We start from the raw sequence: 109,786 nt of genomic DNA on the forward strand, positions 1-109,786 counted from the left end.
CTTCCCCACTGACGGCGATTGCCTTGTCCGAATACAAGGGCGTGAAAGTGATTCTGGCGGGCGGTGAATTGAATCCGCATTCGATGTCGGCCAGTGGTCAGGAAGCGCTGCGACTGCTGGCGGGAATCAAGGCGGATCTGGCAATTACCGGGGTGTGTGCGATTCATCCCGAGGTCGGGATCACCTCGCTGCATTTCGATGAAGTGCCGATCAAACAGGCGATGCTCGACAGCGCGACGCGGGTGATTGCGGTGACTACGGCAGACAAGCTGGGTGCGGTGGAGCCGTTTGTGGTCGCGCCGTGCACGCGCCTGCATAGGTTGATTACCGAGCGGCATCCCGGGTCGGGGAATGTCGAGGATTATCGGCGGTTGGGGATTGTGGTGGAGCAGTTGCCGGATTGAATTTTGTGTGGGGTTTGAGGGCCTCTTCGCGAGCAGGCTCGCTCCCACAGGGTGTTGTGTCGTGCACAAATCCAATGTGGGAGCGAGCCTGCTCGCGATAGGGCCAGTGAATTCAGCGCAACCGCTCGAGCATCTGGTAATACCACATCCCCGCCGCCAGCAACGGATTGCCTAGCAGGTCGCCCATTGGCACGCGGATGTGCTGGCACGCGGCGAAGGTGTCGAACTGTTCCATCTGCCCGGTGATCGCGCGGCTCATGATCTCGCCCATGATGTGTGTGGTGGCGATGCCGTGTCCCGAGTAGCCCTGGCAATACCAGACGTTGTCCGAGAGCTTGCCCAGTTGCGGGATGCGGTTGATGACGATGCCCATCGCGCAGCTCCACTGGTAATCGATCGCCACACCTTTTAGCGCCGGGAACGTGCGTTCGATACACGGGCGCAGTTCCGCAGTGATGTCGCGCGAATCCTTGCCGCTGTAGTTGGCGCCGCCGCCGAACAGCAAACGGCCGTCGGCGGTCAGCCGGTAGTAATCGAGGACGAAGCGGCAGTCGTACACGGCGAGGTCTTCGGGGTTGATCTGTTGCGCCAGATCACCGAGCGGCGCGGTGGTGACGATGCCGCCCATGGCCGGGAAAATCTTGCCCTTGAGCTGGCCCGGTTCGAGCTTGTGATAGACGTCACCGGCGAGCATCACCTGACTGGCGTCGATCTGGCCGTGAGCGGTGCGCACGCCAGGTGTGTCGCCGTGGATGATCTCCAGCACTTCACTGTTTTCGAAGATCAGCGCGCCCAGGCTTTCGGCTGCGCGTGCTTCGCCAATGCACAGGTTGAGTGGGTGCAGGTGCATGTTGCGGGTGTTCTTGATTGCGCCGTGGTAAAGCTCGCTTTGCAGCAGGTCGCGAACCTGGCTGCGGTCGAGCAGGCTCACTTCATCGCCTAATCCGCGACGCACGGCTTCGTCGTAGTCCTTGCGCAGATCGACCATGTGGCTCGGCTTGTACGCCGCGTGCAAGTGGCCGTGTTTGAGGTCGCACTGGATCGCATATTTCTCGACGCGCTCGCGGATGATTTCATGCCCGCGCCAGCGCAGATGCCAGATGAAATCGTCCACGTCATCGCCTAGTTTTGCACGCATCTGCTTGCGCATCGCGCCGTCGCCGGAAAGGCTCCCGGTAACTTGCCCGCCATTGCGCCCGGTGGCGCCCCAGCCGATCTTGTGGCTTTCGACGATGGCGACTTTCAGGCCTTTTTCCGCCAGTTCGACGGCAGTGGCGACGCCAGTGAAACCGCCGCCGATGATCACCACATCGACCTTGTGCCGGCCTTGCAGGGTCGGGTAGTCGGTGTCCTGGTTGAGGGTGGCGGTGTAGTAGGAATTGCAGCGAATGGTCATGTCGGGGTCCACAAAAAATTCAGGTTCGAAGTGCATTCCGTGTGGGAGCGAGCCTGCTCGCGAAAGCGGTGTGTCAGTCACCCAAAATGTTGAATGTGATGACGCCTTCGCGAGCAGGCTCGCTCCCACAGGTTCGGTGTCGGATCGTTAAGCCTCGGTCAGGTACCACCGCCAATCCTGCTCACCCACTTCAGCCATGAACTGCCGATACTCGGCACGCTTCACCGCCAGATACACCCCAAGGAATTCCTGCCCCAACGCCTCCCGTGCCCACGTGGAATTTTCCAGCGCCTGTAACGACGTCAGCCAATCGGTCGGCAGCAGTTCTTTCGCCTGGGCATAACCATTGCCCTCGACCGGCGCCGCCGGATCCAGCTCTTCACGAATGCCACGATGAATGCCGGCGAGGATCGCTGCCGCTGCCAGATACGGGTTGGCGTCGGCGCCGCAGATGCGGTGTTCGATGTGTCGCGTAGGGGCCGGGCCACCGGGTACGCGCAGGCTGACCGTGCGGTTGTCGACGCCCCAGGTCGGCGCCAGTGGCGCGTAGCTGTTGGCCTGGAAACGCCGGTAAGAGTTGGCGTTGGGGCAGAACAGCAGCAGCGAATCGAGCAGCGAGGCGAGCATGCCGCCAATCGCCGTGCGCAACAGTGGCGTGCCGGCTGGGTCTTCAGAGGCGAACAGATTACGCCCCTCGGCATCGGCGAGACTGACGTGCATGTGCATGCCGGTGCCGGCCAGATCATCGAACGGCTTGGCCATGAACGTCGCCTGCATGCCGTGCCTGTGCGCCACGCCTTTGACCAGACGTTTGTAGCGCACCGCCTGATCCATCGCCTCCAGCGCATCGCCGTGTTCGAGGGTGATTTCCACTTGCCCCGGGGCGTACTCGGAGATCGCTGTGCGCGCCGGAATGCCGTGCAGTTTGCACGCGCTGTAAAGGTCGGCGAGAAACGGCTCGATCTGTTCCAGCTCGCGCAAACCGTAGACTTGCGTGTGTCGCGGTCGCCCGCCGTCGGCGTCCAGCGCCGGTTGCGGGCGGCCGTTGTGGTCGCGTTTGGCATCGAGCAGATAGAACTCCAGCTCGCAGGCCATGATCGGGTGATAGCCCTCGGCCTTGAGCCCGTCGATGACTTTGATCAGCAGGTGCCGAGGGTCAGCGATGCTCGCCGGCAGGCCCTCGCTCGGGTGCATGCTGACCTGCACGGCGGCGGTCGGAATCTGTCGCCACGGCAGGCGCACCAGACTGCCTTGCAGCGGATAGGCGCGGCAGTCGATGTCGCCCACATCCCAGACCAGTCCGGAGTTCTCGACGTCCTCGCCTTGTACGGTCAGGCCAAGGATGGTGCTCGGCAGCGGTCGACCGCTTTCGTATACGGCGAGCAGTTCTTCGCGGTGCAACAGCTTGCCGCGCGGCACGCCGTTGGCATCGAGGATGAACAGTTCGATCATGTCGATATCGGGGTTCTGTTCGAGGAACATGCGTGCGTCTTCGATGGCTGCGAATTTCATGGCAAATCACTCACGATGGCGCCGCACAGGCGCGCAGATTCGGCCGGACACGACGCGACAAAAAGGCGTAAGTGTCCCGGCAGGGATATCAGGAAAATCGGGAAATTGACTGTCGCGGTTTCAGCTCACGCGATCAGGCAGGAATGGCGATATCCGGCGGGCGTGCGGAGTGACGCAGCTTGGAGCGGCGCAGGGCCATGGGCAGATTGACGATGCGGTTCATACGCGGCCCCTGTTGCAGTGGGCGCGTACAGCAGAGACGTGCAACCTTTGGGGTTGTTGTGGTGACGTACTCATAACGCGTGTTTCCGTTGGCGGAAAGCGTCGGCGGCAGGGCAGGCCCGGCGACCGGTGTGCCCGGATAGTAAGGGGGAATTCGCGCGCGTGTAAACGGAAGATTCGTCGGTGGCGCTTTCCGGCGTTTGGGCTGATTGACCGAGTTGCCTTTTTCGCGAGCAGGCTCGCTCCCACAGGAGAATGCATTTCAACTGTGGGAGCGAGCCTGCTCGCGAATGGCCGCATCTCGGTCCCGAGCGGACGCGCCGGGCCATCTCGTTGTTTGCCGCTGAGCCATTCAGCGCAGCACGTAGTCGTCCGGCTCCGGCGCGGGGGGCAATGGCGAGACGCCCAGTTCGTACAGCACATCGCGCTCCAGGGTGCGCACCAGTGCATCGGTCGGCAGATCGTTTTCATCGCGCCCGAACGGATCTTCGAGTTCATCGGCAATCGCGTCAAAGCCGAAAAAGGTGTAGCTGACAATTGCCGTGAACAGCGGCGTCAACCAACCCAGCGATTGCGCCATGGCGAACGGCAGCAGCAGGCAGAACAGGTAGATGGTGCGGTGCAGCAGCAGGGTGTAAGGGAAGGGCAGTGGCGTGTTCTTGATCCGGTCGCACACCGCCTGGGCCTGGCTCAGGCAGGTCAGGTGATTGGCCAGCAACTGATAACGCCATGGCGACAGCACACCGGCCGTTTCCAGCGCTGAGCACTGGCGCCCGAGCTGATGAAGGATCTGTCCGCAGTGATCCGGCGCAGCCCCATCGATCGGTGGGCTGACCCAGTCGGTGCTGGCCTGCTCCTCGCTGTCTCCACGCAGCCGTGCATTCAACGCGTGGGCGAAACCGCACAGGTTGCGCAACAGTTGTCCACGCAGGCGGGTGTCATCGAGGCCTTGGGTTTCGCGCATCACCGCGCGCACCCGCAACAGCACCTCGCCCCAGGCCTTGCGCCCCTCGTACCAACGGTCGTAACAAGCGTTGTTGCGAAAGCTCAGGAAAATCGACAGCGACAGGCCGAGCAGGGTGAACGGCGTCGAATTGATCTGGGCGAAGTAGCTCGGCACCAGTAGTTCGATCAGCACAATCGCTGCCGCCAGCAGTGTCAGCATCAAAGTGCGCACGGCGATGCGTTTGGCGATCGAGCCTCTAAGGGTGAACAGCACGGCGAACTGATTGGGTCTCGGTCTGACGATCATCTCGCGGTCCCGGTTGCGCGGCGAATCAGCCGCCGGTCATGTTCATGAAACGCACCACTTGCACGTCGTCGTTGACTTCGAAATTGTGTCGATACGGCTTGAGTTTCATCGCCTCGATGATCGCGTTTTCCAGGCGTTCCGGGTGGCCGGGATGGGCGCGCAACACCGCTTTGAGGTCCATCGAATGCTCGTTGCCCAGACACAGCAGCAAGCGACCTTCGACGGTCAGGCGCACGCGGTTGCAGGTACCGCAGAAGTTGTGGCTGTGCGGCGAAATGAAGCCCAGGCGAATGTTCGGCGCCTCGGCCACACGCCAGTAGCGCGACGGCCCTTGCGTCGATTCGGTCGAGTCGATCAGGGTAAAGCGTTCGGCGATGCGTTCGCGCACTTGCGCGCTGGAGTAGAAGGATTCGGCGCGGCTATGTTCGGCGATCGCACCCAGCGGCATCTCTTCGATGAAGGAAATATCCAGATCACGCTCGATGGCGAAACTTACCAGATCGTTGATTTCGTGATCGTTGCGGCCCTGCATCACCACGCAATTGAGTTTGGTACGGGTGAAACCGGCGGCACGTGCGGCATCGATGCCGTCGATGACCTGCGCCAGATCGCCGGTACGGGTCAGCTCTTTGAAGCGCTGCGGATCGAGGCTGTCGAGGCTGATGTTGAGGCGCTTGACCCCGGCGTCGAACAGCGGCCTGGCCAGTCGGCCCAGCTGCGATCCATTGGTGGTCAGGCACAGCTCGCGCAGGCCGGGCAGGGCGGCGATCTGTTCGCAGAGTTGCACGACACCGGGGCGGATCAGCGGCTCGCCACCCGTGAGGCGGATCTTGCGCGTGCCGAGGGCGACGAAGCTTTGCGCCACCTGGAACAGCTCTTCGAGGGTGAGGATCTGCTGGCGCGGCAGGAACTGCATGTCCTCGGCCATGCAATAGACGCAGCGAAAATCGCAGCGGTCGGTCACCGACAGGCGCAGATAATCCACGCGGCGGTTGTGACCATCGATCAATTCACGCTGTGTCATGGGCTCGCCTCGTGGATGTGGAACGCCGTCAGCGGGCGCAGATCGCGCAGGGTAGGCTGCGCTCGCCACGCCGTCCAATCACTCTGGCTGACCGAGTGATTGACGGCGTCGATGATGCCTTACGGTGCGCCAAACATTGCCGTCCAGTAAATGCCGGCGTTGCTTTTCGGATCGGTCGCGTAAGCGGCGCCCAGTTCCTGATATTGCGGATTCATCAGATTGGCGCAATGGCCTGGGCTGGCGAGCCAGCCGTCAACGACCTTGCCGACGGTGTCTTGCCCGGCGGCGATGTTTTCACCGACCAGTTGTCCGCTGTAACCGGACAGTTCGGCGCGGTCGCCCGGCGTGCGGCCGTCGCGGTCCTTGTGGTCGAGGTAATTGTTGTTGGCCATGTCGCGGCTGTGGTCCTGAGCGACCGTGCCCAGCGTGGCATTCCACGCCAGCGGTGCTGCCGCCGCGAAGGACTGGCCGCCGCACTGGCGCGCCTGGCTGCGCGCGGTATTGAGTTGCGCCAGCAGCTTTTGCCCTTCGCTTTGTGCATCGCCGAGTTTCGCCGTCAGCAACGGCCGCGCGAGGACGATGCGCCAGTCGCGGTCAACGCGGTTGACACCGATATCGACAAACTGCGGATCGAGCACCACCTGACAGAAGCTTTCCTGAATCGCCTTCATTGCTGACGCCGCATCGCGCGGGCCGTTGAGGGTGATCGCCTGCACGTTGACCATCGGGTAGTGGGCGCTGGTCATGGCCTGCTGCAGATCAACCGCGCCGCTGGCCGGCAGGCGCAGCCGTGGATCGGCCGACAGCGGTGGCAACTCGTTTGACGCCTGCGTGCCGCAACGCTGGGGCTGGCTGCGATAGCTGTTGATCGACTCGATCAATTGCAGTTCATCGGCGGCCAGCGCCGAGGTGGCGAACACCACGCCCAGCGGCAATGCGGCACTACGCAAAACGGACGGCATGAAGCGCATGGAAATCTCCCTTGAGCTGAATGCGCCCATGATGCGCGAAAGGCCCCCGGTGAGTGAATGTGTTTTTCTTTGCGGCGGATTTTTTCTGCGCTGGTGTGGCCGCGCATTTGCTCGCTACACTCTGCGAAGACCCCGCAAACCGGGCGTCTCACCGACGAAACATCTTGCCCCGGGCGGGCGCTGACGGAAGAATCGACATGGGATCGAAAGGCTTGGCGGGCGGTTTGTTGTGGATCTTTTTGACCGGTGCAGCATGGGCCGGGGCGCAGGCGCCGATCGAGGCCAAGGCCGAACAGAAAGCCGAGGCGCTTGAAGAGAAAGCGGCGGATAAAGTCAGCGCTGCTCCGGCGCCGAAATCCGAGGCCATCACCCCGACCGAAGCGCAGGCGGTGGACCCGGCCGGCGCCGCGCCGCTGGACGATCCGCTGACCTGTCTGGCGCGCAGTATTTACTGGGAAGCCAAGGGCAAGGACACCCCGGAAATGGAAGCCGTCGCCAGTGTGGTGATGAATCGCCTCGGCCACGACGGCTTTCCCGACACGGTATGCGCGGTGGTCAAGCAAGGTTCGGAAAGCGGCAATTGCCAGTTTTCCTGGTGGTGCGATGGCAGGCCCGATCAGGTCAAGGAAGACGCCGAATACGCGCTGGCCAAGGAAATCGCCGGCAAGGCGTTGAACCGTCAGCTCAAGGACCGCACGCGCGGTGCCCTGTATTTTCACGATCGCGGCGTGCACCCGAGTTGGGCCAAGGCCTATCGCAACACGGCGCAGACCGGCAGGTTCCTGTTCTACAAACCCGCCGGAGGCGACGCGCGTTAACTGGCGTGGGTGTTGAGAATGCTCGCCACCTGCTGCGGCTGGCAGTTCAGGTACGGTGATTTTTGCAGCCAGCGTTGATCCGGATACCAGGAAAACATGAACTGGCCGTTCTTCAGGCGATCGATCACCTGTTTGGCAATCTGCGGCCGCACGGCGGGGCAACCCTGACTGCGGCCGATTCGCCCCTGACGCTTGCTCCACAGCGGGTTCACGTAACTGGCGGCATGAATCACGATCGCGCGATCGCGGGCCAGATCATTGAAACCGGGTTCCAGACCATCCATGCGCAGCGAGTAGCCGTGGGTGCCTTCGTAGCTTTCCTGGGTCCGGAACAGGCCGAGACTGGACTGGTAACTGCCTTCGCGGTTGGAAAACTGCGTGGCGAAGTTTTCCCCGGAGTTCGAACCGTGGGCAACCAGATCGCGCAGCACCAGCTTCTTTTTGCTCAGGTCGAAGATCCACAGGCGGCGTTCGGTGGACGGTTGCGAATAATCGATGATCGCCAGATGTCGCGAGGGTTTCGCGCCGTTGTTGACCGCGCATTGCATGGCGTTCAATGCACCTTTGAGCGCTTGGGGATTGAGTTCCGGCGCGGCGTGGGCGAGGCTGTTGTAGAGAACCGGCGATGGCTTGCCGGCGGCAAATACTGGGCTGGTCACGGCGACAAGGGTCGCGGTGCTCAACAGAAGTCGGCGCAAAAACGTCAACATTTTATAAAGTGTCCTCAACTTGCTACATAAACGGCACTTTGGCTCCTGACTCCCAGTCAATACCCGCAGGCTCGCGGTTCGAGCCTGACTGTTCAGCGCACCTGATGTAAGGTTGACCGTCATCTGGACGGCCATGGATTGGAGTAAAGCAGTTGTTCAAAAAGTACGCATGCTACTTGAGCATTTGTTTGCTCGCTGCGCCGTTTGTCGCTTGCGCCGATGAGCCGCTGCCCCCGCTCGAAACCCTGCCGACGCCTGAAATGCAATTGCCGGTCGAGCCGCGCAGCCCGTTGCAGGCAGTTTTGATCAGCCTGGCGCAGTCGTGCCCGGCGATCGCTCCGCGCCTCAATGGCCCGGCGTTGAGCCAGTTGCAGGCGTTTTATGAACAGCAGGACTGGATGCCGGTGTGGGCGAGTGAGTCCGCACGCTTGCCGGCATTGCGCGCGCAATTGCAGCTGTTGGCCGATGATGGGTTGAATCCGAATCGCTACGCCGTGGCCACTACGCCGCCGCAGGACGGCGAGTTGTGCGCCGACATCGACATCAGCCGCAACTACTTGCAGGCCTTGCAGGATCTGCATTACGGCCGTCTGTTGCAGTCGCATTTCGAACCGCTGTGGCGTGTCGACGGCTCGCCGACCGATCGTCAGGCGCAATTGCTCAGCATTGCCGTGCCGGGCATGAACGATATCGCTGCGGCGTTCAACCTGGCGCGTCCGCATCTGCCGCAATATCAGAGCCTGCGTCAGCTGTATGCCGCGCAACGCTTGCAAGCCTTGCCGCAATGGCAGCCGGTCGGCAGCGGCCCGTTGCTGCGCCCGGCGATGGAAGACCCGCGCGTGCCGGAACTGGCCCGACGCTTGTACAGCGAAGGTTATCTGGCACACGCACTGGTGACACCGGACAACGCCTACGATGACGTGCTGGTGGAGGCAGTGAAACACTTTCAGGCCAGCCATTCGTTGCAGGCTGACGGCGTGGTCGGGCCGGGCACCATTGCCGAGCTGAACATCAGTCCGCTGACCCGCCGCGATCAGCTGCGCGTCAATCTCGAACGTTTCCGCTGGATGGCCCAGGACATGGAGCCCAGTGGTCTGGTGGTCAATGTCGCGGCCGCTGAGCTGACGCTGTATCAGGGCGGTCAACCGGTGTGGCAGACCCGCACCCAGGTCGGCCGCGCCGAGCGCCAGACTCCACTGCTCAAATCCCGCGTCACCCGCCTGACGCTGAACCCGACCTGGACGGTGCCGCCGACCATCTGGAAGGAAGACAAGCTGCCGGAAATCCGCAAGGATCAGACCTTCCTCAGCCGCCAGAATCTGCAAGTGCTCGACGCCAATGGTCAGCCTCTGGCAGCGGCGGATATCGATTGGGACAACCCCGGCAACATCCTCCTGCGCCAGGACGCCGGCCCGCGCAATCCGCTGGGGCAAATGGTCATCCGTTTCCCCAACCCGTTCTCGGTGTACCTGCACGACACGCCGAGCAAGGCGCTGTTCGACAAAGGCCCACGGGCGTTCAGCTCCGGTTGCGTGCGCGTCGAGCACCCGCTGCAACTGCGCGATCTGCTGCTGTCCCCGGCAGAAAAAGCCCGCACCGATACTTTGCTGGCAACCGGTAGCACCCATGAATTTCGCCTGTCGGCGCCAGTGCCGATCCTGATGACTTACTGGACGGCGCAAGTCGACAGCAGCGGCCAGGTGCGTTATGCGCCGGATATCTACAGCCACGACAGCGCATTGCTGGCGGGGCTGGATCGGGCGCATTGAGTCCGGCACCAGCACGGCAGTCAAAGATCTGAGTTCGATGAGTGATTTCAGGTCGACGAATCCCGTACAAACACCTCGGTCAGTCCCCTCTCCCTCGGGAGAGGGCTAGGGTGAGGGGCCGATTTCAAGCCGAACCCATTACTCAAAATCTCACCGCCCCAGCTCCTCCACCAACCACGGCAAAAGCTCCTCACACGAGCCTTCAATCTTCAAATCGAGCAGATCATCCGCCCGGGTCTTGCCCAGATTGATCGCCATCAACGGCTTGCCATGCTCGGCAATCACCCGACACAAGCGAAACGCCGAATACGCCATCAACGACGATCCCACCACCAGCAACCCCGCCGCATTCTCGGCAGCGGCCAAGGCCCGCGCGGCCGTCGGTTGCGCCACGTTCTCGCCGAAAAACACCACATCCGGTTTCATCCGCTCACCCGCGCAATGCGGGCACTGCGGTACCTGAAAGCGCGCTTCAAATGCCGGGTCGAGCAAGGTATCGCCATCCGGCGCCTGCACCGCATCAACACCACTCAGGTAGGGATTCTGTGCCTCCATCTGCTGCTGGATCGCATCGCGCTCGCTGCGTTGCCCGCAATCCAGGCACAGCACCCGATGCAGACTGCCATGCAGCTCGATCACATCCTGGCTGCCGGCCTGATCGTGCAAGGTATCGACATTCTGCGTGATCAAATCGCTGATCCGGCCGCGCTGTTGCAACGTCGCCAGCGCCTCATGCGCCGCATTCGGTCGGGCCTGACGGACGCGCGGCCAACCGAGCATGGCCCGCGCCCAATAGCGCCGGCGTGATTCCGGGGCGGCGAGAAATTCCTGATACATCATCGGCTGCCGCCCGCGACGCACGCCGTCGCTGTCGCGATAGTCCGGAATGCCCGATGGCGTGCTGATGCCGGCGCCGGTCAATATCAGCAAGTTATCGTCGGCCATGGCCTGCAACAGCGTATCGAGATGTTCGCGGATCGGGCTATCGAGCATGCTCAGCACTCCAGAATGGGCAGTGCCCGCAGGTTAGCATGCGATCCGCTCGGGTTACTTGCGCGCCTCCAGTATCAGGTTGAACGGTGTCTGCGTGGCGCGACGGAACTGCTTGAACCCGGCCTCGACAAAGACTTTGCGCAGGCGCATTTCCCCGGCCTGCGCACCGAGCCCAAGGCCGACTTCCTGGGACAGCGAATTGGGTGTGCAGATAAACGTCGAGGCGGCGTAGAACAGGCGCCCGACCGCGTTGAGATTGTCGTCCAGTTTGTCGTTGGCGAACGGTTCCACCAGCAACACCGTGCCATCGTCCTTCAGCGACTCATAAGCGTGGCGAGCGGCGCCGACCGGGTCGCCCATGTCGTGCAGGCAGTCGAAAAAGCAGATCAGGTCGTAGTCGCCGCCGGGATAGTTTTTCGCCGTGCCCTCGAAAAATCTGGCGCGATTGCCCACGCCGCCTTCTTCGGCCCGTTGCGTGGCCACGGTGACTGAGGGCGCGTGGAAGTCGAAGCCGACAAATTGCGATTTGGGAAACGCCTGGGCCATGATCACCGTCGAGGCGCCGTGACCGCAGCCGATGTCGGCAACCTTGGCGCCGCGTTCGAGTTTGGCCACCACACCGTCCAGGGCCGGAAGCCATTCGGCAATCAGGTGACCTTTGTACCCGGGGCGGAAGAAACGTTCGGTGCCGCTGAACATGCACGGGTGGTGATCGCCCCAGGACAGCGCGCCATTGCCGCGCATGGCCTTGACCAGTTTGTCCTTGTCATGGAAAAACGACGCCACCACGCCGAGACCGCCGGCGACGTACACGGGCGATTCCTCCACGGCCAGTGCCAAGGCCTGCTCTTCGGGCAAACGAAACTGACCGTCAGAGTGTTCCATGTAACCGGACGCGGCATGGGCGCTGAGCCATTCGCGTACCAGGCGCGGATTGCAGGTGGTTTTCGCAGCTAGGGCTTCGGGGCTGATCGGTTGGCTGTCGGCCATTGCCCGGTACAGGCCGAGTTCTTCGCCGACGATGACATTGGCCAGCATCGCCGCGCCGCCCATGTCGTTGACCAGTTTGCCCATGAATTCGTTGAGCTTCGCCTCATTCATCACGTGTGCTCCTGAAACAGGATCACCGTCCGGCGGCGTTGAATGTCGAGGCAGGCGCCACCGGGCGGTGGTCACGGATTGGGGCAGGGCACAGCAGACGTCCTGCGGCCCCCTCGACTGGGTAATGAATGAGTCTAGCCGGTGTTTTTCTCAGCGTGGCAGCGGCAACTTCAGTTCAGCGCACAACCCGCCACCTTCACGATTGCTCAACAGCAGCGAGCCTCCCAGCGCCATCGCCAATTGCTGGGCGATCGCCAGCCCGAGCCCGGTGCCGCCGGTGTCACGATTGCGCGAGTTTTCCACGCGGTAGAACGGTTCCATTACTTGCGCCAGTTCGGCCTCGGCGATGCCCGGGCCGCGATCGAGGACTTTCACCGACAGGCTGTTGCCCTGCGCTTCGACCTGCAATTGCGCGGCGCCGGCGAATTTCAGGGCGTTGTCGGTCAGGTTCACCAGGACCCGGCGCAGGGCCTGCGGGCGGGTTTCGATTACCGCCTTGCTCTTGCCGCCGAGCTGCACGTCCTTGCCCATGTCCTGATAGTCGAAGACCAGGCTGTCGAGGAACGAGTCGAGATCAGTACGCCGGCTCTCTTCGGTGGCGCCGTGAACGCTGCGGGCGTAGGCCACGCCTTCGCGCACCAGATGCTCGATTTCGCCGAGATCGCTGCTCAGTTTGTCTTTTTCGACCGAGTCGTCCATGAACTCTGCGCGCAATTTCATCCGGGTGATCGGCGTTTGCAGGTCGTGGGAAATCGCCGCGAGCAGTTGCATGCGTTCTTTCAGGTAGGCGGCGATGCGGGTCTGCATGGCGTTGAACGCCCGCGCGGCGTGGACCACTTCGGTCGGCCCTTGCTCGTCGAGTTTGATCGGATGGGCGTTGGGGTCGAGGGTTTCCACCGCATTGGCGAGGCGGGTGAGGGGGCGAATGGCGATGCGCACGGCGAGCCAGGTGCAGAGGATCAGCAATGCCAGTTGGCCCAGCAGCACCACCGGCAACCACGGTGACAGCGGCACCATCGCCGGACGGATATCGATGGTCACCGGGCTGCCGTCGCTCAGGCGCAGGTGGCCCTGGAAGTGTTGTCTCGGACCGCCCGGAACTTCGGTAAACACGATTGGATAAGTGTCGCCGATGGCCGCCGTAATCGAGGCGATCGCGACGGACTTTTCAGCCGAGGTCACCGGCATGCCCGGTTCGCCCTCGTTGAGCAGGTAGCCGTAATTGCGCCGGGCTAGTCGCGGCAGCCAGGCCTCGCGTTCGGCGGCGGGCAGGCGATCGAGGATCGCCATCGAAGTCGAGACGTCGGTTTCGAGGTTGCCGAGCATGGTGCTTTTCGCGCTCTGGTAACGCTCGTAATATTGCGCGCCGAACGACAGGCCCTGCGCCAGAATCAGTCCGATCAGGAAAATCAGCGACAGGCGCGAGGCGAGGGTGCGCGGCCATTGCAGCTTGAGTTTCATGCCGAAGCCCCAAGCAGTTCGACCGGCAGCGAAAACACATAACCTTCACTGCGCACGGTCTTGATATAGGCCGGCTCGCGGGCATCATCCAGCAGGCGTTGGCGCAAGCGGCTGACCAGCAGATCGATGGAACGGTCGAACAGATCGGCCTCGCGGCCCTGGGTCAGATTGAGCAGTTGATCGCGGCTGAGCACCCGTTGCGGATGGTCGAGGAACACCCGCAGCAAGCGGTATTCGGCACCGCTGAGGGCAACCATGGTGCCGTCGCTGTCGAGCAGGTGGCGGGCCGAGGTGTCCAGCTGCCAACGACCGAACGCCAGCAGGCGTCCGGCTTCGGTGACCACCAGGTTCGGCGGCAACATGCGTGTGCGGCGCAACACGGCGTTGATCCGCGCCAGCAGCTCGCGGGCGGCGAAAGGTTTGGTCAGGTAATCGTCGGCGCCCATTTCCAGACCGATGATGCGGTCGGTTTCATCGTTGCGCGCGGTGAGCATCAGCACCGGCGTCGCCTTGTGTTTGCCCACGCGCAATTCGCGGCACAGCTGCAGGCCATCGTCACCGGGCATCATGATGTCGAGCACGATCAGGTCGACGGTGTTGGCGTCAAGGAAGCTGCGCATCTGTCGGCCATCGGCGACCACTGTCGTGCGCAGGCCGTTCTTCTTCAGGTAGTTGCCTACCAGTTCACGGATCTCGCGGTCGTCGTCGACGATGAGAATGTGATCGACATGTTCCATCGGTTCAAGCCTCTGTCAAAGGGGGAATGCCGTGCAGTCTATAGCGCCGCTGACCGCACGCCTGCCTGCCTTTGTATTGCAGTGTATCTGTCGCGACGGCGGATACACACCGACGCAAAAACGCGATTTTTACCGTGGTTTGTATCGCTGTGTATCTACACATGGCGTGGATACACAACGAGTGATTCTCGTCCTTTCCTGACACAGACGCGATACCTCAAGCGCCTCAAATAGGCTCCATCGAGGCACACACAGACCGCCTCGGCTCAAACCCACTGAAGCCTTGAGGACTACACCATGAACAACAAATCCGTATTCGCCGCCTGCCTGTTCGCCGCTCTGAACATCTGCACCCTGTCGGCCCACGCCGAAGCTGACGTCAGCCGGCAAACCTACACCTACGGCACCCATCTGGATATCCAGAAAGTGCTGTCGATGACTGAAGACACTTCAGTGACCTGCGGCATCACCGAGGCGCGCATGACCTACCTCGATTCCGCCGGCAAAACCCGCGAGCTGGATTACAGCAAATTCGCTGACGGCTGCAACAACCAGAACTGAGTCATCCCTACTTTTTCTGCAAGGAGTTTTGCCATGAACAACGTCTCGCGCTTTTTGACCGCAGCAGCCTTCGCCTTCACCGGTGCCGCCGCCCACGCCAACAGTGCTGTGGAGCAGAGCAGTTGCGCCAGCAGCACCTGCTTCCAGCTGACCACCGTGGCGAGGGAGGGCAGCGATGCCTTGATCGCCGCTGACGGCTCCAGCCGCACGCCGCAGGGGCAGATGGTTGCCGCTGATGGTTCCAGCCGCACGCCGCAGGGCCAGATGGTTGCCGCTGATGGATCGAGCCGTACACCGCAAGGCCAGATGGTTGCTGCTGATGGTTCCAGCCGCACGCCGCAAGGCCAACTGGTCGCGGAAAACGGTACCAGTCGCACGCCTCAAGGGCAGTTGCTCGACGGCCAGACCGCATGAGCCATGGCGTGAATAAAGCAGGCTAGCGAGGGGCGTTTCCCTCGCTGCCCGGTTGCGTGCCCAGCCCCCACATTCAAGGTGACCCCGTTATGTACCTCATCGCATTTCTCGGCGGTCTGCTGACCGTCCTCAGTCCGTGCATCCTGCCGGTGGTGCCGTTTCTGTTCGCTGGCGCCAACCGTACCCGTTCCTCGATCTTGCTGACCCTCGCCGGCATGGCGCTGACCTTTGCGCTGATCTCAAGCCTCGCGGTGGTCAGCAGCGAGTGGGTGATTCAGGCCAGCAACACCGGCCGCCACGTTGCCTTGTTGGTCATGGCGCTGTTCGCCCTGTCGCTGATCTCGGCCCGCGTCGGTGACTGGCTGACCAGGCCCTTCGTCGCCTTGGGCAATCGTCTCGATCAGGACACCCGTAAAAGAGCCGGACCGATGGGTTCGATCATGCTCGGCGTCGCCACCGGCCTGTTGTGGGCGCCCTGTGCCGGGCCGATCCTTGGGGTGATTCTGACCGGCGCAATGTTGCAAGGCGCCAATGCCCAGACCAGCCTGTTGCTGCTGGCTTACGGCGTCGGCAGTGCCTTGTCGCTGGGCACGTTGATCTTCGCCGGGCGCGGTCTGGTCAATCGGCTGAAACCGTCGATCCCGTTCAGCGGCTGGTTGCGTCGTGGTGCCGGGGTTGCGGTGCTTGCGACAGTCGCGGTGATTTCCACGGGCGCCGATAAGACTCTGCTTGCCAACACCTCTTCCGAAGGCGTGGCCAGCGTCGAGAAAAACGTCCTGGAAAACGTGCCGAAAGTGGTCGACTACTTTGTCAGCAAGGTCCGCGCCGATTCGATGATGGACGAGGCGCGGGGCGCGATGCCGTCGCTGTCGGGCGCTGTGCAATGGCTCAATTCACCAGAGCTCAGTGCCGAATCCCTGCGCGGCAAAGTGGTGCTGGTGGACTTCTGGACCTACGACTGCATCAACTGCCAGCACACCCTGCCGTACGTCAAAGACTGGGCGAAGAAATACGAGAAGGACGGCCTGGTGGTGATCGGCGTGCACACACCCGAGTATGGCTACGAGCGCATCATCAACAGCGTCAAGGATCAGGTGAAAAAACTCGGTATCACCTACCCGGTGGCGATCGACAACGACTACGCAATCTGGCGCAACTTCGACAATCAGTACTGGCCGGCGCATTACCTGATCGACGCCAAGGGCCAGATGCGTTACAGCCACTTTGGTGAAGGTCGCTATGCGGAGCAGGAGCAGATGATCAAGCAGTTGCTGGAAGAGGCGAAAGCTCCGGCAGCCTGATCAAAAAAACCAATGGCTCACAGGTCGCGGACCATGAGCCATTGTTGTTTTTCCCACGCCTGGAAACCCTCCAATAGCTGCCAGCCGCGTTTACCGTAGTAGTCGTGTTTGTCTTGCGTGTGCAAGTACAAGCGCGACACCCCACGCTGCTTTGCTGCCTCGCAAATCCCTTCAATCAGCTGCTCCGCCAAGCCTTGCCCGCGCGCCTCGGGATCAACGAATACGCAGGCGAGCCATGGGCCGAGATCGGCGCGATCAGCCAAGTCGTTGCGGGCCAGTGCGGCACCACCGAGCAGGCGTTCACCGTCCATGGCAATCAGGCACGACCATTCACCATTGCTTTGGCCCTCGGCAAATTCGCGCTGCCATTGAGCCAGGGGCTGGTCGGCGTATTCGTAGTGGAATTGTTGGTGAATCCACGCCGCGTAGCGATCGCTGTGTTGCATGTGCGCGGCGAGCCAGTCGAGGTGCAGTGACATCGGTGGAGTCCTTTGCGTGGGCGAGCCCGCATCAGAAACCAATCCCGCGACGCTGACAATGCGCAAGGTGTATCAGGTGCTTGACAGATTTGCGCCACTCATCGGCAAAGTGCCGGGTTTATGGGGCTGGCGGACGATTGACAGGGACGCCGTGCAGCCTCGGCGCGATAGTGACCAAGCACAGTCTGCGCCGCCGACTGTGCATTCTCTCTGCCACGGAGCTCGCTGTCATGAGTACCCCGCTTGATCTCACTGCCCTGAAGGAACGTCAGAAAGTCGCTTGGGCCAGTGGCGACTACGCCGTGATCGGCACCACCTTGCAAATCGTTGGGGAAAACCTCGCCGAGGCTTGCGATCTGCGCTGTGATGAACAGGTGTTGGATGTCGCCGCCGGCAACGGCAATGCAACCCTGGCAGCGGCGCGGCGCGGTTGTGTGGTGACCTCGACCGATTACGTCGCGGCACTGCTGGAGCGTGGTCAGGATCGCGCCCGGGCCGAGCATCTGGAGGTGATTTTTCAGGTGGCCGATGCCGAGGCTTTGCCTTTTCCCGATGAAAGCTACGACGCCGTGTTGTCGACGTTCGGCGTGATGTTCGCGCCTGACCAGGTCACCGCCGCTGCTGAACTGGGGCGGGTCTGTCGTCGCGGCGGACGGATCGGTATGGCGAACTGGACGCCGGAGGGCTTCGTCGGCCAGATGTTCAAGACTCTCGGCCAGCATCTGCCACCGCCAGCAGTGGCCCAGCCACCGTCGAACTGGGGCTCGGATGCGTGGCTGCACAAGCATTTCGATGACCGCGATTTTGTCGTGCGCGTGACCCGCAGCCACTTCAACTTCCGCTACCGCTCGGCGGCGCATTTCATTGACATCTTTCGGCACTGGTATGGGCCGGTGCACAAGGCTTTTGCGGTGTTGCCGGCGGAGGCCGGGCAGGCGCTGGAGGATGATCTGACCGAGTTGCTCAACCGATCGAATCGCGCCGGGGAGGCGTCGCTGGTGGTGCCGAGTGAGTATCTGGAGGTGGTTATTACCAAGCGCTAGTCCCCATCGGATCTCCTGATCGATGAAGATCTCTGTGGGAGCGAGCCTGCTCGCGAAAGCGGTGTGCCAGCCAACCTTGATGTTGATGGAACGACCGCATTCGCGAGCAGGCTCGCTCCCACAGGGAATGTGCTTATTTCAAATGGCCGCGATCAAACCACTCCAGCGCCGTGCGCCAGATGCAGATCCCCAGGAAATAAGCCGACATCAGCAGCCACAAGCCCATCACCAGCGGGTTGATCACCGGGTGATTGAGCACCAGCGACAGGCTGCACAACAGCCAGATCGCCGTCACCGCAATATTGATTGGCATGAAACGCCGCACGCGAAACGGGTGCAGGAACTTCATCCGCGTCACCGTCAGCAGCGCCAGCCCGATCACGGTGAGAAAGGTAATCCACGGCCCCGGGCCAATGATGTACAGGCACAGCGCAACCACGTTCCAGGCCGCCGGGAAGCCGACAAAATAGTTGTCCTTGCTCTTCATGTTGACGTTGCAGAAGCAGAACAGCGACGACACCAGAATCACCGACACCGTCAGCAACAGGGTGTAATCGGGCAGGGGAATGTAGCGGTAGATAAACAGTGCCGGGATGAATACATAAGTCAGGTAATCGATGACCAGATCGAGGATCGAACCGTCGAAACTCGGCAGCACCGATTGCACATTGACCTTGCGCGCCAGTGCGCCATCGAGGCCGTCGACGATCAGCGCCACGCCCAGCCACATCAGGCAATGAATCGGCTGGTTTTCCAGCAGCGCGAGGGTGGCAAGGAAGGCGGTCACCACGCCGGTCGCGGTAAAACCATGGGCGCCCCATGCTTTCAGCCTGGCGATGTGTACGGTTGATATCACGGGGGCGTTCTCCAGAAAGTGAAGCAAGCCGGTTATCGCCCATCATCAGAAAGGGCGTCGGCAAACCGGGTCGGGTTGCAGCTATCGACCGGTTTGGCCGGGATAAGGTTCACCACCCCTGAATCTTAGCTGGCTGGCGAAAATTTTCTCGCGTGGCGATTCAACAGTGATCGGGCGTCAGCCCAACGGTGCTGGCGCTATGGCTGCGTCGGTCTATCGTTGCCTGACGCGATCGGGCCGTGGCCTCGGAGGATAACGTCATGAACACCAGCGATTTGCTTGAACAACTGCTGCGAGGCCAGGCCTCGGCGGGACAACAACGCGGAGCTTCGGCCGGTGACGGCCTGGGCGGTTTACTTGGTGGACTGTTGGGCGGCGGCAGTCAGTCCGGAGCGGGTGGCGCGGCTGCTTCGGGTGGCCTCGGCGGCCTGGGTGGTTTGCTCGGTGGCTTGCTCGGCGGCGGTGGCTTGGGAAGCGCCCTCGGTGGCGGTAGCAGAAGCCGTAGCGGCGGGACCAGTTACGCGGCGCTCGCATCGCTGGGCATGATGGCTTACCAAGCGTATCAAGCCTGGCAACGCAGCCAGGCCAGCACCGCGCCGCAGGAGCTGCCACAAACCGCCGACCTGCTCGCCGGCCCGCAAATCGAAACCCACAGCCACGCGGTGCTGCGCGCCCTTATCGCCGCCGCCAAGGCTGACGGCCGCATCGACGACGCAGAAAAGCACCTTATCAGCAGCGAGATCGGCAAACACACCGCCGACCCGCAGTTGCAGCAATGGCTCGACGCCGAAGTCGCCAAGCCGCTGGATGCCCGCGAAGTGGCGCAATCCGCTGACGGCGACCCGGCCGTAGCCGCCGAAATGTACCTGGCCAGCGTCATGCTGGTAGACGATCAACAGGACGCCGAACGCAGCTATCTCGATGAGCTGGCCGCAGCCTTACAGATCGATCCGGATCTGCAGGTGCATCTGGAACAGCAGGCGAAAGGGCAAGCCTGACCCGCTGTAAAAATCCCTGACACTGCCAGCCCCGGCCGTTCCATCCGTCTGGGGCTTTTTTACCTCGATTGAATTTTTCCGCCGCCGTGTCGCTCTTCTGCATAACAGAACCCGTCTGCCATCGGTGTGCTCATGAACAGGAACCTCGACGATTACAACCGCATGCGTGATTTTTCCGCGACGTCGGAACCGGCCGCAGTCAAGCGCTCGGGTCGTAAGTCGGCCAAGGATCATGCTTTGCAGTTCTGCATCCAGAAGCACGATGCTTCGCACCTGCATTACGACTTTCGCCTGGAACTCGATGGCGCGCTGAAAAGCTGGGCGGTGCCGAAGGGGCCGTCGCTGGACCCGTCGGTCAAGCGTCTGGCGATTCATGTTGAGGATCATCCGCTCGATTACGCGACGTTCGAAGGCAGCATTCCCGAGGGGCATTACGGTGCCGGTGATGTGATCGTCTGGGATCGCGGTGTGTGGATTCCGCTGGAAGATCCGCACAAGGCCTATGCCAAGGGCCGGCTCAAGTTTGAGTTGCAAGGCGAGAAGCTCGGCGGCGTGTGGAATCTGGTGCGCACGCACATGCCGGGCAAGAAGGAACAATGGTTCCTGATCAAGCATCAGGACAACGCCGCGCGACCGCAGGATGATTTCGACGTGCTGGTCGCCGAGCCCGACAGCGTGCTCAGCGAGCGCACGATTGTCGGTAAACCGGCGGCTGCCGCCGATAAGGCCAAACCGGTAAAGAAGGCCCCGGCCAAACCGCGCAAGCAGGCGTCCGGGCAGCTTACCGGCGCACGCAAGGCCAAGCTCCCAGCGCTGATCAAGCCGGAACTGGCGACGCTGGTCGACAGCGCGCCCGAAGGGCAGTGGAGCTACGAGATCAAGTTTGACGGCTACCGGATCATGGCGCGGATCGATCACGATGAGGTGCAGCTGTTCACCCGCAATGGCCACGACTGGACGCACAAACTCCCGCAGCAGGCCAAGGCACTGGCGGCGTTGGGTCTGGAATCGGCATGGCTCGACGGTGAAATGGTCGTGGCTAATGAGCAAGGAGTGCCGGATTTTCAGGCGTTACAGAATGCCTTCGATGCCGGGCGCAGCGGCAACATTGTTTATTACCTGTTCGACGTGCCGTATCTGAATGGCGTCGACCTGCGCGATGTGCCGGTGGAAGAACGCCGCGCCGCGCTGAGCACCATCCTCGGCGCGCAGAAGGAGTCTTCGACGCTGCGCTTCTCCGAAGCCTTCGAAGAAACCCCGGACGCGCTGCTCAACAGCGCCTGCCAGATGCAGATGGAAGGCCTGATCGGCAAGCGGCTCGGCTCGCCTTATGTGTCGCGGCGCAGCGGCGACTGGATCAAGCTCAAGTGCAAACATCGCCAGGAATTCGTCATCGTCGGCTACACCGATCCGAAAGGCGCGCGCAGTGCCTTCGGTGCCTTGCTGCTCGGCTTGCACGATGCTGACAGTGGCGAGTTGCGTTACGCCGGCAAGGTCGGCACCGGGTTCAACGAAACCACATTGAAAAGCATCCTCGCCCAACTCAAGCCGTTGCAGACCAAAACCGCCGCAGTGGTCAATCCGCCCAGCGGTTTCGAGGCCAAAGGTGTGCACTGGCTCAAACCCAAACTGCTGGCCGAAGTGGCATTCGCCGAGATGACCAAGGACGGCTCGGTGCGCCACGCCGTATTCCATGGTTTGCGCGATGACAAACCGGCCAAGGACATTACCGAGGAGCGAGCGAAGCCTGTGAAAGCTGCCAAGTCCGAAAAGACCGAAAAGACCGAAAAGACCAAAACCGCCGACAAGCAGCCGGCAAAGAAAACCGCCGCCAGCAAAAAAGCCGAAACCGCGCCTTCGCAAGCAGGACTGGCCGGCGGCAAGGTACGCATCACCCACCCGGATCGGGTGATCGACGCCGTCAGCGGCACGACCAAAATGCAACTGGCGCAGTATTACGCCAGCGTTGCCGAACACATCCTGCCGCAACTTAAGGATCGTCCCGTGGCCTTAGTGCGTGCACCGGACGGCATCGCCGGCGAATTGTTCTTCCAGAAGAACGCCGATCGCTTGGCCATTCCCGGCATCACCGCCCTGGACAAGGACGTCACCGGCCAGCCAGTGATGATGATCAACAATCCCGAAGCGCTGGTCGGCGCGGTGCAGATGAGCACAGTCGAACTGCACACCTGGAACGCGACGAAGGTGGATCTGGACAAGCCTGATCGCTTCGTCCTCGACCTCGACCCGGATCCTGCGCTGCCATGGAAAAGCATGGTTGAAGCCACCGCGCTGACCCTGACTGTGCTCGATGAGCTGGGCCTCAAAGCCTTCCTGAAAACCAGCGGCGGCAAAGGTATTCACCTGGTGGTGCCATTGACGCGCAAGCATGGCTGGGACGAAGTGAAGGACTTCAGCCACGCCATCGTCAGCCACATGGCCAAGTTGCTGCCGGACCGGATTTCAGCGGTGTCCGGGCCGAAAAACCGCGTCGGGCGGATCTTCATTGATTACCTGCGCAACGGCCTCGGTGCCACCACCATTTGCGCCTACGCCGCACGCGCGCGGGAAGGCATGCCGGTGTCGGTGCCGCTGTACCGAGAGGAAGTCGCTGAAATCAAGGGTGGGAATCACTGGAACATCTACAACGTTCACGAGCGTCTGACCGAAGTCGGCGATGAGCCTTGGGCGGACATGAAGAAAACCCGTCAGACCATCACCGCCGAGATGCGCAAGCGCGTCGGCATGAAAAAGTGATCAGGTGTCGCGCAGCAAGTCGTGGGCGTTGAGCAGTTCGAAGGCGATTTGCGGGTGGTTTTCCAGGCCCTTGCGAATCGCTGCCGGGATTGCCGCGCGAGTCTTGCGACACAGGCCTGGCAGCTCGTCGATCTGAATGGCGATGCCGCGCATGGTGCGTACCTCGTTGAAACCGGGGGCGACATCGACACGGATGCCGAGTTGCTCGTACATACGCTGTTGCAGGCGTTTGAGGTCGGCGAGGTCTTTGAGTTGTTCCAGGCGCGCCAGAAGAATTTTTTCTTCAGCGCGGGTCAAGCGCAGGATGCGCAGATCGGCTCCGGGCGTTTCCAGCAACGGATCGCGCCCGCAGATGCAGGCGCCGGGAGGGCAGGGTGAGCGCAAGGGCACGGTCGTCGTCATGGCCTCCATCATAGAGGCCGTCGGACATGTTTGCCTATGTGCACTCAGCGGCCGTCCATCGGCCGCTGCTTCCCTCGTGACTACTGCTGCACGCCTTCGTATTGCACCAGAATGGCGTTGGCCAGGTCTTCATCACTGGCGTTCAAGCCAGGGTTGGCCTGGCGCACCTGTTGCAGTACCGACTCAAGATAAACCCCACGGATGGCCCCGCCACTGGCGACAAACGCAGACACGTCGTCACGGGCCGGAATCACCATTTTGTCGTCCTTGAAGGTCGAGTACAGCGACGCGGAGACACCTGCCGAAGTGGCGACGTCACCCGCGTCAACGCGGGCCAGCGCCGATCCGACCGGCAGGCAAAGCATTAAAGAAGAAATCAGGACTAACTTGCGCATGACGTGTTCCTCCACAAGCGCTAAGCAAAAAGGGAAGGGACTACATAACGTCAGAGGTGAACGGCGCGCGGGAGTTCCGTGAGCGGTGAAAAGCCGTGAGTCAGAGTTTTCACCGCTCAGTCGGTTCAGATCACCCCACAGGCCATGCGATCACCGCCACCGCCCAGTGGCTTGGGCATGTCGGAATGGTTATCGCCGCCGGCGTGAATCATCAGGGCGTGGCCCTTGATCTCGGAAATCTTCTTCAGGCGCGGTGCCAGCACCGGATAGTTGGCGACCCCGTCAGCCGTCACATACACCGCTGGCAGATCACCCAGATGCCCGTCGGCGTAAGGGCCGAGATGCTTGCCGGTTTTCGCCGGATCGAAGTGTCCGCCAGCGGCCAGTGCCGCGCCTTTCACGCCATCCTTCGTGCCTGCTTCGCAGCTGCCGTTTTCATGGACATGAAAACCGTGGATGCCGGCCGGCAATGATTTCAGCTCGGGTGTGAACAGCAGGCCGTACGGCGTCTCGCTGACAGTGACAGAGCCGATCGCCTGCGGCGCGCCGTCGGCGCTGACCAGGTTGATTGCGACTTTCTCCGTTGCTGCCTGTGCGGTGCCGATTGCCAAGGTGCCGAGCAGACCAAACCACAGTGCGCGTTTCATAAGCGTTTCCTTCAGCTGCATGAATGTTCGAAGCGCTGGATTGATAGCCTGCCGGGGTTAACCGGCGATGAAGGCATTATCCAGCGGCGCTGCAACGTGTGACCGGGTTCGCGTTTGAAAAGTTTTGCCGGATTCAAGTCGCCGCTGACATCAGCCGATACGCTCTGTGTCGGCAGTTCCCTGCACATAGGCTTAACTGAAATCCGACAAGCGCAATCCAGCGTGCCCACGGGAGATTCCACGGTGTCGATCAAACTGCGTTTGGTGTTGCTGATTGCGACCAGCCTGCTGACGGCGCTGATCGTGAGCTTGGTCAGTTACGTCGGCAACCTGCGGATGGCCACGGCTGTCGGCGATAACACTGTGAGCATGAGCGCGCTGCGCAATCACATGGAAGCCGACATGATGCACGACGCCCTGCGCGCCGATGTCTATTCGGCGATGCTGGTCGGCCTGGGCAAAAGCACCGCCACCGCCACCGAGGTGCGCGATTCGCTCACCGAGCACGCCGGGCATTTTCGTGAAGTGCTGGATGACAACCTGAAGCTGCCGATCAACCCGCAGTTGCGCACGGCGCTGGAGCAGATCAAGCCGAGCCTCGATACCTACATCAAATCCGCCGAGCAGATCGTCGGCGTGGCGCTGGACAATCCGGATGCCGCCCAGCAGCAGCTCGGCACGTTCAATGCCGCGTTCAGCCAGCTCGAAGAGCAAATGGCGACGCTCAGCGAATTGATTGAAAGCAACACTCGGCAAACCAGCGAAGGCACCGAAGCGGCCATTAGCAATGCCAATCTGGCCCTTGGTGTGGTGCTGATCGCCAGTCTGTTGCTGCTGCTGATTCAGGGGCGCTGGGTGATCCTGAGTATCATGGGGCCGCTCAAATCCGCCAGCCGCATCGCTGAAAGCATTGCCCATGGCAATCTCAGCGAACCGATTGTCGAACCCGCCGGCAAGGACGAAGCCAGTGTGCTGATCCGCACATTGGCGACCATGCAACGTGACTTGCGCAACATGATCGACGTGGTCCGGCGCAACGCCCACGGTGTCAGCGGCATGAGCGAGCAGCTCAGTCAGGGCTGCCATCAGGTCGCCGACAGCAGCCAGCAGCAAAGCGTTGCCGCCGGGACCATGGCGGCCGCCGCCAGTCAGATGACCGCCAGCATCGAGGAAATCACCCGCCACGCCGAACGTGCCCTGAGCATGGCCAATCAGGCGGAAACTCTAGCGAAGGAGGGCGGCGGGGTGATTCATCAAGTGGTCAGCGACATGGACGACATCGCCCGCTCGGCACAGCAGTCGGCGCAGGTGATCCGCACGCTGGATCAGGAATCCGAGGCGATCTTCAACATCATTCAGGTGATCAAGAGCATCGCCGACCAGACCAACCTGCTGGCCCTCAACGCCGCGATCGAGGCGGCGCGGGCAGGTGAACAGGGCCGTGGCTTTGCCGTGGTCGCCGATGAAGTGCGCAGTCTGGCCGCACGCACCAGCGCCTCGACCCAGGAAATTGCCGCAATGGTCGCGCGCATCCAGAACAGCACGCGCGAGGCGGTCAGCAGCATGGAGGCGGGCGTGGCGCAGGTCGACAAGGGCATGGCAGTGACGGCGGAAGTCGAGCGGGCGATTCGCGAGATCCTCGACGCCACGCTGAACACCACGCAACTGGTCAACGACATCACCCGCACGATTGGCGAACAGAGTATGGCCAGCAACGAAATCGCCCATCAGGTGGAAATGATTGCGGGGATGAGCGAGGGCAATAGCCGGGTGATCGGGCAGACGGCGACGACTACCGATGAATTATCGAATCTGGCGGGACAGTTGGCGCAGTCGGTGGATCGGTTTCGGTTGTGATAGCGGTAGGACTGGTGTCTATCACGGCCTTATCGCTGGCAAGCCAGCTCCCACAGGGTCTGATGTTGTGAATGCAACGGTGTGCACACCATCATCCACTGTGGGAGCGGGCTTGCCCGCGATTAGGCCAGCTCGGGCAACACTGAATCAAGCCTATGTGCCCTTAATCAGAACCTGAACGCCTGTCGTCCCACCAACAACCATTTCCCACCCTGTTTCTGCCAGATCTGGAAATTTTCGATCTCGGTCGGAATCACCTCAGTCCCCTTCAACGCCTGCGCGGAGAAGTGGTGGCGCACCAATGCGGTATCGCCGGACATCGTGATGGTCTGCTTCTGCATCTCCAGGGTCTTGAATGCGCTGCGGCCGGTTTCGATGTCGGCGATGAATTCCTGCTTGTCCTGAATCTTGCCGCTGGAGTGGCCGTAGGTCAGGTTCGGCGCGGTCAGAGCGTTCAACTCGGCGATGTCTTTATGCAGCATCGCCTGAGTCAGGTGATCAACTGCTTGGGCGACTTCTCTTTCCGCCGGGGCAGGGGCGGCCATGGCGCAGGCGCTGAAGGCGCAGAAGAAACCGATGAGGAGGCGGGATTTGGTCATGTTGTTTCCTTGTTGTTATTGGGTTGGGATGACTGGCTTTGTTCGTCAGTCATCGTACAACTTAGCAGGTTATTTTCTCCATGAACAACGAGCCGTTGGCGCTGATTTATCAAGTTGCGATGCGTATCGCGCAAAAAACTTTGCAGGCCAATGCCTGATCACGGTCATGTTTGGTGGCCCATGGCCGATAAGCCCCAGAGCGGAAAAAGACTTTCAAGTCGGGAACAGACGCGCGGGTTCGCCCTGACGTGATATTCTCCGCGCCAAATTTGCTTTGACTTAATTCGGTTGGCTGGCCTTTTCGGCGGGCCGACGGGATCCCTGTCGCTCAAGCAGCTGAAGCCAATAACGATAAGAAGTCAGTTCAGAAGGGACATTAACTGAGGTCGATGCCACATGTCGGCCTTGTGTGCCCACCCGTCAATATTGAAGTGTGCCGGATTGCGCGACGCCAGCCTGAGCGTCAACAAAGCGCAACGCAGACTGATAACAACGACGGGCGGAAGGCGTTTTATCATAGGTGCAACAGATGTTTAAGAAAGTGAACACAGCCTTGCTCGGTCTGGCTTTGGCGATGGGGATGTCGTCTGCCAATGCTGCCGAAGCCAAGAAAGTTGATGTCCTGCTGATCGGCGGCGGCATCATGAGCACCACCCTGGGTGTGTGGATCAATGAGCTGGAACCGACCTGGTCGATGGAAATGGTCGAGCGCCTCGATGGCGTCGCCCTGGAAAGCTCCAACGGCTGGAACAACGCCGGTACCGGTCACTCCGCCCTCGCCGAGCTGAACTACACCCCGGAAGACGACAAGGGCAACGTGACGATCCCGAAAGCCGTCGAGATCAACGAAGCGTTCCAGGTTTCCCGTCAGTTCTGGGCGTGGCAGGTTCAGCAGGGCGTGCTGAAGAACCCTCGCTCGTTCATCAACACCACTCCGCACATGAGCTTCGTGTGGGGCGATGACAACATCAAGTTCCTGAAAAAGCGCTACGAAGCGCTGCAGGCGAGCCCGCTGTTCGCTGGCATGCAGTATTCCGAAGATCCGGCTGTGATCAAGAAGTGGGTACCGCTGATGATGGAAGGGCGTGACCCGAACCAGAAAATCGCGGCCACCTGGAGCCCGCTGGGTACGGACATGAACTTCGGCGAAATCACCCGCCAGTTCGCCGCTCACCTGCAAACCAAACCCAACTTCGATCTGAAACTGTCGAGCGAAGTTGAAGACATCACCAAGAACGCCGATGGCACCTGGCGTGTGAGCTACAAAAACCTCAAGGACGGTACCAAGACCGAAACCGACGCCAAGTTCGTGTTCATTGGCGCTGGCGGCGGTGCTCTGCACCTGCTGCAGAAGTCGGGCATTCCTGAAGCCAAGGAATACGCAGGCTTCCCGGTTGGCGGCTCGTTCCTGGTGACCGAGAACCCGACGATTGCCGAGCAGCACCTGGCCAAGGCCTACGGTAAAGCTTCGGTTGGCGCGCCACCGATGTCGGTTCCGCACCTGGACACCCGTGTTCTGGATGGCAAGCGCGTCATTCTGTTTGGCCCGTTCGCGACCTTCAGCACCAAGTTCCTCAAGGAAGGTTCGTACTTCGACCTGCTGACCAGCACCACCACCCACAACATCTGGCCAATGACCAAGGTCGGCATCAAGGAATACCCGCTGGTCGAGTACCTTGCCGGGCAGTTGATGCTGTCGGATGAAGACCGCCTGAACGCGCTGAAGGAATACTTCCCGAACGCCAAGGCCGAAGACTGGCGTCTGTGGCAAGCCGGCCAGCGCGTACAAATCATCAAGCGTGATGAAGCCGCTGGCGGCGTGCTGAAACTGGGCACCGAGATCGTTGCTTCGCAAGACGGCTCGATCGCCGGCCTGCTGGGCGCATCGCCAGGCGCGTCGACTGCTGCACCGATCATGCTGAGCGTGCTGCAGAAAGTCTTCAAAGACAAAGTCGCAACCCCTGAGTGGCAGACCAAGCTGCACCAGATCGTGCCGAGCTACGGCACCCAGCTGAACAGCGATCCGGCCAAAGTGGCTGCTGAGTGGGCTTACACCGCGAAAATCCTCGAACTGCCGACGCCTCCAGCGATCGGTCAGGTAGCTGCTCCGGCGGCACCTGCGGCTGACAAAGCCGTAGCGCCGAAGGAAAACGCTGCACGTGACATGGCTCTGTAAGCAGAACCCTGACACACAAAACCCACTGAACCGGCGACGGTCAGTGGGTTTTTTTATACGCCGGACCTGTAGGCGCTGACGAGTGCAACGAGGCTGCGATCTTTTGACTTTGACTTTGACTTTGACTTTGACTTTGACTTTGACTTTGACTTTGACTTTGACTTTGACTTTGACGTTTGAAGATCAAGATCAGGATCAAAAGATCGCAGCCTCGTTGCACTCGTCAGCTCCTACATTCGGTAGGGTCAGGCTTTCGCGTTCGCCAGGTAGGCCCCCAGGCGCCGACCCATTTCTTCGCCCAGTGCCTGCAACCCGCTCAGCGGCCGTACCATCACTTCAAACTCGACAATCTTGCCGTGCTCATCGAAGCGAATCATGTCGATGCCTTTGAGTTCCTTGCTGCCGACCCTGGCGCTGAATTCGAGAATCACATTCAGGCCATCCGCCGTCGCCAACTCGCGGTGATAGGCGAAATCTTCGAAGACTTCAAACACGGTGTTGAGGATCATCGCCACCACCGGTGCGCCGGGGTAGGGCGTGTGGGCCATGGGCGAGCGGAACACAGCTTGCGGATCGAGCAGTTCGGGCAGGGCTTTGAGATTGCCGCTGCGGATCATCTCGTGCCAGCGCGCGAGGGATGCGGCGACGTTGGGCTGCAAGGCAAGGTCGGGCATGGTCACTCCGGTTTTTATTGTTGTCGGTCGGCAATGACTGTAGATCAACCGGACCGAAAGTGAATCCCCAAGTCTCAGCCTGAATACCGCTTCATGCCCGAAGCGGATCAGATGCGCATCTGATCCGTATTTTTCTGTTTCATCTGCCTCTGTATTCAGTACAGCCACAGTCTCAGAATGCCCCGGCAGTGCGGCCAATCACCCTCCGACCTCATTCCGAAGCGTCCGGTGCACCGCACACCCCGCATCAAGGAGCGCAACATGTACAAGATGGCAATTTTTCTCGGCGGTTTTCTGACCTTGACCATTCTGATTGGCGTGCTGGCGACGATCTCCCCAGTCTGATCCGCACGCAGCTTTTTCGAACTCTGCCGATCTCCTGCTTTCAGTTGCAGAACAGGGCCAGCACGCGCCCGTCACTGACAGTTCGAGGAGTGAAACATGCGTACGACAACCTCGCAGGGACGTTGGGTTCCCATTGGTTTGATGGTCGCCGCGCTGACTGGTTGCGCGATGAGCAATACCGAGTCACCGGTGCAGACACCGGGTCAGGCCAAGGCTTCCGATACTGAAATGCTCGAAGTCGGCGCGCAGTGGTTGCAGGACAAACCGCCGATCCGCGCGTTGAACATGTACCTTGATGGCTTTCATTTTTACAACGGTCATCCCGGCGCGCAGATGGAAGCGCACCATTACTGCTCGGCGCTCAATGAGGAAGTGTTCCAGTGCGTGATCTACGACGGCAACACGGCTGAAGCGAAGTTGATGGGCGTGGAATACATCATCAGTCAGCGCCTGTTTACGCAATTGCCGGCAAAAGAAAAAGCCTTGTGGCACAGCCATGCTCACGAGGTGACTTCCGGCCAGTTGGTCGCGCCGGGCATCCCGCAAGTGGCGGAAAAGCGCCTGATGGAAAAACTCGCCAATACTTACGGCAAGACTTGGCACACCTGGCACACCGATCAGGACAAGCAACTGCCGCTGGGCGTGCCGCAGTTGATGATGGGCTTTACCGCTGACGGTCAGGCCGATGCACAAATGGTCCGCCAGCGCGATCAGCGCCTGGGCATCGACAGTGCCGAGAAGAAGAACGCTCGCGCCGGGATCAAACCGGCACCTGTCGCATCGGGGGCTGACGCGTGGCAGAAGGGCAACGCCGTGCAGCTCAACGACCCGACCGGGCATCAGCACGTCACGCCGCGCTCGGCCACCTCTGGCGATGAAAATGCCCGGAGCGGCAGTCAGCCTTAGCTTTGGACAGTAGCTGGAAATGGTGTTGTCTGTACCGGCGTCATCGCGAGCAGGCTCACTCCTACATTTGAAATGCGTTCCCCCTGTAGGAGTGAGCCTGCTCGCGATGGCGATCCGTCTGATCGCTACATCCTTCAGCGATTCAACACATCCACAATCCACTGCAAATATTGCTCGCGCTCGGAAATCGAGTTATGCCCCGAGTCCGGCACCACCTTCAGCGTCGCCACGCCCGCGGGAAAACTCTCGAACAAGCGCTGCGTGCTGCTGCGTCCAATCACTTCGTCATCACTGGCCGCCAAGAGCAACGTCGGTGCGCGAATATGCGTCGCGTATTTGCCCGATTCGAAACGATCCTTGAGCAACCACTTCACCGGCACCCACGGGTATTGCCGTTCGGCGATTTCCTCGAGGCTGTTGAACGGCGTCACCAGGATCAGATTCTGCACCGGCCGCTGACTGGCCAGGCGCACCGCCACCCCCGAACCGAGGCTGCGTCCGATGACTGCAATCTGCGGGTGGCTGGCATAGACCTGATCGAACAGCGCCAGCGCATCTTCGGCAATCGCGGCTTCCGATGGCGAGCCGGTGCTGCCACCAAAGCCCCGATAGTGCAGGAAATACAGCGCGTAGTCGGGAAACGCCTCGGCGAATTCCGGCAGATTTCGCGAGACGTCCTCGGCATTGCCGCCGAAATAGATCAGCGCCCGCGTTCCGCTGCGCTCTCGGTCAGTCACCCAGACCTCGGCATCCGGCATCGACAGTTTCAAGCGCGAATCCGCTGCAACCACGGCGGCAGGCTGGGGAAACCAGATCAGCGAGCGCTGAAACACGAACAGCGCGGCGCACAGCACCAGGTAAACGGCAACGATGAAAACGACGAGTGACATCAGGGTTCGGGACATTCGGCTACTTTTAACGGGGAGAGAGGTTGGCTGTGGCAGTGTAGTTCAGCGCCTAGGCCTGACAGCCGGCGCACACACCATGCAACAGATCCGCGCAGCAGGAGGACTCGCATGCGCCACACTGAGGGTTATTCCCGCCGCCGCTTGCTCACCCTGGCTGCCCAGGCTGCGGCGCTGTTCACCATTGATCGGGCGTTGGCCAGCAGCGTACCGCCGACCGTCACTGCGCCGCCCACGGCAGGAGACCAGACCATGCAGACCCGCGCCATCCCTTCGAGCTCCGAGGCACTGCCCATGGTCGGGTTGGGCACCTATCGCGGTTTCGACGTCGCGCCGGGCGATCCGGTTTACCGGCAGTTGCCCGCCGTCCTCGAAGCGCTGTTCAGAAAGGGCGGCACGCTGATCGACAGCTCGCCCATGTATGGCCGCGCCGAGCAGACCACCGGTGAACTGCTGTCGATCCACGAACCACGTTCGCCGGCTTTTCTCGCCACCAAGGTGTGGACGCGCGGGCGCAAGGAGGGCATCGCGCAGATGGAGCAGTCCTTCAGTCTGCTGCAAACCGAACGCATCGACCTGATGCAGATTCACAATCTGCTCGACTGGCAAACCCACTTGCCGACCCTGCGCGAATGGCAGGAGCAGGGGCGGATTCGCTACATCGGCATCACCCATTACACCTCGTCGGCCTATGACGAGGTCGAGGCCGTGCTGAAAGCCGAAAAGCTGGATTTTCTGCAGATCAACTACGCCCTCGATGATCGCGCGGTCGAGAAACGCATCCTGCCGCTGTGCCGCGAGCGTGGGGTGGCGGTGATTTGTAATCGGCCGTTTGGCGGCGGTGATCTGCTCGCCCGGCTCAAGGGCAAGCCGCTGCCGGCCTGGGTCTCGGATGTACAGGTCAACAGCTGGCCGCAACTGGCACTGAAATTTCTCCTGGCGCACCCGGCGGTGACCTGTGTGATTCCCGGGACCAGCAATCCGCGCTACATGGCTGACAACGCCGGAGCCGGTTTTGGGCCGATGCTGACCGATGCGCAGCGGCATCAGTTGATTGCGTTGCTGGGCTGATCAGTCCTTAAGCTTCGCAAAGCCCTCCCGGTTAATTGCAAATTGTTCTGAAAAACTGTCAAACCTGACAGTTGGCTGAGCTGTGCCCGATGCCAATCATGCAGTTCCAGCCAAACGGCAGATCAGTCATGAATTTGAAACACCAGAGATTTCTTGGTTTGGCAGGCGTCTGCCTGATATTGACGTCCCTTGAGGTAATCGGCGAAACCGCAGAGTACGTGTGCATGGGCAGCCAGCGAGGCCAAATCGCAATCGTGCGGGCAAATTCTTTATTGGAGGCGAACCAGATAGCCAAGGCAGCGTGGGGGGCTGCCGGCTGCTATAAAAAGTGACTCAACTGCGATAGCGCAACGCCTCCAGCAACAACGCAAACGCCGGCGCTGCCTGGCGTCGGCTCGGGTAGTACAGGTGATAACCGGAAAATGCCGGGCACCAGTCTCCCAGCACCTGGACCAGGCGACCGTCCGCCAGAAACGGCGCAACGACGTTTTCCGGGATGTAGCTCAAACCGAAACCGTCCAGCGCGGCGTCGAGCAATGGGTACACGCCATTCAGGGTGACCTGGCCGGAGACGCGCACTTTGAGGCTTTCACCATCCTTTTCGAACTCCCACGAATACAGTCCGCCATTGGTTGGCAGGCGCAGGTTGTTACAGGCGTGGTCGGTCAGGTCGCGCGGGGTTTGCGGCGCAGGGCGCCGGGCGAAGTAGGCGGGTGAGCCGACCACCGCCATGCGCATGTCCGGACCGATACGGGTGGCGATCATGCCTTGGGCGACGTCTTCGCCCAGGCGCACACCGGCATCGAAGCCTTGGCCGGCGATGTCGACGAAGCCATAGTCACAGCAAACCTCGACGGACACATCCGGGTACTGCGGCAGGAAATCCTGCAACACCGGACGCAGGATCCAGTTCAGCGAATGGTCGGTGGCGCTGATGCGGATCTTTCCCGCCGGGGTTTCGCGCAGGTTGCTCAGGGCGGCCAGTTCCACTTCGATTTCGTCGAAGCGCGGGCCGATGGTTTGCAGCAAGTGTTCGCCGGCCTCGGTCGGCGACACGCTGCGCGTGGTGCGGGTCAGCAGGCGCAGGCCGAGTCGCGCCTCGAGACTGCGAATGGTGTGGCTGAGCGCCGATTGCGACACGCCGAGTTTGGCTGCGGCCTTGGTGAAACTGCGTTCACGGGCGACGGCGAGAAAGGCGAGCAGGTCGGTGGCGTTTTCCCGGAGCATTGATGATCGTCCTGCATAAGTTTTTTCGGATTCTAGTCGATTATCCAAAGAGTGCGGATCGCTACAGTGGTTGCATCATTTATTGGAGGAAAAGCCATGAACCCGATTGCTGCTTCTGCACTGACGCTCTCGCTGCTGGCTGGCGAGGTGTATGCCACTGAAAATCCGCGTGTCACGGTCACACCGAATGGCTCGCAACCGTCGGCCAAAGGCCCGGCGGACTGGTTTACCGGCACGGTGCGGGTGGATGCGCCGTTCAAAGGTACCGACGAGGCGCGGGTCAGTGGTGCGACCGTAACGTTTGAGCCGGGCGCGCGAACGGCGTGGCATACCCATCCGCTGGGGCAGACATTGATCGTCACCTCGGGGGCAGGGTTCGTGCAGGAGTGGGGGCAGCCAGTGCGGGAAATCCGGCCGGGCGATACCGTGTGGATTGCTCCGGGCGCCAAGCATTGGCACGGCGCAGCACCGACGACGGCGATGAGTCATATCGCGATTGCCGAAGTGCTGGATGGCAAGGTGGTGGACTGGATGGAGCAGGTCGGTGATGAGCAATATCCGAAGACCGAGTGAAACCGCGCCCCTCACCCCAGCCCTCTCCCGAGGGAGAGGGAGCCGATTGGGGGATGCTCGAGACGTTCGGCATTCTGCAAGCGTGGTGGTGAATCCACTCGACCCCTAGCACCCCATGCAGGTGCGCTAACAGCATGCTCACCCCAGGCGTCTCCCGGGGGAGTGGGAGCCGACCGAGGTGTCTTGCGATGTGCATCGACTTGAACTTGCCGTTGCGATTATGGATACACAGAAAGACTTTCACGTCGCTGCACATCCTGAATATACCCGGATCGGTCCCCCTCTCCCTTTGGGAGAGGGCTAGGGTGAGGGGCTTTTCGCTTCAGATCATCTCCGGCAACGAATCAAGAATCTTGTCCAGCGTAATCGGATACTCCCGCACCCTCGCGCCAGTGGCGTTGTAGATCGCATTCGCCACCGCCGCGCTCACGCCGCAAATCCCCAATTCACCTACGCCCTTGGCCTTCATCGGCGACGAAATCGGGTCGGTTTCTTCGAGGAAGATCACTTCCTGATGCGGAATGTCGGCGTGCACCGGCACCTCATACCCGGCGAGGTCATGGTTGACGAAAAAGCCCAGGCGCTTGTCCACCGCCAGTTCTTCCATCAATGCCGCGCCGACGCCCATGGTCATCGCGCCGATGACCTGACTGCGCGCCGACGTCGGGTTGAGGATCCGCCCCGCAGCGCACACCGCCAACATGCGCCGTACGCGAACTTCGCCAGTGGCAGCATCGACGGCGACTTCGACGAAATGCGCGCCGAACGTCGATTGCTGATACTTCTCGGCCAGATCACCGAACTCGATGCTGTCCTCGCCGACCAGTGCGCCGCCTTCAGCCGCGTTGCGCAGCGGCAGGCTCTTGCTGCCGACGCGCACCTGACCATCGGCGAACTCCGCCTGATCCGCCGCTAGCCCCAGCTTCTGCGCCACCGCTTCACGCAGTTTCACACAGGCGGCATAGACGCCCGAGGTCGAGCAGTTCCCACCAAACTGACCGCCAGAACCAGCCGAAACCGGGAAGTTCGAATCACCCAGACGCACCACCACATCATCGAGACCAACGCCCATCATCTCGGCAGCGGTCTGCGCGATGATCGTGTAGCTGCCGGTGCCGATATCGGTCATGTCGGTTTCGACGACGACTTTGCCGTCACGCTCCAGGCGCACACGGGCGCCGGACTTGACCAGCAGGTTGTTGCGAAACGCCGCCGCCACACCCATGCCGATCAGCCAACGGCCTTCACGACGGCTGCCCGGTTGCGCCTTGCGCTGATCCCAGCCGAATTTCTCCGCGCCGATCTGCAGGCATTTGACCAGTTGACGCTGGGAGAACGGCCGCTCGGTTTTCACCGGGTCGACTTGAGTGTCGTTAGCGATGCGGAACAGCACCGGGTCCATCTTCAGCTGTTCGGCCATTTCGTCCATGGCAATTTCCAGCACCATCAGCCCCGGCGCTTCACCCGGCGCGCGCATGGCGTTGCCTTCAGGCAGGTCGAGCGGCGCGAGGCGCATGCTGACGCGGCGGTTTTCTGCGGCATAGAGCAACTGGCTCGGTTGCGCGGCCAGTTCGACCTTGCCGTCAGCAAGGTTGCCCGACCAGCCTTCATGGGCAATGGCGGTCAGTTTGCCGTCCGCCGTGGCGGCCATGCGGATGCGCTGAATCGTTGCCGGGCGATGGGTGGTGTTGTTGGCCATTTGCGGGCGGGCGAGGGCGACTTTCACCGGCCGCCCCGCCATGCGCGCGCCGAGAGCGGCGAGGATCACGTCGGCGCGGATGAACAGCTTGCCGCCGAAACCACCGCCGATGTACGGCGAGATCAAGCGGACTTTTTCCTTCGGCAGGCCGAGGGTTTTCGCAATGTCGCCGACACTCCAGGCGACCATCTGGTTCGATGTCCACACGGTCAGTTGATCGCCTTTCCACGCGGCCAGTGTGGCGTGCGGTTCCATCATCGCGTGGGACTGGTCTGGCGTGGTGTAGGTCTGATCGAATTGCACCGGTGCGGCGGTGAAGGCCTTGTCGAAGTCGCCGTGATTGACGTCGGGCAGCTCGTCTTTCGGCTCGACGCCGAGGTCTTTGACGCTGGCCAGATCGAACTTGCCCTCGGTGGTTTCGTAATCGACCTTGACCAATTGCGCGGCGGCGCGGGCCTGTTCGAAGGTCTCGGCAACCACCAATGCAACGGCTTGCTGGTAATGCTGCACTTCGGGACCAGCGAGCAGATGCGCAGCGTTGTAATCACCCTTGTCGAGCTTGCCGGCATTCTCGGCAGTGACGATCGCCAGCACGCCGGGCGCCGCTTTGGCCTCGCCCAGATGAATGGCTTTGATCCGGCCTTTGGCGATCGCCGAATCGACCATGAAGCCGTAGGCCTGATTGGCCGCCGCTTCATGTTGTTCGTAGGCGTAAGTGGCCTGGCCGCTGGTTTTCAACGGGCCTTCGATGCGCTTGGTGGGCTGGCCGACGACCTTCAGGCGGTCGATGGGATTGGTGGTGGCGGGCGTGTCGAATTTCATGCGGTTTCCCTCGCTTGCGCCAACACCGAGGCCAGCGTGCGCTCGACCAGTGTCAGTTTGAATTGGTTGTCATCGGTGGGCGTCGCGCCTTCAAGCAGGCGTTCGCTGACTGCTTTGGCACCCTTGGGCAGCAACGCTTCAGCGGCTTCGACCCGCCACGGTTTCGGCGCGATACCGCCGACGGCCACGCTGCCGGTACCGTCCTTTTGCAGGATCAGACCGACCGAGACCAGGGCAAACGCATAAGACGAGCGATCCCGCACCTTGTGATAAATGTGCGTGCCGCCAACCGGCGCCGGCAGGCTCACGGCGGTAATGAATTCGCCGGGCGTGAGGCTGGTTTCGATGTGCGGCGTGCTGCCCGGCAATTGATGGAAATCGGCCATGGCAATGCTGCGCGTGCTGCCGTCAGGCTTGACCGTTTCGATCTGCGCATCCAGCGCGCGCATGGCGATGGCCATGTCGCTCGGGTGGGTGGCGATGCAAGCGTCGCTGACGCCGATGATCCCCAACTGCCGGGTGACCCCGCCGATCGCCGCGCAACCGCTGCCTGGATTGCGTTTGTTGCACGCCTGGTGGGTGTCGTAGAAGTACGGACAGCGGGTGCGTTGCAGCAGGTTGCCGGCGGTGGTCGCCATGTTGCGCAACTGTCCGGAAGCCCCGGCGAGCAAGGCGCGGGAGAGCAGGGCGTAGTCCTTGCGCACGCGCGCGTCGGCGGCCAGATCGGTGTTGCGCACCAGCGCGCCGATGCGCAGTCCGCCTTCGGGTGTGGCTTCGATCTGGTCCAGGCCGAGGTGGTTGATGTCGATCAGGTGCACCGGGGTTTCGATGTCGAGTTTCATCAGGTCGAGCAGGTTGGTGCCGCCGGCGATGAACTTGGCGCCTTCGACGTGCGCAGCCTGGGAAGCGGCTGCCGCAGGTGAGTCGGCGCGGCTGTAATTGAAGGCTCTCATGCCGGCACCTCCGCAACTTCAGTGATGGCTTCGATGATGTTCGAGTAAGCGCCGCAACGGCAGATATTGCCGCTCATGCGCTCCTGCAGTTCGGCGGCGATCAGTTTCGGCGGCTCGGTCAGGCTCGGGCTGACGTGGCTGGGAATGCCATCGCGGATTTCCTTGAGCACGGCGACCGCCGAGCAGATCTGCCCCGGCGTGCAATAGCCGCACTGATAACCGTCGTGCTTGATGAACGCGGCCTGCATCGGGTGCAGCTTGTCCGGCATGCCGAGGCCTTCGATGGTGGTCACCTCACTGCCGTCGTGCATCACCGCCAGGGTCAGACAGGAGTTGATCCGCCGACCGTCGGCGATCACCGTGCAGGCGCCGCACTGGCCGTGGTCGCAGCCTTTCTTGGTGCCGGTCAGGTGCAGGTGTTCGCGCAGGGCGTCGAGCAGGGTGGTGCGGGTGTCGACTTCGAGGGTTTGCGGTTTACCGTTGACTCGCAGGGTAACTTGACTCATGGCCGGTTGCTCCAGACTGGCCGCGTAGGCCTTGAGGCTGATAAAGGGGGGCATAGCGAACGCCGTCGCGGTTACGGCGCCGAGGATCATGAAGTTGCGTCGGGAAATCGGCATGGTTCGATTCCTTGTCTCTCATCGGGCGGCAGGATTGCAAAAGGCCCAAACGGGCGCGCCGGCATGCATGCCAGTCTCGTAAAAGGAGTGACCGCAGCGGGAGGGAAAAGGTTTTGTCGGATTTGCGCTAAAGAGTTATGTGCTGAACTCATCAATTGGCCTGTGGGAGCGAGCCTGCTCGCGAAAGCGTCGGGTCAGACCCAGCCGCTGCTGGATGTGCCGACCTCTTCGCGAGCAGGCTCGCTCCCACAGTGGAGTTGTGTTTTGCAGTTATGGCCCACCCACCACCATCGAGGTAAACGGTGCGACATACGCCTGCAACGTCACCAGCCCGCCGACCAGAATCGCCAGCACGATCGAGTGGAAGAACACGTAACGCAGGATCTCGCCCTCATGCCCGTACCAACGGGTCGCGGTGGAGGCGACGACGATCGACTGCGCGTCGACCATCTTGCCCATCACCCCACCGGAACTGTTCGCTGCCGCCATCAGCACCGGACTGATACCCAACTGTTCCGAGGTGACCCGTTGCAATCCGCCAAACAGCACGTTTGACGCGGTATCGGAACCAGTCAGCGCCACCCCCAGCCAGCCGAGCAGCGTGCCGAACATCGGGTAGAAAATCCCCGTCGCTGCAAACGCCAGGCCCATGGTCGCATCCAGTCCCGAATAGCGGGTAAGGAAGCCCAGCGCGAGCATCGCCGCAATCGTGATCAGTGAAAACCGCACCACCCACAATGTGCGCAGGTACTGCTTGATCAATTGCGGGATCGAATAACCCATCAGCAAGCCGCCAACGATCGCCGCCAGCAAGATCCCGCTGCCGGTCGCGGTCAGCCAAGTGAACTTGTAAATCGCTTCCTCGGCTTTCGGCGCCGCGACCACGGGCGGTACTTTCTCGATTTGCAGGTGCAGACCGGTGAAGGTCACCGCCGGGGCGAAGATCGGGTTGGCCTCGCGCACCGGTTTGCCTTGCGGGTCGAGCTTGGCCGATTGCGTGACCGGGTCGATCACTGGGCGCGTATCGAACATGTTCTTGAAGCCCTGGGTGCCCCAGGCAAACACGAACACCGTGAGAATGATCCACGGCATCCACGCGCGCATCACCGCCGGGCGCGCCTGATCGCTGAACGCGGCGCTGGCGGTGACTGTTTCTTCGTCGACCTTGGAGTTGTCGACGCGCCCGGACAGCGCTGCCGAGGTGTGGATGGTCGCTGGTTTCCACACCTTGAGGAACAGCGTCAGACAGGCCATGGAAATCAGCGCAGCGATGACGTCCACCAGCATCGGCCCGTGGTAGTTGGACACGAGAAATTGCGGGATGGCGAAACTCACCCCGGCCACCAGAATCGCCGGCCACACCTCGAGCATCTTGCGCCACCCGGCAAAGGCCCAGATCAACCAGAACGGCACCAGCACCGAGAAGAACGGCAACTGCCGCCCGACCATCATCGACAGCTCCATCTCGTCCAGCCCGGTGACTTTGGCCAGGGTGATGATCGGCGTGCCCAGCGCACCGAAAGCCACTGGCGCAGTGTTGGCGATCAGCGCCAGGCCCGATGCGGCCAATGGCGAAAAACCCAGGCCGATCAGAATCGCACCGGTCACCGCCACCGGCGTGCCAAAGCCTGCCGCGCCTTCGAAGAACGCACCGAAACAGAAGGCGATCAGCAGCAATTGCAGACGTCGATCATCGGTGATGCGCGCGAGGGAATCCTGCAACACTTTGAACGAACCGTTTTCGGTGGTCAGGCGATGCAGAAAGATGATGTTGAGGACGATCCAGCCGATCGGCAGCAAGCCATTCGCCGCGCCGAACAGCGCGGCCGAGCCGGCCATGCCCGCTGGCATGTCGAAGGCGAAGATCGAGATCAGCAGGGCGGACGCGAGCGCCAGCAAGGCTGCCAGATGTGCCTTGACGTGAAAGAACGCCAGCGCCGCGAGCATCACCACCACCGGCACCGCGGCCATCAGCGTGGAGAGCACCGGGTTGCCGAACGGGTCGTAGATTTGCTGCCAGACCATGGTCCACCTCTGCTTATTGTTATTGAGGGCGCAGATCCATTGCATGGGGGTTGGTTGCAAGCAGTATAGGTGGCATTCCGCCGCCGTTCGGGCATGGCGAACGGGCCGACCAACGGTCGATAGTGGCCACTGAATCAACGTGCTTTTGCCCGGTCGTATCTGCGGCTGCGCGCACTGCGTCCCGAAGACGCGGGCAGCGTGGCGATTTCCGTCGTCAAGACCTTGGGTTTTAGGGAAGTGTTGAATGAAGCAAGCGACAACGATGCTGCTCACTGTGACCGCCGCCGTATTGCTGAGCGGCTGTATTGCGGATTTTGATGATGACCACCGCCATGGCCGGCACTACGACCGCGACCACGGCCGCTATTACGACCATGATCGGCGTTGGGACGACCGCGATGACGACCGCCGCGATGGCCATCGTTATCACCGTGATCGCGATGATGACTGATTGAATGAAGAGGGCGTTCCCGTTAAAGGAACGCCCTCTGTGCATCAGCCTTCAGTTGAAAAAACGAGCGTTCGCCTGGACGCGGGATCGCGCAGGCACCGAGGCCTCGTGATCGAGCAGATGGGTGGCGAGTATGTCGCTCAGAAAACGGAACTGATCGTTGAGGCCGACCACTTCATTGCTGAAATGATTGCTGGCGGCGGGCATCAGCAGATCGTCGAAATCTTCGTTGAACACCAGTGTCTGCGCCTTGCGCGGCACGACGTGCTGTTGGTAGTAGTTGCTGCCGAACACCGGGAAACTCACGGAGAGGGTGACTTGGGTGTGGATCATGATGTGAACGCCTCGTTGTGTTTCGGATGAGTCAATCGTGCCTTTCATCATGGGAGGGCGGAAGGCAATCGTGGCGATGGTGGATATCGATGGTGGTGATGGTTGAGGTTTGTGGTGCTGCTGTTGGCGCCTTCGCGAGCAGGCTCGCTCCCACAGGTGCAACACATTTCAAATGTGGGAGCGAGCCTGCTCGCGAAGAGGCCGGAACCTTCAGCATCGAAATCGACTGACCTGCCTATACTCAAACCAGCACCTCCCCAAGCCAAAGGACACCGCCACCGTGAACACGCGCGCGCTGGTCGTTGCCGCACTGTTTCTGCTGGCCGGCTGCGCCACTTCGGCCCGGGCGCCAGTGAGTGCGCCGCAGGCGGTGGTGGTGTCGGCGCAAACCTGGCAGCAGATCGACCGCGAGATCCTCAGCGCATCGCAACAGGCCACCGAGCAGGTCAAGCTGTTCGCCCGTGGCTCGATGGAACATTGGCGCACTCGGGTCTATCAGCAAACTGAAGAAAATTTCATCCCCTGGTTCAGCAGCTACTGGACCCAGGAATGGCTGTCGATGAAGGTCAGTTGGTACACGATCAGCGCCGGCGGTGAGCAGGATGCTTCGGCGAAACGGCTGGCGGCGTATCTGCTTGAGCAATATCAGGAAAAAGTCCTCGCGCCGGTAGCAGTGGAGATTGATCCGGATGCGATTCTGGCGCAGGCCACGGCGTTCTACGCGCAGTTGATGGCGCAGCAGATGCCGCTCATCGCCCAGCGTCACGGTGTGCCGATTGCGCAGCTCAACGGCCGCTTGCGGAAGATCCCGGCCATCGCCCTCGGCCCGCCGCCGGCGCGGGATGCTTCGCTGTTCAAAGTCATCAGCACCGAGCCGCTGAACACCCTCCCGGCGTACGCCGCGCTGATCGACAAGATCCACACCGACGGCGGCGCCAAGGGCATCTCTTCCACCGAAGCAGCCATGGCCCCGGTGGCCAAGCGCGCCAGCCAGCGCATCGAAGCCGAAATGGCCCCGCGCGGCGCCGCCAGTGCGGTGGCGGCAGCGGCGGGGAAACTGGCCGGGGCGATGATTTCGGTCGGCGTGGCCGGCATACGCGCAATCATCCAGGCCAACGACCGCCCTGACAGTGAAGCGCTGATTCGCAGCAGCCTCGGCAACACCTTCGACAAGGCCTGGCAGAAGCTGCTGCAAAATCCGACCACGGGCGTGATGGCCGGCACGTTGCACATGGCCGGGCAGGTCGAAGGCAATTTGGGCGTGAGTGAGCAAACGCCTATCGGTGTGAGCGCTGTGCCATAGCGCCTGCACCTGTGAAGTTTTGTTGGTGGCGGTCGCGCCCGGATCAGAGCGGATGCTAGTCTTGCGCAACGCTGTTGTCAGGGAGCCCACATGGGCAATCACAAGATCGAGATTCGCCGCAGTAACGTCGAGAAAATCCTGCTGGCGGCGGAAAAGGTTTTCGCCGAAAAAGGCTTCGGCAGCACCGCCATGGCGGACATCGCTGCCGAAGTGCAGTTGCCGCGTTCCAATCTGCATTACTACTTCAGCACCAAGAGCGAGCTGTACAGCGCAGTGCTGTTCGATCTGCTGGAAGTGTGGAAGCAGGACGCGCTGTGCTTCGAGATGTTCGACGACCCGCGCGTGGTGCTGAGCAGTTACATCCGCGCCAAGATGAATCATTCGCGCAGCCGGCCCTATGGCTCGAAAATCTGGGCCAACGAGATCATCCACGGCGCGCCGACCCTGGGCGAAGCGCTGGATGCGAGCCTGTATGACTGGGCGAAGATGAAGGAGGCGAAGATTCGCCAGTGGGTCGAGGACAAGCGGATCCTGCCGGTGGAGCCGTCGGGTTTGCTGTACATGATCTGGGCGTCGACCCAGCATTACGCCGACTTTGATCATCAGGTGAACATTCTCAATGATCACCAGCCGTTGTCGGATATGCAGTTCGAGCGGGCGGTGCAGACCGTGACAGGTGTGATTTTGCGCGGGATCGGGCTGGAGCCTTGAAGAGCACCATCAAGGGCTTACCCTCACCCCAGCCCTCTCCCAGAGGGAGAGGGGGCCGACCGAGGTGTATTGAGAGGTACATCGACCTGAAAGACCGTGTCGATTATGGATTCACAACAACTCTTTCAGGTCGGCGAAGTTTGTCAGCATCCCCCAATCAGTCCCCTCTCCCTTTGGGAGAGGGCTAGGGTGAGGGTTTTTTTCAGACTGCAACGTGATAGGGGTTGCGCGGATCATGATTCCAGTCCAGAAACGGCTTGCCCGTGTCCATCGGTACCATCTCGATGCAGTCGGCCACGGGGCAGGTGATCTGGCACAGATTGCAGCCCACACATTCCTCATCGATCACTTCATATTTATGCGTACCGTCGGCCTGTTTCAAACTGTCGATCGCCTGGTGTGACGTGTCTTCGCAAGCAATGTGGCAACGCCCGCAACCAATGCACGCCTCCTGGTCAATCTTTGCGATGACCTGGTAGTTGATATCGAGGTACTTCCAATCCGTGGTGTTGCCCACGGCGCGCCCGGAAAACTCGGCGATATTGGCGTAGCCCTGGCTGTCCATCCACCGCGACAAGCCGTCCTTCATCTCGTCGACAATGCGGAAACCATGCAGCATCGCCGCCGTGCACACCTGCACCGCGCCGCTGCCCAGCGCCATGAACTCCGCCGCGTCGCGCCAGCTGCCGATGCCGCCGATGCCGCAGATCGGCAAGCCCTGGGTCTGCGGATCACGGGCGATTTCCGCGACCATGTTCAGCGCAATCGGCTTGACCGCCGAACCGCAATAACCGCCGTGGGTGCTTTTGCTGCCGACGGTGGGCAGGGCGACCATATGGTCCAGGTCGACGCTGGTGATCGAGTTGATCGTGTTGATCAGCGACACCGCATCGGCGCCACCACGATGCGCCGCCCGGGCAGCGACGCGGATGTCGGTGATGTTCGGGGTAAGTTTGACGATCACCGGCAGCGAGCAGTACGTCTTGCACCAGCGCGTCACCTGTTCGACATACTCCGGCACTTGGCCGACCGCCGCGCCCATGCCGCGTTCGGGCATGCCGTGGGGGCAGCCGAAGTTGAGTTCGATGCCGTCGGCGCCGGTGGCTTCGACCAGCGGCAGAATGTGTTTCCACGACTCCTCGACACACGGCACCATCAGCGACACGATCAGCGCGCGATCCGGCCAGTCCTTCTTCACCTGGGTGATTTCGCGCAGGTTGATTTCCAGCGAGCGGTCGGTGATCAGTTCGATGTTGTTGATGCCCAGCACTTCGCGATTGGCACCGTAATGCGCCGAATAACGCGAGGAAACGTTGACCGCCGCCGGATCCTCACCCAGGGTTTTCCAGACCACGCCACCCCAGCCCGCTTCGAACGCGCGGACCACGTTGTAGGCCTTGTCGGTGGGCGGCGCGGAAGCCAGCCAGAACGGGTTGGGCGCTTTGATACCGGCGAAGACTATCGAGAGATCGGCCATTTACGCAGCCTCCACGTTGAGCATCAGTTGAGCGTTGATCGCCTCGGCGGCGCGTTTGCCGTGCTGCACTGCTTGCACGGTGAGGTCCTGATCGAGGCTGGTGCAGTCGCCGCCGGCATACACGCCGGGGATGCTGGTGCGCAGGTGTTCATCGACCGCGATGCGTTCGCCCTGACGCTTGAGTTCGCGCGCCAACGGATCGCTGAGAGCGCTGTCATCGAAGCTCTGGCCGATCGCTTTGAAGATCGCATCGGCAGCCAGCTCGAAGGTTTCTCCGGTGGTTTGCAGACGGCCTTCAACCAGATCGGTGCGGGCGAAACGCATGCCGCGCACGCGGCCCTGATCATCAAGCAACACTTGCTCCGGCTGCGCCCAGGTCAGCAATCGCACCTGATTGGCTTTGGCGATGTCCTGCTCATGGTGGGTGGCGCCCATGTCTGCCGCACCACGGCGATACACCAGATTGACGTCGCGCGCGCCGAGGCGGGCCATTTGCACGGCCATGTCGATCGCGGTGTTGCCAGCGCCGAGAACGATGCAGCGTTCAGCCAAGGGCAACTGCGTGAGGTCATCGGCCTGGCGCAGTTCGCGGATGTAATCGGTGGCGGCGAGCAGGCCCGGCGCGTCTTCGTGGGCCAGACCGAGTCGCTTGCTGGCATTCAGGCCGAGGCCGAGGAATACCGCGTCAAACTGCTGATGCAGTTCGCTCAGGGTCAGGTTTGCACCGAGTTTCTGGCCGTGGCGGATTTCTATCCCGCCAATCTGCAGGAGAAAGTCCAGCTCCTTCTGCGCGTAATCGTCGACCAGTTTGTACTTGGCGATGCCGTACTCGTTGAGCCCGCCGGCCTTTTCCCGTGCTTCGAAAATCACCACGTCATGCCCGTGCATTGCGCTGCGATGAGCGCAAGACAACCCGGCCGGCCCGGCGCCCACCACGGCGATCCGTTTGCCCGTGGCCGGGGCGCGCTGGAACGGGTGTTCGGCGAAATGCGCGTTGTCCACGGCATAGCGTTGCAGCAAACCAATCAGCACCGGCGCGCATTCCTGCGCGTTGTTGCGCACGCAGGCCTGCTGGCAGAGGATTTCCGTCGGACAGACCCGCGCGCAACTGCCGCCGAGGATGTTTGCCGACAGGATTTTCTGCGCCGCGCCTTGGACGTTGTCTTGATGGATGTTGCGGATGAACGACGGGATATCGATTTCGCTGGGGCATGCATTGACGCAAGGCGCGTCGTAGCAATACAGGCAGCGCGAGGCTTCCAGATGCGCCTGCCGGGCATTGAGCGGCGGCGCCAGATCAGTGAAATGGCCGGCGAGAGCGGCCGCGCTTTCGTGCGGGTGGGGGAGGTGGTTCAGGGTCTCGATCACGGTTCATGGCCTCATGGCTAATTGAGGTGCTGCCTCTGGTGGGCAGTGGTTGATCGTTCCCACGCTCTGCGTGGGAATGCCTCAAGGGACGCTCTGCGTTCCAATGGGACGCAGAGCGTCCCGGGCTGCATTCCCACGCAGAGCATGGGAACGATCACTAGGGGTCAGCGTTTAACGGCAGTCGGTTTATGCAACTCCGCCCGCTTGCTCAACAAATCAAACACCGCCGGATAGGCCGGCCGTTCGATGTAGCGTCCGGCGCCGCGTTCGGCGCGCAGGTCGCCGTCGGCCCAGACCACGCGGCCCTGGCTGACGGTGTGGCTCGGCACGCCGCGCACGGTCTTGCCTTCGAAGATGTTGAAGTCCACCTGCTGATGGTGGGTCTTGGCGGAAATGGTCCGTGTGCCTTGCGGATCCCACAGCACCAAATCGGCATCGGCGCCCACGCGGATCGCACCTTTGCGTGGATAGAGATTGAAAATCTTCGCGGTGTTGGTGGAGGTCAGCGCGACGAAATCCTGCATCGACAATCGTCCGGAGTTGACGCCTTCATCCCACAACACTGCCATGCGGTCTTCGATGCCGGCGGTGCCGTTGGGAATCTTGCTGAAGTCGTCGCGCCCGGCGGCTTTCTGCTCGGCGCAAAAGCAGCAGTGGTCGGTGGCGGTGGTGTGCAGATTGCCGTTCTGCAGCCCGTGCCACAGCGCCTCCTGATGGCCGCGCGGACGGAACGGCGGGCTCATCACGTAGCCGGCGGCGGTCTGCCAGTCCGGGTGTTGATAGACGCTGTCGTCGAGCAGCAAGTGCCCGGCCAGCACCTCGCCGTACACCGGCTGGCCCTTGCTGCGGGCATAGGTGATTTCGTCCAGAGCTTCCTTGGTGGAAACGTGCACCAGGTACAACGGCGTGCCGATGGTTTCGGCGATACGGATCGCCCGGCTCGCGGCTTCACCTTCGACCTGCGAAGGTCGCGACAGCGGATGCGCTTCCGGCCCGGTAATGCCCTGAGCCATCAGCTTGCGTTGCAGGTGATAGACCAGCTCGCCATTTTCCGCGTGCACGGTCGGCACCGCACCGAGTTCCAGGCAGCGCTCGAAACTCGCCACCAGAGTGTCGTCGGCGGCCATGATCGCGTTCTTGTAGGCCATGAAGTGCTTGAAGCTGTTGATGCCGTGGTGGCTGACCAGCTCGGCCATTTCCTCGCGCACCTGCTCGCTCCACCAAGTGATCGCGACGTGGAAGCCATAGTCCGACGCAGACTTTTGCGCCCAGCCGCGCCACTGATGAAACGCTTCCATCAGCGATTGCTGCGGATTGGGAATGACGAAGTCAATGATCGAGGTAGTGCCGCCGGCCAGACCGGCTGCAGTGCCGCTGTAGAAGTCCTCACTGGCAACGGTGCCCATGAACGGCAACTGCATGTGCGTATGCGGATCGATGCCGCCGGGCATCAGGTACTGGCCACTGCCGTCGAGCACTTCTGCGCCGGCGGGAATGTCGAGGTTTTCACCAATGGCTTTGATCACGCCGTCAGCGCAATAGACGTCGGCGCGGTAACTTTCATCATGGGTAACAACGGTGGCGCCACGGATCAACAGAGACATTCCGGATTCCTCGCAGGCATGACCGACTTGTGCCGGTTCTAAATGTTTTATTGAAGTACAGCGGCGCAGTTCGTATTCCTGTCATCGCTGTCAGGAATAGAAACTAGTCGCGATTTCAAGAATGATCAAGAATATTTTTTATAAGCTTATAGCTGTTTCAAGCTATTGATAAATAAAGATAAAAACGATAAATCACCAAAATGGGTAGGGCGCTCACCATTTTGACGCACTTGACAGGATGGAAATATGAGCAAGATTTCCTATGTGAAATCAGCCGCTTGAAGTTGTGCTGCGGTTGCGGGTTCACCGACAAAAATAAATGCAGTGCACCAGTTTGAGTCCTGACACTTCGGACAACTTGCCCGACGTTTAGCCTGAGCGTTCAGACAAGTTTTCCCGGACTCATCGAATATTCAATTAAAACTGATGAATATCAGAAAGTTGCAAAGCGTCCAGTGCACCGCCCAAGCGTTCAGCGCGAGAATCGGCACGTTTATTGATGCCGCCGCTGACACCATGGCCGGTGCATGAAAGTTGTCAGTTCCTCCGGCCATCGTCCGGCTGGCGTCGTGCGCGCCAACCGCCTGATGAGCAAAAAATAATCAGAAGAACAGTGGAGCGGCCATGCAACAGATCAGATCACAAGTGACCGAGCGCGACGGCTTGTTCGAGCTCGAAGCCGGCAGTGACGTCCTCGACAGCCCCCGTTACAACCACGACATGGCACCGACCAAGGTGCGTGAACGCACCTGGAACAAATGGCACATCACCGCGCTGTGGGTCGGGATGTCGATTTGCGTGCCGACCTACACCCTCGGCGGCGTGCTCACCGCGTATTTCGGCTTGAGCGTCGGCGAAGCGCTGCTGGCGATTCTGTTTGCCAACGTCATTGTGTTGATTCCACTGACCCTCAACGCCTTCCCGGGCACCAAGTACGGCATTCCGTTTCCGGTGCTGCTGCGCTCGTCGTTCGGCATTCTCGGTTCCAATGTGCCGTGCCTGATCCGCGCGTTGGTGGCGTGTGGCTGGTTCGGCATCCAGACCATGTTCGGCGGACTGGCGATTCACCTGTTCCTCGGCTCGGTGTTCGAGGGCTGGAAATCCCTCGGCGGAACCGGCGAGGTGATCGGTTTCATGGTGTTCTGGGCGCTGAATCTGTGGGTGGTGATTCGCGGCGCCGAGTCGATCAAATGGCTGGAAACCTTGTCGGCGCCGTTGTTGGTGGCGGTGGGCATCGGCCTGCTGGTGTGGGCGATGCCCAATGTGTCGATGACTGAATTGCTGGCGATCCCGCCCAAGCGTCCGGAAGGCGCCAGCGTGGTCAGTTATTTCGCGGCAGGGCTGACGGCAATGGTCGGCTTCTGGGCCACGCTGTCGCTGAACATTCCCGACTTCAGTCGCTACGCCAAGAGCCAGAAGGATCAGATCCTCGGGCAGATTTTCGGTCTGCCGCTGACCATGTTCCTCTTCGCTGCGCTGGGCGTGGTGATGACCGCCGCATCGGTGAAACTGGTCGGCGTCACCGTGTCCGACCCGGTCACGCTGATAGGCCATATCCAGAGCCCGGTGTGGGTCGCTGTGGCCATGGCGCTGATCATCGTTGCCACACTGTCGACCAACACCGCCGCCAATATCGTCTCGCCGACCAATGACTTTCAGAACATCGCGCCGAAGGTGATCAACCGCACCAAAGCGGTGTTGCTCACCGGTCTGGTCGGGCTGGTGCTGATGGGCCATGAACTGCTGAAAAAGCTTGGCCTGATCGTTTCCGACATCAGCCTGGAAACCGTGTACTCAAACTGGCTGCTGGGCTACTCGAGCCTGCTCGGGCCGATCGCCGGGATCATGGTGGTGGATTATTTCCTGATCAAGAAACAGCGACTGGACCTCGCCGGGCTGTACCGCGATGACGTGTATCCGGCGTGGAACTGGGCCGGTTTTCTCGCCTTTGGCGTGCCGGTGGCGCTGACCTTGCTGTCGCTGGGCAGCGACGCGTTCAGCTGGTTCTACAGCTATGGCTGGTTCACCGGCTCGGCGTTGGGCGGGGTGATTTATTACGGGCTGTGCGTGATGCGGGCGCAGCCTTCTGCCGTGAAAACAGCGGTGTGAGCAAGGCCTTTTCGCGAGCAGGCTCGCTCCCACATTGGAAATGCATTCTCACTGTGGGAGCGAGCCTGCTCGCGAAGGCGATGCTCCATACACCGCCGAAACTGATCGTTCCCACGCTCTGCGTGGGAATGCAGCCCGGGACGCTCCGCGTCCCAACAGCGGACGCAGAGCGTCCATGGATGAATGCCCACGCAGAGCATGGGCACTATCGGCATCAGCATTGAGGAGATCCCCATGAACGCAGCCGTAGACGTTCTGCAATCCACCCATCAGCACATCAACCGTGATCGCCTCTGGGCCTCGCTCATGGAACTGGCGAAACTCGGCGCCACGGTCAAGGGCGGCGTCTGTCGCCTGGCCCTGACCGACCTCGACCGCCAGGCGCGCGACCTGTTCGTGCAGTGGTGCAAGGACGCCGGTTGCAACGTCACGGTCGATGCCGTCGGCAACATTTTCGCCCGGCGTGCCGGGCGCAACCCGAACCTGCCGCCGGTCATGACCGGCAGCCACATCGACACCCAGCCCACCGGCGGCAAGTTCGACGGCTGCTTCGGCGTGCTCGCCGGCGTCGAAGTGCTGCGCACCCTCAACGACCTCGGCGTGGAAACCGAAGCGCCGCTGGAAGTGGTGGTCTGGACCAACGAAGAGGGCTCACGCTTCGCCCCGTGCATGATGGGCTCAGGGGTCTTCGCCGAGAAATTCACCCTCGAAGAAACCCTCGCCAAGGTCGATGCCGACGGCGTCACCGTCGGCGAAGCACTGGATGCGATCGGCTACGCCGGCCCGCGCAAGGTTAGCGGGCACGCGGTTGGCGCGTATTTCGAAGCGCACATCGAACAAGGCCCGATTCTCGAGGACGAAGAGAAAACCATCGGCGTGGTACTCGGCGCGCTCGGGCAGAAGTGGTTCGACCTGAAATTGCGCGGCGTCGAAGCCCACGCCGGCCCGACGCCGATGCACCTGCGCAAGGACGCCCTGGTCGGTGCCTCGGTGATCGTCGGCGCCGTCAACCGCGCCGCCCTCGGCCATCAGCCCCACGCCTGTGGCACGGTCGGCTGCCTGCAAGCCTATCCCGGCTCGCGCAACGTGATTCCCGGCGAAGTGCGCATGACTCTGGATTTTCGCCACCTGGAGCCGGCGCGGCTGGATTCGATGATTGCCGAAGTGAAACAAGTGATCGAGGCGACCTGCGAAGAGCACGGCCTTACCTACGAACTGACCCCGACCGCCGACTTCCCGCCGCTGTACTTCGAAAAAGGCTGCGTGGAAGCGGTGCGCGGTGCTGCGAAAGGGCTGGGTCTGTCGCACATGGACATCGTCAGTGGTGCCGGGCATGACGCGATTTTCCTCGCCGAGCTCGGCCCGGCGGGAATGATTTTTGTGCCATGCGAGGGCGGGATCAGCCACAACGAAATCGAGAATGCCGCGCCGGATGATCTGGCAGCGGGGTGCGCGGTGTTGTTGCGGGCGATGCTCGCGGCGTCGGCGATGGTGGCGGCCAGCGAGCGTGCCGCCTAAGGTAAACACACCCAGTAAACCTGTGGGAGCGAGCGTGCTCGCGAATGCGCCGGGTCAGTCACCGAATGGTCTGTCTGACCCAGCGCTTTCGCGAGCAGGCTCGCTCCCACAGGGGTTTTTTGGCGATTTTGGGGTTGTGGCACGATCCCGAGCCGCCGCGGTCGTACTCTTCACCTAGCCGCATCACAGTGTGGAGATCCAATGAGCCAGGAAGTCCTGACCACCGAAACCAACCGTCGCCAGTTGCAGCAGATCATTGCCGGGCTGTCGGACGGGGTGATTCTGCTGGAACTCGACAAAAGCATTCTCTGGGCCAACGAAGCGGCGCTGACCATGCACGGTGTCAGCACCATCGGTGATCTGGGCAGTAACGCCGACGAGTACGCCAGACGCTTCACGCTGCGCTATCGCAATAATCATGTCTTGCCGCCGGACAACTACCCGATCAGCCGCGTCGCCCGCTGCGAGGCGTTCAATGATGTGCTGATCGAAGTTTCGTCCGTGGACGACCCGGAGCGGGTCTGGGTGCACAGTGTGCGCAGCATGGTCCTGACCGACCGCGTCGGCCAGCCCGAGTCGCTGGTGCTGATCATGAGCGACGTCACCGATTGGGCCAATGCTGAGCTGCGTTTCGAAAAAACCTTCAATGCCAACCCTGCACCGGCAGTGATCTGCCGACTCAGCGATTTGCGCTACATCAAGGTCAACCCGGGCTTTCTGGAAATGACCGGCTATACCCGCGATCAGGTGATCGGCACTTCGGCTTACGAAATCGATATCTTCGAGCAGGCGGATCAGCGCGATCTGGCTGTCCAGCGCTTGCGCGATGTCGCGACCATTCCGCAAATGCAGGCGGAGTTGCGCCTTCCCGACGGTGGCAGTAAACAGGTGATCGTTGCCGGTCAGCCGCTGCTGCTCAATGACGAGAATTGCATGCTGTTCTCCTTCGTCGACATGGAGCCTCGGCGCCGGGTCGAAGTGGCCTTGCGTCAGAGCGAGGAGCGCTTTGCCAAGGCTTTTCGTCTGACGCCGGTACCGATTTTGATCTGCACCGCTGACAAGCAGGAGGTCATCGACGTCAATCAGGCGTTCCTCGATACCCTGGCCTATGACAGCGATGACGTACTCGGCAAAACCGTGACGCAGCTGAGCTTCATCCACGATGACAGCGCGCGCACGCGCCTGCTGTCGGCGCTGGCGAAGAACGGTCGTGTGGATCGGGTCGACGTGCCCGTGCGCAAGAAGGACGAGGAGTTGCTGGAGTGTGCGGTCTCGGCTGACACCGTGAACATTCACGACACGTCCTGCTATCTGCTGGTGTTGATGGACATGACCGAGCGCAAGCGCACTGAGCTTGAGCTGGTCGCGGCGATCGAAGAGGTGATGAAGGATGCGTCGTGGTTCAGCCGAACGCTGATCGAGAAGCTGGCCAACGTGAAGAAAATCAACTCGCCGCAGCTGCCCAGCGCCTCGTTCACCGACCTGACGGCCCGTGAGCGTGATGTGCTGGGTTTGATCTGTGAAGGTCTGGCGGACAAGGAGATCGCCGCGCGGTTGAAACTGGCGCCCAATACCGTGCGCAATCATGTGGCCACCGTGTACTCGAAAATCGATGTGCATAGCCGCAGCGAGGCGATCGTCTGGGCTCGAGAGCGCGGTTTGTTTTCGGGAGAGTGGGGCACCAAAGGCCAGCGCTGAGGGGTGCAAATGCACTAGTTACAAGGGTGCAAATTCATGTATTGGCCAAGACGTTGTGTTCTTAGGCTGGTGGGGTGCGGTGTGGGCCATTTCGGGCCTGCGATCGTGCCCCTTTTGAAACAGTCATAGGAACAACGTCAATGATGAATCTTGCGCAGTTGCGCGCTCGGCTTGAGCACAGTTTTGCGCCGCTGGCTTGTGAGTGTTCGGTGGATGGTGATCATTCGCTGACGGTCAAGTTGTATCACCGGGATTCGGGGCAGGTGGATCTGGTGATCAGCGGGCTGGATCTGGCTTCGCTGCGTACGCCTGGGGCGGTCGAGGCGTTGGTGGGGGAGTTGCGGTATGAGCTTGAGAGCAATTCCTTGCGTTCTTCGCGGGATCCGGATTTGGCTTAAGCGCGCTTTGGGTCTTGGCGGCCTTTGGGCCGGCCATGCTCTGGGGGGGTTGGGTGTATATCCGTTTTTTTGGGTGTTGCGGCTGGCGGTTTCGCCCTTACGGCGAGTCCCTTTTGGCAAACGCCCCAAAAGGAACCAAAAGGTCTTCGCCCTGACGTTCGGCCCGCTCGCTTAGGCTCGGGGTTCCTTCGCTGCGGAATCGATCCTGGCGCAGCGGCTCCGGTTTGCTTCGCTGCACCTACACTCGCTGTGTACGACTGCGTCGTACGGTCGCTGCGCTCCCACGCCCGGATCAATCCCTCCACTCAGCCTGCCGACGGGCTCCAAGATCAAAAGCGGTACTCGAGCTAACGCTCATCGTGTGTAGGAGCTGCCGAAGGCTGCGATCTTTTGATTTTGATTTTGATTTTCTGTGGGAGCGAGCCTGCTCGCGAAGGCGGCCTGACAGCCGACCTGGTTGTTACTGAACTCACTCGATCAAACCTGTGGGAGTGAGCCTGCTCGCGATGAGGCCCTCGCCGACAACCATCATCCCAATCCAGCCCTCTGCCGGACAATCCCCGCAAAACCGACAGCCAATCCCACCCAATCTCCCCAATCCACTGGCGCTAACAAGGCGCTCAGCTATAAAGAATGAGTGGTCAGGTCTTCCGCGGCCGGTTGGGTTGCGGGAGTTTGTCTCTCTTTACCGCGGGTCGTCCTATGAATAATCCTGGGAAACGCGTATTGCCGTTGGCTTTTCTTGCTGTGCTGTTGGCCGGTTGTGCCAGTCCTCCACCCCCTGCGCCTGTCGCGCCGCCGCCACCGCCGGAACGTCGGTGTGAGGTGCTGGAAAATACTGAGGTTGCCGGGGATGTGTATGTGGATGGGCAGGTGACGCGTCACATCACCACTACGCGTTGCATAACCCAATAAGCCGGCCAATCCCGCGGATGCAGGAGTTCTGGATTTCGGCACCGCCCCTGTGGGAGCGAGCCTGCTCGCGAATGCGTGGTATCAGTCAAAACATAGCTGACTGACACAACGCCTTCGCGAGCAGGCTCGCTCCCACACGGGTTAGCAATTTGCCCTGGATATCAGGACAGGAACCCGCCATCCACATTCAGCGCCACGCCAGTGGTGTAGCTCGACGCATCGCTGGCCAGGTACAGCACCGCGCCGGCCATTTCGCTTGGATCGGCTACGCGTTTGAGCGGGATCTGGGTCAGTGCCTGTTTCAGAATCGCATCGTTCTTGACCAGCGCCGAGGCGAATTTGGTGTCGGTCAGGCCGGGGAGCAGGGCGTTGCAGCGGATGCCGAATTGCGCGCATTCCTTAGCGAAGACTTTGGTCATGTTGATGACCGCCGCTTTGGTTACCGAATAGATGCCTTGGAAGATTCCCGGCGAGATGCCGTTGATCGACGCGACGTTGATGATGCTGCCGCCACCGTTTTCGCGCATGAGCTTGCCGGCTTCGACCGACATGAAGAAGTAGCCGCGAATGTTCACATCGACGGTCTTCTGGAACGCCCCCAGATCGGTGTCCAGCACGTTGCAGAATTGCGGGTTGGTCGCGGCGTTGTTGACCAGGATGTCGAGGCGGCCGAATTGTTCCTTGATCCCGGCGAAGACCTGGCTGATCTGCTCCATCTCACCGATGTGGCAGGCCACGGCTGTCGCCTTGCCGCCGGCGGCGATGATGGCGTCGGCGACGTGTTGGCAGCCTTCGAGCTTGCGGCTCGAGACGATCACGTGGGCGCCTTGCTGGGCCAGCAGTTTGGCGATGGCTTCACCGATGCCACGGCTGGCGCCGGAGACGAAAGCGATTTTGCCGTCGAGGTCGAACAACTGAGTCTTGGACATGGGTTTCCCTTGTTGAAAGTCTTGTTATTGGCCCGGATCAGAGGCTGGATTTCTGGATGACCTGCAGGCTCATCTGCTCCAGCAGTTTGTTCATGTGAATGAACTGCGCGAAGCGTTTGTCCTGCGTCTGGCCATGGTAGAAGCGGTAGTAGATCTGCTGCACGATGCCGGCCAGGCGGAACAGGCCGTAGGTGTAGTAGAAGTCGAAATTGTCGATGCGGATGCCCGAGCGCTCGGCGTAGTAGTCGACGAATTCGCGGCGGGTCAGCATGCCCGGCGCGTGGCTTGGCTGGCGGCGCATCAGTTGCACCGGTGCCGGGTCGCCGGCTTCGATCCAGTAGGCGAGGGTGTTGCCCAGGTCCATCAGCGGGTCGCCGAGGGTGGTCAGTTCCCAGTCGAGCACGCCGATAATTTGCATCGGATTGGCCGGGTCGAGAATGACGTTGTCGAAGCGGTAGTCGTTGTGGACGATGCTCGACGTCGGGTGGTCGGCCGGCATCTTGTCGTTGAGCCAGGCTTTGACCGCTTCCCAGTGCGGCGCGTCCGGGGTCAGGGCTTTTTCGTAGCGCTCGCTCCAGCCCTTGATCTGCCGGGCGACGTAGCCTTCAGGCTTGCCCAGATCGCCGAGGCCGCAGGCGTTGTAATCGACCCGATGCAGTTCGACGAATCGGTCGATGAAGCTTTTGCACAGCGCTTCGGTTTTCGCCGAATCGAGGCCCAACTCCGGCGGCAACTCAGCGCGCAGGATGATGCCCTTGACCCGTTCCATCACATAGAACTCGGCGCCGATAACGGCTTCGTCGGTGCAATGCACGTAGGCCTTCGGGCAATACGGAAAGCCCTCGCGCAGTTGGTTGAGAATGCGGAACTCACGGCCCATGTCGTGGGCGGATTTGGCTTTGTGGCCAAACGGCGGACGGCGCAGAACGAATTCTTGCTCGGGGTATTCCAGCAGGTAGGTCAGGTTCGACGCGCCGCCGGGAAACTGGCTGATCTGCGGCGTGCCGGTCAGGCCGGGAATGTGCGCCTTGAGGTACGGATCGATCAGGCTGGCATCGAGTTCTTCGCCCGCGCGGATCCGGGTGGACTGGTCAGTAAGCGCCATGCTTATCCCTTCTGCTTATTTTGGAGGCCAGACATCATTGGCTAATCTAATGGCGCGCTCGGGTGCTCACAAGCGCGGGTCGGTCTTATAGGTTAGCGTGTTGCTGGATAATCAACTTTGAGAATGGGGCAAAGATCGGCGCGGTTCGACGATGCCACGCGCGTTAATGCACGCGCTGGTTGTTCAACTTGGGCGGCAAGGCGACGGGAGTCAGCACCGGTTGCCCGGAGAAAAACGCCATCAGGTTTTTCCCCACCAGTTCAACGGTGCCTTGCGTGGCTTCAGGGGACAACCCGGCGACGTGTGGGGTTAGCACAACGTTGCTGAGGTGTTTCAGGGCGTCGGGCACTTCCGGTTCGTGATCGAACACGTCCAGCGCTGCGCCGGCGATACGACGTTGCTCAAGTGCGGTGATCAGGTCTGCCGTTGCGATAACGCTGGCGCGGGCGATGTTGACGATAAAACCCTTGGGGCCGAGCGCATCGAGCACTGCTCGCGTCACCAGATGTTGTGTAGCAATGCCACCGGGCGTGGCAACGACCAGAAAGTCCGAGGCTCGCGCCAGATCGGTGGGTGTCGAGCAGAACGCATAAGCGACTTCGCTGCGCACCTGGCGGCTGTGGTAGCTGATCTGCATGTCGAACCCGAGCTCCGCACGTTTGGCAATCGCCATGCCCACGGCGCCCAGCCCGAGGATGCCCAGACGCTTGCCGGCCAGCGACGGGCGCATGATTTTCGGCCATTCACCGCGGCGCACGGCTGCATCGCAGCGCGGGATATCGCGGACCAATGCCAGCAGCAACGCCATCGCATGATCGGCCACTGACGAGGCGTTGACTCCGGCGCCATTGGTGACGGTGATCCCACGGTCACTGGCCGCTTGCAGATCGACCTGTTCATAACCGGCGCCGATCACCGTGATGATTTTCAGGGCGGGCAGGGCGCTGATCTCTTGCGCAGTCAGGCCCAGTGGGCCGCGAGTGAGCACGGCATCAATGCGACTGCCATGGGTGGCGATGGCTTGCGCACGTTCGGCTGGCGTTGGTGCGAGGATCAGGTGGAATCCCTGATGCTCAAGAATCGGCAGATAGTCATTGATCGTTTCAACCAGTACCAGAACGGTTGCGGGCATTGCGCGGCTCCTGTGATTGGCGGCGGGTGGGTCGCGAAAGTCGACTCAGAGTGCTGAATCCGCAGCGGCTTGGCAATCGTTGCATTCACGCAGTGGTGCTTTGATTCTGGACGGGTTCGTGGAACAAGCAAGTACGCAGGCATGGGCGCTGCGAATCAGCTGACGTATTGCGCAATGCCGTTGCCAAACGACCAGTTCTCTTTCTTTACCTCCAGCAGATTGATGAACACATCCTCCAGGCGAATACCCAGTTGCGCATGCAGGCTCTCGGCAATGGTCTTGAACAGCAACTGCTTCTTTTCCACGCTGCGCCCTTCGCTGATGGTGATCTGGATGAACACCACGCCGTCGCTGCGCTCGATGCCGAGGTATTGCGGGTCGTACACGAAGTGCTGGCCGTCGTGCTCGTTGAGAATCTGGAAGTTGTCGTGCTCGGGCACATCGATACAGCTGCGCAGGGCGGCGTAGATCTGTTCGCCGATGCGCCTGGCGAAAGTGGGGTCTGGGTTTTGCTGGATGTCGACGCGGACCAGTGGCATGGGAGGCTCCTTGGGTTATGGCTTCTCTCACGCTAGATCAATGGCGGAGTTCTGGCAGGTAGTTGGTCTGGAATATTGCGGACCACTCGTATGAGGAGGCTTACGTGAATCGCGGATTTTGCCTACGGGGATGGCAGATGCGTCTGCTGGTCAGCGTGAATGGAACAGTTTGATGATAAGGGCATGACGATAGCCGTCGATGTGCATGCAAATGCTGACACCGATCCGCCAGCAGCCAAGGAGGGCAAATGTTCCATAACGATCGCGAAAATCTGGAGCTAGACAGGCTGGAAAACGAATCAAGGAAACTCGTGGCTGAATGGAAAAAGCTTCAGGCTGAAGAGAAAAAGTTATCAAGGGAGACGAAGCTCTATCCAATTGCAGTGTTTGGTGGAGTCTTGACTGCAATCACCGCAGTGGCAGGGTTTTTCTTCAAGTTGTGAGTCTTCATGCTTCACGACCGTCAGGCGCATTATTCAAAGGTTAATCAGTATGAGCACATATGACCGTAAGGCACGACTGGAGCAAATTGAGCGAGAGTTCGCAGAATATGACGAAGCGTTGCGCAATAGAGACAAGCGCGAAAATGGCAAGCTCTGGTTGCTTTTCGGCTTCGGGCTGTACTGCGTTTTATTGGGTTTCATGCTCGGCATATCGCTCTAGGCGCATTCGATGACGCATGGGTGGGTGCAAAACGTATCCGTTTGCGGCATCCGACGTATCCATAAACGACCTTGTTTTTTCTATAAACGACCATCCTTGGATCTGCTCCGCACAACCATTCCTCAGCTAAGTCTTTGCTTGCATTGATTTATCACGGAGAATCGCGCCCCTGTTTCGGCCGGAGCATGTCTGTCGGTTTTTTCCGACGCGTCCTGACCGAGTGGCAAGTGACCGGAATGCGGAGATCCGACCGGATGAATGATCAGGCCAATAGCCTCGAAAAGCGCTTCGACGCAGCAGCACCCGCTGAACTTTCGAGCTGGAATCGCCAGGACACCACCTGGATGCTGGGACTGTTTGGGACGGCCATTGGCGCCGGCACCCTGTTTTTGCCGATCAACGCAGGATTGGGTGGCTTCTGGCCGCTGGTGATCCTCGCGCTGCTGGCCTTCCCGATGACGTTTTACGCGCACCGTGGCCTGACCCGTTTTGTGCTGTCCGGTCGCGAAGGCGCCGATATCACCGAAGTGGTCGAGCAGCATTTCGGTATCAAGGCCGGTGCCTTGATCACGCTGCTGTACTTCTTTGCCATCTTCCCGATCCTGCTGATCTACAGCGTCGGCCTGACCAACACGGTCGCCAGTTTCCTCGAACACCAACTGCACATCACGCCGCCACCGCGCGCGCTGCTCTCGTTCGTGCTGATTCTCGGCCTGCTGGCCGTCGTGCGTTGCGGCGAGCAGGCGATCGTCAAGGCCATGAGCCTGATGGTCTATCCGTTCATCGTTGCGCTGCTGTTCCTCGCCGTGTACCTGATTCCGCACTGGAACGGCGGCATCCTCGCCACCGCCGCGCAAGTGCCGGCGCCGTCAGCGCTGCTGCACACGCTGTGGCTGGCGATTACGGTGATGGTGTTCTCGTTCAACCATTCGCCGATTATCTCGGCGTTCGCGATGGATCAGAAGCGTCGTTACGGTGTGCACGCCGATGAGCGCAGCTCACAGATCCTCGCGCGCGCTCATGCATTGATGGTCATTTTGGTGCTGTTCTTCGTATTCAGTTGCGTGCTGACCCTGTCGCCAGAGCAACTGGCTGAGGCAAAAGAGCAGAATCTGTCGATCCTGTCGTACCTGGCCAACCACTTCAGCAACCCGACCATCGAGTTTGCGGCGCCGTTGATTGCGTTTGTGGCGATCTCCAAGTCGTTCCTCGGTCATTACATCGGGGCCAGCGAAGGCCTCAAGGGCCTGATCGTCAAGAGCGGCAGACGTCCGGGTGCCAAAACGCTGGATCGCATCGTGGCGGCGTTCATGCTGGTGATCTGCTGGATCGTCGCGACGCTTGATCCGAGCATCCTGGGCATGATCGAAACCGTCGGTGGGCCGGTGATTGCGGCGATTCTGTTCCTGATGCCGATGTACGCGATTCGCAAGGTGCCAGCGATGGCGCGCTATCGCGGTCAGGCGTCGAATGTGTTTGTTACCGCGGTGGGACTGGTGGCGATTTCGGCGCTGGTTTACAAGCTGGCTGTCTGACCTGTCACTGATGACTGATCGTTCCCACGCTCTGCGTGGGAATGCCTCTTGTGACGCTCTGCGTCACGCTTGGGGACGCAGAGCGTCCGGGGCTGCGTTCCAACGCAGAGCGTGGGAACGATCAGAATGCTTGCCCGGCAGGCATAAAAAAACGCCGCTCATCTCACGATGGGCGGCGTTTTTTATGGCCTTGCAGCGTTAGGCTTGAACGACCGGGATCTTGGCGTTCGCAGCAGCTTCACGGAACTCGGCGATCTGGTCGAAGGACAGGTAGCGGTAGACATCGGCCGCCATGCTGTCGATCTTGCCAGCGTATTCCATGTACTCCTCGACGGTCGGCAGGCGACCCAGGATCGAAGCAACGGACGCCAGCTCGGCCGAGGCCAGGTAGACGTTCGCGCCGTCGCCCAGACGGTTCGGGAAGTTACGGGTCGACGTCGAGACCACGGTGCTGTTCGGCTCAACGCGTGCCTGGTTACCCATGCACAGCGAGCAGCCTGGCATTTCCATGCGTGCGCCGGCCTTACCGTAGATGCCGTAGTAGCCTTCTTCGGTCAGTTGGTGAGCGTCCATCTTGGTCGGCGGCGACAGCCACAGACGGGTTGGCAGCTGACCCTTGACCTGATCCAGCAGTTTACCGGCAGCGCGGAAGTGACCGATGTTGGTCATGCACGAACCGATGAACACTTCGTCGATCTTCTCGCCAGCAACGCTGGACAGCAGACGGGCGTCGTCCGGATCGTTCGGCGCACACAGCACAGGCTCGTTGATGTCGGCCAGATCGATTTCGATGATTTCGGCGTATTCGGCGTCGGCATCGGCTTCCATCAGTTCCGGGTTGGCGATCCAGGCTTCCATCGCTTGGGCGCGACGTTCCAGAGTACGCGCATCGCCGTAGCCTTCGCCGATCATCCAGCGCAGCAGGGTGATGTTGGACTGCAGGTACTCGGTGATCGACTCTTTCGACAGCTTGATGGTGCAGCCGGCAGCCGAACGTTCGGCCGAGGCGTCGGACAGTTCGAACGCCTGCTCGAGGGTCAGACCTTCCAGACCTTCGATTTCCAGGATGCGGCCGGAGAAGGCGTTTTTCTTGCCTTTCTTCTCGACGGTCAGCAGACCGTTCTGGATAGCGAAGTACGGAATGGCATGAACCAGGTCACGCAGGGTGATGCCAGGTTTCATCTTGCCTTTGAAGCGCACCAGGATCGATTCCGGCATGTCCAGCGGCATGACGCCAGTGGCAGCGGCGAACGCGACCAGACCGGAACCGGCCGGGAACGAGATGCCCATCGGGAAACGGGTGTGCGAGTCACCACCGGTACCGACGGTGTCCGGCAGCAGCATGCGGTTCAGCCACGAGTGGATGATGCCGTCGCCCGGACGCAGGGAAACGCCGCCGCGGGTCATGATGAAGTCAGGCAGGGTGTGGTGGGTGGTCACGTCGATCGGCTTTGGATAAGCCGCGGTGTGGCAGAACGACTGCATCACCAGATCAGCGGAGAAGCCCAGGCACGCCAGGTCTTTCAGTTCGTCACGGGTCATTGGACCGGTGGTGTCCTGAGAACCCACGGTGGTCATCTTCGGTTCGCAGTAGGTGCCAGGACGCACGCCTTGGCCTTCTGCCAGACCGCAAGCCTTGCCGACCATTTTCTGCGCCAGGGTGAAACCCTTGGTGCTTTCAGCCGGAGCTTCCGGCTTCTTGAACAGGTCGAACGGCGGCAGACCCAATTCGGCGCGAGCCTTCTCGGTCAGGCCACGGCCGATGATCAGCGGGATACGACCGCCGGCACGGACTTCGTCCAGCAGCACCGGGGTTTTCATTTCGAAAGTGGTGATGACTTCGTCGGTACCGTGCTTGCAGACTTTGCCAGCGTGCGGGTACAGATCGATCACGTCGCCCATGTTCATGTTCGACACGTCGAACTCGATCGGCAGGGCGCCGGCATCTTCCATGGTGTTGTAGAAGATCGGAGCGATCTTGCTGCCGAAGCAGAAACCGCCAGCGCGCTTGTTCGGCACGTACGGGATGTCGTCGCCGAAGAACCACAGCACCGAGTTGGTGGCCGATTTACGCGAGGAACCGGTACCGACCACGTCACCGACGTAGGCGATCGGGAAGCCCTGGCCGCGCATTTCTTCGATCTGCTTCATCGGGCCGGTCTTGCCTTGCTCGTCCGGAACGATGCCGTCACGGGCCATTTTCAGCATGGCCAGGGCGTGCAGCGGGATATCAGGACGCGACCAGGCGTCTGGCGCAGGGGAGAGGTCGTCGGTGTTGGTTTCGCCGGTGACCTTGAATACGCGCAGGCTGATCTTGTCGGCCAGCACCGGGCGCTTCTTGAACCACTCGCCGTCAGCCCAGGATTGCAGCACGGCCTTGGCGTGAACGTTGCCGTTCTTGGCTTTTTCGGCGACGTCGTGGAAGGCGTCGAACATCAGCAGGGTGTGCTTGAGTTCTTCGGCGGCGACTGGCGCCAGCTCGGCGTCGTCCAGCAGTTCAACGAGGGTGACGATGTTGTAGCCGCCCTGCATGGTGCCGAGCAGTTCTACAGCGCGTTTCTTGTCCAGCAGAGGGGAGGTGGCTTCGCCCTTGGCCAGGGCAGACAGGAAACCGGCCTTGACGTAAGCGGCTTCGTCCACTCCAGGCGGTACGCGATTGGTGATCAGGTCAACGAGGAAAGCTTCTTCGCCAGCCGGAGGGTTCTTCAGCAGCTCGATCAGGCCTGCTGTTTGTTCGGCGTTAAGCGGCTGGGGAACGATACCCAGGGCTGCACGCTCTTCGATATGTTTGCGGTAGGCTTCAAGCACAGTTATTACCCTCATCAGTGGTCCCAAATGGGTGTCCGGGACGCTCATCCCGAAATTGCCGTACTCATGCGCCTCACGACGTTGTGGGTCGTTCGGCCAGAATTACCGGCAATTCCTTACAGAAGCTGCTTTCAAAGTTTTACGCCTGCAGAACGGGGAGCTGATGAGGGTTGGCGTTGGGCTTTTCCCCGCTGGAAAAACCCTTCGCCAACACCGCTCTGAAGGAACGACTGTGCTCGTGACGCTTTGAAAACAGCTTCTAACGGACATTGGCGCCTTAAAAGGCTGGCTGATTCTACGGCAAAAAAAATTTAAAGGTAAGTCGCGCTCTATTGGACTTTCGTGGCAATCAGCGCGGCCGGAGCAAACCTGCGACGCTGGCGAGACCCTGTTGTTTGAGGGGTGATCAATGCCCGACAAAGGGCTAACATGCCGGCCTGTTCCGCGTTTCAGTGTTCTGCCCATTTATGCCCAATCAGACCATCAAGACCCCCTGCGTCGGCCTCTGCTCCACCGTTTACGGTGACCTGGTGTGCCGTGGCTGCAAGCGTTTCCATCACGAAGTGATCCATTGGAACGGATACAACGAGGAGGAAAAACGTGCGGTGTGGCTGCGTCTGGAGCAATTGCTGTCACAAGTGATGGCGAGCAAAGTCGAGATCTTCGATCCGGCGCGCCTGCGCGAGCAGCTCGAACAGCGCAAGATCCGTTTCGTACCGCATCAGTCGGAATATTGCTGGGCCTACCAGCTGATCGCCAGGGGGGCGCGGGTGATCATTAATCTCGAGGCGTACGGGATGGTGTTGCTGCCGGAATTCCGCGACTGGAACCTGCCGGAACTGCGCGATGCCATTGATCGGGAATTCTTCCTGCTGTCGGAAGCGCATTATCAGCGTTACATTGCCCCGGGCTTTCTGAAAGACGCCTTCGGCGCCTAGAAGCATCGCGAGCAGGCTCGCTCCCACAGGGAAATGCATTCGAGATGTGGGAGCGAGCCTGCTCGCGAAAGCGCCAGTCAGACATGGCAATCCTCAGTGTTTTGCCGTCAGTTCCACCAGATGATCCTCAACCTCCTGCGGCTTGAGCACCAGCACATCGCTTTCCAGGGTATCCAGCACCGCTTCAGCGGTATTGCCGATCAACGCGCCTGACAAACCACTGCGCGCTACCGTGCCAATTACCGTTACCGCCGCCTGGAGCTTGTGCGCCATGAACGGGATCAGCACATCTGCCGGGCCTTCCTCGATGTGCAGGTGCTCGTCATCGACATCGAACTCCGCCTGAAACGCCCGGCACTGCTCGCGGTATTTGGCTTCTATGGTCGATTTGAGCTGAAACGTCGGGTCTGCCGCCGAGAGCATCGGCGACGGATGCGCGGTGATCACATGCAGATGCGCCTTGGCCAGACTGGCGATGTCGTAGCCGTGATCAATGATGGTGCTGTGCAGATGCCGATGCTCACCATCGGCATTGCCGACATCGACGGCGGCGAGAATCACTTTGTCTTTCCACGAACCGGCGGTTTTGACCAGCAGCACCGGGGTAGGGCAGTGGCGCAGCAGCTTCCAGTCGGCCGGGGTCAGCAGGGCCTTTTTCAGCGAGCTGTCGGGGAAATGCTGTTTGATCACCAGGCCGCAACCCTCGGCCTGCTGCACATCGATGATGGTTTCGTGCAGGCTCTCGTTCCATGCCTGTTCGGTGGTCACGCTGTACCCTTCGGCAAGCAACGCCGCCTTGAGCACACTGAGCAGGCCGGCGTGGTCATGCTTCTTGTCGCACACCAGCAGATGCAGATGGGCCTGGGTGACACCGGCGATCAGCTTGGCGCGTTTGAGCGCCAGGCTTTCTGCATGTTCAGGTTCGATGACCACCAGAATGCTGCGAATGGCTTGCATGAGCGGAGTCTCCAGCAAAGAAAAGGCACGGCGTTGCACAACTATAGTTGCTACCCGAACGTCTGCGACTTGATGCATATCAACAGCCCCCGCTGGTGGTCTGCGGGCAGGCCGGTATAATCGGCGCTCTTCGCTCGAACACCTTTTACCGTGAGCCCCATGATCCTTCCCGAAATCCACGAATTCCTTGGCTGCCGCACCCCCGACGCCTGGGTCCAGGCGGCATTGGCCGACCAGGAAACCCTGCTGATCGACCACAAGAACTGCGAGTTCAAGGCTGCCAGCACGGCGCTGAGCCTGATTGCCAAGTACCACGCCCACGTCGACCTGATCAACATGATGTCGCGCCTGGCCCGGGAAGAACTGGTGCACCACGAGCAAGTCATGCGCATCATGAAGCGGCGCAAGATCGAACTGCGTCAGCTGCACGCCGGCCGCTACGCCTCCGGCCTGCGCAAAGTGGTGCGCAGCCACGAACCGGTAAAACTGGTCGACACGCTGGTGGTTGGCGCGTTCATCGAAGCACGCAGTTGCGAACGATTCGAAGCACTGGTGCCGCATCTGGATGAAGAGCTGGGCAAGTTCTATTTCGGCCTGCTGAAAAGCGAGGCGCGGCACTTTCAGGGTTATCTGAAACTGGCCTATCAGTATGGTGATGCCAAGGATGTCGCGCAGGTGATCGAGCGCGTCCGTGTGGCCGAGCAGGAACTGATCGAGTCGCCGGACGAGGAGTTCCGCTTCCACAGCGGCGTGCCGGTCGCCGCATGATCGGGTAGGAGCTGCCGCAGGCTGCGATCTTTTGATCTTGTTGTTACAAATCGAAAATCAAAATATCGCAGCCTTCGGCAGCTCCTACAGAGGTCCGCAATTCAATCGGACATCATTGTCGGATTGTAAAAAACTCTTAGGAGTATGAAACATCACCGAAAACCGGCCCAAGTGGCCGGTTTTTGCTGTCTGCCGTCATCGCCTGTTCGATGAATGCCAGCATAATATCGGCCCTTTCACGTTTGGCTTGGCAACGGTTGTTATGGATAACCTGGGTTTTGGCAAAGTCCTGCTGGTCGAAGACGATGAGCGTCTCGCCGCACTGATCGCATACTTTCTTGAACAACACGGCTACGAGGTGCGCACGGTGCATCGCGGCGATCTCGCCATGGCTGCATTCCTGGAATTCAAGCCGAAAGTGCTGGTGCTCGACCTGATGTTGCCGGGGCAGAGCGGTTTGCAGGTCTGTCGGGAAATTCGCAGTGTCTCGGACACGCCGATCGTGATCCTCACCGCCAAGGAAGACGATCTCGATCACATCCTCGGTCTGGAGTCCGGCGCTGACGATTACGTGATCAAACCGATCAAACCGCCGGTATTGCTTGCGCGGCTACGGGCGCTGCAACGGCGGCAGACGCCGGACACCAGCGTGGTGAGTTTTCTTGAGTTCGGGCAATTGAGCATCGACCGCAGTTGCCGGGAAGTGCGCTTGGCCGGTGAGCTGATCGAGCTGACCACCATGGAGTTCGAATTGCTCTGGTTGCTCGCCAGCGCGGCAGGCAAGATTCTTTCCCGCGATGACATTCTCAATCGCATGCGCGGCATCGCTTTCGACGGCCTCAACCGCAGCGTCGACGTCTACATCAGCAAATTGCGCAACAAACTCAAGGACAATCCCCGCGAGCCGGTGTGCATCAAGACCGTGTGGGGCAAGGGCTATCTGTTCAATCCGTTCGCGTGGGAGTTGTAAATGCTGCGTTTGTTCCTCGGGCTGTTTCTGGTGATGACGGTGGGTCTGGTGCTGGCCTTGCAGGCGGTCGAGCACACCTTCAACGCCTTGCTCGACAGCCAGACGCAGGATTACAACCGTGAAGCCGTGCGTGGTCAGGCGTGGTCGCTGGTCGATCATCTGCAAGGCCGCCAGGGCGCCGAGCGTGAACAGAAACTCGATTCATTGCGTGCGCACTACGGTCTGTCGCTGAGTCTGGTCGAGGCCGATCAACTGGCCCTGACACCGCAGGAAAATGCCGAGCTCGCGCGGAACCTGTTGGTGATCCGCGACGATTACACGCAGTTCATCAGCAACATCGATGGTGGCTCGCAATTGCTCAGCATCAAGCTGCCGCCGGAGCCTAGCCTGATGCCGTTCTACATCACCGCGGCGTACATGATGCTCGCAGTGCTGATCGGCATCGTTCTGTTTTTCTGGGTGCGCCCGCACTGGCGCGATCTGGAAAAGCTGCGGCTGGCGGCCGAGCGTTTCGGCGACAACGATCTGTCGGTGCGCATTCAGTTGTCGCGGCGCTCGAACATCCGCGATCTGGCCGAGCACTTCAATCTGATGGCGGCGCGCATCGAGGGCTTGATCGCCAATCAGCGCGAGCTGACCAATGCGGTGTCGCACGAATTGCGCACACCGATCGCGCGGCTGTCGTTCGAACTTGATCAGCTCAAACAGCAACCCGACGCGAGCCAGAATCGCGAGCTGATCGCCGACATGTACGCCGACCTCGGTGAGCTGGAGGAGATGGTCTCGGAATTGCTGACCTACGCCAGCCTCGAGCACGGCGCGACAGTGATCAAACGGGAGAATATTCACGCAGCCGATTGGCTCGACAGCGTCGTCGGCAGTGTGGCGCTTGAGGCCGAAGCAGTGGGCGTGCAGCTGTCGATCACCGATTGCCAGGTCGACACTGTAAGCATCGAACCGCGCTTCATGGCGCGCGCGGTGATCAACCTTCTGCGCAACGCCATTCGCTACGCCGAGCAGCGCGTCGAGGTGTCGCTGCTGCGCAATGGCGATGACTATGAAGTGCGGGTCAGCGATGACGGGCCGGGTGTGCCGCTGGAGGGACGGGAAAAAATCTTCGAACCGTTTTCCCGACTGGATGCCAGCCGTGATCGGCGCACCGGTGGTTTCGGACTGGGCCTGGCGCTGGTGCGGCGGGTGTCGCAGTCCCATGGCGGGCAGGTTGAGGTTGGCGACTCGGTGTGGGGCGGGGCGCTGTTCAGGATGACCTGGGCGCATCTGGACTGATTGATATTGCGTGACCCGGTCCCTTCGCGAGCAGGGGATCGCATTCCAAATGTGGGAGCGAGCCTGCTCGCGAAGGGCGCGGTGTTCAGCGAGTTACACCGAGTCGCTCATGCCACTGGGCGATCGATTCTTCGGGATATTCATCAAACTGCTGATCCTTCGGCTTGGCCTCCACCTCGACCCACGGCGCTTTCGAGCCAAGCATCAGGTGCGTGTGTTCCGGCGGCACCGGCAGTGGCGTGTCGATCGCCGAGGCGAATGGGTGAATCAGCTCCGGCCACTCCGGGCTGAACAGCCACAGGCCGCTGCCGCACAGCGAGCAGAAGTGGCGTTCGGCGCTGCTGCGATGGGCGCGTTTATCGCCTTCAGCTTTCATCTTCGCGTGATAGATGCTGATGTTTTTGCGTCCGCGAACCTTGAGAGTGGTCGCGTCGCCGCCAAGGTTGATCGCATAACCGCCACCGCCCTGGGTCTTGCGGCAGATCGAGCAATAGCAGCGTTGATAGGGATAAGGATGGGCGCTGTCGAGGCTGAACGTGACTTCGCCACAATGGCAGGAGCCTTCGAGGTGCATGGTGCTCTCCCGTGTCTGAATGGTCCGCTTCAGCCTAGAACATTTTGCCTGGCGCTTGCCGGTGTGATGCGACCGGCGGGCGCAGCGTCTAGCCCCAGTGTCCCCGCGATCCCATGGGGCGAGACTTTCGGAACCCGGCATGCAAGCGCTGTTGAACGAGATCCTTGACGCCGTCCGGCCCCTGATCGGGCAGGGCAAAGTTGCTGACTATATTCCCGCCCTCGGCACGGTGCCGGCCAACCAGTTGGGCATCGCCGTGTACAGTAACGACGGCGAAATGTATTGCGCCGGCGACGCTGAAACGCCGTTCTCGGTGCAGAGTATTTCCAAGGTGTTCAGCCTGGTGCAGGCCATCGATCACTCCGGCGAAGCGATCTGGGAACGGCTAGGCCACGAGCCGTCCGGCCAGCCGTTCAATTCGCTGGTGCAACTGGAATTCGAGCGCGGCCGCCCGCGCAATCCGTTCATCAATGCTGGGGCGCTGGTGATCTGCGACATCAACCAGTCGCGCTTCGCCGCGCCGACATTGTCGATGCGCGACTTCGTCCGACGCCTGTCGGGCAACCCGCAGATCATGATCGACGGCAAGGTCGCCGACTCCGAATACCAGCATCGCGCGCGCAATGCCGCGATGGCCTATCTGATGCAGTCTTTCGGCAACTTTCACAACGATGTCGAAGCGGTGTTGCGCAGCTATTTCAGCCATTGCGCACTGCGCATGAATTGCATCGATCTGGCCCGGGCGTTCTGCTTTCTGGCCAATGACGGGTTCTGCAAGCACAGCGGCGAGCAGATCCTGACGCGCCGCCAGACCCAGCAGGTCAATTCGATCATGGCCACCAGCGGTTTGTACGACGAGGCGGGCAATTTCGCCTATCGCGTCGGCCTGCCGGGCAAGAGCGGGGTCGGCGGCGGCATCGTTGCGGTGGTGCCGGGGCAGTTCAGCGTGTGCGTGTGGTCGCCCGAGCTGAATGCCGCCGGCAACTCGCTGGCGGGGATGGCAGCGCTGGAGTTGCTGAGCTCAAGGATTGGCTGGTCGGTGTTCTGACCCACCTGAACACCACATGACCCTGTGGGAGCTGGCTTGCCAGCGATGAGGCCCTGTCAGTCACTATAAATTTGCCTGAACCACCGCTATCGCTGGCAAGCCAGCTCCCACAGGTTTCTTTAGTGTTTGAGGAGGTGTATTTCAGCCAGTAATCCGCTACATTTTCCGGCCGCCCTCTGCATGGTGAATCCGCTTCATGTCTCTTGCGCTCGAACGTCTAGTCGCTGGCACGCCGATCCCTTTCGCTGGTAACCGCGTCACCGTGGTCAGCCCCGAACTGGCCGCGCGGTTTCAGCCCGGTGACCATTTGCTGGTCGAGCAGGTCAGTGGCGAGTTGTTGCTGATCCCCGTGGCCGATCAACAGGCCGCCTCGGTGGCAATCGAGCGTGCGGCTGCGGCATTCACCGCGTTGTCGGCGGTGTCCGATGAAGCCATCAGCCAATTCTTCGACCTGTTTGCCCAGCGCCTGGAAAATCCTCAGTGCTGGACGCAGATCGAAGCCGCCAACCGCGCCGACATCGAGCGGGCCAAGGCGCGCGGTCGCTCGACCACACGCTTGCTCGCCGATGAACGCATGCGCCGCGACATGATCGCCGGGCTGCGCGCCTGGCGTGATGCGCCGCCCACGCGTGGCAAAGTGATCAGCAGTGTCGAGCACGACGGCTGGAAGGTTGAGCAAGTCGTCTCGCCGCTGGGCATCGTCGCGTTTGTCTTCGAAGGCCGGCCCAACGTATTTGCCGACGCCGCCGGCGTGTTGCGCACCGGTAATACGGCTGTGCTGCGCATCGGCAGCGATGCGTTGGGCACTGCGCAAGCCATTGTCACTCACGCGCTGAATCCAGCACTGGCCGAAGCCGGCTTGCCGGTTGGCGCAGTGTCGTTGGTCGAAAGTGTCAATCACGCCGCCGGTTGGGCGATGTTCGCCGATCGGCGTCTGTCGCTGGCGGTGGCGCGCGGCTCGGGCCGTGCGGTCAGTCAGTTGGGCAGCATTGCTCAGCAGGCCGGCACTGCCGTCAGCCTGCACGGCACCGGCGGCGCGTGGCTGATCGCCGACCGTGACGCCGACGCCACTCGCTTCGCGGCAGTGGTGCGCAACTCGCTGGACCGCAAGGTCTGCAACACCCTGAACGTCTGCCTGATTCAGCGCGAACGCGCCGATGAGCTGGTGCCGCTGTTCCTCGATGCCTTGAAAGACGCCGGTACTGCGCGCGGCCAAGGCTGCAAATTGCACATCGTCGCGGGCAGTGAAAATTGCCTGCCAAGCGAATGGCGGAACGCAACGGTCGAGGTTTATCGCGCCGAGGGTTACCAGACCGAAGCGCTGGCCGAGTCTTTGCCCGAGTCGGAGCTGGGCCGCGAGTGGGAATGGGAAGAAACCCCGGAAGTCAGCCTGATGATTGTCGACGATCTGGAGCAGGCGATTGCGCTGTTCAATCGTCACAGCCCGCAATTCACCGTGTCGTTGATCAGCGAGGATGCGGCGGTTCAGGAACGCTTCTACAACGCGGTGAATGCGCCGTTCGTAGGCAACGGCATCACCCGTTGGGTCGATGGTCAGTACGCGTTGAACAAGCCGGAACTGGGCCTTTCCAATTGGGAGAGCGGGCGCCTGTTCGCGCGCAGTGCGATTCTTTCCGGTGATGGCGTGTTTACCGTGCGTAGCCGGATGACTCAGGTTGATCTCAGGGTGAAACGCTGATCTGTTGATCGTTCCCACGCAGAGCGTGGGAACGATCACGGTGGGGAATCAGGCAGCGTGGCTGGCTTGCGCGCTGATCGCGCAAGTCTCAGGTTGCTCGGCCAGCGGCACAAACGTGCGGCGGTCGGCCGACAGCGCATCGATCGAGCCGGTCTCGATGTCATACACCCAGCCATGCAGATTCAACCGGCCTTGCTCCTGCGCCAGGCGCACACTCGGGTGGGTCTGAATATTCGCCAGTTGCGCAATCACGTTCTCGCGCACCATCGAGCTCAATTTCGCCGCGTCGCTGCCATGCACGCGCGCTTCGTTCATCACCTTCGCCGACTCGGCATGCTGCAGCCAGCCACTGACAGCGGGCAGGTGATCCATGCATTTGCACTGGGCAATCGCGGTCATCGCGCCGCAATCGGAGTGGCCGCAAATCACGATATCGGTCACCCCCAGTACCGCCACCGCATACTCCACCGTCGCCGACACCCCGCCCGGATGCGGGCTGTAGGAGGGCACGATATTGCCGGCGTTACGGATCACGAACAGTTCGCCGGGCTCTTGCTGGGTCAGCAGCTCAGGCACCACGCGACTGTCGGAACAGGTGATGAACAGCGTGCCGGGTTGCTGAGTCGTGGCCAGATGTTTGAACAGTTCGCTGCGTTGCGGGAAGGCTTCGTTCTGGAATTTCAGGAAGCCGTCGATCAGGGCTTTCATGGCATGTCCTCGTGACAGAAATGAGATGGCCCGCACGCAGGGTGCGGGCCGGGCGTATCAGAACGGACGCAGCGGCAGGAACTTGCCGTCGAGGGTCACCACGGCGCGGGAGCCGCCTTCCGGGTCTTCGACTTTTTTGATGTCCAGTTTGAAGTTGATCGCACTGATGATGCCGTCACCGAACTGTTCATGAACCAGCGCTTTCAGCGTGGTGCCGTAGATCTGGATCATTTCATAAAAGCGGTAGATGGTCGGATCGGTCGGCACGCCGCTGAGGCTGCCACGCAAAGGAATGATCTGCAGTGCGGCGACGTCATCTGCGCTGAGGTCAAGCTTGTCGCCGACCACTTGAGCAGCGTTTTCCGGCAACGGATGCTGGCCGAGCAGGGCGGCGGTGACATAAGCCAGGCTGAGGCCGGTGCCGTCAGCGAGATCCTGCCACGACAGATCTTTTTTCGCCTTGGCGTCGAGAACGCGGGTAGTCAGGGCCAGGCTGTTGTCGTTGTAGGCGTGGGACTGTTGCATGGTGTCACTCCTTTCAGGGGTTGGCTTGCTGTGTGTGGAAGCAATGTTGCGCCGGACGATTCATAGCGTCCAAGACCGATATACAATGCTGCGCATAAGCCCTGCCTATAGATGGTGTACTCATGCTGTTGCGACATTTGCGTTATTTGCTCGCCGTTGCCGATCACGGTGGCTTCACCCGCGCCGCCGAAGCGCTGCATGTGTCGCAGCCGACGTTGTCGCAGCAGATCCGGCAGCTGGAAGAAACCCTCGGCGTCAGCCTGTTCGATCGCACCTCCCGCACGGTGAAACCGACCGATGCCGGCGCGGCATACATTGAATGCGCACGGCGCGTGCTGGTGGAGCTGGAGGCCGGACAGCGCGCCTTGCACGATGTGAAGGATTTGTCGCGCGGAACCCTGCGCCTGGCGATGACGCCGACGTTCATGGCGTATCTGGTCGGGCCGTTGGTGCGTGATTACAGGGCACGGTTTCCCGGGATTCATCTGGAAATCTTCGAGTTGTCGATGGACGACATCGAGGCCGGGCTGGCGGATGATTCGCTGGATGTCGCGATCGCGTTTACGCCGGTGCGTAATGCCGATATCGAATGCATACCGGCGTTTACCGAGACGCTGGGGATCATGGTCGGCCCTGGGCATCCGCTCTATGGCAGCCCTTCGGTGTTGACGCCGGCGGAGGTTGTTTCCCTGGATTTCGCCTTGCTGACGCCGGGCTTCATTACGCGGTTGTCGGTGGATGAGTATTTCCGTGAGCAGGGGATTACGCCGCAGGTGCGCATCGAGGTGAATTCGGTGAGTACGCTGCTGGAAGTGGTGCGGCATGCGCCGCTGGCGACCATGCTGCCCGAGGCGATTGCCAGCGAAGACCGCGCGTTGCGCCGCTTGCGTGTTGAAGGGGAGGCGCCGCAGCGGGGAGCGGCGTTGTTGCGGCGCAGGAATAATTATCACAGTGCGGCGGCGTTGGCGTTTGTGGAACTGGTGCTCGGCATGAAAAGCCCCTCACCCTCTCCCAGCGGGAGAGGGGACCGAGGTGTTTGGTCAAGTCACGCCGACCTGAACGAGCTTAGTTGACTCATAATCGCCACGGTCATTAAGGTCTACGGTTGAGCTGAGGCAACTCGGTCGGCTCCCTCTCCCTCGGGAGAGGGCTGGGGTGAGGGGCGACGGGGGCACGCACGCCGCATAACTCAAAAGAACAACAAAGGGCCTGCTCCCAATCGGAAGCAGGCCCTTAGTCAAATAATCTACAACTCAATAAAACCGATCAATCACCCGAGCTTCATTTTTGTTCTGCATCGAATCCCACGCCTGTTTCAGCGTTTGCAGCACGTTCCCAATAAAGTCCTTGTCGGCCGCAGCTTTCTTGCCGACATAACCGTGGCCGCGGCGGTACATCTTCAGGCGGGCCAGCAGGTTCTGGTGGTTGCGGTCGAATTCTTCTTCGCCAGCGTGAGGCGACAGGCAGTCAATGTGTACCTGCCCCGACTTGCTGATCCAGAGAATATGGCTGTCGTGGCTGTCTTTTTGCGCCGCGAACATACGAGCCAGTTCTTCGATGGTGGGTTGATTGTTCAGATTCATTGTTATGCCCCTTGACCAGTCTGGTGATCTTTCAAAGTTGATTCGCTAATACAGGTAGCCCATCGGTTAGTTGATCCCTGGCACCGAAACCAGGACGTCAGCGTTCGCCCGTGTGAAGTACGGGGTCGTGCATCTGTTGCATGTAGTCGTGTTGAATAACTGCTACGCAATAGCGTCACAACGAGGAGAAGCAGCGAAAACCGGGAGGCTCCTTGACGACAATCCAGTGTCGGCCACAAGCGTCTTGAGAATTTTCGCCAGCGCTTCTCGTCCTTGTACTGGACGTTCAGGCCAGGTCAGCTTCTTCAATCTGCCTTGTGGGCAGCGTGTATCCGGAAAAAACAACTCGGCGGTCAGACGAGTTTGCTCAAGCGTGTTACCAGTGTTCCCGATCGGGGAACGTCTTCATCATGCAAAAGCAAAACGATGCCGTCAACGGTTTTGTAGTGATTATTTTCAAGCACTACATATTGTCGGACAAAGCTGTTTTGGAATGAGAAAAGATCCGTTTCAACAACGTCGAGAAGGGAACCGCGATGCATTCAGCGAGTCGTCGGACGCGCCGTGCGTTTGCGCGTACCGGCGGTTTTGCTGGGCGTCGACTTACGCTTTTTCTTCCACGGCGCTGCGGCTTTGCCGGCAGGCGGCGGGCCGCTGATGGTCAGGCTGAGGGCGGAGCAGCGGGTGACCTGCTTGCTCATCCACGCGGCCTGTTTGGTAACGAATTCTTCCAGACTCATCTCGCCGCTCTGCACCATGTCCAGGGCCTGTTCCCAGATCGCCGTGGTGCCAGGGTCGGCGATCGCGCGAGGCACTGCGTCGATCAGGCTGAACGCGGCAGGTGTCGCCGCCAGTGCCTTGCCGTTCTTGACCAGATAACCGCGATCAAGCAAACCCTGAATGATCGACGCGCGGGTGGCTTCGGTGCCGATGCCGGTGGTGTCCTTGAGTTTCTGTTTGAGCAGCGGATCCTCGACCAGTTTGGCGACGTTCTTCATCGCCTTGATCAGATCGCCTTCGGTGTAGGGTTTTGGTGGCTGCGTCCAAAGATCCTTGAGATTCACTTTCGCCACAGCGCATTCGACGCCCTGGCTGAGGGTCGGCAAGGTTTGTGGCGCGGGGGCTTCGCGGCCCCTGGCCGGTGCCAGTGCTTCGGGCAATGCGCGCTTCCAGCCCGCTTCGATGATCTGCTTGCCCACCGCGCGCAGGGCCTGCCCGTTGCAATCGAAATCGGCCTGGGTGCGATCGTATTCGTGGTTGGGCAGGAACTGCGCCAGGTAGCGCGCGCGAATCAGCGTGTACACCGCGCGATGTTTGCCGGTCAGACGTTCAAGATTCTTCGCGGCGATGGTGGGAATGATGCCGTGGTGAGCGCTGACCTTGGCGTCATTCCACGCCCGCGAGCGCCGTTGCGGTTCGAGATAACCCTGCAAGGCTTCAAGGCTCGGATCGGCCTGGCGCAACGCTGTGAGGATCGATGGCGCCTCACTGTGTTGGCTCAACGGCAGAAAGCCGCAATCACTGCGCGGATAGGTGATGACTTTGTAGGTTTCGTAAAGGGCCTGGGCGATGTCGAGGGTTTCCTGCGCGCCAAGGCCAAGCTTTTTCGAGCAGACTTCCTGCAAGGTGCCAAGATCGAAGGGCAGCGGCGCCACTTCGCGCATGCGCTCGGTCTTCAGCTTGATCACCCGTGCGCTGTCAGCACTGCTGATCGCCGCCGCCGCTTGTTGCGCCAACGGCTGATTAAGGCAGCGATCCTGATCATCACAAATGTCCGACGGCGCGCGCCATTGCGCGGTAAACGCCGTTCCGTTGTGCAGCAAATCCACGTCGATTGCCCAGAACGGTACGGGGACGAAATCGGCGATGCTGCGGTCGCGGTCGACCACCAGTCGCAGGGTGGGCGTTTGTACTCGTCCTACCGGCAACACGCCCTGATAACCCGACTGCCGGCCCAGCAAGGTGAACAGTCGACTCATGTTCATGCCGATCAACCAGTCCGCCCGCGAACGGCCCAGCGCCGAGTGATACAGGCTGAACGTCTCTGCGCCCGGTTTCAGCGCTGCCAGCGCCTTGCGAATCGATGCCTCGTCCAGTGCCGACAGCCACAAACGGCGGATCGGCCCGCGATAGCGGCAGTGCTCGACCAGTTCCCGGGCGATCATCTCGCCCTCACGGTCGGCGTCGGTGGCGATGATCAGTTCGCTGGCTTCGCCGAGCAGACGCTTCACCGCTTTGTACTGGCTGGCAGTGCGCGGCTTGACGGTCATTTTCCACTTGTCCGGGATGATCGGCAGATCGGCCAGCACCCAGCGTTTGTAGCGCGCGTCGTAGGCGTCCGGCGGCGCGGTTTCGAGCAAATGGCCGATGCACCAGGTCACTGTGACGTCCGTCCCCAACCAGCAGCCGTCGCCGCGACGCTTGGCGCCGAGCACCGCCGCAATATCTTTGGCCTGAGAGGGTTTTTCACAGAGGTACAGCCGCATAGCTACCATCGCTGGTTGGTGTGTGGAGAGGGCACAGGATGGCGGGAGTTCGCGGCGGGAGCAACTTTTATCTGTATGGATATACAGATAAAAGCGTTGCAGGAGGTTTAGCCGTTCGGCCGTAATCCAGTCGAGCTGCGCAACCATCAGCTATACCTGAACCGGTCTCTTCGCTGTGCTCAGGAGAACCTCATGAAAAGCCCCAGTCCCGTGATCAGCCTGGAACAACTTGCCGGCTGCCTGCTGGTGAAGTTCCACGGCATCCAGGTCGCCGCGTCCTCTCACGCGATGATCCTCAACGAAGCCAACTATCCGCCGGTGTACTACATCCCGCGCGAAGACATCGACGAAAAATACTTCGCCCGCACCGACCACACCAGCTATTGCCCATACAAAGGTGACGCCAATTACTTCAGCCTGCAGGTGCCAGGGCATGAGGGCGCCAATGCGGTGTGGACTTACGAAAAACCCAAGATCTCGGTTGAACCGATCCGCAACTATGTGGCGTTTTATCCGGACCAGGTGAAATTCGAAGTGATCAAAGCGGACGCCTGAAGCAAAAAATGGCGAGAGAATCGCTTCCCTCGCCATTGTTGTCAGCGGGTTTTTCAGTTTTTATCGAGATCGATATTCTTCGTCTCACGCAGACAGATCATCCCCACCACCAGGCTCACCCCGGTGATCAGCACCGGATACCACAGCCCGTAGAAAATATCCCCGGTGTACACCACCAGCGCAAACGACACGGTGGGCAGGAATCCGCCGAACCAGCCGTTGCCGATGTGATAGGGCAGCGACATCGAGGTGTAGCGAATGCGGGTCGGGAACAGTTCGACCATCAACGCGGCCAGCGGGCCGTAGCACATGGCCGAGATGATGATCAGCGCGACGATCAGGGCGACGATCATCGGTTTGTTGATCTGCTGCATATCGGCTTGTTGCGGGTAGCCGGCGAGGGTGATCGCGCCGCGCAGTGCCGCCTCATCGAAACCATCCAGCTTCACGTCGCCGACACTCACTTGCACGGCGCTGCCCGCAGGTGCAGCGACGCTGGAGTAGGGCAGGCCTTGCTTGACCAGGAAGGTCTTGACCTTGTCGCACGGGCTGTCGAATTTGGCCTTGCCCACCGGATCGAACTGGAAGGTGCAAGTGGCGGGATCGGCGAGGACGGTGATCGGTGCCTGACGGCTGGCCTGATCGATCGCCGGGTTGGCGTAGTGGGCCAGGGATTTGAAGATCGGGAAGTACAGCGCGGTGGCCAGCAGCAGGCCGAGCATCAGCACCGGTTTGCGCCCGACCTTGTCCGAGAGCCAGCCGAAAAAGATGAAGAATGGCGCGCCGATCACCACGCTGATGATCAACAGGCTGTTGGCCACCGCCGGGTCCATTTTCAGGAACTGGGTGAGGAAGAACAGCACATAGAACTGCGCGGCGTAGAAGGTCACTGCTTGCCCGGCATTGATGCTGAACAGGGCGATCAGCACGACTTTGAGGTTTTCCCATTTGCCGAAGGATTCGCGGATCGGCGCCTTCGAGGTTTTGCCTTCTTCCTTCATTTTCAGGTAGGCCGGCGACTCGTGCAGGCTCAGGCGAATCCAGGTGGAAATGCCCAACAGGACGATCGACAGCAGGAACGGAATGCGCCAGCCCCAGACTTCAAACTGGTCGCCGGTGAAGTAGCGGCAACCGAGCACTACCAGCAGCGAGAGCAACAGGCCGAGGGTCGCGGTGGATTGAATCCAGCTGGTGTGGAAGCCACGTTTGCCGATAGGCGCATGTTCGGCCACGTAGGTCGCCGCACCGCCGTATTCGCCACCGAGCGCCAGGCCCTGAAGCATGCGCAGCACCACCAGAATGATCGGCGCGGCGATGCCGATGCTGGCGTAGGTCGGCAGCAGGCCGACGCAGAACGTCGCCACGCCCATCAGAATGATCGTCGCCAGAAAGGTGTATTTGCGCCCGATCATGTCACCCAGACGGCCGAATACCAACGCACCGAACGGCCGTACGATGAAGCCGGCGGCGAACGCCATGAGCGCGAAGATGAACGCCGTGGTGTCATTGACCCCGGCAAAAAACTGCTTGCTGATCACTGCCGCTAGGGCGCCGTAGAGGAAGAAGTCATACCACTCGAACACCGTCCCGAGTGATGAAGCGAAGATGACTTTCTGCGTGGCGTTGCTGGTCTCGGCGCTGCCCGCAGCGTCCAGCGGCTGAACGTGTTCTGACATATCGGTATCCCTCACAGTGATTGTTTTTGTTGTTCCACTGGTGTTGCGTGTCCGGTAATGCGCGATGCCTGAGTCTGGTGATGATTGCTGTGGGAGCGAGCCTGCTCGCGAAAGCTTTTTGTCAGTTAACTCCTAGGCTGAGTGAGCTACCGCATTCGCGAGCAGGCTCGCTCCCACAGGGGAGATATCTGCAGATCTGGACAAAATCAGTTGTGCCGCCTTCTCGGCAATCATCAGCGTAGGCGAACAGGTGTTGCCCGAGGTGATGCGCGGCATGATCGACGCATCGGCAACGCGCAGACCCGGCACACCATGCACGCGCAATTGCGCATCGACCACCGCGTCACCGTCATTGCCCATGCGACAGGTGCCGACCGGATGGAAAATCGTCGTGCCGATCTTCGCCGCCGCTTCATGCAATTGTTCTTCGCTTTGCAAGCTGTCGCCGGGCAGGTATTCGACCGGTTTGAACGCTTGCAGGGCAGGGGCGCTGACGATGCGCCGGGTCAGACGAATGGCATCGGCGGCGACGCGCAGATCTTCTGGATGGCTGAGGTAATCGGGCTGGATCAGCGGCGCCGCTTGCGGATCGGCCGAACGAATCTCGATGCGTCCACGGCTCTGCGGGCGCAGGTCGCACACCGAGGCGGTGAACGCCGGGAAGCTGTGCAGCGGCTCACCAAAACGCTCCAGCGACAGCGGTTGCACGTGATATTGCAGGTTCGCCGAGGTTTGCTCGGGACCGGAGCGGGCGAATGCGCCCAACTGACTCGGCGCCATCGACAACGGCCCGCTACGGTCATACAGATAACGCAAGCCCATGCCCATCTTGCCCCACACGCTGCCGGCGATCTGGTTCAGGGTGCGGGCGTTTTCCAGTTTGTAGATCAGGCGCAGTTGCAGGTGATCCTGCAGGTTGCCGCCGACGCCGGGCAGCTCATGAATCACGCCTATCCCTACGCGTTCGAGCAGCGGCCGCGGACCGATGCCGGAGCGCTGCAGAATGCTCGGCGAGCCGACTGAACCGGCGCACAAAACAATCTCCTTGCGCGCCTTGAACTGTTTGATCTGACCTTCATGCTGCGCGCTGACTTTCGCCGCGCGGCCGTTCTCCAGCAACACACGATCAACCTCGACGCCGGTCAGCACAGTCAGGTTCGCCCGACTGCGCAGTGGTTTCAAAAAGGCCTTGGCCGCGTTCCAGCGTACCCCGGCTTTCTGGTTGACCTGAAAGTAACCGCAGCCCTCGTTGTCGCCCTGGTTGAAGTCATTGATGCTGGCGATGCCGCTTTGCTCGGCAGCGCTGCGAAAGGCATCCAGAATCGGCCACGACAGGCGCTGCTGTTCGACCCGCCATTCACCCTGATCGCCATGAAACTCGGCGCCGCCGGCAAAGTGGTTTTCGCTCTGTTTGAACAGCGGCAGCACATCCTTCCAGGCCCAGCCCGGATTGCCTGCGGCCGCCCAGCCGTCATAGTCGCCGGCCTGGCCGCGCATGTAGATCATGCCGTTGATCGACGAACAGCCGCCCAGCACCTTGCCGCGCGGATAACTCAGCGCGCGGCCATTGAGGCCCGGTTGTTGTTCGGTTTTGAAGCACCAGTCGGTGCGCGGATTACCGATGCAGAACAGGTAACCCACAGGAATGTGAATCCAGGCGTAGTTGTCGCGTCCGCCGGCTTCGAGCAGCAATACCCGTTGCTGTGGATCCGCTGAGAGCCGGTTGGCCAGCAAGCAACCGGCGGGGCCGGCGCCGACCACGATGTAGTCGAATTCATCCAGGGACGTCTGCATGCCCTGACCTCGCTTTTTGTTTTTATTGTCGGACACTCTAGTTGTTAGCTTTCGTTAAAAGAATGTTAGTTTTTGCGCAGCCGCTGTGCGTTTTCAAACAGCGTGTAACGACGATAGCCGACAAGGACCCGCCATGTTCGACTGGAACGACCTGCGCTTTTTTCTCGAGCTGCAACGCAGCGGCCGCTTGCTCACTGCCGCGCGCCGGCTCAACACCACCCACGCGACAGTGGCGCGGCATATTGAATCGATCGAGAAAAGCCTCGGCACTGCGCTGTTCGTCCAGCACGCCCAAGGCTATGAAATGACCCCGGCGGGGGAGGCCTTGCTAAAGCACGCCGAAGCGATGGAAAACGTCGCGCTGCTGGCGCAGGAAGAAATCACCCAGTCCACCGCGCCGCTGGGCAAGATCCGCGTCGGCGTCACCGAAGGCCTTGGCATCAAGTTTCTCGCCAGTCGCATGATTGGCTTGTTCGAGCGTTATCCGGGATTGGAGGTGGAACTGGTTGCAGTGCCGCGCTTTGTCAGCATCCTCAACCGTGAAGCGGAGATCAGCATCCACCTCGAACGGCCATCCGCCGACATGCTGGTCACGCGCAAGCTCACTGACTATCGACTCGCGCTTTACGCCAGCCAGACCTACCTCGACAAAGCGCCACCGCTGCATAGCCGCGAGGACCTGGGCCGACATGCGTGGATCGGTTACGTCGACGATCTGCTGTTCAGTCAGGAACTGATGTTCCTCAACAGCTTCTGCCGCAGCCCGCGCGTGGTCTTTCACAGCACCAGCGTCATCGCCCAGCAGGAAGCGGCGCGCTCGGGGTTGGGCATCGCCGTGCTGCCGTGTTACATGGCCGCGTCCGACCCGGATCTGGTGGCGCTGCTGCCGGATGAAAGCATCGAACGCAGCTACTGGATCAGCACGCGGCGGGAGTTGCACAAATCGGTGCGGCTGCGGGTGGTCTGGGATTATGTGGTGGGGTTGTGTGAGGCGGAGCAGGGGTTGTTGCTGGGAAGATCTCAGGTTGGCTCCTCTTTTGCTTGAAAGCGCCAAGGACTTTTAGCAATGGATAGCAGCAATGAGGGAATGGCTTACCGTTCGCGACATCAATCCGGACACCATGAAGGCCATCAGTGACGGCGTCTTACAGCATGGCCGAGCCTTGTCCGAGGCTCGCGGCGGACAAGCTGAGGCCATCGCCTGTTCGCTGATGGAGAACGGGGCACTAATCGGCGGCGCTTCCGGTAGAACCGAATTCAGGCGTCTGTTTGTCAATTACCTGTGGATCAACGCGCAATGGCGTGGAACCAGGCTGGGTACTCAGGTGTTGCACAAGCTTGAGGCATTAGCGGTTGAAAGAGCATGCGTAGATGCGTTGATCGAAACACTGGATGACGACGTCGCCCGTTGGTACACCCGCTGCGGATACCGATTGATCGCGCACGTGCCTGAGTACTGCGGCCCGTGGAGTCGCCATACGCTGTTGAAAGTGCTTGTGACAACGGGTGCTCCCTCAGGGCTTAATTCGGCGTCCCATACGGAAGTTGGTAACTACTGAAGGCGGGAGTTTGTCCATTGTGCTGCCGCGCTCATTATCGATGCACGGCTGCCAGTGCACTGATTCGCGACCGGTCTTCAAGACCAATCAATGACTCATTTCTCAAATCAAAACCTCAAACCCTGCACTACCCACCACCTTTCCGTTAATCATCACCTGCACTCCATGCCGGCCGGCAAAATGCTTGCGTGTCGTGAAATCCTTGATGACCTGTCTGCGCTGCACAAGCGCCACCCCAAACCCCGGCAATTCCACCGTCTTCAACTTGAATACCTTCCTCGAAACCCCGCCATTCGCCTTCACATACTCAATCGCATAGTCGATCACCAGCCGCTGTTCATGCGCCACCGTCGACTTCACCGTAAACGACAACGTAATCGCGTCCCCCAAACTCACCATCGCCGGCTCAACCCGGGCATCCGACAACTCAACCTCAGCCTTCGCCCCCGCGCCAATCACCGTCAGCGCGCGCACGTTGCCCTGTTTGATCAAGCTGCGCAGCGCATGCTTGGCAATCCAGGCGGTGTGCTTGTTATCCAGCGACCAACCTTCAATCGTGTCCAACACCCACTCCGGATGCACTTTCGTCACATCATTCAAATGATTCGCCACGGACTTGCGCACGTACAAGCTCTCATCCGCCTTCAACCGATTCAGTATCCCGGCGGCCAGCAGCGGATCCGCTTGTACCGCTTCCAACCGAAAGGACCACGGCAGGCGAGGGCGGCTGCCTTCGCTGGCTAGTCGGCGGACGTGATGGTTTTCTTCGCGGGTCCAGTCATGCATTCGTTCCAGCGAGCGCTCGAGGTCGCTGCGCAGAAAGTAACGGATGGCGAATTCGGAGGAGCCGAAAGTGGTGAAGTATTTCAGGGCATCCATGGAGGTATCGAAGGCGTGCCCGCCATAGCTCGCGACGTAATGCGGCAGGCACATGCTGACGAACCCGCTGTTCAGCCGTGGCGCGAGTTCGAACAGCACTTCGAGGGAATCTTCGTAGTCCAGCGGCAGCACGGCGTGCAGGCTTTCGCTGACACGCGCCATGCGTTGCATCACTGATAATTCAGCGAGTCCGTCCTGGGCGTGTTTGAGAAACGCCTTGGCCTTGAATGCCGGGTACACCGCGCTCATTTCGTCAGCGATGTGCTGCAAGCGCTCGGCGTTGAAGATTTCCTTTAGCGCCGGGGCGGCGGTGTCGGTGGTGCTCATGGTCAGGTCATCGGTGTGCTGATGAACGCGTCGGTGCCTTCTGCGTAGGCGGTGTATTCGGCGATGCGCGCATAGCGCGCGGAGTCGACCTGATCGGGCACGACGAGGTTGGTGAAGCTCCAGGCAACCGCCAGGCTGATGCCGGTCTGGGCGAGGGAGCCGTCGACCGGCAAGTCACTGTGCTCAAGTTCTTTTTCCAGGGCGGTAAACGCGGCGGCGAGTTGGCCTTCAACGCGTTCAACCCAAGGTTGATACTGAATGTCGGCCGGGCGCAAGTTGCGTTCGTAATACAGCTGCACGGCTTTTTCGCAAGCGGCGAGGCTGAGGCCGATCAGACGCAGGGCGTGGGCGCGTTGTGTGAGATCGCTGGGCAGCAGGCTCTTGCCGGAACTGGCTTCGAGGTAGTCGAGGATGAGGGTCGAGTCCATCAGGACCACGCCGTCGTCGAGGATCAGCGTGGGCGCCTTGACCACCGGGTTGATCTGCTGGAATTGCTCGAAGTGGCGGAACACCGAGACCGACTCGTGTTCGAGGTCAATCCCCAGGCATTTGGCGGAGATTGCTACGCGGCGCACGTAAGGGGAGTCGAGCATGCCGATCAGTTTCATGACGCGTTCCTTCAAGTCGAACCGGTGGGAACGCATAACCTAGCCGAGCCTGAGACAATTGTCAGTCGTCGAATCCGGGTTGTTCGTGAATCTCATCGACATTCAGTTCCAGCCGATAGGCCACCGCCACAAACAGCGCCTGACATAAACACAGTGTCGCGCTTAGCGAACGAAAGGCCAGCGCACTGCCTTCATTGACCAGCAACACGCTATTGGCAAGTTTCGCCAGTGGCGACAGAGGGCTGTCGGTGATGATCAGGGTATTGGCGTCCTGACGCTGCGCGAATCGCAGGCAGTGCTGGGTTTCCTTGGCGTAGGGCACAAAACTGATGGCGATGACCAGGTCGTTGGCGCGCACGCTGCGCATTTGCTCGCGATAGCTGCCGCCGATGCCGGAGACGAGATGAATGCGCTTCTGGGTGTGCTGCAGGTTGTAAACCAGATAATCGGCGACGGCGAACGAACGGCGGACCCCGACCACATAGATGTCGTCGGCATTGACGATGAGATCGACAGCTTTGTCGAACGCAGCCCCATCCAGTTCGCGGCCCAAACGTTCGATGCCCGATAGCGTTGCGTCGATACACTCGCGGACAAGCTCGCCGCTGTTGGCGGTCTGCGATTTGCTGGCGATCAGGCTGCGGATGCGTTGTTGATAGTTCTGCGCCGGCGTGGCCTTGTGCGTCCAGGCCTGGCGGAACAGCGCCTGCATTTCGCTGAAGCCGCTGAACCCGAAGCGCTGCGAAAAACGCACGATGGCGGACGGATGCACCTCGCATTCACGAGCGATGTCGCTGATGCGGTCGACCATGATTCGCTCGCTCTGCTGGCTAATGTAACTGGCGATACGTTTAAGCTGACGCGGAAGGGCGTCATATTCGTCGCTAATCGTTTGCAGCAGACGCTCGGCAGTGATCGGGGGGCTGGCGAGCGAAAGTTCGTCGGCGGCCGGCAGATCGGGGCGGGGCATAGGACATCCTTCGGGCGGGTTGATCACGCGGTAAGCCTGATCATAGAAGGGCTGCGCGGGCTCTGCCGGGCTGAAACGATGCACCTTGCGAGAATAATTTCCGCTGTCGATGGCGGCATGGTTAGCCGTTTGTCTTCTATATACAGCCGCTGGAGTGAATTTCTTGCTATAAACGCACTCCGATGGCCGTGTGAAGCCTGTGTCAGAGCAGTTTCCTGGTCCTGTCGGACAAATTCCCTGTATTTACAGTTGCTGAGGCCTTGATCGGGCCTTAGACTGCCGCCCCTCGTAAATTGAGTGCCGGGTGGCGTTTGCAATAAAACGATGCCTTTTCGACGGCCGACACGGTTCGCCGAAACGCTCCCTTATTCGCCTTAATGCACGTTTTTTTATAGAGATATCAATGACAAAGGACAAGTTGCTGGCTATGCCGGCAGATGACTACATGAATGCAGAGCAACACGCTTTCTTCACTGAGCTGTTGCAGAACATGAAAGTCGAAACCCACGAGCGCATTGAGCAAAACCGTATCGCCATCGAAAGCCTGGACACCCCGGCTGACCCGGCGGACGCGGCTTCGGTTGAAGAAGAGCGCACCTGGCTGGTCAACGCGATCGATCGCGACCAGCGCATGCTGCCGCAGTTGGAACAAGCTCTTGAGCGCATCAAGGACGACAGCTTTGGCTGGTGCGACGACAGCGGCGAGGCCATTGGCCTGAAGCGTCTGCTGATCAGCCCGACCACGAAGTACTGCATCGAAGCTCAAGAGCGTCACGAGCAGATCGACAAGCACCAGCGTCAGGCCTGATTCTGTGGGGTGACCCTTTCAACAGGGGCGCCTTGAAAAGATCGCAGCCTTCGGCAGCTTCTACACGGAGTTGCGCGAGGCTGCGATCTTTGTTTTTGCTCGTCTGCGATATTTCCCCGTCGTTCCATTGACCTGCCACAGACCCCACGACTAACGGACCATGGATAATGGCGTTGTAGTGGCGTTTAATGCAGTCACAACAATGAGAACAAACGTGGGGTGATCAAGATGACGAGAGATGGATCTCTGGTTGCGGCGCTGCCTGCACCAGTGCTTTTGCCGAAAAACCGCTGGATCGCACCGACCCTGCAAAGCATCGCCCTGATGCTGTTGCTGGCCGGCATGGCCATGGCCGAGTGGTCGCTCTACCTCGGCATGCCGCTGGCGATACTGATTGTCTGGCTGCCGCGCCTGCGTTCGCGCAGCGCTCCTGTTGCTGTCCCGGTCGATAGTGCGAGCGAATTGTCCGCACTGACCCGCGATCTTTCCTACACCACCAGTCACAACGCACTGTCTGCCGCCGGCGTGGCGTTTTCGGTCAAAGCGCTAGCCAGCAAACTTGAATCGCAACTCGACGCGGCGGCGCAGATCGTCAGCAACGCCGAAGTGATGATCGCCACCGAGCAGGCGACTTCACAGCTCAGTCGCGACGCGCTGGACGCCGCCAGCGAAGCGCATCACAGCAGCGCGGCGGGGCGCAGCGAACTGCTCGACTCGATTTCGCGCATGCAGCAACTCAGTCAGCGCGCCAACGCCAGTCGCGAGCTGATCGAGGCCCTGAGTGTGCGCAGCGACGACATTCAGCGGGTGACGCTGGTGATTCAGTCGATCGCCAGCCAGACCAATCTGCTGGCCTTGAACGCAGCTATTGAAGCGGCCAGGGCGGGCGAACATGGTCGCGGTTTCGCCGTGGTCGCCGATGAAGTACGCGGATTGGCGGCACGGACGGCGGCGGCCACGGGCGAAGTCGGTGAGATGGTTGCAGACATTCAGCAGCGCACCGCGCAAGTGGTGGCGCAGATTCGCGAGTTGTCGAGTGATCTGCATACCGGCGTCGAACAGGTCGAGCACACCGGTCAGCATCTGGAGAACATCGCGCGACTTGCCGCCGGAGTGGAAACCCAGGTCAGCGAAATCGCCCGTGGCGCGCAAACCAATCGCGAGCAGCTTGATGCGCTGTTCAGCGCGATTGAGCAAATGCGTAGCGATCTGGCGATCAGCGATCAGCAGACCCGCCGCCTCGCCGAGGCGGCGGTGCAGATGGAAGGGCAGGCGGAAACCATCAGCGAACGCTTGGCCGAAGTCGGTCTGGACGACTATCACCAGCGCATTTATGACCTGGCGCGCGAAGGTGCGAGCCTGATCGCAGCGCGCTTCGAAGCTGATGTCGAGCAGGGGCGGATCAGCCTGGATGATTTGTTCGATCGCAGCTACCAGCCGATTCCGGGTACCGAACCAGCCAAATTTCAGACCAGGTTTGATCAGTACACAGATCAGGTCTTGCCCGCGATTCAAGAGCCTCTGTTAGCGCGTCATGAAGGTTTGGTTTTCGCGATCGCCTGCACGCAGCAGGGTTATGTGCCGACGCATAACCAGGCATTCAGCCAGCCGTTGACCGGTGATGTGCAGGTCGACACGGTAAATAACCGCACCAAACGCAAATTCGCTGACCGCACGGGCATCCGTTGCGGCAGCCATCAACAACCAGTTTTGCTGCAGACTTACACGCGCGATACGGGTGAGCTGATGCATGATCTTTCGGTGCCGATCATGATCAAGGGCCGGCATTGGGGCGGATTGCGGCTGGGCTACAAACCGGAGAATCCACGCTGAGATTGTTACCGTTGACGCAATGAATCTGTGCACGGCGGTTGCTGTTTCCTCTCGAAGGAAAGCTTTAACCTGACGACTTAGTTAGGTAGCTAATTATTTCGGAGGGCACATGCAGTGCAGGGTGGATGTGGCAGTGATGATCGGCAGCGGCGTTCCGGCCGGCTTACGCGCGATGGGGCGCAGTGTGTGCTGGGTGGTTTTGCTCAACGGGGAGCGACGCGGCACAGCCTTCGCCAGTCGCGATGAAGCGGAGGAGTGCAAGGCTGCCTGGCTCGAACAACTGAACATCGAGCCCGGCGACAGCCTGCACTGATCGACCTTATTTACCGCGATGCAGGCGCACGTTCAGCTCATCGACAATTACCGCTTCTTCGCCGTCCTCACGCAGCCACTCTTTTAGTAGTTGCGCCTGTTGGGGCGTCCAGAAATCGGCATCGATCAATTTGATATCAGATTTCAAAGGGTGGGCTTCGACAAAATTATTGATCGACGCTTCATCGGCTGGTAGGCCCAGCTGTTCGAAAAGGGTGGTCAGGTTAAGCTCGGTTGGCAGTTCCATCATCTACTCCTGGGTTGGTGCCGGTACGGCTTGTTCGTTCACTCCCTTATCAGAGGCAGGCGCTGGCGCGGAGTTCGATTTTTGATTCAAGCGAGCGGGCGAGGGCGCAGGCTTCGTTGTGATTGCCGCGGAAACCTCTGACACGTCCCGTGGATATCTCCTTGATGTGAAAGAACGCAATACCTGCCGGCACCACTTGAAAGTGCGGGGTTCGATGATTGTTAGAAGATGTCGGAAGGTTGTCGAGGTCGGCAACCTTCATCGTCAGAGATGGGGTGATTCGCGCGTCAGCCGACGTGGCAAAATGAGTCAAAGTGCACATATGAAGTCCTTTTCATCAGTCGGCCGGGATTTAACGGCCGTTGCGGGTAGTCGTAATGAGCATCGCTGCTCTAGAATCGCCAGTACCTGTTGACGACCGGGCTTATCTAAAGCAATTTTTCGCCAGCGATATGTCGGAAAAGTGCTTTTTTTCGTGAGAAATTTCCCTGAAGTTCGTAGTCAGAATTGCTCTAGTCGCACTTGAGGCGTTTTCCTTCAAGCTTTGGCGATTTCAGAGCAGGTTTCACTAATGACAATCCAGTAGTCTACGAACCTCGCGATTCAAGAGTGCTTTGCTCGCTTCGGGTGTTTGAATGTATTTGCAGTTTTCATCGGCCTGGCCGTTTCTTTGCCGTGGGCGTTTTTCGCTGCGCGGTTTTTCAAATGTGGGGATGTTTCTTTGGCAGTCAGTAACCTCGATATGCATGCTTTGTTCGTGCTGGGTGATTTGCGTGCAAAGCTGGTCAAGCAATTCCAATCACGTTTTGTTTACATCACCGAGCAAAACGCCGAAGGCATTTACATCGCCGAAATCGACACCGAAAGTGCATTGGTAGTCGATGACAAACCGGGACTCAAACTCAAGGTTGGCGACCATTTCATCGCGTCAGTTTTGCCCAGCCGTGAAGGCGGCAAGATGGACATTCGTTTTCGCGACATCAAACTGACGGTCTACGGCTTGGGCGATTACGCCTTTGTCAGCACGGCCGACGGTCACGCGATCCTGTTCAGGGAAGGCCATAGCGTCGTCACCGTGTTCGCCGCCAATGAGCAGCTGCAGGAAGGTTTGACCAAAACCCTCAAAGCCGTCACTGCCAAAGCCGCCAAATGGCGCAAGGGCGAGCTGGTGACCTTCAAGGCCAGCGAGTGAAGCGCGCGGATTTCCATGCGCATAATCTCGACAGCGCACGCGAAGAAGCTCAGCGCTTGTTCGCCCGCAAGGCCGAACTGCAAGGTGCCTGGCTGAGTTGGGTAGCGTCGCAGCTCTATGCATTGCAACCGGCGGCATACGCCAGCATGGTCAGACGTGAGCTGCAAAGCCTGCAGGAAAAGTCTGAAACGTAACACCGCGCGCAGCAGACCCCGAAAAAAGCAGGAACCTCGGCTAAAGTCAGTTGACTGAGTCATTCAGAGGCTTGCGTTTCTGTCAGGCCAACTGCCATTGCTGTGAACAGCACGAGGTGCGATGCATGAACGGATTTCGACGGTTATTGGCCGCCAGCGTGGCCACCTTTGGTTTGCTGACGTCAGCGCAATCGCTGCAGGCGGCACAGGCGCCGGTGCACTTTGCCGACCTGAACTGGGAAAGCGGCAGCCTGATTACCGAGGTGCTGCGGGTTATCGTCGAGAAAGGCTATGGCCTGCCGACCGACACTTTGCCCGGGACCACCATCACGCTTGAGACCGCGCTGGCCAACAATGACATCCAGGTGATTGGCGAGGAGTGGGCCGGACGCAGTCCGGTCTGGGTCAAGGCCGAAGCCGAGGGCAAAGTGGTCGGCCTGGGCGATACGGTAAAAGGCGCCACTGAAGGCTGGTGGGTGCCGGAGTACGTGATCAAGGGCGATCCGGCCAAAGGCATCAAGCCGCTGGCGCCGGATCTGCGCAGTGTCACTGATCTGAAGAAATACAAGGACGTGTTCAAAGACCCGGAAAGCCCGGGCAAAGGGCGTTTCCTCAACAGCCCGATCGGCTGGACTTCGGAAGTGGTCAACAAGCAGAAGCTCACGGCGTATGGCTTGCAGGACGACTACACCAACTTCCGCAGCGGCTCCGGCGCTGCGCTGGATGCCGAGATCAGCTCTTCGATTCGTCGCGGCAAACCGGTGTTGTTCTATTACTGGTCGCCGACGCCGCTGCTTGGCAAATTCAAACTGGTGCAGCTGGAAGAGCCGCCGTTCGATGCCGAGGCGTGGAAGACGCTGACAGATGCCGATAATCCCAATCCGAAACCAACCCGCTCGCTGGCATCGAAGCTGTCGATTGGCGTGTCTACGCCGTTTCAAAAGCAGAACCCGCAAATTGCCGAATTCTTCAGCAAGGTCGATTTTCCCATCGAGCCGCTGAACAAGGCACTGGCGGATATGAGTGACAAGCACACCGCACCTCGTGAGGCGGCGGTCGCGTTCATGAAAGCGCATCCGGACGTGTGGCAGGCCTGGTTACCCAAGGATGTGGCTGACAAGGTGACGGCTGATCTGAAATAACGCGGTCAACGCAGCGCACCGCCGACCGGTCGTGCACGGCCAAAAAATCCGACTAGGATGGTTTGTTCAAATCCCTTTGAAGGATTTCAACCATGACCTTTGTGTTGGCTCAATGGCTGGTGACTGTCTTCGCGGCAATCGGCCTGATGCACGTGTATTGGGCGTTGGGTGGGCAATGGGCGGCTGCGGTGGTGGTGCCGCAGGTGCCGGTGTCGGGCTTCGTGGCCTCGGTACGCCCGGCCTTCAAGCCCTCAGGCTGGCTGACGCTGGCAGTCGCCGCTGCGCTGCTGATAATTGCCGCGCTGGTTTGCATGCGGGTCGGTTGGGGCGTGCCGGCGGTGCAGCACAAGGCACTGCAATGGGTGATCAGCGCAATAGCGTTGTTGATGTTCGCCCGAGCGATCGGTGACTCGAATCTGGTCGGATTTTTCAAGGAAGTGAAAGGTTCGCGATTTGCGCGGCTGGATACCTGGGTGTATTCGCCGTTGTGTGCGCTGCTGGGGGCGGGGTTGTTGGCGGTGGCTTGGGTTTGAGCTGATCCGGAATTGGCGACGCCCCGACTGGCCTCTTCGCGAGCAGGCTCGCTCCCACATGGGAGAGCGGATTCCTGGTGTAGCGATGGCGCCATCACAGGCGCCACATGATCATCAGTTACCACTTTGAGTCTGACGACTGCTCACCTCTGCCGGCACATCATCCCCGGCCATCCGCTTGCGGAACAACGCCGCCCGCGCCAGCAGCAGGGTGGTCACTGGCACGGTGATCGCCAACAGAACCGGAATCAGCCAGGCATGCACCACTGGCCCGGACTTCAGCGCTGAAAAGCAGATGATCGACGCCAGTGCCACACACCAGGCACCGATTGTCGAGGCCAGCGCTGGCGGGTGCATACGCTGGAAGTAATCCTTCATGCGCAGCAATCCGGTTGCGCCCAGCAGGGTAAACACGCCGCTGAGTACCAGCAGCACCGCCACCGGAATCTCGACCCACAAAGACAATTCGGCGTTCATTCGATCACCTCGCCACGCAGCAGGAATTTCGCCAGGGCAAACGAGCCGACGAAGCCGAACAGCGCAATCAACAGCGCCGCCTCAAAGTAGGTATCACTGGCGTAACGAATGCCCAGGGTCAGCATCATCAGCATGGCGACGATGTACAGGTAATCCAGCGCCAGTACCCGATCCTGAGCTGACGGGCCTTTGAACAGACGCACCAGCGTCAGCGTCATCGCCACGCAGTACAGAAAAAGCGTGAGCAGAATGGCATTCGACAGCAATGGGCTCATTCGAAAATCTCCATCAACGGTCGCTCGTAGGTGCTTTTGAAGTGCTCGATAAACTGCGCCTCGTCGTGCAGGTCCCAGACGTGCAGCAACAGAACGCTGCGGTCCAGCGCCAGCTCCGACCATACGGTGCCGGGCACCACGGTGCAGATCATCGCCAGTGCCGCCAGACCATGAGCATCGCGCAGATCCAGAGGCACCTTGATAAAGCATGAGTTGGGCGGGCGCCGTCCGGCGTTGAGTACGCCCCAGGCGACGATCAGGTTGGACATGATCACGTCACGACCGACCAGGAGAAACAGGCGCAGCACGGCCATCGGATTGCGAATGCGCGCACGTTTCGGCCGCAATTTGCGCATCATCAGCGGCGCGGCGAAGCCCAGCGCGGCACCGAGCAGCAGATTGCCCGGGCTGACGGACAGGTTCAGGGTCAGCCACAAGACCCACAGCGCCAGCGATAACCACGGAGCCGGAAACAGTCGATTCATGGCTGCACCTCGAGCATGTCAGCTCTGGCTTGCGGACTCGGCACCGCACGTGTACCGAGAACTGCGAGCACATATTGCTGCGGATTGTTCAGCGCATCGGCCGTAGCCTGGGTGTAGCGCAACAGCGGTTCAGCCTTGAACGTCAGAACAATGCTCAGCCCGAGAAGCAGAAAAATCGGCGCGCATTCGAGTTTGCGCAGCAGTGGTGACGGGCGCTCCTCCGGCGTCCAGAAGCGCTGGATACCCAGGCGAGAGAAGGCCATGAGGGAGGCCAGACCGGTCAGGATCAACAGGGCCAGCAATCCCCATGCGCCGGGAGGCAGCGGCGCCGCAGTGCCAAGTCCCGACGGGTTGAGCAATGCCCCGATCAGGCTGAGCTTGCCGATAAATCCGGAGAGCGGTGGCATGCCGATAATCAACAGCGCGCAGGCAATGAAGCTCAAACCGAGAAAGGCCATGGTCCACGGGATGACCTGACCGACCACGGCTTTCTGTTCGTCGTCGAGGTTGATGCCCTTGGGCGGTTGCAGCGATTCCTGCGGGCGCGGCAGCAGTTCGCTTTCGTCCTCCAGCGGAATTTCGTTGGCCGAGCGCGAGCGCTCGATCAGTTCGGCCAAGAGGAACAGCGCGCTCAGCGCCAGGGTCGAGCTGACCAGATAGAACAGCGCAGCGCCGATCAGGTTCGGCTGGGCGAAGCCGATCGCCGAGAGCAGGATGCCTGCCGACACCAGAATGCTCAGGCTGGCCATGCGCTCCAGGCGTTGCGCGGCGATAATCGCCAGCCCTGCGCAAGCCATGGTCGCCATGCCGCCGTAGATGAGCCAGTCGCCGCCGAAGAATGCCGAGGCGCCGGCCTGACCGGAAAACAGCAGCGTCCACAGGCGCAGCAGGGTGTAGACGCCGACCTTGGTCATGATCGCAAACATCGCCGCCACTGGCGCGCTGGCCGAGGAATAGGCCGGCACCAGCCAGAAGTTCAGCGGCCACATCCCGGCCTTGGCCAGAAACGCTACCGCAAGAATCCCCGCGCCAGCATGCAGCAGGCCACGATCGGCTTCCGGCACCAGCGGAATCTTCATCGCCAGATCAGCCATGTTCAGCGTGCCGGTCACCCCGTAGATCAATGCAGCGCCGATCAAAAACAGTGACGATGCCAACAGGTTGATCGAAATGTAATGCAACCCCGACGACACCCGCGCCCGGCCCGAGCCGTGGAGCAACAAGCCGTAGGATGCGGCGAGCAACACTTCGAAGAATACGAACAGGTTGAACAGATCCGCCGTCAGGAACGCGCCATACAGGCCCATCAGCTGGATCTGGAACAGAGCGTGAAAGCTTGAGCCGGCGCCGTCCCAGCGGGCCATGGCAAACAGCAACGCACTGACGCCGATAACGCCGGTCAGCACCAGCATCAGTGCCGACAGGCGATCAACCACCAGGACGATGCCGAACGGTGCCTGCCAGTTGCCCGGCAGGTACACACCGATGGAGCCGGGCACCCCGGTGGTCTGCGTCCATTGCAGCAGCATCACTGAAATGAACAAGCCGAGGAGGCTGGAGAACAGGTTGATTTTCGCCTTCAGCGGCCGGTGTTTCTCGCCGAGCATCAGCATGATTGCGGCGGTCAGCAGCGGCAGCAGGATCGGTGCAGCGATCAGGTGAGTCATCGCCATCATTCTTTAGGCTCCCGGCCGTCGACATGGTCGGTGCCGGTCAAGCCGCGCGAGGCGAGCAATACGACGAGGAACAGTGCGGTCATGGCGAAGCTGATGACGATCGCCGTCAGCACCAGCGCCTGGGGCAGCGGGTCGGTGTAATGCAGCAAGTCCTGGGTCACGCCGTCCTTGATCACCGGCTCCTTGCCGATGAACAGGCTGCCCATGCTGAAAATGAACAGGTTGACCGCATACGACAACAGACACAGGCCCATGACCACCTGAAAGGTACGCGGGCGCAGGATCAGCCAGACCCCGGACGCGGCGAGAATGCCGATGGCGATTGCGATGACTTCTTCCATCAGACGGCTCCTTTGCTGGCGACTGACTTGGGCAGCGAGGCCGTCTTGTGGCCGCGCACCGATTGGTGGGCGAGGGCGGTGAGAATCAGCAGCGTCGACCCGACCACCACGGCGTACACGCCGATGTCGAAGAACAGCGCACTGGCGATATGGATGTCGCCCAGCACCGGCACGCTGATGTGCCAGGTGTGAGTGGTGAGGAACGGATAGCCGACCAGCATCGCACCGAGACCGGTGGCGGTGGCGAACAGCAGACCGGTGCCCATCCAGCGCAATGGGCGCAGGCTCATTTGCGCCTCGACCCACTGCGTGCCGGCAACCATGTATTGCAGGATAAAAGCCACCGACATCACCAGCCCGGCGACAAAACCGCCGCCCGGCTGATTGTGCCCGCGCATGAACAGGTAAAACGACACCACCAGCGCGACAGGCAGCAGCAGGCGCACTAGCACCGCCGGCACCATCATGAAGCCGAGCGCGGTGTCGCTGGCCGAACGCGGGTTGACCAGATCGGTGACCACGTCGGGCGCGAGCAGGCGTTGCTGCGCCGGCAACTGCAGGCTTTCCTTCGGCGGGCGGAAGCGGCGCAGCAGGGCGAACACGGTGAGCGCCACGGCGACCAGCACGGTGATTTCGCCGAGGGTGTCGAAGCCACGGAAGTCCACCAGCATCACGTTGACCACGTTGCTGCCGCCGCCCTCGGGCAGGGCGCGACTGAGGTAGAAAGAGGAAATATGGTTCGGCGTCTGCCGGGTGAGCATGGCGTAGGACAACAGCGCCATCCCCGCACCGACCGCAATCGACAGCAGCAAGTCGCGCAGACGACGGATACGCGCCTTGCGCAGGCTGCCTGGCAGTGGTGAGACTTCTTCGATGCGTCTCGGCAACCAGCGCAGACCAAGCAGGATCAACACCGTGGTCACCACTTCGACCGCCAGTTGCGTCAGCGCCAGATCAGGCGCGGAGAACCAGACGAAGGTCACGCAGGTCATCAGGCCACAGACGCTGACCATGGTCAGTGCAGCGAGACGGTGATATTTCGCCTGCCATGCGGCGCCGAGCGCACAGGCGATCGCCAACAGCCACAGGGTCACGAAGACGATGGAACCAGGTATTTTCGGCCGGTCGCCCCAGGTCAGCGTGCTGTGCAGCATCGGGATCAGACCGGCGAGCACGGCGGCCGAAACCATCAGGAACAGCTGCATCTGCAAGCGCTTGGTACCCAGGCGCCGCTCGACGCGCCGGGCGATGCGCATCATCACGACCAGACTGCGCTCGAACAAACGCTTGCCGTTGAAGCGGCCGACCAGCGGCGGATACTTGAAATGGCCGAGCTTGAACTGCTTGCGCAGCAGCAGATAGAGGATGATGCCGCCGGACATGGCGATCAGGCTCATGATCATCGGTGCGTTCAAACCGTGCCAAATGGCCAGGCTGTATTCCGGCAACTCACCACCGACCACCGGCAGTGCCGCAGCGGCGAGTAATGGCCCGACGATCTGCGCCGGGAAAATCCCCACCAGCAGACAGGTGAAGACCAGCAACTCGACCGGGGCGCGCATCCAGCGCGGCGGCTCGTGCGGCGTGTGTGGCAGGTCAGTGGCGGTGGGGCCGAAGAACACGTCGACGGTGAATCGCAGGGAGTAGGCGACGCTGAACATGCCGGCGATGGTCGCGACGATTGGCAGACTGGTCTCGACCCACGCGGTGGCGTTGATGAACACGGTTTCGGCGAAGAACATTTCTTTCGACAGGAAACCGTTGAGCAGCGGCACGCCGGCCATTGAGGCACTGGCGACCATGGCCAGCGTCGCCGTATAGGGAATCAGTTTGATCAGACCGCTGAGCTTGCGGATATCACGGGTGCCGCTTTCGTGGTCGATGATGCCGGCGGCCATGAACAGCGAAGCTTTGAACGTCGCGTGGTTGAGAATGTGAAAAACTGCTGCCACTGCGGCCAGTGAACTATTGAGGCCCAGGAGCAAAGTGATCAGACCGAGATGGCTGATGGTCGAATAGGCCAGCAAACCTTTGAGATCGTTCTGGAACATCGCGCAGTACGCGCCAAGCAACAGTGTACAGGCGCCCGCTCCGCTGACGATGTAGAACCATTCCTCACTGCCGGACAGCGACGGCCACAGACGTGCCAAAAGGAAAACCCCGGCCTTGACCATGGTCGCCGAGTGCAGATAGGCCGAGACGGGCGTCGGTGCCGCCATCGCGTGGGGCAGCCAGAAGTGAAACGGGAATTGCGCGCTTTTGCTCAGCGCGCCGATCAGGATGAGTGGCAAAAGAACAGGGTAGAGGGCATGTGCACGAATCAGATCGCCGGCGGCCAGGACCTTGTCCAGGTCATAGCTGCCGACGACATGGCCGAGAATCATGACCCCCGCCAGCAGACATAACCCGCCGGCACCGGTGACCATCAGCGCCATATAAGCCCCGCGCCGTGCATCGGCGCGGTGGTGCCAGTAGCCGATCAGCAGAAACGAAAAGAGGCTGGTCAGCTCCCAGAAGAACACGATCTGAATCAGGTTGCCGGAGATCACCAGCCCGAGCATGGCGCCCATGAACGCCAGAAAAAATGCGAAAAAACGCGGCACCGGATCGTCCGGCGACATGTAATAACGGGCATATAAGGAGACAAGTGTGCCGATGCCGAGCACCAGCATCGAGAACAGCCAGGCGAAGCCGTCCATGCGCAAAATGAAGTTCAGCCCGAGGCTGGGCAACCACATGAATTCTTCGCGGATCACGCCACCGTGGGCGATTTGCGGGTACAGCATTGCGACCTGAACGGTGCCGATCAAAGCGACCAGACCCGCCAGCAGCGATTCGGCATTGCGCGCATTGTGCGGCAGCACCGCTGCCAGACAGCTGCCGATGAACGGCAGAAGCAGTAGAACTATCAGGGACATAGGCTTCTAATCTGCGGAAGTTTGTGAAGCATCATACGTGCCAGCTCCCTGATCACCAAACGCGAGGATGTCTCAGAATCCTACAAAGTAGTCTGGAATTTTGTGTTTGGCGTTGTTTCAGAGGCAACAATGGTGCGGCGCTTTCGCGAGCAGCCAGAAAAGATTGCGGGTCACGCCTGCGTTTCCCGCTCCAGCTCAGCTTCTGCCTCGGTGGTCCTTCCCTTGGTCTTCAACTCACTGACAATCACCGCCGCCACAATCAGCCCGGCGCCCACCAGTGCAATCGCCGGCAAGCGCTCTCCGGCAATCCGTCCGACAATCCCGGCCCACACCGGTTCACCGGCATAGATCAACGTCGCCCGAGTCGGCGAAACACTCTTCTGCGCCCAGTTCATCGCCACCTGAATCGCCGCACTTGCTGCGCCCAGACCCAAAGCGGTCACCAGCAACAACCAGGAAAATTCCGGAATCACTTCACCGGTCGGGACCACAAGCAAGAACGACAACACCGCCGTCACCGCCAGTTGCACCACCGTCACCCGCCGCACATCAACCTGCCCGGCGAAAGTGCTGATCAAAATGATTTCAGCAGCAATCGCAACGGCGCTGATCAAGGTCGCGATTTCTCCCGGACTGAAATTCAACGCCGCCCCCGAGGGGCCGGACAACAACATCAGTCCGGCAAACGCCATCATGATCCCGATACTTGGCATCAACCCCGGACGCCGTCCCAGAACCAGCCATTGCAGCAGCGGCACAAACGGCACATACAGCGCGGTAATGAACGCCGACTGGCTGCTCGGAATACTTTGCAGCCCGACCGTCTGAAGGCCGTAACCGAGCATGATCGCCACGCCGATGAACGACCCGGCCTTCACTTCGAACAAGGTCAGTTCGCGCAGATGACGCCAGGAGAACATCGCCACGATCGCCGCCGCGGCCGCAAAGCGCAGGCCGACAAAAAACATCGGGCCGCTGACCGTCATGGCATGTTGCACAATCAGAAACGTGCCGCCCCAGATCATGGTGATCAGCACCAGCACGCACTCGGCTTTGCTGAAGCGGGAAAAGCGGATTCGGGACGCAGAATTGTTTGGCGGCATCATGACCTTGCGCACATTAAAAGGGAGGCCGCACAATGCCGCCAACGTTGCGCAGTATACTGCCCAACTCCACCGAGTGAGCAATATAGTGCACAAAGATTCGACCCAGCGAGCCTCCGTCCTGCAACACGTCAGCCAGAACGTTCGACGCCTGCGCCATGCGGCGGATATGAGCCAGACCGCACTGGCGGAAAAGTCCGGGGTCAGCCGACGGATGCTGGTGGCGATCGAGGCGGGGGAAAAGAATGTCAGCCTGACCACGCTTGATCGCGTCGCCGAAGCGCTCGACGTTGCGTTCAGTGATCTGATCCAGGCGCACGATGCGCGCGACCCGAGCCGGATCAATGAGGTTGCCTGGGCGGGCACGATTCCCGGCAGCAGAGCCGTGCTACTGTCCAAAGCCACCGCGAGCCGCGAAGTCGAGCAATGGGAGTGGTGCCTGCAACCGGGCGAAGTTTATCCATCACAACCGGACGCCGATGGCTGGAGCGAGCAGATCTACGTATTTGAGGGTTGCCTGACGCTGATGCTCGGCGATCAGGCGCAGCACATCAATAAAGGAGAGTTTTTCATGTTCGCCAGCAATCAACCGCATGCCTACCGCAACGATGGCGATGTGGCTGCGCGGTTCGTGCGTAATGTGGTGATCTGAATGGAGCAGCCTGCGGACATTCTGATCATCGGCGGCGGCCTTAGCGGCACGATGCTGGCGGTGCAGTTGCTACGTCTGCCTGGACAACGGAGAACTGTGATCATCGAGCCTCGTCCTGAACTGGGCCGGGGCGAGGCTTACAGCGCAGTCGAGTTGGGACATACGCTGAACGGCAACGCGGCGCGGATGAGCGTCGATCCGGATAATCCTGATGATCTGACGCAGTGGTTGACCGCGCATATTGCCGATGGCGGCTGGCCGGAATCTGCCGAGCAGGACGTGCCGGTCAGTGAACTGTTTCCGCCGCGCGGCCTGTTCGGGGTCTATGTGCAACAGCGTCTGGCTGAGGCCCGGGCGGTGGGCGCGCTGCAAGGTTCGACCGTTGAACATATTTGTGCTGAAGCCGTCGACTTGCAAAGCGGGACCGGCTCAATGCAGCTCACCTTGAGCGATGGCCGGATTTTGCGTGGATCGCTGGCAGTGCTGGCCACTGGCATGTTTCCCGCCGCCCGCACGCCGCAGACGCACTCCAGTGGCCTTAATGCCGCCGCGCTTGATCCCTGGGATGTGGCGGCCATGCGCGAACTCGACCCGCAGTCCACCGTGGTGATCATCGGCTCCGGTCTGACCATGGTCGATGCCGTGGTGTCGCTGGAGCAGGCCGGGCATCGCGGGCCGATCGAGGTATTCTCCCGGCATGGCCTGCTGCCGCACGTGCGCCGTCAACCGCCGGCCTGGGTGGATTTTCTGGCAGCAGATCACAGCATCCGCACGCCACGCCAGTTGGTGCGCGAATTGCGCCGACATTGTCGCGACGCAATCGCCCAAGGCATCGACTGGCAGGCGCCGCTGGATACGGTTCGCGCGCATATCGCGCGGTTGTGGAGTCAGGCGACTGACGTGCAGCGTCGACAATTCGTACGGCATGTACGGCCATGGTGGGAGAGTCACCACCATCGTTCGCCGCCACTGAGTGCCGAGTTGATCGAACGGCTGCACAAGGAAGGACGCTTGCGCATTCACGCCGCGTCATTCAAGGGCATTGAGCCCGGCTCTGGCGATGCTGTGACCATTCGCATCCGTCCTCGGGGTGAGGCTGAAACATCTACTGTGAGTGGTGCGGCGCTGATCAACTCCAGCGGTATTGAATACGACTGGCGGCGAGTCGCACGACCGTTGCCACAGCAGTTGCTGGCGCGGGGGCTGGTGCGGCCGGGGCCGTTGGCGCTGGGGATCTCGGCAAAGGACGGCGCAGTGGTGGGTGCCGAAGGGCGCGTGAGTAGTCAGCTGTTTGCCATGGGACCGCCGTTGCGCGGGATGTGGTGGGAGAGTACGGCAGTGACGGACGTCGCTGCGCAGGCCAAAGCGTTGGCTCGGCGGTTGGTGGATAGCCTGAGAGACTGATGTGTTTTTCTTGGGCCTCTTCGCGAGCAGGCTCGCTCCCACAATGGGATTCAGGTTGTGACTACAATTTGCGGCACACCATAAATCCTGTGGGAGCGAGCTTGCTCGCGAAAGCGTCATCTGATTCAACGTCTCTGTTGAATGAAAGACCGCTATCGCTGGCAAGCCAGCTCCCACATTGGGCTTTTGTGACGGCTTGAGATTATGCGACGACCCGGTAGCAAGGCACATACGCCGCGCCACCCGGAAGTTTCATCCGGTGCTGGGCGACGAAGGCTTTGAGCAGTGCATCAAGCGGCTGCATGATCGCCGCATCGCCACGGATCTGATACGGCCCGTGCTCTTCGATCAGGCGAATGCCCTTGTCCTTGACGTTACCGGCGACGATCCCGGAAAACGCCCGGCGCAGGTTGGCGGCCAGTTCATGCGGTGGCTGGTCGCGGTGCAGTTTCAGGTTGGCCATGTTTTCGTGGGTCGGATCGAACGGACGCTGAAAGCCCTCATCGATCTTCAACAGCCAGTTGAAATGGAACGCATCGTTACGCTCGCGGCGGAACTGCTTCACCGCTTTCAAGCCTTGAGTCATCTGCCGCGCTACTTCGGCCGGGTCGTCGATGATGATCTCGTAATGCTGCTTCGCCGCTTCGCCGAGGGTCGCGATGACGAACGCATCCAGCTGTTCCAGATACGGCGCGGCATGCTTCGGCCCGGTGAGGATGACCGGGAAGGGCAGGCCTGCGTTGTCCGGGTGCATCAGGATGCCGAGCAGGTACAGGAACTCTTCGGCCGTACCGGCGCCGCCCGGGAAAATGATGATGCCGTGGCCAACACGGACGAAGGCTTCCAGACGTTTTTCGATGTCCGGCAGGATCACCAGCTCATTGACGATCGGGTTCGGCGCTTCGGCGGCGATGATGCCTGGCTCGGTCAGGCCGAGGTAGCGACCGCCGTGAATGCGTTGTTTGGCATGGGCAATGGTCGCGCCCTTCATCGGGCCTTTCATCACGCCAGGGCCGCAACCAGTGCAGATGTCGAGGCTGCGCAGGCCCAGTTCGTGGCCGACTTTCTTGGTGTATTTGTATTCTTCGGTATTGATCGAGTGGCCGCCCCAGCACACCACGATCTTCGGCTCGACGCCCGGGCGCAGGGTGCGCGCGTTGCGCAGCAGGTGGAACACGTAGTCGCTGATGCCTTGGGAATTGCTCAGGTCGATGCGCTGGCTGTCGAGTTCGTTCTCGGTGTAGACGATGTCGCGCAGGGCGCTGAAGAGCATTTCGCGGGTGCTGGCGATCATCTCGCCGTCGACGAACGCGTCGGCCGGAGCGTTCAGCAGCTCCAGGCGTACGCCGCGATCCTGTTGGTGAATACGGATTTCGAAGTCCTTGTAGGCTTCGAGGATGGTCTTGGCATTGTCGACATGCGCGCCGGTGTTGAGGATGGCCAGGGCGCACTGGCGGAAGAGGGTATAAGTGCTGCCGGATCCGGCTTCGCTCAGTTGCTGGACTTCACGTTGAGAAAGGGTTTCCAGACTGCCTTTCGGGCTGACCGAGGCATTGATTACGTGTCGTTGGGTCATGCAGTGATCCTTAAAACGATGTCATCCACAACGCAGCGGATGGCATCCGAATAGTGTGTATCCATGAATGAAGATGGCACGATCTGCGCTATACCGCCATGTCCCGTTGGACTTTGAAAAGATGAAAAGGAGCCTCAGCATAGCTAAAACCCGGTGCGATGCGATAATGCGCCGGCGAGTTTTTTCCGTTGCGCGTTTTGTCACTCAAGGAAGTCATTTTCGATGTTCGAGATTCAGCCGATGGACCCCGCTACCTTTCGTCAGCAGACCCGCCGCAGCACGATCATCATCGCCGTGCTGTTTCTGCTGCTGGCCATGCTGTTTTCGTCTGTCGCGGTGGCGGTATTTGGCGAGCCCGATGGGGATAATCTGCGATTCAACGTGGGCGGGGTATTTGTGGCGTTTCTGCTGACGGCGGCGCTGTTGCGCGGACGTTTCTGGCATCAGACCTGGATGGCCCCGGCGGTGTACAGCTGGCGCCTCAAGCGCAATCTGATGAGCATCACCAATGTGATGCATCAGGTAACAGCGGCGGCGCAGAACAACGATCCGACGGCGATGAAGGTGTTGCGTTTCTACCACTTGGGACTGCTGCAAATGCATGAGCTGGACGGCAACTCCAGCGATCATGGACAACTGCGTGACGAAGTCGCACAGCACAAGGCGCGGATGCAGGCGCTGGGCCTTGATCCTGACCAGCCACGCTTCGATCCGCAGTGGCTGGAAACGTTGAAACCCGCCTCGCGTTAAAACGGAATGCGCCGGGCGCGACGCAGTTTCCACGAGCGCAGCAGTCGTGCGTACACCAACAGGTTGACCGCCAGCACCACGCTGCCAAGTGCCAGTTGAATCTGCGGCGTCAGACCGGCGGGGTAGATGATCGGCCAGATGTAATGCTCAATGAAACCGCCGGCGTATTCGGTCTGCCCGGCCGCGTGGCGCATGAGATTTTCCCAGTAGGTCAACGGACAGGTCAGGTGCAGCACCTCGACCGCTACGCCCCAGGCAGCCGCCGGCAAGTGCAGCCACATCAATCGTGGCCAGCGCAGCACCAGCAGCCCGCCGAACAGTACGAACAAGATGAAACACAAGTGAAACAGCACCAGCCCGTCGGCGGCGATTCGGTACAGCATGGCGTCTTCCTGACGTAAGGGGAGATGGCGCTATGGTACGCCGCGCGGGACAAAATGCGTTGGTGAATCTGGGCGCGCAAAAGTGTTCTACCCTTTAACGATCATCAACTGTTCTGAGGTGAGGTGCACATGGCAACTGAGCAAACGCGTGCGGAAGATGATGAGCCAACGGAAGAAGAAATCGAGCAGCAGAAGAGGCAGGAAAAAACCTGGAAGCATGATGACAGCCGCGAGCTGTCGGACCGCGACCAGGAGCGTCCTCTGAAACCTTGAACAGCGCATACGAAGAGCCCCGCATCAGCGGGGCTCTTCGCGTTTCAGAAGTCTTCCAGCTGCGTGAAATCCGGGTAGGTCGCTCGATACCCCAACGTTCGATCGATCCACGCATTGAGCTCATTGACCATCACCGGCGGATGGCCGGGATATCCCTCGAGGGTGCTGCGCAGGATGCGTTCGATATCGGGCACGCTGTGCAGGTTTCGGGTCTTGATGTAATGGCCGATAAAACAGTCGAGTTCCAGGCGTTCTGTCTTGGACAGATGGACACACTTCAGGCCGCTGACCTGTTTGATTGCAAAATCGTCGCTCACTTATTTCTCTGCAAGGCTTGAAAGTTGTTGATGGATTCCTGATTTCTTTGACTCTTTGGTCAACTGGTATACCAATCGGAAAGGCGGCGCGCATGCTATCCGCAGCGCGGGGAAATGTATGTATGACTGTCGAAATGTCTGACAGGCGGTTGATTCGCTCAAACGGCTGTTTTATGGGGGTTGTATCGCGGTTGAAACACTTTTTGTAACGCGCGGGATTCAGTGACGGGCTCGCTTGATTAACGCAGCAGTGAAGTAATTATTTAGTCGACTCGTTCTATCAATTGCGCACCTTGATTACGCGTATTACCGACCGCTTTGCCGACTTTGTACCATTCGAAGGCATCACTGGGCTCGCCTTCAAACAGCAGCATCTGCTCGGCGCGTTCCAGCGGCGTAGCCGGATCAAGCCATTCCATAGCTCGTGCCGAATCGAAGACCACTGGGCGGCGGTCGTGAATATCGAGCAGGCCGCCCAGGCTGTCAGCGGTGATGATGACGAATCCGTCGTCCTCCCTCGGCGCAACCCCCGGTGCCGGAAACTGGCCGATACCAGCACAGAAAACCGGAGCCTGATCCGCCCGACGAATCAACCAGGGCTGGCGGGATTTTTCCCCGGTATCAACCCATTCAAACCAGTTGTCGACCGGCACAATCAGCCGCTGCCGCCAGATCGCCCGGAAGAACGCGCCGTGGGCGACTTTTTCCACCCGTGCGTTGATGGGCGCGGCACGATCCTTGGCCCAATGCGGCCGCCAGCCCCAGCGCAGATTGTCGGCATGAATGGCCTGTTCGTGCTGGTGCAGAACCGCCAGCGCAGTGGTGGGCGCTGCGTTGTAGCGATTGAGCGGCGCATCGCCAACGTGATTGATCAACGCATCGGGGATGCTGAGCACCGCGACGAAATCGTGAATCCCACGGTACTGCGTGAGTCTTCCGCACATGGCTGAAATCTCCTTGAGGAAATTTGAGTCTAGTCGGACATGCCGACGTGCCTGGCCGATGACGCACTGGAACCAGCACCGGAACCAAACCCTGTGTACCTTATCCAACCTGCGCTCGCGGATAGCCGCGCAGGGATGGACAAAGGCGAGGGAGGTTTGCCATTCGACAACACCACGGCCGCGGCCTCGGGGCAAGACATGACATCCGGATGCAAACTTCTTTGTGTTGCGCTCATCGCGCTCGGTCTGGCCGGTTGCATCGCCGCGCCGATTGAAATGACCACGCAAACCGAAACGCGCCTGAAGGCACAGGCCCCCGTACGTTTTCTGCTGACGTTTGACGATGGCCCCAGCGCTTCAGGATGGTGGAATCCCACGGCGACGGTGCTCGACAGCCTCAAAAGCAATCCGCTGCAGGCAGACATCAAAGCCGTGTTTTTCGTGCAGACCCGAGCACCCAGGGCAGGCGACAGCGAGATCGGTCGCAGCCTGATGCGTCGTGAACACGCCGAGGGGCATATTCTCGCCTTTCACACTGCAACCCACTGGCACACCAACCATCGCTCACTCGATCCGCAAGAGCTGGAGCAATCGCTGACCGATGGCAGCGCTGACATTGCCGCCATCACCGGAGCGCTGCCCAAGCTGTTGCGCCCACCGTTCTGGAACTACGACAAGCGCACATTTGCGGCCTATCAAAAACACGGCTTGCACGTCTTGCTCACGGACCTGAGTGCCAACGACGGCAAGATCTGGGGCTTCAACGCCAGCCCTCGGCGTCGGGCGAACATGCTGCGGCAGTTATCGGAAGTGCGCGAGCGCATCGCGGTGGGTCAATTGCCGACCGTGGATGGCGTGATTCCGGTCGTGGTGACGTTCCATGATCTCAATCGCTACACCGCGCGCCACACTCGCGAATATCTGCAGATTCTGCTCGATAGCGCGGCGGCGACCGGGGTCAGACTGGCGGACGAGCCGTTCTACGACGATCAGGCCGCACTGGAAAAAGCCGCGTTGGCGCGTACGGTTCAGCAAAGCGCTGAGCCGGTGAATCTGCCCGGTATGTGGAACTGGATCTGGGATCACGACGCGCATTGAATTGCGTGAGTGAGTTGTGATCGGCTAGGCATTCCCGAGCGGGCAATTAACAGACCGTGGGTCTATGCTCGATGGATCGATTCTCCGCCTGCGAGGCGCCCGTCCATGCTTGCCATTGCCGATATTTGCCGGATCGTCGAGTCAGGCTTCCCCACGTTCAAGTGTGATTGCACCCCGACTGGACAAGGTCTGTTGCGGATCAAGGTGTATGAGCCGGGCAGTGGGCGCGTCGAGCTGTTGCTTGACGGCGTATCTCCCGAGCATCTGGTGACGATTCGCGATATTTCCAATTTCATCGGTGAGTTGCGCACGGAAATCAGCGCCGGTCGCCGGGCGTTCGCCGGCTGATCGTTATAAACGCCGTTGGAAGGCCTGCACGATGCGCCGTGTCGCGTCGTTGGTTTCAAGATTGTGCAGGTCATCGAGCGGATACCAGATGCAATCGACGATTTCATTCTGCGGGCGCACATCGTCGAGGTTGACCACCGACGCCTCATAAACGTGATGTCGCGTACTGCCCGCCTGCAGATCCATCAGATACAGGACGTCCTCGGCATTCAGCCCGGTTTCTTCTTCCAGCTCGCGAACGGCAGCCGCCGCGCGGGTTTCCCCGGGCTCGATCTTGCCCCCGGGCAGCGACCAGTGATGGCGGGGTTTGCGCACCAGGAGGATATGCCGATCCTGTTCGCAAATGACGGTAGCGCGTACTTTCATGAATGCCCTGCTGTTGCTTGTCATAAAACTGTAATTAAACTGCAATATTCGAGCCGCAAGCAGATTTAAAGGTTCCCCGTTGATTGGGAGCTACTTGCCCAGCAAAAAGTGCCAGTGGATTGACGAATGCAGGGTGAGTGCGGGTCTACAACGAAGCAGGTACCGGGTGTAAGGTGGGCCTGTACACCGAAAACACCGTTGGCAAAAGGGAGGTGCTTATGAGCATTCCAATGCTGAACAAGCTGCACATGAATGGTTACGATGTGCTCAGTGTGAACAGCGGCCCGTGGCGGGTCTGCACCCAGGGCGACCGATTGGCGTCATTCACCAGCAGGGAGGAAGCGATGGCCTATGCGGCGGCGCTTCCCGGTTACAAAAAGCGCTCCCGGCAGGGGCAAAGCCACAACAGCGGTTGAGGCTGTGTAACGAAAGAGCCCCGGTTTCGACCGGGGCTTCTTGTTTGTGGCTTTGGAACGCTTGTCAGTGCACCTTGATCCGGCTGATGGTCCGGGCTTTTACCTCCTTGGCGTAGATCTGCAATCTCTCTTCGTCGCTTTGCAGGATTTCGCAGGAGCGCAGCACGGTCTGGGCGTCTGCCTCGTTGCCGGATTTACGCAGTTGTTCAGCGATGCGCTTGAGATCGACCGCCGACCATCTCAGGTCCGACGCCACGCTTTGCAAATCCCGTTGAAGTTCGTGTTCGTATTCATTGAGCCGCATGATCACCTCCTGAACGTTCTCGGAAGAAAAGAGTAGTCGCATTTTCCCGGATGCGGCCAAGTCATCTGACGCCCGGCTGAACCGATGTGAAAAATTGTCCAAACGCCGGTAACGGCGGGTTGCCACGATGGATGTGCAAGCGGTTAAACGGTACATTCAGCTTTTTTCCGCACAGGTAAACAACATGCGCGTATGGATCGGCAGTCTGGCACTTGCTCTGTTGACGGGGTGCTCGTTACCGGCGTCGCTGGTGCCGGGCGAGCCAAACCTCAGCAAGACCAGTGACAAGCCACCCAAGGAATATGCTGCGTGTTTGTTACCGTTGTGGCAGAAAGACGTGGCCAAGACTTCGCAGACGTCGATTTCCAACGGCTACCGGATTACCGCGCCGAGCATTATCACGGCGGATGAGATTCTCGATATCGTCAAATACAAGGATGGCAGCAAAGTGTCCCTCTACCAGGGGCCGCCGTGGGCCAAGTCCGGGTCGCTGCGCCAATCGGTGCGTGACTGCCTGTAGAACAGGCGCCCGATTCGCCCAAAAAAAGGCAGACACCGAAGTTCAGTGTCTGCCTTTTTTCATGGGGTGAGGCACTGGGCAAGCGCCGCAATGGTCTGTGACAGTTGCCGAGAGGCGCTGCCGAATCCTGGACTAGGCTTTGAATGTCGGCCCGTGACGGGTTCGGCATGACTAAAAGGAGCCTCGGATCATGGATGATCTGGTCAAGGACATCATTCCGCTGTTGCAGTACCTCATCCCCGGGTTTCTATCGACCTGGATCTTCTATTCACTTACGGCATTCAAGCGACCGGATACGTTCGGCCAGATCGTGCAGGCGCTGATATTTACTTTTGTGATTCAGGGCGCGGTGTTGGCGGTGGGCAACCTCTGTTTGTGGATTGGCTCGAAGGGTTTTTCATTAGGAAACTGGGATGATCGGGCGCAAACGCTCTGGGCATTTATGTTTTCGCTGATGCTGGGATTGTTTGCCTGTTACCTGGCTACGAGTGACAAATTGCACGGCTGGTTACGTGAGCGAAACGTCACGAAACAATCTTCTTTCCCCAGTGAATGGTTCTGCGCCTTTGCCCAACATGAGCGCTTTATAACCCTGCATTTAAGCGACGAAAGGCGCGTATTTGGCTGGCCGGTCGAGTGGCCACGGGAATCATCAAATGGTCAGTTCGTCATGAAATATCCGCGTTGGCTCACGGATGATGGCCAACCTGCATCTATTGGCGCGGAGTTTTTGTTGATAGATTCCGCGAAAGTCAAATGGGTCGAGTTCAGCCCAGTATCAGAGGGATCAACATGCCAACTGCCAGAGCACCACAACCCATGCCAAAGCATTTAGAGCGACTCTTTGTCGGGCCGGACGGAAAAATGCTCGACGTGCCCTTGATCAAGGGACCCAGTGCGCCGCCGCCTCTGAAACCACGGTCTAGACGATAAACTTCTTCAGCCCCAACCCTGCACCACCGCCCGGCGAATCGCCTCCAGCAACATCGCGAACGCCGGGTTGTCATTGTTCTCCCGCCAGATCAGATGCAGTTCGCTTTGCACCCCTTCGCCCAGATCGATCTCGCGAAACACCACATTCCTGAACACCACGCTGGTAGCGCAACGCGGTACCAGCGCCAGACCCATGCCAGCGTTGACCAGCGCCAGAATCGTCAGCGACGAGCCCAGCCACTGCACGTAATCCGGCGCCACCCGCGCTGAGCGTAGCGTGCCGGTCAACAGTTCGTTGAACGGCGGATAGGCTTCATGGGAGTACATCAGGAACGGTTGTTTATCCAGATCGGCGACAGACACTTCAGTCGCGTTTGCCAACTTGTGCCCGCTGGGCACTGCCAGCACAAATGGTTCGCGCACCAGGCATTCGGTGGCATAGCCCGGTTCCTGCAATGGCGCCCGTGCGATGCCCAGGTCGATACGGCGAGCTCGCAACGCCTCGTGCTGTTGATAGGTGTTCATCTCTGCCAGATCGATTTTCACCTGGGGCTGTTTAAGTCGCGCTTCGGCGATCACCTTGGGCAGAAACTCATACACCGCGCTGCCGACAAACGCGATGTTCACCGAACCAATATCGCCCTCGGCAAACCGGCGTGCGGTGATCGCTGCTTGCTGGGCGCGCTCCAGCAGATTCTGCGCTTCAACGAAAAATGCCCGGCCTGCCGCCGTCAGCGCAACGCTGCGTGTGCTGCGGGTGAACAGCTCGACGCCAAGGTGATGC

Annotated in this window: 109 protein-coding genes and 1 pseudogene (2 of these 110 only partly in view); 51 read left to right on the plus strand and 59 right to left on the minus strand. The window is 60.4% G+C overall.

The window, feature by feature from the left end:
• Positions 1 to 404: the 3' portion of a DeoR/GlpR family DNA-binding transcription regulator gene (locus AC0Z5Z_RS18965; protein WP_056789103.1), read on the plus strand. Its footprint begins 382 nt before the window's first position; 404 of the gene's 786 nt are visible here — the last part of the coding sequence; its start codon lies beyond the left edge, outside the window; its stop codon occupies positions 402 to 404.
• A 112-nt stretch (positions 405 to 516) separates the two neighbouring features.
• Here AC0Z5Z_RS18965 and AC0Z5Z_RS18970 read toward each other — a convergent pair whose 3' ends face one another.
• From AC0Z5Z_RS18970 to AC0Z5Z_RS18990, 5 genes are all read right to left on the minus strand, one after another.
• Positions 517 to 1,800 carry an NAD(P)/FAD-dependent oxidoreductase gene (locus AC0Z5Z_RS18970; protein ID WP_485611524.1) on the minus strand — a complete coding sequence of 428 codons (1,284 nt, stop codon included), beginning with the start codon at positions 1,798 to 1,800 and terminating at the stop codon, positions 517 to 519.
• Positions 1,801 to 1,947: 147 nt separating this feature from the next.
• Positions 1,948 to 3,312: a glutamine synthetase family protein gene (locus AC0Z5Z_RS18975; protein ID WP_485611525.1), complete on the minus strand. Its 1,365-nt coding sequence runs from the start codon at positions 3,310 to 3,312 to the stop codon at positions 1,948 to 1,950.
• Positions 3,313 to 3,886: 574 nt separating this feature from the next.
• Positions 3,887 to 4,786, minus strand: coding sequence for a bestrophin family protein (locus AC0Z5Z_RS18980; RefSeq protein ID WP_056789108.1), 900 nt, complete (start codon positions 4,784 to 4,786; stop codon positions 3,887 to 3,889).
• A 25-nt stretch (positions 4,787 to 4,811) separates the two neighbouring features.
• The gene (moaA, locus tag AC0Z5Z_RS18985) at positions 4,812 to 5,810 is read right to left on the minus strand and encodes a GTP 3',8-cyclase MoaA (protein WP_041480911.1); all 999 of its coding nucleotides are present in this window, start codon (positions 5,808 to 5,810) and stop codon (positions 4,812 to 4,814) included.
• Positions 5,811 to 5,929: 119 nt separating this feature from the next.
• Positions 5,930 to 6,781: a CAP domain-containing protein gene (locus tag AC0Z5Z_RS18990; protein WP_485611526.1), complete on the minus strand. Its 852-nt coding sequence runs from the start codon at positions 6,779 to 6,781 to the stop codon at positions 5,930 to 5,932.
• A gap of 197 nt (positions 6,782 to 6,978) precedes the next feature.
• Between AC0Z5Z_RS18990 and AC0Z5Z_RS18995 the strand changes: the two genes are divergently transcribed.
• Entirely contained in the window at positions 6,979 to 7,599 is a 621-nt protein-coding gene (locus AC0Z5Z_RS18995; protein WP_041480907.1) for a cell wall hydrolase, read from the plus strand.
• On the opposite strand, the gene AC0Z5Z_RS19000 is transcribed toward AC0Z5Z_RS18995, so the two are convergent.
• Entirely contained in the window at positions 7,596 to 8,309 is a 714-nt protein-coding gene (locus AC0Z5Z_RS19000) for a murein L,D-transpeptidase catalytic domain family protein (protein ID WP_016775166.1), read from the minus strand. The genes AC0Z5Z_RS18995 and AC0Z5Z_RS19000 overlap by 4 nt on opposite strands.
• Before the next feature lie 152 nt (positions 8,310 to 8,461).
• Between AC0Z5Z_RS19000 and AC0Z5Z_RS19005 the strand changes: the two genes are divergently transcribed.
• Positions 8,462 to 10,078 (plus strand): L,D-transpeptidase family protein, encoded by a 1,617-nt coding sequence (locus AC0Z5Z_RS19005; protein WP_485611527.1) that lies wholly within the window; start codon positions 8,462 to 8,464, stop codon positions 10,076 to 10,078.
• 150 nt (positions 10,079 to 10,228) lie between these two features.
• Here the strand turns inward: AC0Z5Z_RS19005 and AC0Z5Z_RS19010 are convergent, their stop codons facing one another.
• The 4 genes from AC0Z5Z_RS19010 to AC0Z5Z_RS19025 all read right to left on the minus strand — a co-directional run bounded on the left by AC0Z5Z_RS19010 (position 10,229) and on the right by AC0Z5Z_RS19025 (position 14,370).
• Entirely contained in the window at positions 10,229 to 11,071 is an 843-nt protein-coding gene (locus AC0Z5Z_RS19010) for an NAD-dependent protein deacetylase (RefSeq protein ID WP_485611528.1), read from the minus strand.
• 54 nt (positions 11,072 to 11,125) lie between these two features.
• Positions 11,126 to 12,172: a class I SAM-dependent methyltransferase gene (locus AC0Z5Z_RS19015; protein WP_056789123.1), complete on the minus strand. Its 1,047-nt coding sequence runs from the start codon at positions 12,170 to 12,172 to the stop codon at positions 11,126 to 11,128.
• A gap of 150 nt (positions 12,173 to 12,322) precedes the next feature.
• Positions 12,323 to 13,633, minus strand: a complete 1,311-nt coding sequence (locus AC0Z5Z_RS19020; RefSeq protein ID WP_056789126.1) for an ATP-binding protein — start codon at positions 13,631 to 13,633, stop codon at positions 12,323 to 12,325.
• A complete protein-coding gene (locus AC0Z5Z_RS19025; protein ID WP_039762337.1) occupies positions 13,630 to 14,370 on the minus strand; it encodes a response regulator in 741 nt (246 codons plus the stop codon). The genes AC0Z5Z_RS19020 and AC0Z5Z_RS19025 overlap by 4 nt, the downstream gene beginning before the upstream one ends.
• Positions 14,371 to 14,667: 297 nt before the next feature.
• Here AC0Z5Z_RS19025 and AC0Z5Z_RS19030 point away from each other — a divergent pair, with 297 nt between their 5' ends.
• From AC0Z5Z_RS19030 to AC0Z5Z_RS19040, 3 genes are all read left to right on the plus strand, one after another.
• Positions 14,668 to 14,931: a DUF2790 domain-containing protein gene (locus tag AC0Z5Z_RS19030; protein WP_016775158.1), complete on the plus strand. Its 264-nt coding sequence runs from the start codon at positions 14,668 to 14,670 to the stop codon at positions 14,929 to 14,931.
• 33 nt (positions 14,932 to 14,964) lie between these two features.
• Entirely contained in the window at positions 14,965 to 15,345 is a 381-nt protein-coding gene (locus tag AC0Z5Z_RS19035; protein WP_485611529.1) for a hypothetical protein, read from the plus strand.
• An 89-nt stretch (positions 15,346 to 15,434) separates the two neighbouring features.
• Positions 15,435 to 16,646 (plus strand): cytochrome c biogenesis protein DipZ, encoded by a 1,212-nt coding sequence (locus AC0Z5Z_RS19040; protein WP_485611530.1) that lies wholly within the window; start codon positions 15,435 to 15,437, stop codon positions 16,644 to 16,646.
• A 17-nt stretch (positions 16,647 to 16,663) separates the two neighbouring features.
• On the opposite strand, the gene AC0Z5Z_RS19045 is transcribed toward AC0Z5Z_RS19040, so the two are convergent.
• Positions 16,664 to 17,125: a GNAT family N-acetyltransferase gene (locus AC0Z5Z_RS19045; protein WP_323621657.1), complete on the minus strand. Its 462-nt coding sequence runs from the start codon at positions 17,123 to 17,125 to the stop codon at positions 16,664 to 16,666.
• A 230-nt stretch (positions 17,126 to 17,355) separates the two neighbouring features.
• On the opposite strand from AC0Z5Z_RS19045, the gene AC0Z5Z_RS19050 reads away from it, so the two are divergent.
• Positions 17,356 to 18,168, plus strand: coding sequence for a class I SAM-dependent methyltransferase (locus AC0Z5Z_RS19050; RefSeq protein ID WP_056789144.1), 813 nt, complete (start codon positions 17,356 to 17,358; stop codon positions 18,166 to 18,168).
• 133 nt (positions 18,169 to 18,301) lie between these two features.
• Here the strand turns inward: AC0Z5Z_RS19050 and pcsA are convergent, their stop codons facing one another.
• The gene (gene pcsA, locus AC0Z5Z_RS19055; protein ID WP_039762346.1) at positions 18,302 to 19,024 is read right to left on the minus strand and encodes a phosphatidylcholine synthase; all 723 of its coding nucleotides are present in this window, start codon (positions 19,022 to 19,024) and stop codon (positions 18,302 to 18,304) included.
• 260 nt (positions 19,025 to 19,284) lie between these two features.
• Here pcsA and AC0Z5Z_RS19060 point away from each other — a divergent pair, with 260 nt between their 5' ends.
• Both AC0Z5Z_RS19060 and ligD read left to right on the plus strand, forming a co-directional pair.
• Positions 19,285 to 20,022: a tellurite resistance TerB family protein gene (locus AC0Z5Z_RS19060; protein ID WP_485611531.1), complete on the plus strand. Its 738-nt coding sequence runs from the start codon at positions 19,285 to 19,287 to the stop codon at positions 20,020 to 20,022.
• Between the two features lie 132 nt (positions 20,023 to 20,154).
• On the plus strand, positions 20,155 to 22,779 hold the full coding sequence (ligD, locus tag AC0Z5Z_RS19065; RefSeq protein ID WP_485611532.1) for a DNA ligase D: 2,625 nt from the start codon (positions 20,155 to 20,157) through the stop codon (positions 22,777 to 22,779).
• Here ligD and AC0Z5Z_RS19070 read toward each other — a convergent pair whose 3' ends face one another.
• From AC0Z5Z_RS19070 to sodC, 3 genes are all read right to left on the minus strand, one after another.
• Positions 22,780 to 23,181: a hypothetical protein gene (locus AC0Z5Z_RS19070; RefSeq protein ID WP_071172813.1), complete on the minus strand. Its 402-nt coding sequence runs from the start codon at positions 23,179 to 23,181 to the stop codon at positions 22,780 to 22,782.
• An 80-nt stretch (positions 23,182 to 23,261) separates the two neighbouring features.
• Positions 23,262 to 23,576, minus strand: coding sequence for a DUF2388 domain-containing protein (locus AC0Z5Z_RS19075; protein ID WP_016775151.1), 315 nt, complete (start codon positions 23,574 to 23,576; stop codon positions 23,262 to 23,264).
• Positions 23,577 to 23,701: 125 nt separating this feature from the next.
• Complete coding sequence (gene sodC, locus AC0Z5Z_RS19080; RefSeq protein ID WP_042609346.1) at positions 23,702 to 24,223, minus strand: superoxide dismutase family protein; 522 nt, start codon at positions 24,221 to 24,223, stop codon at positions 23,702 to 23,704.
• A gap of 243 nt (positions 24,224 to 24,466) precedes the next feature.
• Here sodC and AC0Z5Z_RS19085 point away from each other — a divergent pair.
• Both AC0Z5Z_RS19085 and AC0Z5Z_RS19090 read left to right on the plus strand, forming a co-directional pair.
• Positions 24,467 to 25,222 (plus strand): annotated as a pseudogene (locus AC0Z5Z_RS19085) (MCP four helix bundle domain-containing protein); the annotation flags it as partial.
• 132 nt (positions 25,223 to 25,354) lie between these two features.
• Positions 25,355 to 26,080, plus strand: coding sequence for a methyl-accepting chemotaxis protein (locus AC0Z5Z_RS19090; protein ID WP_460095550.1), 726 nt, complete (start codon positions 25,355 to 25,357; stop codon positions 26,078 to 26,080).
• Between the two features lie 167 nt (positions 26,081 to 26,247).
• On the opposite strand, the gene AC0Z5Z_RS19095 is transcribed toward AC0Z5Z_RS19090, so the two are convergent.
• Positions 26,248 to 26,679: a nuclear transport factor 2 family protein gene (locus AC0Z5Z_RS19095; protein WP_071172808.1), complete on the minus strand. Its 432-nt coding sequence runs from the start codon at positions 26,677 to 26,679 to the stop codon at positions 26,248 to 26,250.
• A gap of 529 nt (positions 26,680 to 27,208) precedes the next feature.
• Between AC0Z5Z_RS19095 and mqo the strand changes: the two genes are divergently transcribed.
• A complete protein-coding gene (gene mqo, locus AC0Z5Z_RS19100) occupies positions 27,209 to 28,855 on the plus strand; it encodes a malate dehydrogenase (quinone) (RefSeq protein ID WP_041480875.1) in 1,647 nt (548 codons plus the stop codon).
• A gap of 245 nt (positions 28,856 to 29,100) precedes the next feature.
• Here mqo and AC0Z5Z_RS19105 read toward each other — a convergent pair whose 3' ends face one another.
• Entirely contained in the window at positions 29,101 to 29,529 is a 429-nt protein-coding gene (locus tag AC0Z5Z_RS19105) for a nuclear transport factor 2 family protein (RefSeq protein WP_095180270.1), read from the minus strand.
• Between the two features lie 441 nt (positions 29,530 to 29,970).
• Here AC0Z5Z_RS19105 and AC0Z5Z_RS19110 point away from each other — a divergent pair, with 441 nt between their 5' ends.
• Entirely contained in the window at positions 29,971 to 30,780 is an 810-nt protein-coding gene (locus tag AC0Z5Z_RS19110) for an OBAP family protein (RefSeq protein WP_150635014.1), read from the plus strand.
• A 134-nt stretch (positions 30,781 to 30,914) separates the two neighbouring features.
• Here AC0Z5Z_RS19110 and AC0Z5Z_RS19115 read toward each other — a convergent pair whose 3' ends face one another.
• Positions 30,915 to 31,685, minus strand: a complete 771-nt coding sequence (locus AC0Z5Z_RS19115; protein ID WP_485611533.1) for an alpha/beta hydrolase — start codon at positions 31,683 to 31,685, stop codon at positions 30,915 to 30,917.
• A gap of 111 nt (positions 31,686 to 31,796) precedes the next feature.
• On the opposite strand from AC0Z5Z_RS19115, the gene AC0Z5Z_RS19120 reads away from it, so the two are divergent.
• Positions 31,797 to 32,756 carry an aldo/keto reductase gene (locus AC0Z5Z_RS19120; protein ID WP_252876501.1) on the plus strand — a complete coding sequence of 320 codons (960 nt, stop codon included), beginning with the start codon at positions 31,797 to 31,799 and terminating at the stop codon, positions 32,754 to 32,756.
• A gap of 333 nt (positions 32,757 to 33,089) precedes the next feature.
• On the opposite strand, the gene AC0Z5Z_RS19125 is transcribed toward AC0Z5Z_RS19120, so the two are convergent.
• A complete protein-coding gene (locus AC0Z5Z_RS19125; RefSeq protein WP_150635015.1) occupies positions 33,090 to 33,983 on the minus strand; it encodes a LysR family transcriptional regulator in 894 nt (297 codons plus the stop codon).
• 96 nt (positions 33,984 to 34,079) lie between these two features.
• Between AC0Z5Z_RS19125 and AC0Z5Z_RS19130 the strand changes: the two genes are divergently transcribed.
• The gene (locus AC0Z5Z_RS19130) at positions 34,080 to 34,556 is read left to right on the plus strand and encodes a (R)-mandelonitrile lyase (RefSeq protein ID WP_056789169.1); all 477 of its coding nucleotides are present in this window, start codon (positions 34,080 to 34,082) and stop codon (positions 34,554 to 34,556) included.
• A gap of 322 nt (positions 34,557 to 34,878) precedes the next feature.
• On the opposite strand, the gene paoC is transcribed toward AC0Z5Z_RS19130, so the two are convergent.
• The 4 genes from paoC to AC0Z5Z_RS19150 form a co-directional block, all read right to left on the minus strand.
• Positions 34,879 to 37,077 (minus strand): aldehyde oxidoreductase molybdenum-binding subunit PaoC, encoded by a 2,199-nt coding sequence (gene paoC, locus AC0Z5Z_RS19135; protein WP_485611534.1) that lies wholly within the window; start codon positions 37,075 to 37,077, stop codon positions 34,879 to 34,881.
• Positions 37,074 to 38,030 (minus strand): FAD binding domain-containing protein, encoded by a 957-nt coding sequence (locus tag AC0Z5Z_RS19140; protein ID WP_485611535.1) that lies wholly within the window; start codon positions 38,028 to 38,030, stop codon positions 37,074 to 37,076. The genes paoC and AC0Z5Z_RS19140 overlap by 4 nt, the downstream gene beginning before the upstream one ends.
• A complete protein-coding gene (gene paoA, locus AC0Z5Z_RS19145; protein ID WP_150741064.1) occupies positions 38,027 to 38,650 on the minus strand; it encodes an aldehyde dehydrogenase iron-sulfur subunit PaoA in 624 nt (207 codons plus the stop codon). Before paoA ends, AC0Z5Z_RS19140 begins: the two co-directional genes overlap by 4 nt.
• Before the next feature lie 270 nt (positions 38,651 to 38,920).
• Positions 38,921 to 40,675, minus strand: coding sequence for an L-lactate permease (locus tag AC0Z5Z_RS19150; protein WP_056789178.1), 1,755 nt, complete (start codon positions 40,673 to 40,675; stop codon positions 38,921 to 38,923).
• A gap of 244 nt (positions 40,676 to 40,919) precedes the next feature.
• On the opposite strand from AC0Z5Z_RS19150, the gene AC0Z5Z_RS19155 reads away from it, so the two are divergent.
• The gene (locus tag AC0Z5Z_RS19155; RefSeq protein ID WP_041480862.1) at positions 40,920 to 41,126 is read left to right on the plus strand and encodes a hypothetical protein; all 207 of its coding nucleotides are present in this window, start codon (positions 40,920 to 40,922) and stop codon (positions 41,124 to 41,126) included.
• A gap of 51 nt (positions 41,127 to 41,177) precedes the next feature.
• On the opposite strand, the gene AC0Z5Z_RS19160 is transcribed toward AC0Z5Z_RS19155, so the two are convergent.
• Positions 41,178 to 41,459 carry a hypothetical protein gene (locus tag AC0Z5Z_RS19160; protein WP_041480860.1) on the minus strand — a complete coding sequence of 94 codons (282 nt, stop codon included), beginning with the start codon at positions 41,457 to 41,459 and terminating at the stop codon, positions 41,178 to 41,180.
• Positions 41,460 to 41,739: 280 nt separating this feature from the next.
• On the opposite strand from AC0Z5Z_RS19160, the gene AC0Z5Z_RS19165 reads away from it, so the two are divergent.
• Together AC0Z5Z_RS19165 and AC0Z5Z_RS19170 are read left to right on the plus strand one after the other, a co-directional pair.
• Entirely contained in the window at positions 41,740 to 42,762 is a 1,023-nt protein-coding gene (locus AC0Z5Z_RS19165; protein WP_485611536.1) for a hypothetical protein, read from the plus strand.
• Positions 42,763 to 42,852: 90 nt separating this feature from the next.
• Entirely contained in the window at positions 42,853 to 43,473 is a 621-nt protein-coding gene (locus AC0Z5Z_RS19170) for a TetR/AcrR family transcriptional regulator (protein WP_485611537.1), read from the plus strand.
• Positions 43,474 to 43,675: 202 nt separating this feature from the next.
• Here the strand turns inward: AC0Z5Z_RS19170 and preA are convergent, their stop codons facing one another.
• The 3 genes from preA to hydA all read right to left on the minus strand — a co-directional run bounded on the left by preA (position 43,676) and on the right by hydA (position 47,922).
• Positions 43,676 to 44,950 (minus strand): NAD-dependent dihydropyrimidine dehydrogenase subunit PreA, encoded by a 1,275-nt coding sequence (gene preA / locus AC0Z5Z_RS19175; protein ID WP_056789183.1) that lies wholly within the window; start codon positions 44,948 to 44,950, stop codon positions 43,676 to 43,678.
• Complete coding sequence (locus AC0Z5Z_RS19180; RefSeq protein ID WP_305380984.1) at positions 44,951 to 46,318, minus strand: NAD(P)-dependent oxidoreductase; 1,368 nt, start codon at positions 46,316 to 46,318, stop codon at positions 44,951 to 44,953.
• Positions 46,319 to 46,482: 164 nt separating this feature from the next.
• Positions 46,483 to 47,922, minus strand: a complete 1,440-nt coding sequence (gene hydA, locus AC0Z5Z_RS19185) for a dihydropyrimidinase (RefSeq protein WP_150741059.1) — start codon at positions 47,920 to 47,922, stop codon at positions 46,483 to 46,485.
• A gap of 624 nt (positions 47,923 to 48,546) precedes the next feature.
• Between hydA and AC0Z5Z_RS19190 the strand changes: the two genes are divergently transcribed.
• The 4 genes from AC0Z5Z_RS19190 (at position 48,547) to AC0Z5Z_RS19205 (ending at position 53,645) form a co-directional block, all read left to right on the plus strand.
• Positions 48,547 to 50,031: an NCS1 family nucleobase:cation symporter-1 gene (locus tag AC0Z5Z_RS19190; protein WP_236168645.1), complete on the plus strand. Its 1,485-nt coding sequence runs from the start codon at positions 48,547 to 48,549 to the stop codon at positions 50,029 to 50,031.
• Positions 50,032 to 50,265: 234 nt separating this feature from the next.
• Entirely contained in the window at positions 50,266 to 51,549 is a 1,284-nt protein-coding gene (locus AC0Z5Z_RS19195; protein WP_485611538.1) for a Zn-dependent hydrolase, read from the plus strand.
• A gap of 201 nt (positions 51,550 to 51,750) precedes the next feature.
• On the plus strand, positions 51,751 to 53,247 hold the full coding sequence (locus tag AC0Z5Z_RS19200; protein ID WP_095180256.1) for a helix-turn-helix transcriptional regulator: 1,497 nt from the start codon (positions 51,751 to 51,753) through the stop codon (positions 53,245 to 53,247).
• A gap of 140 nt (positions 53,248 to 53,387) precedes the next feature.
• Positions 53,388 to 53,645 (plus strand): DUF1652 domain-containing protein, encoded by a 258-nt coding sequence (locus AC0Z5Z_RS19205; RefSeq protein WP_123442222.1) that lies wholly within the window; start codon positions 53,388 to 53,390, stop codon positions 53,643 to 53,645.
• Positions 53,646 to 54,721: 1,076 nt separating this feature from the next.
• On the opposite strand, the gene AC0Z5Z_RS19210 is transcribed toward AC0Z5Z_RS19205, so the two are convergent.
• The 4 genes from AC0Z5Z_RS19210 to AC0Z5Z_RS19225 form a co-directional block, all read right to left on the minus strand.
• On the minus strand, positions 54,722 to 55,489 hold the full coding sequence (locus AC0Z5Z_RS19210; protein ID WP_041480848.1) for an SDR family oxidoreductase: 768 nt from the start codon (positions 55,487 to 55,489) through the stop codon (positions 54,722 to 54,724).
• A gap of 37 nt (positions 55,490 to 55,526) precedes the next feature.
• Positions 55,527 to 56,594 carry a phosphotransferase family protein gene (locus tag AC0Z5Z_RS19215; RefSeq protein WP_252867796.1) on the minus strand — a complete coding sequence of 356 codons (1,068 nt, stop codon included), beginning with the start codon at positions 56,592 to 56,594 and terminating at the stop codon, positions 55,527 to 55,529.
• Positions 56,595 to 56,757: 163 nt separating this feature from the next.
• Positions 56,758 to 57,726, minus strand: coding sequence for a 2-hydroxyacid dehydrogenase (locus AC0Z5Z_RS19220; RefSeq protein ID WP_095180254.1), 969 nt, complete (start codon positions 57,724 to 57,726; stop codon positions 56,758 to 56,760).
• A 155-nt stretch (positions 57,727 to 57,881) separates the two neighbouring features.
• Positions 57,882 to 58,265: a tautomerase family protein gene (locus tag AC0Z5Z_RS19225; protein ID WP_095180253.1), complete on the minus strand. Its 384-nt coding sequence runs from the start codon at positions 58,263 to 58,265 to the stop codon at positions 57,882 to 57,884.
• Between the two features lie 248 nt (positions 58,266 to 58,513).
• On the opposite strand from AC0Z5Z_RS19225, the gene AC0Z5Z_RS19230 reads away from it, so the two are divergent.
• From AC0Z5Z_RS19230 to AC0Z5Z_RS19240, 3 genes are all read left to right on the plus strand, one after another.
• Positions 58,514 to 58,708 carry an FtsB/FtsL family cell division protein gene (locus AC0Z5Z_RS19230; protein WP_056789207.1) on the plus strand — a complete coding sequence of 65 codons (195 nt, stop codon included), beginning with the start codon at positions 58,514 to 58,516 and terminating at the stop codon, positions 58,706 to 58,708.
• 49 nt (positions 58,709 to 58,757) lie between these two features.
• Positions 58,758 to 58,928 carry a hypothetical protein gene (locus AC0Z5Z_RS19235; protein ID WP_177434191.1) on the plus strand — a complete coding sequence of 57 codons (171 nt, stop codon included), beginning with the start codon at positions 58,758 to 58,760 and terminating at the stop codon, positions 58,926 to 58,928.
• Positions 58,929 to 59,182: 254 nt separating this feature from the next.
• Positions 59,183 to 60,463 (plus strand): serine/threonine transporter, encoded by a 1,281-nt coding sequence (locus AC0Z5Z_RS19240; protein WP_476249547.1) that lies wholly within the window; start codon positions 59,183 to 59,185, stop codon positions 60,461 to 60,463.
• A 198-nt stretch (positions 60,464 to 60,661) separates the two neighbouring features.
• Here the strand turns inward: AC0Z5Z_RS19240 and acnB are convergent, their stop codons facing one another.
• On the minus strand, positions 60,662 to 63,271 hold the full coding sequence (acnB, locus tag AC0Z5Z_RS19245) for a bifunctional aconitate hydratase 2/2-methylisocitrate dehydratase (protein WP_252878185.1): 2,610 nt from the start codon (positions 63,269 to 63,271) through the stop codon (positions 60,662 to 60,664).
• A 467-nt stretch (positions 63,272 to 63,738) separates the two neighbouring features.
• Here acnB and AC0Z5Z_RS19250 point away from each other — a divergent pair, with 467 nt between their 5' ends.
• Positions 63,739 to 64,209 carry a DUF1289 domain-containing protein gene (locus AC0Z5Z_RS19250; protein WP_024013275.1) on the plus strand — a complete coding sequence of 157 codons (471 nt, stop codon included), beginning with the start codon at positions 63,739 to 63,741 and terminating at the stop codon, positions 64,207 to 64,209.
• A 93-nt stretch (positions 64,210 to 64,302) separates the two neighbouring features.
• On the opposite strand, the gene AC0Z5Z_RS19255 is transcribed toward AC0Z5Z_RS19250, so the two are convergent.
• On the minus strand, positions 64,303 to 65,166 hold the full coding sequence (locus tag AC0Z5Z_RS19255) for a universal stress protein (RefSeq protein WP_076562374.1): 864 nt from the start codon (positions 65,164 to 65,166) through the stop codon (positions 64,303 to 64,305).
• A gap of 159 nt (positions 65,167 to 65,325) precedes the next feature.
• Between AC0Z5Z_RS19255 and AC0Z5Z_RS19260 the strand changes: the two genes are divergently transcribed.
• The 3 genes from AC0Z5Z_RS19260 to AC0Z5Z_RS19270 all read left to right on the plus strand — a co-directional run bounded on the left by AC0Z5Z_RS19260 (position 65,326) and on the right by AC0Z5Z_RS19270 (position 68,191).
• Complete coding sequence (locus AC0Z5Z_RS19260; protein ID WP_056789213.1) at positions 65,326 to 65,934, plus strand: MiaE family protein; 609 nt, start codon at positions 65,326 to 65,328, stop codon at positions 65,932 to 65,934.
• A gap of 262 nt (positions 65,935 to 66,196) precedes the next feature.
• Positions 66,197 to 66,904, plus strand: a complete 708-nt coding sequence (locus AC0Z5Z_RS19265; protein WP_056789214.1) for a winged helix-turn-helix domain-containing protein — start codon at positions 66,197 to 66,199, stop codon at positions 66,902 to 66,904.
• Positions 66,905 to 68,191, plus strand: coding sequence for an ATP-binding protein (locus AC0Z5Z_RS19270; protein WP_056789216.1), 1,287 nt, complete (start codon positions 66,905 to 66,907; stop codon positions 68,189 to 68,191). It abuts the gene before it with no gap.
• Positions 68,192 to 68,276: 85 nt separating this feature from the next.
• On the opposite strand, the gene AC0Z5Z_RS19275 is transcribed toward AC0Z5Z_RS19270, so the two are convergent.
• Positions 68,277 to 68,765 carry a GFA family protein gene (locus AC0Z5Z_RS19275; RefSeq protein WP_122881405.1) on the minus strand — a complete coding sequence of 163 codons (489 nt, stop codon included), beginning with the start codon at positions 68,763 to 68,765 and terminating at the stop codon, positions 68,277 to 68,279.
• A gap of 139 nt (positions 68,766 to 68,904) precedes the next feature.
• Here AC0Z5Z_RS19275 and glsB point away from each other — a divergent pair, with 139 nt between their 5' ends.
• Positions 68,905 to 69,813, plus strand: coding sequence for a glutaminase B (gene glsB / locus AC0Z5Z_RS19280; RefSeq protein WP_024013269.1), 909 nt, complete (start codon positions 68,905 to 68,907; stop codon positions 69,811 to 69,813).
• A 196-nt stretch (positions 69,814 to 70,009) separates the two neighbouring features.
• Positions 70,010 to 71,512 carry an aldehyde dehydrogenase family protein gene (locus tag AC0Z5Z_RS19285; RefSeq protein WP_485611539.1) on the plus strand — a complete coding sequence of 501 codons (1,503 nt, stop codon included), beginning with the start codon at positions 70,010 to 70,012 and terminating at the stop codon, positions 71,510 to 71,512.
• Positions 71,513 to 71,560: 48 nt separating this feature from the next.
• Here the strand turns inward: AC0Z5Z_RS19285 and AC0Z5Z_RS19290 are convergent, their stop codons facing one another.
• Positions 71,561 to 72,220, minus strand: coding sequence for a carbonic anhydrase (locus AC0Z5Z_RS19290; RefSeq protein WP_073471183.1), 660 nt, complete (start codon positions 72,218 to 72,220; stop codon positions 71,561 to 71,563).
• A 57-nt stretch (positions 72,221 to 72,277) separates the two neighbouring features.
• A complete protein-coding gene (cynS, locus tag AC0Z5Z_RS19295; RefSeq protein ID WP_041480833.1) occupies positions 72,278 to 72,745 on the minus strand; it encodes a cyanase in 468 nt (155 codons plus the stop codon).
• Between the two features lie 122 nt (positions 72,746 to 72,867).
• Between cynS and cynR the strand changes: the two genes are divergently transcribed.
• Positions 72,868 to 73,818 carry a transcriptional regulator CynR gene (gene cynR / locus AC0Z5Z_RS19300; protein ID WP_485611540.1) on the plus strand — a complete coding sequence of 317 codons (951 nt, stop codon included), beginning with the start codon at positions 72,868 to 72,870 and terminating at the stop codon, positions 73,816 to 73,818.
• A gap of 180 nt (positions 73,819 to 73,998) precedes the next feature.
• On the opposite strand, the gene AC0Z5Z_RS19305 is transcribed toward cynR, so the two are convergent.
• Positions 73,999 to 74,328, minus strand: coding sequence for a hypothetical protein (locus AC0Z5Z_RS19305; RefSeq protein ID WP_252884389.1), 330 nt, complete (start codon positions 74,326 to 74,328; stop codon positions 73,999 to 74,001).
• Between the two features lie 542 nt (positions 74,329 to 74,870).
• The gene (locus tag AC0Z5Z_RS19310; RefSeq protein ID WP_485611541.1) at positions 74,871 to 76,814 is read right to left on the minus strand and encodes a DNA topoisomerase III; all 1,944 of its coding nucleotides are present in this window, start codon (positions 76,812 to 76,814) and stop codon (positions 74,871 to 74,873) included.
• Between the two features lie 192 nt (positions 76,815 to 77,006).
• Here AC0Z5Z_RS19310 and AC0Z5Z_RS19315 point away from each other — a divergent pair, with 192 nt between their 5' ends.
• The gene (locus AC0Z5Z_RS19315) at positions 77,007 to 77,369 is read left to right on the plus strand and encodes a DUF427 domain-containing protein (protein ID WP_056789235.1); all 363 of its coding nucleotides are present in this window, start codon (positions 77,007 to 77,009) and stop codon (positions 77,367 to 77,369) included.
• Positions 77,370 to 77,422: 53 nt separating this feature from the next.
• Here AC0Z5Z_RS19315 and AC0Z5Z_RS19320 read toward each other — a convergent pair whose 3' ends face one another.
• Both AC0Z5Z_RS19320 and AC0Z5Z_RS19325 read right to left on the minus strand, forming a co-directional pair.
• Entirely contained in the window at positions 77,423 to 79,045 is a 1,623-nt protein-coding gene (locus AC0Z5Z_RS19320; RefSeq protein WP_024013261.1) for an MFS transporter, read from the minus strand.
• Positions 79,046 to 79,177: 132 nt separating this feature from the next.
• Positions 79,178 to 80,839, minus strand: a complete 1,662-nt coding sequence (locus AC0Z5Z_RS19325) for a GMC family oxidoreductase (protein WP_236168655.1) — start codon at positions 80,837 to 80,839, stop codon at positions 79,178 to 79,180.
• A 133-nt stretch (positions 80,840 to 80,972) separates the two neighbouring features.
• Between AC0Z5Z_RS19325 and AC0Z5Z_RS19330 the strand changes: the two genes are divergently transcribed.
• Positions 80,973 to 81,884, plus strand: coding sequence for a LysR family transcriptional regulator (locus AC0Z5Z_RS19330; protein ID WP_252867784.1), 912 nt, complete (start codon positions 80,973 to 80,975; stop codon positions 81,882 to 81,884).
• Between the two features lie 34 nt (positions 81,885 to 81,918).
• Positions 81,919 to 82,398: a GNAT family N-acetyltransferase gene (locus tag AC0Z5Z_RS19335; RefSeq protein WP_056789243.1), complete on the plus strand. Its 480-nt coding sequence runs from the start codon at positions 81,919 to 81,921 to the stop codon at positions 82,396 to 82,398.
• Between the two features lie 102 nt (positions 82,399 to 82,500).
• Here the strand turns inward: AC0Z5Z_RS19335 and AC0Z5Z_RS19340 are convergent, their stop codons facing one another.
• The 3 genes from AC0Z5Z_RS19340 to AC0Z5Z_RS19350 form a co-directional block, all read right to left on the minus strand.
• Positions 82,501 to 83,604 carry a DNA alkylation repair protein gene (locus tag AC0Z5Z_RS19340; RefSeq protein WP_375122319.1) on the minus strand — a complete coding sequence of 368 codons (1,104 nt, stop codon included), beginning with the start codon at positions 83,602 to 83,604 and terminating at the stop codon, positions 82,501 to 82,503.
• 2 nt (positions 83,605 to 83,606) lie between these two features.
• Positions 83,607 to 84,212, minus strand: a complete 606-nt coding sequence (locus tag AC0Z5Z_RS19345; RefSeq protein ID WP_150635039.1) for a glutathione S-transferase — start codon at positions 84,210 to 84,212, stop codon at positions 83,607 to 83,609.
• A 61-nt stretch (positions 84,213 to 84,273) separates the two neighbouring features.
• On the minus strand, positions 84,274 to 85,182 hold the full coding sequence (locus AC0Z5Z_RS19350; protein ID WP_056789250.1) for a MurR/RpiR family transcriptional regulator: 909 nt from the start codon (positions 85,180 to 85,182) through the stop codon (positions 84,274 to 84,276).
• 403 nt (positions 85,183 to 85,585) lie between these two features.
• Between AC0Z5Z_RS19350 and AC0Z5Z_RS19355 the strand changes: the two genes are divergently transcribed.
• The 3 genes from AC0Z5Z_RS19355 to AC0Z5Z_RS19365 all read left to right on the plus strand — a co-directional run bounded on the left by AC0Z5Z_RS19355 (position 85,586) and on the right by AC0Z5Z_RS19365 (position 88,136).
• Positions 85,586 to 85,990 carry a TraR/DksA family transcriptional regulator gene (locus AC0Z5Z_RS19355; RefSeq protein WP_016775095.1) on the plus strand — a complete coding sequence of 135 codons (405 nt, stop codon included), beginning with the start codon at positions 85,586 to 85,588 and terminating at the stop codon, positions 85,988 to 85,990.
• Positions 85,991 to 86,599: 609 nt separating this feature from the next.
• On the plus strand, positions 86,600 to 87,823 hold the full coding sequence (locus tag AC0Z5Z_RS19360; protein ID WP_442962989.1) for a methyl-accepting chemotaxis protein: 1,224 nt from the start codon (positions 86,600 to 86,602) through the stop codon (positions 87,821 to 87,823).
• A gap of 109 nt (positions 87,824 to 87,932) precedes the next feature.
• Positions 87,933 to 88,136: a hypothetical protein gene (locus AC0Z5Z_RS19365; protein ID WP_016775093.1), complete on the plus strand. Its 204-nt coding sequence runs from the start codon at positions 87,933 to 87,935 to the stop codon at positions 88,134 to 88,136.
• A 6-nt stretch (positions 88,137 to 88,142) separates the two neighbouring features.
• Here the strand turns inward: AC0Z5Z_RS19365 and AC0Z5Z_RS19370 are convergent, their stop codons facing one another.
• Together AC0Z5Z_RS19370 and AC0Z5Z_RS19375 are read right to left on the minus strand one after the other, a co-directional pair.
• Positions 88,143 to 88,382: a DUF2789 family protein gene (locus tag AC0Z5Z_RS19370; protein ID WP_485611542.1), complete on the minus strand. Its 240-nt coding sequence runs from the start codon at positions 88,380 to 88,382 to the stop codon at positions 88,143 to 88,145.
• A gap of 49 nt (positions 88,383 to 88,431) precedes the next feature.
• Positions 88,432 to 88,644: a hypothetical protein gene (locus AC0Z5Z_RS19375; RefSeq protein WP_236168680.1), complete on the minus strand. Its 213-nt coding sequence runs from the start codon at positions 88,642 to 88,644 to the stop codon at positions 88,432 to 88,434.
• Between the two features lie 459 nt (positions 88,645 to 89,103).
• On the opposite strand from AC0Z5Z_RS19375, the gene AC0Z5Z_RS19380 reads away from it, so the two are divergent.
• The 4 genes from AC0Z5Z_RS19380 (at position 89,104) to AC0Z5Z_RS19395 (ending at position 91,443) form a co-directional block, all read left to right on the plus strand.
• Positions 89,104 to 89,574: a hypothetical protein gene (locus AC0Z5Z_RS19380; protein ID WP_353956552.1), complete on the plus strand. Its 471-nt coding sequence runs from the start codon at positions 89,104 to 89,106 to the stop codon at positions 89,572 to 89,574.
• A complete protein-coding gene (locus tag AC0Z5Z_RS19385) occupies positions 89,571 to 89,768 on the plus strand; it encodes a hypothetical protein (protein WP_485611543.1) in 198 nt (65 codons plus the stop codon). The genes AC0Z5Z_RS19380 and AC0Z5Z_RS19385 overlap by 4 nt, the downstream gene beginning before the upstream one ends.
• Positions 89,769 to 89,893: 125 nt before the next feature.
• Complete coding sequence (locus AC0Z5Z_RS19390) at positions 89,894 to 90,910, plus strand: ABC transporter substrate-binding protein (RefSeq protein ID WP_236168660.1); 1,017 nt, start codon at positions 89,894 to 89,896, stop codon at positions 90,908 to 90,910.
• 92 nt (positions 90,911 to 91,002) lie between these two features.
• Positions 91,003 to 91,443, plus strand: coding sequence for a DUF3995 domain-containing protein (locus AC0Z5Z_RS19395; protein WP_353187595.1), 441 nt, complete (start codon positions 91,003 to 91,005; stop codon positions 91,441 to 91,443).
• 114 nt (positions 91,444 to 91,557) lie between these two features.
• Here AC0Z5Z_RS19395 and AC0Z5Z_RS19400 read toward each other — a convergent pair whose 3' ends face one another.
• From AC0Z5Z_RS19400 to AC0Z5Z_RS19430, 7 genes are all read right to left on the minus strand, one after another.
• The gene (locus AC0Z5Z_RS19400; protein ID WP_485611544.1) at positions 91,558 to 91,920 is read right to left on the minus strand and encodes a Na+/H+ antiporter subunit G; all 363 of its coding nucleotides are present in this window, start codon (positions 91,918 to 91,920) and stop codon (positions 91,558 to 91,560) included.
• Entirely contained in the window at positions 91,917 to 92,195 is a 279-nt protein-coding gene (locus AC0Z5Z_RS19405; protein ID WP_041480807.1) for a K+/H+ antiporter subunit F, read from the minus strand. The genes AC0Z5Z_RS19400 and AC0Z5Z_RS19405 overlap by 4 nt, the downstream gene beginning before the upstream one ends.
• Positions 92,192 to 92,680 carry a Na+/H+ antiporter subunit E gene (locus AC0Z5Z_RS19410; RefSeq protein ID WP_041480806.1) on the minus strand — a complete coding sequence of 163 codons (489 nt, stop codon included), beginning with the start codon at positions 92,678 to 92,680 and terminating at the stop codon, positions 92,192 to 92,194. Before AC0Z5Z_RS19410 ends, AC0Z5Z_RS19405 begins: the two co-directional genes overlap by 4 nt.
• Positions 92,677 to 94,356, minus strand: a complete 1,680-nt coding sequence (locus AC0Z5Z_RS19415) for a monovalent cation/H+ antiporter subunit D (RefSeq protein WP_095180236.1) — start codon at positions 94,354 to 94,356, stop codon at positions 92,677 to 92,679. Before AC0Z5Z_RS19415 ends, AC0Z5Z_RS19410 begins: the two co-directional genes overlap by 4 nt.
• A complete protein-coding gene (locus AC0Z5Z_RS19420) occupies positions 94,353 to 94,697 on the minus strand; it encodes a Na+/H+ antiporter subunit C (protein WP_016775082.1) in 345 nt (114 codons plus the stop codon). Before AC0Z5Z_RS19420 ends, AC0Z5Z_RS19415 begins: the two co-directional genes overlap by 4 nt.
• A complete protein-coding gene (locus AC0Z5Z_RS19425) occupies positions 94,697 to 97,615 on the minus strand; it encodes a monovalent cation/H+ antiporter subunit A (protein ID WP_150635048.1) in 2,919 nt (972 codons plus the stop codon). The genes AC0Z5Z_RS19420 and AC0Z5Z_RS19425 overlap by 1 nt, the downstream gene beginning before the upstream one ends.
• A gap of 170 nt (positions 97,616 to 97,785) precedes the next feature.
• Entirely contained in the window at positions 97,786 to 98,721 is a 936-nt protein-coding gene (locus tag AC0Z5Z_RS19430; protein ID WP_485611545.1) for a DMT family transporter, read from the minus strand.
• A gap of 85 nt (positions 98,722 to 98,806) precedes the next feature.
• Between AC0Z5Z_RS19430 and AC0Z5Z_RS19435 the strand changes: the two genes are divergently transcribed.
• Together AC0Z5Z_RS19435 and AC0Z5Z_RS19440 are read left to right on the plus strand one after the other, a co-directional pair.
• Positions 98,807 to 99,370, plus strand: a complete 564-nt coding sequence (locus AC0Z5Z_RS19435; RefSeq protein ID WP_041480799.1) for a helix-turn-helix domain-containing protein — start codon at positions 98,807 to 98,809, stop codon at positions 99,368 to 99,370.
• The gene (locus AC0Z5Z_RS19440; protein ID WP_485611546.1) at positions 99,371 to 100,774 is read left to right on the plus strand and encodes an FAD/NAD(P)-binding protein; all 1,404 of its coding nucleotides are present in this window, start codon (positions 99,371 to 99,373) and stop codon (positions 100,772 to 100,774) included.
• A gap of 202 nt (positions 100,775 to 100,976) precedes the next feature.
• Here the strand turns inward: AC0Z5Z_RS19440 and ppnN are convergent, their stop codons facing one another.
• Positions 100,977 to 102,350 (minus strand): nucleotide 5'-monophosphate nucleosidase PpnN, encoded by a 1,374-nt coding sequence (ppnN, locus tag AC0Z5Z_RS19445; RefSeq protein ID WP_073471165.1) that lies wholly within the window; start codon positions 102,348 to 102,350, stop codon positions 100,977 to 100,979.
• Between the two features lie 222 nt (positions 102,351 to 102,572).
• On the opposite strand from ppnN, the gene AC0Z5Z_RS19450 reads away from it, so the two are divergent.
• Positions 102,573 to 103,100 carry a DUF3087 domain-containing protein gene (locus AC0Z5Z_RS19450; RefSeq protein WP_095180232.1) on the plus strand — a complete coding sequence of 176 codons (528 nt, stop codon included), beginning with the start codon at positions 102,573 to 102,575 and terminating at the stop codon, positions 103,098 to 103,100.
• On the opposite strand, the gene AC0Z5Z_RS19455 is transcribed toward AC0Z5Z_RS19450, so the two are convergent.
• The gene (locus AC0Z5Z_RS19455) at positions 103,097 to 103,483 is read right to left on the minus strand and encodes a DUF2784 domain-containing protein (protein ID WP_041480792.1); all 387 of its coding nucleotides are present in this window, start codon (positions 103,481 to 103,483) and stop codon (positions 103,097 to 103,099) included. The two genes, AC0Z5Z_RS19450 and AC0Z5Z_RS19455, sit on opposite strands and share 4 nt — an antisense overlap.
• Positions 103,484 to 103,612: 129 nt before the next feature.
• Here AC0Z5Z_RS19455 and AC0Z5Z_RS19460 point away from each other — a divergent pair, with 129 nt between their 5' ends.
• Positions 103,613 to 103,756: a hypothetical protein gene (locus AC0Z5Z_RS19460; RefSeq protein ID WP_164488351.1), complete on the plus strand. Its 144-nt coding sequence runs from the start codon at positions 103,613 to 103,615 to the stop codon at positions 103,754 to 103,756.
• Between the two features lie 44 nt (positions 103,757 to 103,800).
• Here AC0Z5Z_RS19460 and AC0Z5Z_RS19465 read toward each other — a convergent pair whose 3' ends face one another.
• Both AC0Z5Z_RS19465 and AC0Z5Z_RS19470 read right to left on the minus strand, forming a co-directional pair.
• On the minus strand, positions 103,801 to 104,073 hold the full coding sequence (locus AC0Z5Z_RS19465) for a hypothetical protein (RefSeq protein ID WP_056789279.1): 273 nt from the start codon (positions 104,071 to 104,073) through the stop codon (positions 103,801 to 103,803).
• 263 nt (positions 104,074 to 104,336) lie between these two features.
• Positions 104,337 to 105,017 (minus strand): SOS response-associated peptidase, encoded by a 681-nt coding sequence (locus AC0Z5Z_RS19470; protein WP_056789282.1) that lies wholly within the window; start codon positions 105,015 to 105,017, stop codon positions 104,337 to 104,339.
• A 198-nt stretch (positions 105,018 to 105,215) separates the two neighbouring features.
• Between AC0Z5Z_RS19470 and AC0Z5Z_RS19475 the strand changes: the two genes are divergently transcribed.
• Both AC0Z5Z_RS19475 and AC0Z5Z_RS19480 read left to right on the plus strand, forming a co-directional pair.
• On the plus strand, positions 105,216 to 106,115 hold the full coding sequence (locus AC0Z5Z_RS19475; protein ID WP_252884378.1) for a polysaccharide deacetylase family protein: 900 nt from the start codon (positions 105,216 to 105,218) through the stop codon (positions 106,113 to 106,115).
• Between the two features lie 105 nt (positions 106,116 to 106,220).
• Positions 106,221 to 106,463, plus strand: coding sequence for a DUF1652 domain-containing protein (locus tag AC0Z5Z_RS19480; protein ID WP_016775073.1), 243 nt, complete (start codon positions 106,221 to 106,223; stop codon positions 106,461 to 106,463).
• Positions 106,464 to 106,466: 3 nt separating this feature from the next.
• On the opposite strand, the gene AC0Z5Z_RS19485 is transcribed toward AC0Z5Z_RS19480, so the two are convergent.
• Positions 106,467 to 106,829, minus strand: a complete 363-nt coding sequence (locus AC0Z5Z_RS19485) for an NUDIX hydrolase (protein ID WP_485611547.1) — start codon at positions 106,827 to 106,829, stop codon at positions 106,467 to 106,469.
• Positions 106,830 to 107,047: 218 nt separating this feature from the next.
• On the opposite strand from AC0Z5Z_RS19485, the gene AC0Z5Z_RS19490 reads away from it, so the two are divergent.
• Positions 107,048 to 107,245 (plus strand): DUF2188 domain-containing protein, encoded by a 198-nt coding sequence (locus AC0Z5Z_RS19490; protein WP_423664592.1) that lies wholly within the window; start codon positions 107,048 to 107,050, stop codon positions 107,243 to 107,245.
• 64 nt (positions 107,246 to 107,309) lie between these two features.
• On the opposite strand, the gene AC0Z5Z_RS19495 is transcribed toward AC0Z5Z_RS19490, so the two are convergent.
• Positions 107,310 to 107,549, minus strand: coding sequence for a hypothetical protein (locus AC0Z5Z_RS19495; protein ID WP_041480783.1), 240 nt, complete (start codon positions 107,547 to 107,549; stop codon positions 107,310 to 107,312).
• Positions 107,550 to 107,733: 184 nt separating this feature from the next.
• On the opposite strand from AC0Z5Z_RS19495, the gene AC0Z5Z_RS19500 reads away from it, so the two are divergent.
• Positions 107,734 to 108,069 (plus strand): hypothetical protein, encoded by a 336-nt coding sequence (locus tag AC0Z5Z_RS19500; RefSeq protein WP_041480781.1) that lies wholly within the window; start codon positions 107,734 to 107,736, stop codon positions 108,067 to 108,069.
• Between the two features lie 190 nt (positions 108,070 to 108,259).
• Positions 108,260 to 108,904, plus strand: coding sequence for a DUF6338 family protein (locus tag AC0Z5Z_RS19505; RefSeq protein WP_150741030.1), 645 nt, complete (start codon positions 108,260 to 108,262; stop codon positions 108,902 to 108,904).
• 104 nt (positions 108,905 to 109,008) lie between these two features.
• Here the strand turns inward: AC0Z5Z_RS19505 and AC0Z5Z_RS19510 are convergent, their stop codons facing one another.
• Positions 109,009 to 109,786 carry the 3' portion of a LysR family transcriptional regulator gene (locus tag AC0Z5Z_RS19510; RefSeq protein ID WP_056789291.1) on the minus strand. Its footprint extends 122 nt past the window's final position, so the window shows 778 of its 900 coding nt (coding positions 123-900); its start codon lies beyond the right edge, outside the window; its stop codon occupies positions 109,009 to 109,011.

It is taken from the genome of Pseudomonas sp. 1L-E-NC-VB-C3, from assembly GCF_057291535.1.

Excerpts from the sequence above, each read along its gene's own strand:
- AC0Z5Z_RS19215 (WP_252867796.1), bottom strand. The coding sequence starts at position 56,594 with ATGGCGCTTACTGACCAGTCCACCCGGATCCGCGCGGGCGAAGAACTC.
- AC0Z5Z_RS19405 (WP_041480807.1), bottom strand. The coding sequence starts at position 92,195 with ATGAGCCCATTGCTGTCGAATGCCATTCTGCTCACGCTTTTTCTGTAC.
- AC0Z5Z_RS19355 (WP_016775095.1), top strand. The coding sequence starts at position 85,586 with ATGACAAAGGACAAGTTGCTGGCTATGCCGGCAGATGACTACATGAAT.
- AC0Z5Z_RS19410 (WP_041480806.1), bottom strand. The coding sequence starts at position 92,680 with ATGAATCGACTGTTTCCGGCTCCGTGGTTATCGCTGGCGCTGTGGGTC.
- AC0Z5Z_RS19460 (WP_164488351.1), top strand. The coding sequence starts at position 103,613 with ATGGCAACTGAGCAAACGCGTGCGGAAGATGATGAGCCAACGGAAGAA.
- AC0Z5Z_RS19130 (WP_056789169.1), top strand. The coding sequence starts at position 34,080 with ATGAACCCGATTGCTGCTTCTGCACTGACGCTCTCGCTGCTGGCTGGC.
- AC0Z5Z_RS19035 (WP_485611529.1), top strand. The coding sequence starts at position 14,965 with ATGAACAACGTCTCGCGCTTTTTGACCGCAGCAGCCTTCGCCTTCACC.
- AC0Z5Z_RS18995 (WP_041480907.1), top strand. The coding sequence starts at position 6,979 with ATGGGATCGAAAGGCTTGGCGGGCGGTTTGTTGTGGATCTTTTTGACC.
- AC0Z5Z_RS19415 (WP_095180236.1), bottom strand. The coding sequence starts at position 94,356 with ATGATGGCGATGACTCACCTGATCGCTGCACCGATCCTGCTGCCGCTG.
- AC0Z5Z_RS19310 (WP_485611541.1), bottom strand. The coding sequence starts at position 76,814 with ATGCGGCTGTACCTCTGTGAAAAACCCTCTCAGGCCAAAGATATTGCG.
- AC0Z5Z_RS19305 (WP_252884389.1), bottom strand. The coding sequence starts at position 74,328 with ATGAATCTGAACAATCAACCCACCATCGAAGAACTGGCTCGTATGTTC.
- AC0Z5Z_RS19375 (WP_236168680.1), bottom strand. The coding sequence starts at position 88,644 with ATGAAGGTTGCCGACCTCGACAACCTTCCGACATCTTCTAACAATCAT.
- AC0Z5Z_RS19505 (WP_150741030.1), top strand. The coding sequence starts at position 108,260 with ATGGATGATCTGGTCAAGGACATCATTCCGCTGTTGCAGTACCTCATC.
- AC0Z5Z_RS19490 (WP_423664592.1), top strand. The coding sequence starts at position 107,048 with ATGAGCATTCCAATGCTGAACAAGCTGCACATGAATGGTTACGATGTG.
- AC0Z5Z_RS19235 (WP_177434191.1), top strand. The coding sequence starts at position 58,758 with ATGAGCACATATGACCGTAAGGCACGACTGGAGCAAATTGAGCGAGAG.
- hydA (WP_150741059.1), bottom strand. The coding sequence starts at position 47,922 with ATGTCTCTGTTGATCCGTGGCGCCACCGTTGTTACCCATGATGAAAGT.
- AC0Z5Z_RS19340 (WP_375122319.1), bottom strand. The coding sequence starts at position 83,604 with ATGAGCACCACCGACACCGCCGCCCCGGCGCTAAAGGAAATCTTCAAC.
- preA (WP_056789183.1), bottom strand. The coding sequence starts at position 44,950 with ATGGCCGATCTCTCGATAGTCTTCGCCGGTATCAAAGCGCCCAACCCG.
- AC0Z5Z_RS19320 (WP_024013261.1), bottom strand. The coding sequence starts at position 79,045 with ATGTCAGAACACGTTCAGCCGCTGGACGCTGCGGGCAGCGCCGAGACC.
- AC0Z5Z_RS19370 (WP_485611542.1), bottom strand. The coding sequence starts at position 88,382 with ATGGAACTGCCAACCGAGCTTAACCTGACCACCCTTTTCGAACAGCTG.
- AC0Z5Z_RS19425 (WP_150635048.1), bottom strand. The coding sequence starts at position 97,615 with ATGTCCCTGATAGTTCTACTGCTTCTGCCGTTCATCGGCAGCTGTCTG.
- AC0Z5Z_RS19195 (WP_485611538.1), top strand. The coding sequence starts at position 50,266 with ATGAACGCAGCCGTAGACGTTCTGCAATCCACCCATCAGCACATCAAC.
- AC0Z5Z_RS19275 (WP_122881405.1), bottom strand. The coding sequence starts at position 68,765 with ATGCACCTCGAAGGCTCCTGCCATTGTGGCGAAGTCACGTTCAGCCTC.
- AC0Z5Z_RS19200 (WP_095180256.1), top strand. The coding sequence starts at position 51,751 with ATGAGCCAGGAAGTCCTGACCACCGAAACCAACCGTCGCCAGTTGCAG.
- AC0Z5Z_RS19400 (WP_485611544.1), bottom strand. The coding sequence starts at position 91,920 with ATGAACGCCGAATTGTCTTTGTGGGTCGAGATTCCGGTGGCGGTGCTG.
- AC0Z5Z_RS19290 (WP_073471183.1), bottom strand. The coding sequence starts at position 72,220 with ATGAAAGCCCTGATCGACGGCTTCCTGAAATTCCAGAACGAAGCCTTC.
- AC0Z5Z_RS19250 (WP_024013275.1), top strand. The coding sequence starts at position 63,739 with ATGCCCAATCAGACCATCAAGACCCCCTGCGTCGGCCTCTGCTCCACC.
- AC0Z5Z_RS19360 (WP_442962989.1), top strand. The coding sequence starts at position 86,600 with ATGATCGCCACCGAGCAGGCGACTTCACAGCTCAGTCGCGACGCGCTG.
- paoA (WP_150741064.1), bottom strand. The coding sequence starts at position 38,650 with ATGCCGATTTCCCGACGCAACTTCATGATCCTCGGCGCCGTAACCGCG.
- AC0Z5Z_RS19475 (WP_252884378.1), top strand. The coding sequence starts at position 105,216 with ATGACATCCGGATGCAAACTTCTTTGTGTTGCGCTCATCGCGCTCGGT.
- AC0Z5Z_RS19485 (WP_485611547.1), bottom strand. The coding sequence starts at position 106,829 with ATGAAAGTACGCGCTACCGTCATTTGCGAACAGGATCGGCATATCCTC.
- AC0Z5Z_RS19430 (WP_485611545.1), bottom strand. The coding sequence starts at position 98,721 with ATGATGCCGCCAAACAATTCTGCGTCCCGAATCCGCTTTTCCCGCTTC.
- AC0Z5Z_RS19110 (WP_150635014.1), top strand. The coding sequence starts at position 29,971 with ATGCGTACGACAACCTCGCAGGGACGTTGGGTTCCCATTGGTTTGATG.
- AC0Z5Z_RS19125 (WP_150635015.1), bottom strand. The coding sequence starts at position 33,983 with ATGCTCCGGGAAAACGCCACCGACCTGCTCGCCTTTCTCGCCGTCGCC.
- AC0Z5Z_RS19330 (WP_252867784.1), top strand. The coding sequence starts at position 80,973 with ATGTTCGACTGGAACGACCTGCGCTTTTTTCTCGAGCTGCAACGCAGC.
- AC0Z5Z_RS18990 (WP_485611526.1), bottom strand. The coding sequence starts at position 6,781 with ATGCGCTTCATGCCGTCCGTTTTGCGTAGTGCCGCATTGCCGCTGGGC.
- AC0Z5Z_RS19450 (WP_095180232.1), top strand. The coding sequence starts at position 102,573 with ATGTTCGAGATTCAGCCGATGGACCCCGCTACCTTTCGTCAGCAGACC.
- AC0Z5Z_RS19225 (WP_095180253.1), bottom strand. The coding sequence starts at position 58,265 with ATGCCACTGGTCCGCGTCGACATCCAGCAAAACCCAGACCCCACTTTC.
- AC0Z5Z_RS19210 (WP_041480848.1), bottom strand. The coding sequence starts at position 55,489 with ATGTCCAAGACTCAGTTGTTCGACCTCGACGGCAAAATCGCTTTCGTC.
- AC0Z5Z_RS18975 (WP_485611525.1), bottom strand. The coding sequence starts at position 3,312 with ATGAAATTCGCAGCCATCGAAGACGCACGCATGTTCCTCGAACAGAAC.
- AC0Z5Z_RS19335 (WP_056789243.1), top strand. The coding sequence starts at position 81,919 with ATGAGGGAATGGCTTACCGTTCGCGACATCAATCCGGACACCATGAAG.
- AC0Z5Z_RS19025 (WP_039762337.1), bottom strand. The coding sequence starts at position 14,370 with ATGGAACATGTCGATCACATTCTCATCGTCGACGACGACCGCGAGATC.
- AC0Z5Z_RS19205 (WP_123442222.1), top strand. The coding sequence starts at position 53,388 with ATGATGAATCTTGCGCAGTTGCGCGCTCGGCTTGAGCACAGTTTTGCG.
- AC0Z5Z_RS19470 (WP_056789282.1), bottom strand. The coding sequence starts at position 105,017 with ATGTGCGGAAGACTCACGCAGTACCGTGGGATTCACGATTTCGTCGCG.
- AC0Z5Z_RS19230 (WP_056789207.1), top strand. The coding sequence starts at position 58,514 with ATGTTCCATAACGATCGCGAAAATCTGGAGCTAGACAGGCTGGAAAAC.
- AC0Z5Z_RS19395 (WP_353187595.1), top strand. The coding sequence starts at position 91,003 with ATGACCTTTGTGTTGGCTCAATGGCTGGTGACTGTCTTCGCGGCAATC.
- AC0Z5Z_RS19480 (WP_016775073.1), top strand. The coding sequence starts at position 106,221 with ATGCTTGCCATTGCCGATATTTGCCGGATCGTCGAGTCAGGCTTCCCC.
- AC0Z5Z_RS19325 (WP_236168655.1), bottom strand. The coding sequence starts at position 80,839 with ATGCAGACGTCCCTGGATGAATTCGACTACATCGTGGTCGGCGCCGGC.
- AC0Z5Z_RS19030 (WP_016775158.1), top strand. The coding sequence starts at position 14,668 with ATGAACAACAAATCCGTATTCGCCGCCTGCCTGTTCGCCGCTCTGAAC.
- AC0Z5Z_RS19120 (WP_252876501.1), top strand. The coding sequence starts at position 31,797 with ATGCGCCACACTGAGGGTTATTCCCGCCGCCGCTTGCTCACCCTGGCT.
- AC0Z5Z_RS19390 (WP_236168660.1), top strand. The coding sequence starts at position 89,894 with ATGAACGGATTTCGACGGTTATTGGCCGCCAGCGTGGCCACCTTTGGT.
- sodC (WP_042609346.1), bottom strand. The coding sequence starts at position 24,223 with ATGAAACGCGCACTGTGGTTTGGTCTGCTCGGCACCTTGGCAATCGGC.
- paoC (WP_485611534.1), bottom strand. The coding sequence starts at position 37,077 with ATGAAATTCGACACGCCCGCCACCACCAATCCCATCGACCGCCTGAAG.
- AC0Z5Z_RS19365 (WP_016775093.1), top strand. The coding sequence starts at position 87,933 with ATGCAGTGCAGGGTGGATGTGGCAGTGATGATCGGCAGCGGCGTTCCG.
- AC0Z5Z_RS19255 (WP_076562374.1), bottom strand. The coding sequence starts at position 65,166 with ATGCAAGCCATTCGCAGCATTCTGGTGGTCATCGAACCTGAACATGCA.
- AC0Z5Z_RS19115 (WP_485611533.1), bottom strand. The coding sequence starts at position 31,685 with ATGTCCCGAACCCTGATGTCACTCGTCGTTTTCATCGTTGCCGTTTAC.
- AC0Z5Z_RS19060 (WP_485611531.1), top strand. The coding sequence starts at position 19,285 with ATGAACACCAGCGATTTGCTTGAACAACTGCTGCGAGGCCAGGCCTCG.
- ligD (WP_485611532.1), top strand. The coding sequence starts at position 20,155 with ATGAACAGGAACCTCGACGATTACAACCGCATGCGTGATTTTTCCGCG.
- AC0Z5Z_RS19440 (WP_485611546.1), top strand. The coding sequence starts at position 99,371 with ATGGAGCAGCCTGCGGACATTCTGATCATCGGCGGCGGCCTTAGCGGC.
- AC0Z5Z_RS19345 (WP_150635039.1), bottom strand. The coding sequence starts at position 84,212 with ATGAAACTGATCGGCATGCTCGACTCCCCTTACGTGCGCCGCGTAGCA.
- AC0Z5Z_RS19040 (WP_485611530.1), top strand. The coding sequence starts at position 15,435 with ATGTACCTCATCGCATTTCTCGGCGGTCTGCTGACCGTCCTCAGTCCG.
- AC0Z5Z_RS19045 (WP_323621657.1), bottom strand. The coding sequence starts at position 17,125 with ATGTCACTGCACCTCGACTGGCTCGCCGCGCACATGCAACACAGCGAT.
- AC0Z5Z_RS19285 (WP_485611539.1), top strand. The coding sequence starts at position 70,010 with ATGTCTCTTGCGCTCGAACGTCTAGTCGCTGGCACGCCGATCCCTTTC.
- AC0Z5Z_RS19220 (WP_095180254.1), bottom strand. The coding sequence starts at position 57,726 with ATGCCCGCAACCGTTCTGGTACTGGTTGAAACGATCAATGACTATCTG.
- AC0Z5Z_RS19240 (WP_476249547.1), top strand. The coding sequence starts at position 59,183 with ATGAATGATCAGGCCAATAGCCTCGAAAAGCGCTTCGACGCAGCAGCA.
- AC0Z5Z_RS19170 (WP_485611537.1), top strand. The coding sequence starts at position 42,853 with ATGGGCAATCACAAGATCGAGATTCGCCGCAGTAACGTCGAGAAAATC.
- AC0Z5Z_RS19315 (WP_056789235.1), top strand. The coding sequence starts at position 77,007 with ATGAAAAGCCCCAGTCCCGTGATCAGCCTGGAACAACTTGCCGGCTGC.
- AC0Z5Z_RS19260 (WP_056789213.1), top strand. The coding sequence starts at position 65,326 with ATGATCCTTCCCGAAATCCACGAATTCCTTGGCTGCCGCACCCCCGAC.
- AC0Z5Z_RS19050 (WP_056789144.1), top strand. The coding sequence starts at position 17,356 with ATGAGTACCCCGCTTGATCTCACTGCCCTGAAGGAACGTCAGAAAGTC.
- AC0Z5Z_RS19075 (WP_016775151.1), bottom strand. The coding sequence starts at position 23,576 with ATGCGCAAGTTAGTCCTGATTTCTTCTTTAATGCTTTGCCTGCCGGTC.
- AC0Z5Z_RS19155 (WP_041480862.1), top strand. The coding sequence starts at position 40,920 with ATGAAGCAAGCGACAACGATGCTGCTCACTGTGACCGCCGCCGTATTG.
- AC0Z5Z_RS18980 (WP_056789108.1), bottom strand. The coding sequence starts at position 4,786 with ATGATCGTCAGACCGAGACCCAATCAGTTCGCCGTGCTGTTCACCCTT.
- glsB (WP_024013269.1), top strand. The coding sequence starts at position 68,905 with ATGCAAGCGCTGTTGAACGAGATCCTTGACGCCGTCCGGCCCCTGATC.
- AC0Z5Z_RS19420 (WP_016775082.1), bottom strand. The coding sequence starts at position 94,697 with ATGGAAGAAGTCATCGCAATCGCCATCGGCATTCTCGCCGCGTCCGGG.
- AC0Z5Z_RS19150 (WP_056789178.1), bottom strand. The coding sequence starts at position 40,675 with ATGGTCTGGCAGCAAATCTACGACCCGTTCGGCAACCCGGTGCTCTCC.
- AC0Z5Z_RS19270 (WP_056789216.1), top strand. The coding sequence starts at position 66,905 with ATGCTGCGTTTGTTCCTCGGGCTGTTTCTGGTGATGACGGTGGGTCTG.
- AC0Z5Z_RS19105 (WP_095180270.1), bottom strand. The coding sequence starts at position 29,529 with ATGCCCGACCTTGCCTTGCAGCCCAACGTCGCCGCATCCCTCGCGCGC.
- ppnN (WP_073471165.1), bottom strand. The coding sequence starts at position 102,350 with ATGACCCAACGACACGTAATCAATGCCTCGGTCAGCCCGAAAGGCAGT.
- AC0Z5Z_RS19455 (WP_041480792.1), bottom strand. The coding sequence starts at position 103,483 with ATGCTGTACCGAATCGCCGCCGACGGGCTGGTGCTGTTTCACTTGTGT.
- AC0Z5Z_RS19190 (WP_236168645.1), top strand. The coding sequence starts at position 48,547 with ATGCAACAGATCAGATCACAAGTGACCGAGCGCGACGGCTTGTTCGAG.
- AC0Z5Z_RS19095 (WP_071172808.1), bottom strand. The coding sequence starts at position 26,679 with ATGACCAAATCCCGCCTCCTCATCGGTTTCTTCTGCGCCTTCAGCGCC.
- AC0Z5Z_RS19090 (WP_460095550.1), top strand. The coding sequence starts at position 25,355 with ATGGCGGCCGCCGCCAGTCAGATGACCGCCAGCATCGAGGAAATCACC.
- AC0Z5Z_RS19350 (WP_056789250.1), bottom strand. The coding sequence starts at position 85,182 with ATGCCCCGCCCCGATCTGCCGGCCGCCGACGAACTTTCGCTCGCCAGC.
- mqo (WP_041480875.1), top strand. The coding sequence starts at position 27,209 with ATGTTTAAGAAAGTGAACACAGCCTTGCTCGGTCTGGCTTTGGCGATG.
- AC0Z5Z_RS19015 (WP_056789123.1), bottom strand. The coding sequence starts at position 12,172 with ATGAATGAGGCGAAGCTCAACGAATTCATGGGCAAACTGGTCAACGAC.
- AC0Z5Z_RS19070 (WP_071172813.1), bottom strand. The coding sequence starts at position 23,181 with ATGACGACGACCGTGCCCTTGCGCTCACCCTGCCCTCCCGGCGCCTGC.
- AC0Z5Z_RS19020 (WP_056789126.1), bottom strand. The coding sequence starts at position 13,633 with ATGAAACTCAAGCTGCAATGGCCGCGCACCCTCGCCTCGCGCCTGTCG.
- AC0Z5Z_RS19160 (WP_041480860.1), bottom strand. The coding sequence starts at position 41,459 with ATGATCCACACCCAAGTCACCCTCTCCGTGAGTTTCCCGGTGTTCGGC.
- cynS (WP_041480833.1), bottom strand. The coding sequence starts at position 72,745 with ATGCAACAGTCCCACGCCTACAACGACAACAGCCTGGCCCTGACTACC.
- AC0Z5Z_RS19000 (WP_016775166.1), bottom strand. The coding sequence starts at position 8,309 with ATGTTGACGTTTTTGCGCCGACTTCTGTTGAGCACCGCGACCCTTGTC.
- AC0Z5Z_RS19010 (WP_485611528.1), bottom strand. The coding sequence starts at position 11,071 with ATGCTCGATAGCCCGATCCGCGAACATCTCGATACGCTGTTGCAGGCC.
- AC0Z5Z_RS19265 (WP_056789214.1), top strand. The coding sequence starts at position 66,197 with ATGGATAACCTGGGTTTTGGCAAAGTCCTGCTGGTCGAAGACGATGAG.
- moaA (WP_041480911.1), bottom strand. The coding sequence starts at position 5,810 with ATGACACAGCGTGAATTGATCGATGGTCACAACCGCCGCGTGGATTAT.
- cynR (WP_485611540.1), top strand. The coding sequence starts at position 72,868 with ATGCTGTTGCGACATTTGCGTTATTTGCTCGCCGTTGCCGATCACGGT.
- AC0Z5Z_RS18970 (WP_485611524.1), bottom strand. The coding sequence starts at position 1,800 with ATGACCATTCGCTGCAATTCCTACTACACCGCCACCCTCAACCAGGAC.
- AC0Z5Z_RS19140 (WP_485611535.1), bottom strand. The coding sequence starts at position 38,030 with ATGAGAGCCTTCAATTACAGCCGCGCCGACTCACCTGCGGCAGCCGCT.
- AC0Z5Z_RS19500 (WP_041480781.1), top strand. The coding sequence starts at position 107,734 with ATGCGCGTATGGATCGGCAGTCTGGCACTTGCTCTGTTGACGGGGTGC.
- AC0Z5Z_RS19495 (WP_041480783.1), bottom strand. The coding sequence starts at position 107,549 with ATGCGGCTCAATGAATACGAACACGAACTTCAACGGGATTTGCAAAGC.